Annotated in this window: 129 protein-coding genes, 1 pseudogene and 2 riboswitches (1 of these 132 running past the window's edge); of the genes and pseudogenes, 108 read left to right on the plus strand and 22 right to left on the minus strand. The window is 35.4% G+C overall.

Annotated elements, in window-relative coordinates:
• Positions 1–203, minus strand: a pseudogene (locus M2139_RS00940) (ISL3 family transposase); the annotation flags it as partial.
• 288 nt (positions 204–491) lie between these two features.
• A riboswitch (cobalamin riboswitch) is annotated at positions 492–683 on the plus strand.
• Between the two features lie 140 nt (positions 684–823).
• Here M2139_RS00940 and M2139_RS00945 point away from each other — a divergent pair.
• The 28 genes from M2139_RS00945 (at position 824) to M2139_RS01080 (ending at position 25,719) form a co-directional block, all read left to right on the plus strand.
• On the plus strand, positions 824–1,321 hold the full coding sequence (locus M2139_RS00945; RefSeq protein ID WP_280737085.1) for an ECF transporter S component: 498 nt from the start codon (positions 824–826) through the stop codon (positions 1,319–1,321).
• Between the two features lie 23 nt (positions 1,322–1,344).
• Positions 1,345–2,424 (plus strand): threonine-phosphate decarboxylase CobD, encoded by a 1,080-nt coding sequence (gene cobD / locus M2139_RS00950; RefSeq protein ID WP_280737084.1) that lies wholly within the window; start codon positions 1,345–1,347, stop codon positions 2,422–2,424.
• A complete protein-coding gene (locus M2139_RS00955) occupies positions 2,412–3,284 on the plus strand; it encodes a hypothetical protein (protein ID WP_280737083.1) in 873 nt (290 codons plus the stop codon). Before cobD ends, M2139_RS00955 begins: the two co-directional genes overlap by 13 nt.
• Before the next feature lie 32 nt (positions 3,285–3,316).
• Entirely contained in the window at positions 3,317–4,678 is a 1,362-nt protein-coding gene (locus M2139_RS00960; RefSeq protein WP_280737082.1) for a cobyrinate a,c-diamide synthase, read from the plus strand.
• Positions 4,679–4,687: 9 nt separating this feature from the next.
• Positions 4,688–5,653, plus strand: a complete 966-nt coding sequence (cbiB, locus tag M2139_RS00965; protein ID WP_280737091.1) for an adenosylcobinamide-phosphate synthase CbiB — start codon at positions 4,688–4,690, stop codon at positions 5,651–5,653.
• A 10-nt stretch (positions 5,654–5,663) separates the two neighbouring features.
• Entirely contained in the window at positions 5,664–6,314 is a 651-nt protein-coding gene (locus M2139_RS00970) for a cobalt-precorrin-8 methylmutase (RefSeq protein WP_280737081.1), read from the plus strand.
• Positions 6,315–6,323: 9 nt separating this feature from the next.
• The gene (gene cbiD / locus M2139_RS00975) at positions 6,324–7,457 is read left to right on the plus strand and encodes a cobalt-precorrin-5B (C(1))-methyltransferase CbiD (RefSeq protein WP_280737080.1); all 1,134 of its coding nucleotides are present in this window, start codon (positions 6,324–6,326) and stop codon (positions 7,455–7,457) included.
• Positions 7,454–8,062: a cobalt-precorrin-7 (C(5))-methyltransferase gene (locus M2139_RS00980; RefSeq protein ID WP_280737079.1), complete on the plus strand. Its 609-nt coding sequence runs from the start codon at positions 7,454–7,456 to the stop codon at positions 8,060–8,062. Before cbiD ends, M2139_RS00980 begins: the two co-directional genes overlap by 4 nt.
• A complete protein-coding gene (locus M2139_RS00985; RefSeq protein WP_280737078.1) occupies positions 8,052–8,651 on the plus strand; it encodes a decarboxylating cobalt-precorrin-6B (C(15))-methyltransferase in 600 nt (199 codons plus the stop codon). The genes M2139_RS00980 and M2139_RS00985 overlap by 11 nt, the downstream gene beginning before the upstream one ends.
• A gap of 138 nt (positions 8,652–8,789) precedes the next feature.
• Positions 8,790–9,557 (plus strand): cobalt-precorrin-4 methyltransferase, encoded by a 768-nt coding sequence (locus M2139_RS00990; protein ID WP_280737077.1) that lies wholly within the window; start codon positions 8,790–8,792, stop codon positions 9,555–9,557.
• Positions 9,558–9,587: 30 nt separating this feature from the next.
• Positions 9,588–10,670: a cobalt-precorrin 5A hydrolase gene (locus tag M2139_RS00995; protein WP_280737076.1), complete on the plus strand. Its 1,083-nt coding sequence runs from the start codon at positions 9,588–9,590 to the stop codon at positions 10,668–10,670.
• Complete coding sequence (cobJ, locus tag M2139_RS01000; RefSeq protein WP_280737075.1) at positions 10,671–11,396, plus strand: precorrin-3B C(17)-methyltransferase; 726 nt, start codon at positions 10,671–10,673, stop codon at positions 11,394–11,396.
• Entirely contained in the window at positions 11,393–12,148 is a 756-nt protein-coding gene (gene cobK / locus M2139_RS01005) for a precorrin-6A reductase (protein ID WP_280737074.1), read from the plus strand. Before cobJ ends, cobK begins: the two co-directional genes overlap by 4 nt.
• Positions 12,145–13,584, plus strand: a complete 1,440-nt coding sequence (gene cobA, locus M2139_RS01010) for a uroporphyrinogen-III C-methyltransferase (RefSeq protein WP_280737073.1) — start codon at positions 12,145–12,147, stop codon at positions 13,582–13,584. The genes cobK and cobA overlap by 4 nt, the downstream gene beginning before the upstream one ends.
• Before the next feature lie 31 nt (positions 13,585–13,615).
• Positions 13,616–14,404: a sirohydrochlorin cobaltochelatase gene (locus M2139_RS01015; protein ID WP_280737072.1), complete on the plus strand. Its 789-nt coding sequence runs from the start codon at positions 13,616–13,618 to the stop codon at positions 14,402–14,404.
• A complete protein-coding gene (locus M2139_RS01020; protein ID WP_280737071.1) occupies positions 14,397–15,104 on the plus strand; it encodes a cobalt-factor II C(20)-methyltransferase in 708 nt (235 codons plus the stop codon). The genes M2139_RS01015 and M2139_RS01020 overlap by 8 nt, the downstream gene beginning before the upstream one ends.
• Positions 15,105–15,191: 87 nt before the next feature.
• Positions 15,192–16,691, plus strand: a complete 1,500-nt coding sequence (locus M2139_RS01025) for a cobyric acid synthase (protein ID WP_280737070.1) — start codon at positions 15,192–15,194, stop codon at positions 16,689–16,691.
• Complete coding sequence (locus M2139_RS01030) at positions 16,681–17,262, plus strand: cob(I)yrinic acid a,c-diamide adenosyltransferase (protein ID WP_280737069.1); 582 nt, start codon at positions 16,681–16,683, stop codon at positions 17,260–17,262. The genes M2139_RS01025 and M2139_RS01030 overlap by 11 nt, the downstream gene beginning before the upstream one ends.
• A 56-nt stretch (positions 17,263–17,318) precedes the next feature.
• Positions 17,319–17,759 carry a bifunctional precorrin-2 dehydrogenase/sirohydrochlorin ferrochelatase gene (locus M2139_RS01035; RefSeq protein WP_280737068.1) on the plus strand — a complete coding sequence of 147 codons (441 nt, stop codon included), beginning with the start codon at positions 17,319–17,321 and terminating at the stop codon, positions 17,757–17,759.
• Between the two features lie 3 nt (positions 17,760–17,762).
• Positions 17,763–19,061: a glutamyl-tRNA reductase gene (gene hemA, locus M2139_RS01040; RefSeq protein ID WP_280737067.1), complete on the plus strand. Its 1,299-nt coding sequence runs from the start codon at positions 17,763–17,765 to the stop codon at positions 19,059–19,061.
• Positions 19,051–19,980, plus strand: a complete 930-nt coding sequence (gene hemC / locus M2139_RS01045) for a hydroxymethylbilane synthase (RefSeq protein WP_280737066.1) — start codon at positions 19,051–19,053, stop codon at positions 19,978–19,980. The genes hemA and hemC overlap by 11 nt, the downstream gene beginning before the upstream one ends.
• Positions 19,955–20,716 carry a uroporphyrinogen-III synthase gene (locus M2139_RS01050; RefSeq protein ID WP_280737065.1) on the plus strand — a complete coding sequence of 254 codons (762 nt, stop codon included), beginning with the start codon at positions 19,955–19,957 and terminating at the stop codon, positions 20,714–20,716. The genes hemC and M2139_RS01050 overlap by 26 nt, the downstream gene beginning before the upstream one ends.
• A 46-nt stretch (positions 20,717–20,762) precedes the next feature.
• On the plus strand, positions 20,763–21,731 hold the full coding sequence (gene hemB, locus M2139_RS01055) for a porphobilinogen synthase (RefSeq protein WP_280737064.1): 969 nt from the start codon (positions 20,763–20,765) through the stop codon (positions 21,729–21,731).
• Positions 21,732–21,760: 29 nt separating this feature from the next.
• Positions 21,761–23,056 carry a glutamate-1-semialdehyde 2,1-aminomutase gene (gene hemL, locus M2139_RS01060; protein WP_280737063.1) on the plus strand — a complete coding sequence of 432 codons (1,296 nt, stop codon included), beginning with the start codon at positions 21,761–21,763 and terminating at the stop codon, positions 23,054–23,056.
• Positions 23,053–23,790: a hypothetical protein gene (locus M2139_RS01065; protein ID WP_280737062.1), complete on the plus strand. Its 738-nt coding sequence runs from the start codon at positions 23,053–23,055 to the stop codon at positions 23,788–23,790. The genes hemL and M2139_RS01065 overlap by 4 nt, the downstream gene beginning before the upstream one ends.
• Before the next feature lie 5 nt (positions 23,791–23,795).
• The gene (cobU, locus tag M2139_RS01070) at positions 23,796–24,386 is read left to right on the plus strand and encodes a bifunctional adenosylcobinamide kinase/adenosylcobinamide-phosphate guanylyltransferase (RefSeq protein ID WP_280737061.1); all 591 of its coding nucleotides are present in this window, start codon (positions 23,796–23,798) and stop codon (positions 24,384–24,386) included.
• Positions 24,383–25,144 carry an adenosylcobinamide-GDP ribazoletransferase gene (cobS, locus tag M2139_RS01075; protein ID WP_280737060.1) on the plus strand — a complete coding sequence of 254 codons (762 nt, stop codon included), beginning with the start codon at positions 24,383–24,385 and terminating at the stop codon, positions 25,142–25,144. Before cobU ends, cobS begins: the two co-directional genes overlap by 4 nt.
• Positions 25,141–25,719 carry a histidine phosphatase family protein gene (locus tag M2139_RS01080; protein ID WP_280737059.1) on the plus strand — a complete coding sequence of 193 codons (579 nt, stop codon included), beginning with the start codon at positions 25,141–25,143 and terminating at the stop codon, positions 25,717–25,719. The genes cobS and M2139_RS01080 overlap by 4 nt, the downstream gene beginning before the upstream one ends.
• Positions 25,720–25,781: 62 nt before the next feature.
• Here M2139_RS01080 and M2139_RS01085 read toward each other — a convergent pair whose 3' ends face one another.
• The 3 genes from M2139_RS01085 to M2139_RS01095 are packed head-to-tail and all read right to left on the minus strand — an operon-like array spanning position 25,782 to position 27,540.
• Complete coding sequence (locus tag M2139_RS01085; protein WP_280737058.1) at positions 25,782–26,000, minus strand: hypothetical protein; 219 nt, start codon at positions 25,998–26,000, stop codon at positions 25,782–25,784.
• Positions 25,997–27,133 carry a M56 family metallopeptidase gene (locus tag M2139_RS01090; protein WP_280737057.1) on the minus strand — a complete coding sequence of 379 codons (1,137 nt, stop codon included), beginning with the start codon at positions 27,131–27,133 and terminating at the stop codon, positions 25,997–25,999. Before M2139_RS01090 ends, M2139_RS01085 begins: the two co-directional genes overlap by 4 nt.
• Positions 27,133–27,540: a BlaI/MecI/CopY family transcriptional regulator gene (locus tag M2139_RS01095; RefSeq protein WP_280737056.1), complete on the minus strand. Its 408-nt coding sequence runs from the start codon at positions 27,538–27,540 to the stop codon at positions 27,133–27,135. Before M2139_RS01095 ends, M2139_RS01090 begins: the two co-directional genes overlap by 1 nt.
• A gap of 207 nt (positions 27,541–27,747) precedes the next feature.
• On the opposite strand from M2139_RS01095, the gene M2139_RS01100 reads away from it, so the two are divergent.
• The 4 genes from M2139_RS01100 to M2139_RS01115 all read left to right on the plus strand — a co-directional run bounded on the left by M2139_RS01100 (position 27,748) and on the right by M2139_RS01115 (position 32,126).
• Positions 27,748–28,839: an NlpC/P60 family protein gene (locus M2139_RS01100; RefSeq protein ID WP_280737055.1), complete on the plus strand. Its 1,092-nt coding sequence runs from the start codon at positions 27,748–27,750 to the stop codon at positions 28,837–28,839.
• Positions 28,840–29,319: 480 nt separating this feature from the next.
• Positions 29,320–30,531, plus strand: a complete 1,212-nt coding sequence (locus M2139_RS01105) for a trypsin-like serine protease (RefSeq protein ID WP_280737054.1) — start codon at positions 29,320–29,322, stop codon at positions 30,529–30,531.
• A 149-nt stretch (positions 30,532–30,680) separates the two neighbouring features.
• The gene (locus tag M2139_RS01110) at positions 30,681–31,514 is read left to right on the plus strand and encodes a hypothetical protein (protein ID WP_280737053.1); all 834 of its coding nucleotides are present in this window, start codon (positions 30,681–30,683) and stop codon (positions 31,512–31,514) included.
• 78 nt (positions 31,515–31,592) lie between these two features.
• Entirely contained in the window at positions 31,593–32,126 is a 534-nt protein-coding gene (locus M2139_RS01115) for a hypothetical protein (protein WP_280737052.1), read from the plus strand.
• Positions 32,127–32,217: 91 nt separating this feature from the next.
• Here the strand turns inward: M2139_RS01115 and M2139_RS01120 are convergent, their stop codons facing one another.
• From M2139_RS01120 to M2139_RS01135, 4 genes are all read right to left on the minus strand, one after another.
• Entirely contained in the window at positions 32,218–33,216 is a 999-nt protein-coding gene (locus M2139_RS01120) for an acyltransferase (RefSeq protein WP_280737051.1), read from the minus strand.
• Positions 33,217–33,365: 149 nt separating this feature from the next.
• The gene (locus M2139_RS01125) at positions 33,366–34,460 is read right to left on the minus strand and encodes an SIS domain-containing protein (protein WP_280737050.1); all 1,095 of its coding nucleotides are present in this window, start codon (positions 34,458–34,460) and stop codon (positions 33,366–33,368) included.
• Positions 34,453–35,277, minus strand: coding sequence for a Cof-type HAD-IIB family hydrolase (locus M2139_RS01130; protein WP_280737049.1), 825 nt, complete (start codon positions 35,275–35,277; stop codon positions 34,453–34,455). Before M2139_RS01130 ends, M2139_RS01125 begins: the two co-directional genes overlap by 8 nt.
• Before the next feature lie 63 nt (positions 35,278–35,340).
• Complete coding sequence (locus M2139_RS01135; RefSeq protein ID WP_280737048.1) at positions 35,341–36,396, minus strand: LacI family DNA-binding transcriptional regulator; 1,056 nt, start codon at positions 36,394–36,396, stop codon at positions 35,341–35,343.
• Positions 36,397–36,594: 198 nt separating this feature from the next.
• Between M2139_RS01135 and M2139_RS01140 the strand changes: the two genes are divergently transcribed.
• The 13 genes from M2139_RS01140 to queG all read left to right on the plus strand — a co-directional run bounded on the left by M2139_RS01140 (position 36,595) and on the right by queG (position 51,066).
• Positions 36,595–37,542, plus strand: coding sequence for an ROK family protein (locus M2139_RS01140; protein WP_280737047.1), 948 nt, complete (start codon positions 36,595–36,597; stop codon positions 37,540–37,542).
• The gene (locus M2139_RS01145; protein ID WP_280737046.1) at positions 37,539–39,890 is read left to right on the plus strand and encodes a glycoside hydrolase family 9 protein; all 2,352 of its coding nucleotides are present in this window, start codon (positions 37,539–37,541) and stop codon (positions 39,888–39,890) included. The genes M2139_RS01140 and M2139_RS01145 overlap by 4 nt, the downstream gene beginning before the upstream one ends.
• 45 nt (positions 39,891–39,935) lie before the next feature.
• Positions 39,936–41,246, plus strand: coding sequence for a PTS sugar transporter subunit IIC (locus M2139_RS01150; RefSeq protein WP_348522590.1), 1,311 nt, complete (start codon positions 39,936–39,938; stop codon positions 41,244–41,246).
• A gap of 389 nt (positions 41,247–41,635) precedes the next feature.
• Positions 41,636–43,234: a daptomycin-sensing surface protein LiaX gene (gene liaX, locus M2139_RS01155; protein ID WP_280737045.1), complete on the plus strand. Its 1,599-nt coding sequence runs from the start codon at positions 41,636–41,638 to the stop codon at positions 43,232–43,234.
• A 53-nt stretch (positions 43,235–43,287) separates the two neighbouring features.
• A complete protein-coding gene (locus M2139_RS01160; RefSeq protein WP_280737044.1) occupies positions 43,288–43,602 on the plus strand; it encodes a PspC domain-containing protein in 315 nt (104 codons plus the stop codon).
• On the plus strand, positions 43,602–43,967 hold the full coding sequence (locus M2139_RS01165) for a phage holin family protein (protein ID WP_280737043.1): 366 nt from the start codon (positions 43,602–43,604) through the stop codon (positions 43,965–43,967). Before M2139_RS01160 ends, M2139_RS01165 begins: the two co-directional genes overlap by 1 nt.
• 201 nt (positions 43,968–44,168) lie before the next feature.
• Positions 44,169–45,104 carry an HPr(Ser) kinase/phosphatase gene (gene hprK, locus M2139_RS01170; protein WP_280737042.1) on the plus strand — a complete coding sequence of 312 codons (936 nt, stop codon included), beginning with the start codon at positions 44,169–44,171 and terminating at the stop codon, positions 45,102–45,104.
• 244 nt (positions 45,105–45,348) lie between these two features.
• The gene (lgt, locus tag M2139_RS01175) at positions 45,349–46,185 is read left to right on the plus strand and encodes a prolipoprotein diacylglyceryl transferase (protein ID WP_280737041.1); all 837 of its coding nucleotides are present in this window, start codon (positions 45,349–45,351) and stop codon (positions 46,183–46,185) included.
• 94 nt (positions 46,186–46,279) lie between these two features.
• Positions 46,280–47,296 (plus strand): NAD(P)H-dependent glycerol-3-phosphate dehydrogenase, encoded by a 1,017-nt coding sequence (locus M2139_RS01180; RefSeq protein ID WP_280737040.1) that lies wholly within the window; start codon positions 46,280–46,282, stop codon positions 47,294–47,296.
• Positions 47,297–47,727: 431 nt separating this feature from the next.
• On the plus strand, positions 47,728–48,621 hold the full coding sequence (gene galU, locus M2139_RS01185; RefSeq protein WP_280737039.1) for a UTP--glucose-1-phosphate uridylyltransferase GalU: 894 nt from the start codon (positions 47,728–47,730) through the stop codon (positions 48,619–48,621).
• A 153-nt stretch (positions 48,622–48,774) separates the two neighbouring features.
• Positions 48,775–49,203: a DUF948 domain-containing protein gene (locus M2139_RS01190; RefSeq protein WP_280737089.1), complete on the plus strand. Its 429-nt coding sequence runs from the start codon at positions 48,775–48,777 to the stop codon at positions 49,201–49,203.
• Between the two features lie 71 nt (positions 49,204–49,274).
• A complete protein-coding gene (locus tag M2139_RS01195; RefSeq protein WP_280737038.1) occupies positions 49,275–49,826 on the plus strand; it encodes a YtxH domain-containing protein in 552 nt (183 codons plus the stop codon).
• Between the two features lie 82 nt (positions 49,827–49,908).
• Positions 49,909–51,066: a tRNA epoxyqueuosine(34) reductase QueG gene (queG, locus tag M2139_RS01200; RefSeq protein ID WP_280737037.1), complete on the plus strand. Its 1,158-nt coding sequence runs from the start codon at positions 49,909–49,911 to the stop codon at positions 51,064–51,066.
• Between the two features lie 47 nt (positions 51,067–51,113).
• Here queG and M2139_RS01205 read toward each other — a convergent pair whose 3' ends face one another.
• Positions 51,114–52,217 carry a Xaa-Pro peptidase family protein gene (locus tag M2139_RS01205; protein ID WP_280737088.1) on the minus strand — a complete coding sequence of 368 codons (1,104 nt, stop codon included), beginning with the start codon at positions 52,215–52,217 and terminating at the stop codon, positions 51,114–51,116.
• A 383-nt stretch (positions 52,218–52,600) separates the two neighbouring features.
• On the opposite strand from M2139_RS01205, the gene ccpA reads away from it, so the two are divergent.
• Positions 52,601–53,605 carry a catabolite control protein A gene (gene ccpA / locus M2139_RS01210; RefSeq protein ID WP_280737036.1) on the plus strand — a complete coding sequence of 335 codons (1,005 nt, stop codon included), beginning with the start codon at positions 52,601–52,603 and terminating at the stop codon, positions 53,603–53,605.
• Between the two features lie 51 nt (positions 53,606–53,656).
• Here ccpA and M2139_RS01215 read toward each other — a convergent pair whose 3' ends face one another.
• Both M2139_RS01215 and M2139_RS01220 read right to left on the minus strand, forming a co-directional pair.
• Positions 53,657–54,529: a hypothetical protein gene (locus tag M2139_RS01215; protein WP_280737035.1), complete on the minus strand. Its 873-nt coding sequence runs from the start codon at positions 54,527–54,529 to the stop codon at positions 53,657–53,659.
• Positions 54,526–55,341, minus strand: a complete 816-nt coding sequence (locus M2139_RS01220) for a hypothetical protein (protein ID WP_280737034.1) — start codon at positions 55,339–55,341, stop codon at positions 54,526–54,528. Before M2139_RS01220 ends, M2139_RS01215 begins: the two co-directional genes overlap by 4 nt.
• A gap of 97 nt (positions 55,342–55,438) precedes the next feature.
• Between M2139_RS01220 and M2139_RS01225 the strand changes: the two genes are divergently transcribed.
• The 26 genes from M2139_RS01225 (at position 55,439) to fucO (ending at position 79,953) form a co-directional block, all read left to right on the plus strand.
• Positions 55,439–55,915, plus strand: coding sequence for a MarR family transcriptional regulator (locus M2139_RS01225; RefSeq protein WP_280737033.1), 477 nt, complete (start codon positions 55,439–55,441; stop codon positions 55,913–55,915).
• A 266-nt stretch (positions 55,916–56,181) separates the two neighbouring features.
• A complete protein-coding gene (locus tag M2139_RS01230; RefSeq protein WP_280737032.1) occupies positions 56,182–57,036 on the plus strand; it encodes a helix-turn-helix domain-containing protein in 855 nt (284 codons plus the stop codon).
• Between the two features lie 24 nt (positions 57,037–57,060).
• A complete protein-coding gene (locus tag M2139_RS01235; protein WP_280737031.1) occupies positions 57,061–57,642 on the plus strand; it encodes a cob(I)yrinic acid a,c-diamide adenosyltransferase in 582 nt (193 codons plus the stop codon).
• Between the two features lie 20 nt (positions 57,643–57,662).
• Positions 57,663–57,807, plus strand: a riboswitch (adenosylcobalamin (AdoCbl) riboswitch).
• 312 nt (positions 57,808–58,119) lie between these two features.
• Positions 58,120–59,247 (plus strand): 1-propanol dehydrogenase PduQ, encoded by a 1,128-nt coding sequence (locus M2139_RS01240; protein ID WP_280737030.1) that lies wholly within the window; start codon positions 58,120–58,122, stop codon positions 59,245–59,247.
• A 469-nt stretch (positions 59,248–59,716) separates the two neighbouring features.
• Positions 59,717–60,289, plus strand: a complete 573-nt coding sequence (locus tag M2139_RS01245) for a response regulator (protein ID WP_280737029.1) — start codon at positions 59,717–59,719, stop codon at positions 60,287–60,289.
• The gene (locus M2139_RS01250; RefSeq protein ID WP_280737028.1) at positions 60,282–61,724 is read left to right on the plus strand and encodes a sensor histidine kinase; all 1,443 of its coding nucleotides are present in this window, start codon (positions 60,282–60,284) and stop codon (positions 61,722–61,724) included. The genes M2139_RS01245 and M2139_RS01250 overlap by 8 nt, the downstream gene beginning before the upstream one ends.
• 118 nt (positions 61,725–61,842) lie before the next feature.
• Positions 61,843–63,261, plus strand: a complete 1,419-nt coding sequence (gene eutA, locus M2139_RS01255) for an ethanolamine ammonia-lyase reactivating factor EutA (protein ID WP_280737087.1) — start codon at positions 61,843–61,845, stop codon at positions 63,259–63,261.
• A gap of 71 nt (positions 63,262–63,332) precedes the next feature.
• Positions 63,333–64,697, plus strand: coding sequence for an ethanolamine ammonia-lyase subunit EutB (locus tag M2139_RS01260; RefSeq protein WP_280737027.1), 1,365 nt, complete (start codon positions 63,333–63,335; stop codon positions 64,695–64,697).
• A gap of 15 nt (positions 64,698–64,712) precedes the next feature.
• Entirely contained in the window at positions 64,713–65,612 is a 900-nt protein-coding gene (eutC, locus tag M2139_RS01265; protein WP_280737026.1) for an ethanolamine ammonia-lyase subunit EutC, read from the plus strand.
• 46 nt (positions 65,613–65,658) lie between these two features.
• Entirely contained in the window at positions 65,659–66,315 is a 657-nt protein-coding gene (gene eutL / locus M2139_RS01270) for an ethanolamine utilization microcompartment protein EutL (protein ID WP_280737025.1), read from the plus strand.
• A 30-nt stretch (positions 66,316–66,345) separates the two neighbouring features.
• Positions 66,346–66,900: a BMC domain-containing protein gene (locus M2139_RS01275; RefSeq protein ID WP_280737024.1), complete on the plus strand. Its 555-nt coding sequence runs from the start codon at positions 66,346–66,348 to the stop codon at positions 66,898–66,900.
• Positions 66,897–68,369 carry an acetaldehyde dehydrogenase (acetylating) gene (locus M2139_RS01280; RefSeq protein ID WP_280737023.1) on the plus strand — a complete coding sequence of 491 codons (1,473 nt, stop codon included), beginning with the start codon at positions 66,897–66,899 and terminating at the stop codon, positions 68,367–68,369. The genes M2139_RS01275 and M2139_RS01280 overlap by 4 nt, the downstream gene beginning before the upstream one ends.
• Positions 68,370–68,444: 75 nt before the next feature.
• A complete protein-coding gene (gene eutM / locus M2139_RS01285) occupies positions 68,445–68,729 on the plus strand; it encodes an ethanolamine utilization microcompartment protein EutM (RefSeq protein WP_280737022.1) in 285 nt (94 codons plus the stop codon).
• 123 nt (positions 68,730–68,852) lie between these two features.
• Positions 68,853–69,467, plus strand: coding sequence for a hypothetical protein (locus tag M2139_RS01290; protein ID WP_280737021.1), 615 nt, complete (start codon positions 68,853–68,855; stop codon positions 69,465–69,467).
• The gene (gene eutD / locus M2139_RS01295; protein WP_280737020.1) at positions 69,464–70,087 is read left to right on the plus strand and encodes an ethanolamine utilization phosphate acetyltransferase EutD; all 624 of its coding nucleotides are present in this window, start codon (positions 69,464–69,466) and stop codon (positions 70,085–70,087) included. Before M2139_RS01290 ends, eutD begins: the two co-directional genes overlap by 4 nt.
• A 13-nt stretch (positions 70,088–70,100) precedes the next feature.
• Positions 70,101–70,739: an ethanolamine utilization protein gene (locus M2139_RS01300; protein WP_280737019.1), complete on the plus strand. Its 639-nt coding sequence runs from the start codon at positions 70,101–70,103 to the stop codon at positions 70,737–70,739.
• A 4-nt stretch (positions 70,740–70,743) separates the two neighbouring features.
• Positions 70,744–71,019, plus strand: coding sequence for a EutN/CcmL family microcompartment protein (locus M2139_RS01305; RefSeq protein WP_280737018.1), 276 nt, complete (start codon positions 70,744–70,746; stop codon positions 71,017–71,019).
• Positions 71,020–71,045: 26 nt separating this feature from the next.
• Entirely contained in the window at positions 71,046–72,134 is a 1,089-nt protein-coding gene (gene eutH, locus M2139_RS01310) for an ethanolamine utilization protein EutH (protein WP_280737017.1), read from the plus strand.
• Positions 72,135–72,187: 53 nt separating this feature from the next.
• The gene (locus M2139_RS01315; RefSeq protein ID WP_280737016.1) at positions 72,188–72,631 is read left to right on the plus strand and encodes an ethanolamine utilization protein EutQ; all 444 of its coding nucleotides are present in this window, start codon (positions 72,188–72,190) and stop codon (positions 72,629–72,631) included.
• 240 nt (positions 72,632–72,871) lie between these two features.
• The gene (locus M2139_RS01320; RefSeq protein ID WP_280737015.1) at positions 72,872–73,549 is read left to right on the plus strand and encodes a response regulator transcription factor; all 678 of its coding nucleotides are present in this window, start codon (positions 72,872–72,874) and stop codon (positions 73,547–73,549) included.
• A complete protein-coding gene (locus M2139_RS01325) occupies positions 73,550–74,845 on the plus strand; it encodes a HAMP domain-containing sensor histidine kinase (protein ID WP_280737014.1) in 1,296 nt (431 codons plus the stop codon).
• Between the two features lie 65 nt (positions 74,846–74,910).
• Complete coding sequence (locus M2139_RS01330) at positions 74,911–75,657, plus strand: TraX family protein (protein WP_280737013.1); 747 nt, start codon at positions 74,911–74,913, stop codon at positions 75,655–75,657.
• Between the two features lie 406 nt (positions 75,658–76,063).
• Positions 76,064–77,332 carry a M20/M25/M40 family metallo-hydrolase gene (locus tag M2139_RS01335; RefSeq protein WP_280737012.1) on the plus strand — a complete coding sequence of 423 codons (1,269 nt, stop codon included), beginning with the start codon at positions 76,064–76,066 and terminating at the stop codon, positions 77,330–77,332.
• A 3-nt stretch (positions 77,333–77,335) separates the two neighbouring features.
• Complete coding sequence (locus M2139_RS01340) at positions 77,336–78,142, plus strand: DUF3100 domain-containing protein (RefSeq protein ID WP_280737011.1); 807 nt, start codon at positions 77,336–77,338, stop codon at positions 78,140–78,142.
• Positions 78,123–78,611, plus strand: coding sequence for a hypothetical protein (locus tag M2139_RS01345; RefSeq protein WP_280737010.1), 489 nt, complete (start codon positions 78,123–78,125; stop codon positions 78,609–78,611). The genes M2139_RS01340 and M2139_RS01345 overlap by 20 nt, the downstream gene beginning before the upstream one ends.
• Positions 78,612–78,801: 190 nt before the next feature.
• The gene (fucO, locus tag M2139_RS01350; RefSeq protein ID WP_280737009.1) at positions 78,802–79,953 is read left to right on the plus strand and encodes a lactaldehyde reductase; all 1,152 of its coding nucleotides are present in this window, start codon (positions 78,802–78,804) and stop codon (positions 79,951–79,953) included.
• A gap of 106 nt (positions 79,954–80,059) precedes the next feature.
• Here fucO and M2139_RS01355 read toward each other — a convergent pair whose 3' ends face one another.
• Together M2139_RS01355 and M2139_RS01360 are read right to left on the minus strand one after the other, a co-directional pair.
• Positions 80,060–81,346 carry a sensor histidine kinase gene (locus M2139_RS01355; protein ID WP_280737008.1) on the minus strand — a complete coding sequence of 429 codons (1,287 nt, stop codon included), beginning with the start codon at positions 81,344–81,346 and terminating at the stop codon, positions 80,060–80,062.
• The gene (locus tag M2139_RS01360; RefSeq protein WP_280737007.1) at positions 81,339–82,067 is read right to left on the minus strand and encodes a LytTR family DNA-binding domain-containing protein; all 729 of its coding nucleotides are present in this window, start codon (positions 82,065–82,067) and stop codon (positions 81,339–81,341) included. Before M2139_RS01360 ends, M2139_RS01355 begins: the two co-directional genes overlap by 8 nt.
• Positions 82,068–82,335: 268 nt before the next feature.
• On the opposite strand from M2139_RS01360, the gene M2139_RS01365 reads away from it, so the two are divergent.
• The 10 genes from M2139_RS01365 to M2139_RS01410 all read left to right on the plus strand — a co-directional run bounded on the left by M2139_RS01365 (position 82,336) and on the right by M2139_RS01410 (position 92,022).
• Positions 82,336–83,085 carry an ABC transporter ATP-binding protein gene (locus M2139_RS01365; RefSeq protein WP_280737006.1) on the plus strand — a complete coding sequence of 250 codons (750 nt, stop codon included), beginning with the start codon at positions 82,336–82,338 and terminating at the stop codon, positions 83,083–83,085.
• The gene (locus M2139_RS01370) at positions 83,082–85,181 is read left to right on the plus strand and encodes an FtsX-like permease family protein (RefSeq protein ID WP_280737005.1); all 2,100 of its coding nucleotides are present in this window, start codon (positions 83,082–83,084) and stop codon (positions 85,179–85,181) included. Before M2139_RS01365 ends, M2139_RS01370 begins: the two co-directional genes overlap by 4 nt.
• Positions 85,182–85,325: 144 nt before the next feature.
• Complete coding sequence (gene aroD, locus M2139_RS01375; protein ID WP_280737004.1) at positions 85,326–86,075, plus strand: type I 3-dehydroquinate dehydratase; 750 nt, start codon at positions 85,326–85,328, stop codon at positions 86,073–86,075.
• A 109-nt stretch (positions 86,076–86,184) separates the two neighbouring features.
• Complete coding sequence (gene trxB / locus M2139_RS01380) at positions 86,185–87,099, plus strand: thioredoxin-disulfide reductase (protein WP_280737003.1); 915 nt, start codon at positions 86,185–86,187, stop codon at positions 87,097–87,099.
• 159 nt (positions 87,100–87,258) lie between these two features.
• Positions 87,259–88,167, plus strand: coding sequence for an SDR family oxidoreductase (locus tag M2139_RS01385; RefSeq protein WP_280737002.1), 909 nt, complete (start codon positions 87,259–87,261; stop codon positions 88,165–88,167).
• Between the two features lie 147 nt (positions 88,168–88,314).
• Positions 88,315–88,848 (plus strand): DUF308 domain-containing protein, encoded by a 534-nt coding sequence (locus M2139_RS01390; RefSeq protein ID WP_280737001.1) that lies wholly within the window; start codon positions 88,315–88,317, stop codon positions 88,846–88,848.
• Positions 88,849–89,091: 243 nt separating this feature from the next.
• Positions 89,092–89,295 carry a helix-turn-helix transcriptional regulator gene (locus M2139_RS01395; RefSeq protein WP_280736999.1) on the plus strand — a complete coding sequence of 68 codons (204 nt, stop codon included), beginning with the start codon at positions 89,092–89,094 and terminating at the stop codon, positions 89,293–89,295.
• Between the two features lie 71 nt (positions 89,296–89,366).
• Complete coding sequence (locus M2139_RS01400) at positions 89,367–89,828, plus strand: hypothetical protein (RefSeq protein ID WP_280736998.1); 462 nt, start codon at positions 89,367–89,369, stop codon at positions 89,826–89,828.
• Between the two features lie 39 nt (positions 89,829–89,867).
• Positions 89,868–90,767, plus strand: coding sequence for an ABC transporter ATP-binding protein (locus tag M2139_RS01405; RefSeq protein WP_280736997.1), 900 nt, complete (start codon positions 89,868–89,870; stop codon positions 90,765–90,767).
• Positions 90,760–92,022 carry an ABC transporter permease gene (locus M2139_RS01410; protein ID WP_280736996.1) on the plus strand — a complete coding sequence of 421 codons (1,263 nt, stop codon included), beginning with the start codon at positions 90,760–90,762 and terminating at the stop codon, positions 92,020–92,022. The genes M2139_RS01405 and M2139_RS01410 overlap by 8 nt, the downstream gene beginning before the upstream one ends.
• 3 nt (positions 92,023–92,025) lie before the next feature.
• On the opposite strand, the gene M2139_RS01415 is transcribed toward M2139_RS01410, so the two are convergent.
• Positions 92,026–92,499: a DUF2922 domain-containing protein gene (locus M2139_RS01415; protein ID WP_280736995.1), complete on the minus strand. Its 474-nt coding sequence runs from the start codon at positions 92,497–92,499 to the stop codon at positions 92,026–92,028.
• Positions 92,500–92,717: 218 nt separating this feature from the next.
• Between M2139_RS01415 and tsaE the strand changes: the two genes are divergently transcribed.
• Positions 92,718–93,206, plus strand: a complete 489-nt coding sequence (gene tsaE / locus M2139_RS01420; RefSeq protein ID WP_280736994.1) for a tRNA (adenosine(37)-N6)-threonylcarbamoyltransferase complex ATPase subunit type 1 TsaE — start codon at positions 92,718–92,720, stop codon at positions 93,204–93,206.
• A gap of 15 nt (positions 93,207–93,221) precedes the next feature.
• Complete coding sequence (locus M2139_RS01425; protein WP_280736993.1) at positions 93,222–93,746, plus strand: GNAT family protein; 525 nt, start codon at positions 93,222–93,224, stop codon at positions 93,744–93,746.
• Positions 93,747–93,808: 62 nt separating this feature from the next.
• On the opposite strand, the gene M2139_RS01430 is transcribed toward M2139_RS01425, so the two are convergent.
• Positions 93,809–94,345, minus strand: coding sequence for a 3'-5' exonuclease (locus M2139_RS01430; RefSeq protein ID WP_280736991.1), 537 nt, complete (start codon positions 94,343–94,345; stop codon positions 93,809–93,811).
• 22 nt (positions 94,346–94,367) lie between these two features.
• Positions 94,368–95,123 carry an exodeoxyribonuclease III gene (locus M2139_RS01435; RefSeq protein WP_280736990.1) on the minus strand — a complete coding sequence of 252 codons (756 nt, stop codon included), beginning with the start codon at positions 95,121–95,123 and terminating at the stop codon, positions 94,368–94,370.
• Between the two features lie 181 nt (positions 95,124–95,304).
• Between M2139_RS01435 and murB the strand changes: the two genes are divergently transcribed.
• Positions 95,305–96,207: a UDP-N-acetylmuramate dehydrogenase gene (gene murB / locus M2139_RS01440; RefSeq protein ID WP_280736988.1), complete on the plus strand. Its 903-nt coding sequence runs from the start codon at positions 95,305–95,307 to the stop codon at positions 96,205–96,207.
• 64 nt (positions 96,208–96,271) lie between these two features.
• On the opposite strand, the gene M2139_RS01445 is transcribed toward murB, so the two are convergent.
• From M2139_RS01445 to M2139_RS01460, 4 genes are read right to left on the minus strand one after another with little or no spacing between them, the layout of a single operon-like run.
• Complete coding sequence (locus tag M2139_RS01445) at positions 96,272–96,907, minus strand: ECF transporter S component (RefSeq protein ID WP_280736987.1); 636 nt, start codon at positions 96,905–96,907, stop codon at positions 96,272–96,274.
• Between the two features lie 23 nt (positions 96,908–96,930).
• Complete coding sequence (gene coaC, locus M2139_RS01450; protein WP_280736986.1) at positions 96,931–97,479, minus strand: phosphopantothenoylcysteine decarboxylase; 549 nt, start codon at positions 97,477–97,479, stop codon at positions 96,931–96,933.
• A 13-nt stretch (positions 97,480–97,492) separates the two neighbouring features.
• A complete protein-coding gene (locus M2139_RS01455) occupies positions 97,493–98,227 on the minus strand; it encodes a phosphopantothenate--cysteine ligase (protein ID WP_280736985.1) in 735 nt (244 codons plus the stop codon).
• A 1-nt stretch (position 98,228) separates the two neighbouring features.
• A complete protein-coding gene (locus tag M2139_RS01460) occupies positions 98,229–99,218 on the minus strand; it encodes a YhdH/YhfP family quinone oxidoreductase (protein ID WP_280736984.1) in 990 nt (329 codons plus the stop codon).
• A gap of 307 nt (positions 99,219–99,525) precedes the next feature.
• On the opposite strand from M2139_RS01460, the gene M2139_RS01465 reads away from it, so the two are divergent.
• Genes M2139_RS01465 through M2139_RS01485 form a run of 5 tightly spaced genes read left to right on the plus strand, consistent with a single transcriptional unit; the run spans position 99,526 to position 103,916 of the window.
• On the plus strand, positions 99,526–100,068 hold the full coding sequence (locus tag M2139_RS01465; protein ID WP_280736983.1) for an XRE family transcriptional regulator: 543 nt from the start codon (positions 99,526–99,528) through the stop codon (positions 100,066–100,068).
• A 36-nt stretch (positions 100,069–100,104) separates the two neighbouring features.
• Positions 100,105–101,190, plus strand: coding sequence for an ABC transporter ATP-binding protein (locus M2139_RS01470; protein ID WP_280736982.1), 1,086 nt, complete (start codon positions 100,105–100,107; stop codon positions 101,188–101,190).
• Between the two features lie 4 nt (positions 101,191–101,194).
• Entirely contained in the window at positions 101,195–102,004 is an 810-nt protein-coding gene (locus M2139_RS01475; protein ID WP_280736981.1) for an ABC transporter permease, read from the plus strand.
• The gene (locus M2139_RS01480) at positions 102,001–102,846 is read left to right on the plus strand and encodes an ABC transporter permease (RefSeq protein WP_280736980.1); all 846 of its coding nucleotides are present in this window, start codon (positions 102,001–102,003) and stop codon (positions 102,844–102,846) included. The genes M2139_RS01475 and M2139_RS01480 overlap by 4 nt, the downstream gene beginning before the upstream one ends.
• A complete protein-coding gene (locus M2139_RS01485; protein ID WP_280736979.1) occupies positions 102,843–103,916 on the plus strand; it encodes an ABC transporter substrate-binding protein in 1,074 nt (357 codons plus the stop codon). Before M2139_RS01480 ends, M2139_RS01485 begins: the two co-directional genes overlap by 4 nt.
• A gap of 86 nt (positions 103,917–104,002) precedes the next feature.
• On the opposite strand, the gene M2139_RS01490 is transcribed toward M2139_RS01485, so the two are convergent.
• Entirely contained in the window at positions 104,003–105,148 is a 1,146-nt protein-coding gene (locus M2139_RS01490; protein WP_280736978.1) for a site-specific integrase, read from the minus strand.
• A gap of 55 nt (positions 105,149–105,203) precedes the next feature.
• Positions 105,204–105,815: a helix-turn-helix transcriptional regulator gene (locus tag M2139_RS01495; protein WP_280736977.1), complete on the minus strand. Its 612-nt coding sequence runs from the start codon at positions 105,813–105,815 to the stop codon at positions 105,204–105,206.
• 139 nt (positions 105,816–105,954) lie between these two features.
• Between M2139_RS01495 and M2139_RS01500 the strand changes: the two genes are divergently transcribed.
• From M2139_RS01500 to M2139_RS01585, 18 genes are all read left to right on the plus strand, one after another.
• Entirely contained in the window at positions 105,955–106,146 is a 192-nt protein-coding gene (locus tag M2139_RS01500; RefSeq protein WP_280736976.1) for a hypothetical protein, read from the plus strand.
• Between the two features lie 3 nt (positions 106,147–106,149).
• The gene (locus tag M2139_RS01505) at positions 106,150–106,983 is read left to right on the plus strand and encodes an ORF6N domain-containing protein (RefSeq protein WP_280736975.1); all 834 of its coding nucleotides are present in this window, start codon (positions 106,150–106,152) and stop codon (positions 106,981–106,983) included.
• On the plus strand, positions 106,980–107,108 hold the full coding sequence (locus M2139_RS01510; protein ID WP_280736974.1) for a hypothetical protein: 129 nt from the start codon (positions 106,980–106,982) through the stop codon (positions 107,106–107,108). The genes M2139_RS01505 and M2139_RS01510 overlap by 4 nt, the downstream gene beginning before the upstream one ends.
• A gap of 51 nt (positions 107,109–107,159) precedes the next feature.
• Entirely contained in the window at positions 107,160–107,459 is a 300-nt protein-coding gene (locus M2139_RS01515; protein WP_280736973.1) for a DNA-binding protein, read from the plus strand.
• A 358-nt stretch (positions 107,460–107,817) separates the two neighbouring features.
• Positions 107,818–108,003, plus strand: coding sequence for a CopG family transcriptional regulator (locus M2139_RS01520; protein WP_280736972.1), 186 nt, complete (start codon positions 107,818–107,820; stop codon positions 108,001–108,003).
• Between the two features lie 167 nt (positions 108,004–108,170).
• Positions 108,171–108,401 (plus strand): hypothetical protein, encoded by a 231-nt coding sequence (locus tag M2139_RS01525; protein ID WP_280736971.1) that lies wholly within the window; start codon positions 108,171–108,173, stop codon positions 108,399–108,401.
• A complete protein-coding gene (locus M2139_RS01530; protein WP_280736970.1) occupies positions 108,391–108,654 on the plus strand; it encodes a hypothetical protein in 264 nt (87 codons plus the stop codon). Before M2139_RS01525 ends, M2139_RS01530 begins: the two co-directional genes overlap by 11 nt.
• Entirely contained in the window at positions 108,651–109,532 is an 882-nt protein-coding gene (locus tag M2139_RS01535; RefSeq protein ID WP_280736969.1) for a primase alpha helix C-terminal domain-containing protein, read from the plus strand. The genes M2139_RS01530 and M2139_RS01535 overlap by 4 nt, the downstream gene beginning before the upstream one ends.
• The gene (locus M2139_RS01540; protein WP_280736968.1) at positions 109,529–111,085 is read left to right on the plus strand and encodes a DUF5906 domain-containing protein; all 1,557 of its coding nucleotides are present in this window, start codon (positions 109,529–109,531) and stop codon (positions 111,083–111,085) included. Before M2139_RS01535 ends, M2139_RS01540 begins: the two co-directional genes overlap by 4 nt.
• Positions 111,086–111,419: 334 nt before the next feature.
• The gene (locus tag M2139_RS01545; RefSeq protein ID WP_280736967.1) at positions 111,420–111,647 is read left to right on the plus strand and encodes a hypothetical protein; all 228 of its coding nucleotides are present in this window, start codon (positions 111,420–111,422) and stop codon (positions 111,645–111,647) included.
• A 2-nt stretch (positions 111,648–111,649) separates the two neighbouring features.
• Positions 111,650–111,859, plus strand: a complete 210-nt coding sequence (locus M2139_RS01550; protein WP_280736966.1) for a hypothetical protein — start codon at positions 111,650–111,652, stop codon at positions 111,857–111,859.
• A 70-nt stretch (positions 111,860–111,929) separates the two neighbouring features.
• Positions 111,930–112,088, plus strand: coding sequence for a hypothetical protein (locus M2139_RS01555; RefSeq protein ID WP_280736965.1), 159 nt, complete (start codon positions 111,930–111,932; stop codon positions 112,086–112,088).
• Positions 112,089–112,253: 165 nt separating this feature from the next.
• A complete protein-coding gene (locus M2139_RS01560) occupies positions 112,254–112,739 on the plus strand; it encodes a hypothetical protein (protein WP_280736964.1) in 486 nt (161 codons plus the stop codon).
• A complete protein-coding gene (locus M2139_RS01565) occupies positions 112,729–113,268 on the plus strand; it encodes a hypothetical protein (RefSeq protein ID WP_280736963.1) in 540 nt (179 codons plus the stop codon). Before M2139_RS01560 ends, M2139_RS01565 begins: the two co-directional genes overlap by 11 nt.
• A gap of 60 nt (positions 113,269–113,328) precedes the next feature.
• A complete protein-coding gene (locus M2139_RS01570) occupies positions 113,329–113,535 on the plus strand; it encodes a hypothetical protein (RefSeq protein WP_280736962.1) in 207 nt (68 codons plus the stop codon).
• 39 nt (positions 113,536–113,574) lie between these two features.
• The gene (locus M2139_RS01575) at positions 113,575–113,949 is read left to right on the plus strand and encodes a phage replication protein (protein ID WP_280736961.1); all 375 of its coding nucleotides are present in this window, start codon (positions 113,575–113,577) and stop codon (positions 113,947–113,949) included.
• A gap of 31 nt (positions 113,950–113,980) precedes the next feature.
• Entirely contained in the window at positions 113,981–114,607 is a 627-nt protein-coding gene (locus tag M2139_RS01580; RefSeq protein WP_280736960.1) for a hypothetical protein, read from the plus strand.
• Between the two features lie 200 nt (positions 114,608–114,807).
• On the plus strand, positions 114,808–115,343 hold the 5' portion of the coding sequence (locus M2139_RS01585; protein ID WP_280736959.1) for a hypothetical protein. It continues 46 nt past the right edge of the window; 536 of the gene's 582 nt are visible here — the first part of the coding sequence; it begins with the start codon at positions 114,808–114,810; its stop codon lies off the right edge, out of view.

Here is a 115,343-nt window from a genome sequence, read left to right on the forward strand (position 1 = left end):
ACCTTCTTAAACCCCCATTTAATAATAGAAGATCCATTTTCTGTACCACAACATAAACAACGTTGTGGTTGATAAGAGAGGATTCCTTTATAAACAGAACAAATCTCTTCTTTGAATTTTCTTCTTTCAAAATAATCCTCAGAAAAAGTTAAATTTATATCTAGAATATCTAGCTGTTCTTTGATAATATCAGAATGAGACATCTTGAATTCCTCCTTTGGTTTTTTTCCGCAAATTAATTCTAAAGGATTTCGAGATGTCTTGTCTATTTTTGAAACAAAAAAATAGGTGCTAGTGACTTTTTTTGTCACCAACACCAGATATTATAGAGCCTTTTTTATTTGCTATAAAGGCAACAGGTGTTATTTATTTTGCGAAATCAATAAAGCAGCGAGTAGAAAATTTAAAGTATCAAATTTTTGTCTTTATTATCTAAAAATTAACACTTTGTAGTCGTATCTAAAAAAAACTATAGGGAAATAAAAGGGCTTTCGTTATAATAGAATTATCAATTAAATAGTAAAAAAATAGTTGAGCTGAGGGAATGAGGTGCGAATCCTCAACAGCCCCTTTCTACTGTATAGCGGATGAAATCTCACCAGCCACTTCAAATGAATTTGAGGGAAGGCGAGAAAGTAGGTTGATGCTAAGTCAGGATACCTTAGGTAACTATTGCAAATGATTGGATTGGGAAAATTATTTTTGCTTTATTGGATGACGCCGGTTAAAGAGTGTTTATTTGACGTATTGCCAACGATGCAAAACATGATTTTTCATTATGTTTTGTGTCGTTTTTTTTATCATAAATTAGGAGGGAAAAATAATGAATCAGTCAACTAAGAAAATTGCTTTACTAGCTATGCTACTGGCTCTTTGCGTTGTCGGTGCTAATATTAAAATTTTAGGTTCTATTGCTTTTGACTCATTTCCGGCCTTTGTTGGAGCTTTTGTTTTAGGGCCATTAGCAGGGGCATTTTTAGGCTTTTTTGGACATATGATTTCTGCGATGCTCTCGGGTTTTCCACAGACCTTACCACTGCACTTATTGATTGGAGTAATTATGGGCTTGTGTATGCTCTTGTACGGTTGGGTGTGGTTAAAATTGCGAAAGAATAAACTAGCTGCTTCAGTTGGAGCTAATTTATTGGCTTATTTTATAAATGTTCCCTTTAACTTGTTAGTGTTGTATCCTATAATGGGGGCAGCAATATTAGCGTTATTTATGCCGTTAACAATGGCAACAGTTGCCAATTTAGTTTTGGCGGAAGTTGTGATTTTAGGAATTCCTGAAAGATATGCAAATTTTGCTGAAGTAAAATAATATGATGAAGCGGGTGTGAGGATATGAAAATTAAGCACGGAGGAAACTTGCAAGAAATTGCTGAAAAATATCAAGTTAAGCAAGAAACGTTGCTTGATTTCAGTGCCAATATCAATCCTTTAGGTATGCCTAGTAGTTTGCAACAAAAACTAGTCACTTCTATTCAAAAATTAGCTCATTATCCTGATATTCGTTATCGGAAGTTAAAAGAGGCGATTGCTAAATTTCATCAGCTGCCACAGCAAGATATTTATCTAGGTAATGGAGCTGCGGAAGTAATTTTCAACTTAGCACAAGTTTTAAAATTATCCCAATTATTACTTTTAGCCCCGACTTTTATGGAGTACGAAGGAGCTTTTCGTAATTATGATACAGTGTTTTCTTATTATTTATTAGCACCACATAATTTTCAAGTAGATGTTGCTGATTTAATCGCTTATGCTAAAAAAGAGAAAGTGACGGGGATTTGCTTATGTAATCCTAATAATCCAACAGGGCAAGTAATTGCAAAAAAAGACTTATTGATTTTGTTGGATTTTTGCCGTCAGAAAAAAATTTCGTTAATTATTGATGAAGCTTTTATTGATTTTACACCGCTGGAAGAAAATTCAATGATTTCTGAATTGGCAAATTATCAAGAGTTATTTATTATTCGTTCTTTAACTAAAATGTTTGCAATACCAGGTTTACGTTTAGGATATTTATTAACTAGCAATCAAAATATTTTAAAGCAAATGGAAATGATAACAGTTCCTTGGCATATCAATACTTTTGCTGAAATTGCTGGTAGAGAAGTACTGAAAAATCCTGACTTTATTAAAGAAACGCAAAATTATGTTAAAGAGGAACGGGAATTTTTAGTGGAAAACTTACAAAAATTCAAACCAATTTTAAAAGTTTTTCCTAGTGAAGTGAATTATTTGTTTTTAGCTTATCAAGGTGTAACTTGTTTACAAGAAAGACTGTTAGAAAAAGGGGTTTTAGTACGGAAATGCGATAGTTTTCGGGGCTTATCAGCAGGATTTTATCGCATTGCAGTTCGTAGCAGAGTTGAAAATATGGCTTTGCTGCAAGCATTGGAGGAAGTTTTATGCGAAGAGTGACAGCTAAATGCCCGGGATCTTGTGGTGAATTAATTCAAGGTTGGGTAGGTGATTCACAAAAATTGGTTAGCTATGGAATTAACAGCTTTTCTTGGGCGACGATTGCTGAAGGTAGCCAGAAATTAAAGACAGCTGATAAAAAAGCTTGGTTAGCTTTGCAAAAGTCTTTGCATAAATTAAATTTACCTGCAGCAGAAGCTGAAAACTTAAGCTTGCATATTTATTCTGAGCTGCCAATTGCTAAAGGGATGGCTAGCAGCACTGCTGATATTGCAGCAACTTGTTTAGCGGTAGCGGAATATTATCAAAGAGAATTAGCTATTGAAGATATTATTGAAATTTGTTTGGAGATTGAACGGACAGATAGCACGTTATTTTCATCATTGACCTTATTTGAACAGGAGTTTGGTAAGGTTCGTGAATCGAGTGGTTGGCGACCTAATTTCTATGTTTTAGTTTTAGAGCCAGAAGAGCGGATTGCTACCGATACTTTTCATTCACAAGCAACCAGTCAGTTATTTTATCAGCAGCGTTATCAGTTTCGAGCTGTTTATGAAAAATACTTAGCAGCGGTTGAGGAAAAGAGCATTCAAAAATTAGGGACTGCAGCTTCTGAAAGTGCGACGCTAAATCAAGGGATTTTAGCGAAACCCTTTTTTGAAGAACTGTTAATGATTAAAGAGCATTTTCAACTTATGGGAATTAATGTAGCTCACAGTGGTTCGGTTGTTGGCTTAATGATTGCCGAAAAAGAACAGATTCAACCGGTTTTACGAGAAATTGAAAATTCACCGATTCGAGATTTTTATACTAAAATTAAAGTGCACCGCAGTTGTTATCAAGGAGTGCAATTGGCATAGACTTTATTAATGGAAGGAAGGCGACCTGATTTATGAAAAAAATGTTGATTGCTGCTGCTTCTAGTGGCGCAGGAAAAACCACAATTACTTTAGGTTTAATGCAATTGTTGATGAATCAAGGTTTCGTTGTACAACCTTATAAAGTTGGTCCCGATTACGTTGATACCGAATATCATAGTAGGATTACTGGGCGTTCCTCTCGAAATTTAGATATGTTTCTAATTCGCGATGAGGCACGCTTAGCTGAGCTTTTTCAACGACAAGCAGCAACTGCTGATATTTGTGTGATTGAAGGCGTGATGGGGCTGTTTGATGGTTTTGGGGTGGATAAAGATTACTGCTCCAGCTCAGGAATTGCGAAACAATTGAATTGCCCAGTGATTTTGGTGGTGGATGGTCAGTCGGCTTCCACTTCAGTAGCGGCAGTAGTCAAAGGCTTTTTAGATTTTGACGAAGAGCTGACGATTGCTGGCGTAATTATTAATAAAGTAGCTTCAGAAAATCATTATCAGTTAATCAAAAAGGCAATTGAAAAATATACTAAAGCCGAAGTTTTAGGCTATTTACCTCGTAATTTAGGGATTCAACTGCCCTCCCGCCAATTAGGCTTAGTGCCAGATCGAGAAATCGCTGATGTTTTAGCCAAAGTGCAACAAGTAGCTGACTTATTAAAGAAAACAGTCAATCTTGAAAAATTGTTAGCTTTATTAGCTGAAGAAGAAGTTCCTAAAAAAGTAGGGAATTTCCCTAATTACGCCGGCCTTAAAGTCGCTTATGCTTTAGATGAGGCATTTCATTTTTATTATCCAGATAATCTGCAATTATTGCAGGATTATGGCGTAGAATTACAGCCTTTTAGCCCAATTAATGACGAAAGCTTGCCACCAGCTGATTTATATTACTTTGGTGGTGGCTACCCAGAAGAGTTTGCTAAAGAATTAGCCGCCAATCAAAAAATGCTGACAGCGATTAAAGCCCAACATAAAGCAGGAGCTTATATTTTAGCGGAATGTGGTGGCTTAATGTATTTAGGAGAAAGCTTAAAAGTTAATGAAGAAACTTTTTCCATGGTAGGTATTTTTCAAGGTGAGAGTCAAATGACGACTGGTTTGAAGCGTTTTGGCTATTGTTACGGTATACCGCAGCAAAATACGTTAATCGGGCGGACTGGAGAAAAAATTTATGGGCATGAGTTTCATCATTCAATTTTTGAAACCGATGACCCCCCCGTTTTGTTAATGGAAAAGTTTCGTGATGGTCAGGTAGTTAATCAGTGGCAGGGTGGCTATCAAAAGAAAAATACTTTTGCTAGCTATCTACATTTGCATTTTTATCAACGACCGACATTTTTAATTGATTTATTGAATCAAGTGAAAGAAAGTCGAGAAAAATAAATGGATACGATGAAATTACTATGGATAGCAGTGGCGTTTTTACTTGATTGGTTATTAGGTGACCCTTATAGTTGGCCCCACCCAGTAAAGGTAATTGGTAATTATATTAGCTTTTTTCAAAAACAGTGGCTAACAGACAAGCTTAGCGAAAAAAAGAAATTCTATTTGGGTATTATTTTGTGGTTTTCGACTGTTATTTTGACAATAGTCACCACTTACGGATTGCTAAAAATAACCAGTAAAATCCATCCCCTACTAGGTATTATAACGTATATTTATTTAAGCTATACAACTTTGGCAACCAAGAGTTTAGCTCTTGAAGGCAAAAAAGTTTATGATAAATTGGCTCATGGTACGCTTACTGAAGCCAGAGCACAAGTAGCGATGATTGTCGGCCGAGATACCAGTGAATTGACAAAGGCGGAAATTACCAATGCTACTATTGAAACAATCGCTGAAAATGCCAGTGATGGTGTGATTGCACCTTTACTATGTTTAATGATTGGCGGACCTGTTTTAGCGCTGACTTATAAGGCAGTTAATACTTTGGATTCGATGGTTGGTTATGTCACACCAAAATATCGCGCAATTGGTTGTTTTTCAGCAAAAATGGATGATTTGTGGAATTTGATACCAGCTAGAGTGACTTGGTTTTTGCTGTTGCTAGCAAGTGGACTTTTAGGAATGAATCTAAGAAATGCTTTTAAAGTTGGTTGTCGTGATTGTCGAAAGCATAAAAGTCCTAACAGTGGTTTCCCCGAATCAGTAGCAGCTGGTGCATTAGAGATTCAACTAGGAGGCACGCACATTTATCATGGGGTAGAAATTTATAAACCCCACATCGGCTCACCTTTAAAAGAAGTAGCGATAACCGATATTCTTAAAATGAATCGTTTACTTTACATGACCGCCTTTTTAGGTTTAATCAGTTTTAGTGGCATTTGGCTTTTGCTTCAACAAATAATTTTGAAATGAGGAAATTTAGATGAACTATATTCAAGATCCAAAAATGATTGAAGTGGAAAGTTTTAAAATCATTCAAAGTATTATTGAAGCAGATTTTCCTAATTATCAATTTAAAGACGATAAGGAAGAAAAAATCATCAAAAGAGCGATTCATACTAGTGCAGATTTTGATTATTTACAAAATTTAGTTTTTACTCATGAAGTGATTTCTCAGCTGGAAACTTTTTTCTTAGGTGGCAAAGGAACTTTATTTACAGATACAACGATGGCTTTAAGTGGTATCAATAAACGACTTTTAGAAAAATTAGGGATTCAATATTGTTGTTACATAGCAGATCCTGAAGTTGCTGAATTGGCAAAAAGCAAAGGGATTACTCGCTCAATGGCGGGGATTGAAGTAGCAGCTAAAATAGCCGGTCCTAAAATTTTTGTGATTGGTAATGCGCCAACAGCTATTTTTAAAATTTTGGAAATGGTGGCAGCTAATACTTTAGCAGTAGAGGCAGTGGTGGGAGCACCGGTAGGTTTTGTCGGAGCAGCAGAATCAAAAGAAGCCTTGTTTGAAAGTCAAATACCAGCTATTGTAGCTCGGGGACGTAAAGGCGGCAGTAATGTGGCAGCGGCGATTATTAATGCGATTTTATATCAACTGCCACTAAATGAAGGGTAGGCTTAGTCGATGCAACAAACAGAAGATTTTGTCTTTTATAATGGCAAGAAGTTGCGAAAAGGCTATACTACCGGTTCTTGCAGTACAGCAGCGGCAACAGCGGCGGCGATCAAATTATTCACTGGTGAAGAATTAAGTGAAGTTAAAATTCAATTGCCCAATGAAACCTCTTTAATGATTCCTATTGAGAGCATCATTGCTAGAGACGACTGTGTGGTAGCTTTTGTAAAAAAAGACGGTGGTGATGATGTTGATGCTACCGATGGCATGCTGATTGGCGTTGAAGTAAAACGACGTAGCAAAGATCAGCAAATAATTATTGATGGTGGCCAAGGAATCGGTCGGGTAACTCAAGTTGGTTTACCGACGGCAGTTGGTGAAGCTGCTATTAATCCTGTTCCCAGAAAAATGATAGCTCAAGCTGTCCGTCAAGTCATTGGCGAAGAGCAGGGAGCTTTGGTTACCGTTTTTGCTCCTGATGGGGAGAAAATTGCGAAGCAAACCATGAATAGTCGTTTAGGAATTATCGGCGGTATTTCAATTTTAGGAACTTCTGGTATTGTAACACCAATGTCAGAAGAAGGTTGGAAACAAGCTATTTCGATTGAATTAGAGATGAAAAGAAAACAAGGATATCGCAAAATTATTTTATGCCCAGGAAATTATGGAGAAGATTTTGCTGTGAACGAATTAAAGCTTTCTCCTGATTATATCGTTTCTATGAGTAATTTTGTTGGTTATGTGTTAAAAGAAGTGCAACGCTTGGCTTTTGAAGAAATTTTATTAGTCGGGCATCTTGGTAAATTGGTGAAAGTAGCTGGCGGAATTTTTTCCACCCATAGTAAAGATGCCGATGCCCGCATGGAAATTTTAATTGCTAATTTGGCCTTAATGGGGGCACCCCTTTCCTTATTGCAAGCCATTGAAAAATGCACCACTACTGAAGCCGCAACTGATTTGATTGAAGAAGCTAATTATCAAGGAGTTTATCAAATTTTAGCAGATAAAATTCAACAACGTAGTCATCAGATGCTGAAATATCGCGATTTTCTACCACAAATTGATGTCGTGCTCTTTTCTTCAACTAAAGGTTATTTAGCGGCAACTAAAACTGTTGCTACGCTGAAGGAGGCGTTTCAATGATTACGGTTGTTGGGATTGGACCAGGTAGTCCGGAATTTCTTTTTGAAAAAAGTAAACAAGCCATTATGGCTGCGGAAATTATTATCGGTAGTGCTCGACAATTAACAATTGTCCCGTTGGAGAAACAAGCAGCTAAGTATGAACTACCAAAAAAGCTCAATGATTTAGCAATATTTTTGCAAGAACATAAGCAACAAAAGATTGTCTTGTTAGCTTCTGGTGATCCCTTAACTTACGGCATTGCCAAATGGTTGGGCCAGTATTTTTCGATTGATGAAATGCAAGTGATTCCTGGGTTAAGCTCGATTCAATATTTATTTAATAAAGCACGGATTCCCATGGAAGATTGTTTTATCACCAGTAGTCACGGCAAGATTCCTGATTTTGATTTGCTGCTTTCTTTACCTAAAGTCGGTTTAGTGACTGACAAAGAGTTGGGGCCTTATGAATTAGCACAAGCAGCTATTAAACGAGGCGTTAAAAAGTGGTTTTTAATCGGCGAAAATTTAAGTTATGAAAATGAACGATTACGCTGGTTTTCAGCTGAAGAAGTCCCTAATGAAGAATATCAAATGAATGTGGTGGTGATTGTTGATGAAAGATGAATTATTTATTCGTGGAAAAGTGCCCATGACTAAAGAAGAAGTTCGAACCATTAGTTTAAGTAAGTTAAACTTACATCAGGCCAAAAACTTTTTAGATATTGGCACAGGGACAGGGAGCATGGCAGTTGAAGCTGCTTTAACGGTTCCCACTTTGCAAGTAGTCGCGATTGATAATAATCCTGAAGCTTTAACTTTGTTAAAAGCCAATCAAGAAAAATTTCATTTAAACGACATTATTGGAATACAAGGGAAAGCACCTGCTGATTTAACTAGCGCTTGTGAAAGCGGAGACATTCCTGCAGCTTATGATGCGATTTTTATTGGGGGAACCGGCGGTAATATGTCAGAGATCCTTGAGTGGAGTTTTCAACATCTAACCGATACAGGTCGGCTTGTTTTAAACTTTATTTTATTAGAAAATGCCCTACAAGCAATCGCTTGGTTAAAGGAAAATAACATCACTTTTGATGCCTGTCAATTACAAGTAGGCCGTTATACAACGTTAGGTCAGGGGCATTACTATAAACAACAAAACCCAGTTATTATTATTGAATGTAGTGCAGAAGAAAAGCGAAGTGAGTTGTTCTAAAGCTGAGTAAAATGCAAGAATAAATGATAGCGGTAATTTCTGCCGTGAATTTCTTCTTCACTTTATTGAGCAGTGCAAACTCACGTAGCTAGATTAATAGAAAGTTAAAGCTTAACAGCTAGAAAGAGGCAGAACGCTATGGCAAAAGTCCATTTTGTAGGAGCAGGACCGGGAGATCCTAAATTAATTACTTTACAAGGCTATCAATTATTACAAGAGGCGGGGGTAGTTATTTACGCGGGTTCACTAGTTAACCCAGAATTATTGAATTATTGTGGCACAGATTGTCAAATTTTCAATAGCGCTTCTATGGATTTATGGGAAATTATTGACGAGATGGAAAAAGGAGTCAAAGCTGGCAAAGAAGTGGTTCGCTTACAGACGGGAGATTTTTCAATCTATGGTTCCATTCGTGAACAAGTGGAAGAATTAAGAAAACGTCAAATTGAATTTACTTGCACACCTGGTGTCAGCTCATTTTTAGGAGCAGCCTCTAGCTTAGGGGTTGAATACACGGTGCCAGAAGTTTCCCAAAGCGTGGTTATTACTAGGATGGCAGGACGGACACCAGTACCTGCTAAGGAGAGCATTCGCTCTTTTGCTCAGCACCAAACTTCCATGGTAATTTTTCTATCAGTTCAATCGATTAAAGAAGTAGTTAGAGAATTATTGGCAGGTGGTTATCAGCCAACGACGCCGATTGCGGTGGTTTATAAGGCTACTTGGCCAGAAGAAAAGAAAATCATCAGTACTTTAGCAAATATTGTTGATGAAATTAAAGCGACTGATATTACGAAAACAGCGTTAATTATGGTAGGCGATTTTTTAGGGGATGAATTCCATTATTCCAAGCTTTATGATGCTACTTTTCCTCATGAATATCGCGATGCCAAAATAGAAGAGTAAATATTTGATTTAAGAAAGGTAGGTAGCTGAGTGAAAAAGATTGCCATTTTAGCTTTAACAGAAAACGGGAAAAATTTAGCAAAAAAAATCAGTGATAGTTGGCAGACTCAGCTAGCGATTTTTGTACCAGCGAAATTCGCTGATGAAATAGCAAAAGAATTTCCTGAAACTACTTTTAAAGCAACCATTGCCAGCTTCTTTTCTACCTATGATGCGTTGATTTGTATTATGGCAACAGGGATTGTGGTGCGCAGCATTGCACCAGTGATTGAAGATAAACGGCAAGATCCAGCAATTATTGTCTTAGATGAGAAAGGGCAGTATGTCATCAGTCTTTTATCTGGACATATTGGTGGTGGCAATCAATTAGCTGTTGAAATTGCAGAAAAACTTGAAGGTACACCGGTTATTACCACTGCTACAGATGTTCAAGGGGTAACCGCTCTTGATTTAATGGCGCAAGCTATTGATGGATTCTATGCTGATTTTCACGAGAGCACCAAGTTAATTAACGGCTTATTAGCGGCCCAGCAAAAGGTTGGTCTTTTTCAAAGGCAAGAACTTGTTGAAGATTTGCGAGGACTAACTTTGTTAACAGAAAAACAATTATTAAATCTACAAGAGCAAGAGTTTACAGCAATAATTATTGTTTCACCCTATGTGGAGACTGATTTATTGCAGAATATTCCGTTGTTAACAAAAGTAGTTCATGTGATTCCTAAACAATTTGTTTTAGGGATTGGTGCTAAGAAAAATATTGAATTTACTACTGTTAAAGCTGAATTTTTAAACTTCTGTCAATTGCAGAAAATTGAGCCACAAGCAATAAAGAAAATTGTTAGTATTGATTTAAAAAAACAGGAATCAGGGATTTGCCAGTTGGCAGATTGGTTGACTATTCCTTTTGAAACTTATTCAGCAGATGCTTTAGCAACAGTAGCTGATAAGTATCCTCAGTCTGAATTTGTTAAACAGACAACTGGCGTGGGGAGCGTTGCTTTAGCGGCTGCTGATTTAGCCAGTCAAGGAGGAGTAATTTCGCAGCGCTATGCCAATCAAGGAGTGACCTTGGCATTAGCTGATTTAAAAATAAGCAGTGAGGGGATTAAATAAATGTTATATGTGATTGGTTTAGGTCCTGGTGGCCGCAGTGAAATGACTTATGAAGCAGTTGAAGCTTTACAAAAAGCGGAAGTAATTGTTGGTTATACAACTTATATTCGTTTGATTAAAGAATTCATTACAGATAAAGAAGTCGTTACTACCGGTATGAAGCAAGAAATAGATCGTTGCCAAAAAGCGATTGATATTGCTTTGACGGGGAAAGAAGTTGCGGTAGTTTCTAGCGGAGATGCTGGCGTTTATGGAATGGCGGGTTTGATTTTAGAGTTAGTCAGTAAAATGGCTGAGCCAATTGAAGTGAAAGTCATCCCAGGAATTACAGCTAGTATTGGTGGTGCTGCATTATTAGGAGCACCATTAATGAACGATTTCTGTCATATTAGTTTAAGTGATTTAATGACGCCGTGGGAAATGATTGAAAAAAGATTACAAGCAGCTGCAGCTGGTGATTTTGTGATTTGTCTATACAATCCTCGCAGTAAAGGGCGGCCAAAACATTTAGCTAAAGCTTTAGCTATCATTAAAGAATATAAGGGTGGCGCAACAATTGTTGGCTTAGCTAAAGATGTTGGCCGCAAAGACGAAGCGACGATTATCACAACGATTGATGAGTTAGATGAAAATGATGTAGATATGACCACGGTTGTTTTAATTGGCAATAAAGAAACTTTTGTTTCAAATGGTCTCATGGTTACCCCAAGAGGCTATCAACTATGATCTTCATTTTAGGAGGAACTTCTGATAGCTTACAAATAGCCCAAGCTTTAAAAAACAAGGACTATGATTTTTATTTATCAGTTGTTTCAGATTATGGGGCTGAATTGGCGTTGCAGATTACGGAAAATGTTTTAAAAGGTGCACTAAATCAAGCCGATTTACAAAGGATTTTAGCTGAAAAGCAGGTGGATTTGGTGATTGATGCGACGCATCCTTTTGCGACAGAAGTTTCAAAAACTGCGATGACTGTTTGTCAAAGGATGCAAATCACTTATTTTCGTTTTGAACGATCTTCGGAAATTCCTGCAAGTGCAAAAATTGTATATTCCATTGAAGAAGCCTGTCAAGTAGCAAAAGAGTTAACAGGTAAAATTTATTTAACAACCGGCAGTAAAAATATTGCTCTATTTTTAAAATATTTAGCTAAAGAACGCATCGTTGCCCGTGTTTTACCAACTAGCGAAGTCTTGCAGTCTTTAGAAAAATTAGGTTTACAAGCAGATCAAGTTGAGGGTATTAAAGGACCTTTTTCTCAAGAGTTAAACATTGCTTTAATGAAGCAAAATCAAGCAGCCATGATGATTACTAAAGAAAGTGGTGCGGCGGGTGGCTTTTTTGAAAAAGTAGCAGCTTGTGAAACCTTAGCAATTCCTTGTATCGTCATTGCTCGGGAAAAACTAGCTTATCCAGCGATGTTTGATTCAGTTACAGAAATCATTCAGCAAGTAGTAAAGATTGGAGTAAATAAATGATTGGCAAAATATCACTAATTGGTGCCGGCTTAGGGGACCCAGAGCTGTTAACCTTGAAGGCTTTACGAAAAATTCAAGCTGCCGATGTAGTCGTCTATGATCGTTTGATTAATCCTGCGATTTTGAATTATGCAGCTAGCCGAGCGGAAAAAATTTATGTGGGGAAAAATCCAACTTTTCATCCTGTTCCCCAAGATCAGATTGAAGAAATTTTGATTACCAAAGCACGAGCCGGTAAAAATATTGTGCGCTTAAAAAGCGGTGATCCTTATGTTTTTGGTCGGGGTGGCGAGGAAGGTGCCCATCTTAAAGCAGAAGGTATTCCTTTTGAAGTAATTCCGGGAGTTACTTCGGCAATTGGGGGCTTAGCTTATGCGGGCATTCCCATTACCCATCGTGATTTTGTTTCTAGTTTCCACGTTTTTACTGGACATTTAAAATCTGAAGATAATCAGATTGATTGGCCAAGTGCTGCAAAAGCTGAGGGGACATTAGTTTTCTTGATGGGTATGTCCGAATTAGCAAAAATTACTGAGAATTTAATCACTTTTGGTAAAGATCCTGCAACACCAGCAGCGATTATTCAATGGGCCAGCCGTAAAAATCAAAAAACAGTAGTGGGGACCTTAGCTGATATTTACACCAAAGCACAAGCAGCTCAATTACAACCGCCAAGTTTAATTGTGATTGGTGGTGTAGTAACTCAAAGAGAGCATCTGAATTTCTTTGAGGAGCGACCGCTATTTAATAGCAGTGTGGCTGTGCCTTATACCCAAGAGAAAAAAATGGCTAGTCAATTAACTGATTTAGGTGCAGAAGTCATTGAGTTACCTAAACCTCATGTGGAACAATTAGCTAATCAGTTAACAGCTGCTGACTTGCGAGAAAATATTATTTTTACTGATGTTTATAGCATTGAAGTTTTTGCCAAGTGGTTAATTGACCAGCAGCTTTCTTGGCAACAATTAAGTAATGTTCAAGTCATTGCTGTCGGTAAAAAAACTGCTAATGCGCTATTAAAGCAAGGGATTATACCTAAGAAAATTTATCAGAGCATGCCGACGTTTATAGCAGAGCATCAAGCGAAAATGAAACAAAGCCTACTACTAGGAGAAGCTGGAGTATTAGATAAATACGCTGATGAATCTGCCTTAGCAACACTCTGGCGGACGCATCGGGAATATTTACCAACGCCAATCCCTGATTTATGGCAAACAGCTGATTTTCTTTGTTTCCCTAGCTCTAAAACCGCTAATGTTTTTATCACTAGCTTAACTAGTGAAGAATTAGCGCTTTTAGCTGAGAAAAAGATTATCGTTATGGGAGCAGTAACAGCTGCAATTTTTGCTACTGTGGAAATTTCTGTTATCCAAACGCCACAAGCAACTTTTGCCAGTGTAATAGCAACTTTGATTGCTGAAAAAGCAAAATTATGAAGATGAAATGAATAAGAAAGGAATGCTTACAATGAAAAAAGCATTAATTGCTGTTAGTTTTGGGACGAGTTATCCAGAAACTCGCGCAAAAAATATTGAAGTCATTGAAAATAGATTAGCAGAAACTTTTCCTGAATATGATGTTTTTCGGGCGTTTACTTCAACAATGGTTATTAAAAAAATCAAAAAAGAAGAAGGCAACATCATTCCTACTGTAGCAGAATTGTTGCCACAACTAGCTGCAAAAGGCTATCAAGAAGTTTATGTTCAACCTTTGCACATTATTCCTGGGATTGAATATTCAAAGGCTATGCATCAGGCTTATGCTTTTCATGGTCAATTTAAGAAAATTAAAGTAGGTAAGCCCTTATTAACTAGCTTTGAAGATTATCAAGTGGTTATTAACTGGTTGGCGGATTTGGCGCAAGATTTACCAGCTGAGGAAGCTTTAGTTTTAATGGGGCATGGCAGTCAGCATTCAGCCTTTACGACTTATGCTTGCTTAGATCATATGTTATTAAACAAACCAATTTATGTTTGTGCAGTGGAAAGTTATCCTGAAATAACCTCTGTCATTCAGCGGTTGCAAGCAGCTAATTATCAAAAAATCCATTTATATCCATTAATGTTGGTAGCAGGTGACCATGCCACCAATGATATGGCTTCAACAGAACCAGATTCTTGGAAAAGTCAGCTAGAAGCTGTTGACTTTGAAGTTTCAGCTCACTTAAAAGGGATGGGAGAAGCAACCGCCATTCAAGATTTATTTATCGACCATGCGCAAGAAATGTTATCAGAAAAAGGTGAAGTAGATGGCTAAATTTTATGGTATCGGAACGGGTCCGGGAGATTCGGATTTAATTACAGTTCGTGGTAAAAATGTTTTAAGTAAATTGGATTGTTTATACACGCCAGAAGCTAAAAAAGCTGGTAAAAGTTTAGCGCTAAAAATTGTTACGCCCTATTTGCCAGATGATTTAGAGATTAAGCAACGGCATTTTCCGATGGTTAACCATTTAGCAGAAAAACAAGCCGCTTGGGATAAAATCGCAGAAGAAATTATTACTGACGTTAAAAGTGGCAAGGAAGTTGGTTTTATCACTTTAGGGGATCCGATGATTTACAGCACTTATAGTTATTTGTTAGAGCGGGTTGTAGGAAAAATTGCCACAGAAACGATTGCAGGAATTTCTTCTTTTACGCAAATGGCCAACGCTTTACAGTTACCGCTAGTGATTGATGAAGAAAGTTATGCAGTTTTACCTGCCACTGCTGATGAAGCTGTTATTAAAATGGCGTTGGAACAATTTTCAACAATTGTTTTAATGAAAGTGGCGGTAAACTTGCCTAAAATTATCAACTTATTGCAACAACAAGATTTGTTGAAACAAACAGTGCTAGTTAGCAACGCCTCAATGGCAACGGAAAATATTATGCTGGGCATCGAAAGTTTAGCTGCTGATGAAAAATTATCTTATTTTACAACTATGATTGTTTATAAAAATCGTAAAATTAACTAATTGATTTAATTTAAAAGTTAACATCGGAGGCTTGATCTGGAATAATTGGTCAAGTTTTCATAAAAAAGCGTAATGAGGTGAATAACTGTGGGAAAAAGTATTATGGTTCAAGGAACCGCATCTGATTCAGGGAAAAGCATTGTGGTGGCAGGTTTATGTCGAATTTTTCATCAAGATGGGTTAAAAGTAATTCCTTTTAAATCACAAAATATGGCTTTAAATTCTTATATCACTGCAACTGGTGCTGAAATGGGGCGAGCGCAAGTTTTTCAAGCCGAAGCTGCTGGGGTTGAGCCTGACGTACGTATGAATCCTGTGCTTCTTAAACCAACTTCAGACCGTAAATCACAAGTGATTTTTAATGGTAAGGTGCTGCAAGATATGGATGCCGTAGCTTATCATCAGTTTAAGCCACAGCTTAGTTCAGAAATTTCGGATTTATATCAAGAGTTATTAAAGGAAAATGATGCAATTGTTATTGAAGGCGCCGGAAGCCCGGCTGAAATTAATTTAAATGATCGCGATATTGCCAATATGGGGATGGCAAAAATTGCCGATGCACCAGTTTTATTAGTGGCTGATATCGATAAAGGTGGCGTTTTTGCAGCGATTTATGGCACAATTATGTTGTTGAAACCAGAAGAACGTCGGCGGGTGCAAGGAATTATCATTAATAAATTTCGGGGAGATATTGCTTTATTAGAGCCAGGTTTAAAGATGATTGAAGATTTGACCGATGTTCCGGTGGTCGGCGTGATTCCTTACGCTCAATTAAATATTGAAGATGAAGACAGTGTTGCATTAAAAAATGTCAATCGTTTCTATGATAGTCGTAAAGCGCTAGATATCGCGGTGATTGGCTTGACAAAAATTTCTAATTTTACTGATTTTAAGAGTTTAGAGTTGGAAGAAGATGTTTCCTTACGTTATGTTTTTCCTGGAGATGTTTTAGGGCAACCAGATTTAGTGATTTTACCTGGTAGTAAAAATACGATTGATGATTGTTTATATTTGCAAGAATCAGGCTTAGCGACAGAATTAATGAAACTACAACAAGCTGGCACTCGCATCATTGGCATTTGCGGCGGTTATCAGCTGTTAGGTAAAATGCTCCATGATGAAGAGCAGATTGAATCAAGTCATGGTAGCTTAGCGGGTTTAGGTCTGTTAAATGTAGAAACATATTTTGAAGCAGAAAAAACCACCACTCAAGTAATTGGGACCGTAACTGATTTAACGATTAGCGGTTATGAAATTCATATGGGCCGCACCTTAAATCACGAAGAAAAGTATTTTGCTAAAATCACTGAAGCCAATGGGGAAAAGGTGAATAAAGCAGATGGAGCAATTAGTTCAGATGGTCGCATCATTGGCACTTATTTACACGGCATTTTTGATAACAATAGTTGGAAACGTCAGTTGTTAAACGAAATTCGTCAAGAAAAAGGCTTAGCGCCTTTAGCAGAGTTACCTTTATCTTATCAAGCTTATAAAAATTTACAGTATGATAAACTTGCCGATTTGCTAAGAGAGCATTTAGATATGGAAAAAATTGTTGCAATTATGGAAGACTGGGGTGAAAATTAAGATGAAAATCTACACTGGTTATGGGGATACAGGCTATACTCGGATGGTTGGAGGCACCCGTGAACGGAAAAACCATCCTCGGGTAGAAACCTATGGCTCAATTGATACTTTGAACTCACAGGTAGGCTTTGCTGTTTCACTATTAGCAAAAGAAGATTCACTGCGGACAGAACTGCTACAAGTTCAACAATGGATTTTTCAATGCTCTAGTGATTTTGCCACACCTGATGAAAAACGACCGTATCGTTTAGAAACTCAAGCAACTCCTTGGTTAGAAAAGAAAGTTGATGAATATTGGCAGCAACTACCATCTTTAGATAAATTTATTTTACCAGGTGGCACCCAAATAGCCAGTGCCTTACATTTATGTCGTTGCTTTACAAGAGAGGTAGAACGTAAAGCGGTGACTTTAATTGAAAATGGAGGCACCTATAATCCAGAAACTTTGATTTTTTTAAATCGTTTATCAGATTATTTCTTTGCTTTAGCTCGTTGGGTCAACTGTCAAGCAAATGAAACTGAAATTGTCTATGAAAACAGTTCAAAAGTTTTTTCTAAGAAAGAAAAGTAGCATTCATTTTCAACAGGAAGTGAATACCTTAAGAAAAGTAAGGAGTAATGATTCTGATGTATCCAATTATGATGAATGTTCGTAATAAAACAGTAGTAGTTGTGGGTGGTGGCAAAGTTGCCACACGAAAAATTAAACTTTTATTAGCAGAAGGTGCTAAAATTACGGTCATTAGTCCTTCTTTGTCAGTCAGTATTTCTGCAGAAAAAAAAGTTACTTGGATTCAGAGAAAATACCAAACTGGAGATTTAGCAGAAGCGGCGTTGATTTTTGCTTGCACCAATCATGATGAAGTAAATCAGCAAGTTTTAGCGGATGCGACCGACAGTCAATGGGTGAACGTTACTAGCGATAAGCATATCTCTGAATTTTATAATATGGCAACGACACAAGTGAATGATTTATCAATAAGTGTTTCAACTGGTGGGGCGTCACCAATGCGAGCCAAAAAAATTCGGCAAATGTTGGAAGAATACTTAAAGGAATTGGAGATTTAAAGGATGTATTTATTAGCAGTTGGGCTAACTTATAAACATACACCAGTTAAGCTAAGAGAGAAAACAGCAATTGCCGAAAATCAGCTATTGACGATTAATCAACAATTGAATTTGGAAAAAAGTATTTTAGAAAATATTATTTTAAGTACTTGTAATCGCACCGAAATTTTTGCGGTTGTTGATCAAATTCATACGGGTAAATATTACATTAAACATTTTTTAGCGAAAACTTTTCAGTTATCGATGGAACAGCTGGAGCCATATTTAGAGTTTTATGAAAATCAAGCTGCGGTTAATCATTACTTCCGTTTGATTTGTGGCTTGGATTCAATGGTTGTAGGTGAAACGCAGATTTTAGGACAAATGCGGGGGAGCTTTTTAACGGCTCAGAGCGCGGGTACGACAGGGACGATTTTTAATCATTTATTTCCAGATTTAATTCATTTTGCTAAGGAAATGCATACACAATATCGAATTAATGATCATTCTAGTTCTTTAAGTCAGTCGGCTTTGCAAATTGCCAAAGATAAATTAGGAAGTCTGCATGATAAGCGAATATTCATTTTAGGTGCCGGCGAAATGAGTGAGTTGCTAGTTAAAAACTTGCAAAATTTTCAAGTGGGGGAAGTTCATTTATTCAATCGGACTTTAAGCAAAATTGAAAACTTTGCTAAAGAAATCAGCGTGCCTTGTTATACTCACGCTTTAGCAGATTTTTATCAAGAGGTCGCTCAAGCAGACGTGGTGATTAGTGCTTTAGGCGTTAATCAACCCTACATTATCAAAAAACAATTAGCACAGCCGCTTGCTGAAAAAAACGGCCAGCTACTTTTAATTGATTTAGGAGTACCACGTAATGTTGATGCTCATTGTACTTTGATTGAGGGGGTTACTTTATGTGATATTGATCAAATGAATCAGCTGATTCAAGTCAATCAACAGGCCCGCTTACAAAGTGTAACTTTAATTGAAGCCGAAATCAGTAAAGCAGTAACGGACTTTTTTCAATGGGAAAATCAGTTAGGAATTATTCCGCTAGTCAAAGAATTGCGTTTGCAAACTTTGGCGGCAGAAGAAGCGGCAATGGCCAGTTTGTTACGGAAATTACCTGATTTGAAAGAGCGGGAAATTAAAGTGATTCGCAAACATATGAAAAGTATTGTCAATCAGACATTAAGAACACCTATTAAAGAGATTAAAGAAATGGCCATTCAAGAAGATGCGCAGCATGATATTGCAGTTGTTAAAAGAATTTTTGGCTTAGAGAAGATTGAAGAAGGGAAGACGGAAGATGAAAACTAAAATTCGCGTCGGTACAAGAGGCAGTCGTCTGGCCGTTACCCAAACGAAACAAGCTTTAGCAGTATTGCAACAAGCTTTTCCAGAAGTTACTTTAGAAATTATTGAAATTACCACTAAAGGGGATCGTTTAGCCAACCATAGTTTGCAAGCAATAGGTGGTCAAGGCGCTTTTGTTAAAGAAATCGAGGAGCAGCTAACGCAAGAAAAAATTGATTTAGCTGTTCATAGTTTAAAAGATGTGCCGACAATTTTACCAGAAAATTTAACCTTAGCTTGTGTTTTAAAACGTCAAAACCCAGCTGATTGTTTAGTTTTTCCGCAAGCAGGGCAAACTTTAGCGACTTTACCACAAGGAGCAATTGTGGGAACCAGCAGTTTACGCCGTAAAGCACAATTATTAAAAATTCGCCCAGATTTACAAATTAAAGATATCCGCGGCAATATTGATACCCGCATCAAAAAAATGCATGATGAAGATTTCGATGCTATTGTTTTAGCGGTGGCGGGAATTGCTCGTTTAAGCATTGAAAAAGATTTATTTATTGAAGAACTTCCTCTTGAAATTTGTATTCCAGCAGTTAGTCAAGGGGCTTTAGGGATGGAGTGTCGCAAAAATGACGCTGAACTGTTAGCGATGTTAAAAACGATTGAAGACTCGGCTACTTTAGCAGCAGTTCAAGCTGAACGAGCTTTTTTAGCGAAAATGGATGGCAGTTGTACATTTCCGATTGGTTGCTATGCAACAGTGGCAGGAGATGAAGTTACGATTCAAGGGATGATTGCTAATAGTGACGGCAGTGTTCTTTTAAAAGAAACCCTAACAGCAACCGATTCAATCAGTGCTGGTGAAAAATTAGCGGCTGAATTATTAGCACAAGGAGCAGGTGAGTTAATTGCAGCATGTCGGAGCCAAAATTAAAGAGTTGCTTTATACCCGAGCTGAAGCTATGCCTTTACCTGTGCAACAGCAATTTGCTGATTTAGGTATCAAAGTCATTCAGATACCTTTAATTGCTACTGAAGCTGTGGCTTATAAAAAGGAGCCAGTAAATGATGACTGGCTTTTTTTTACGAGTGGGAATACGGTAAAATATTTTGATTTTTCACAAATTGCTCCCACTGTTAAAATTGCCGCAATTGGTCATCAGACAGCGGCAGCTTTAAAAGAGAAAGGTTGGCCAGTTGATTTCATCCCTCAAGCTAGTTATAGTGAAAGTTTCGTCGCTGAATGGCAAACACAAATCAATCAATCTCAACGGATTTATTTTCCCCATTCTTGTCAAGCTCGCACAGTAATTGTTGATGAATTAACAAAACTAGGGCATCAAGTGACAGCAGCGGTTATTTATCAAACTATTTTTCCGGTTGAAGCTCAAACAGCTTTGCAAGATTATTTGTACACTAATCAACCTGATTACGCTATTTTCAGCAGTCCTTCAAGCTGGCAACATTTTTATCAAATAGCTAGGAAAATCCCGCAAGTAAATGATAGTTTTTGGCAAAATTTAACAATTAGTGCAATTGGTCCAGTGACTAAACGCGGGGTTGAAAAAGCCGGTCAAAAAGTTTCGTTAATGCCAGATGTTTATGATATGACTCATCTTTATCATAAATTATTAAAAACTATCGCTTCTGCAGAAAAACGAGTAAAATAATAGTAATTAAGTAAATTTTAAAGTAGAGAAAGAGGTAAGCTCGCCAATGGAAAAATTTAAACGCCATCGCAACTTAAGAAAATCAACATTTTTAAGAGAAATGTTAAGAGAAAATCAAGTGGGTGTAAAAGATTTAATTTATCCGATTTTTGTTAAAGAAGTTGGGGAAACGCAAGAAATTTCAGCCATGCCGGGAATTTATCAATTTAATTTAAAAGATTATCAACAGGAATTGTTAGAAATTTCTGCTTTAGGAATCAAGAGCATCATGCTCTTTGGCTTACCTGAGAAAAAAGATGAAGTAGGAAGTGGTGCCTATGACGACAACGGCATTGTGCAGCAAGCAATTCGCATTGCTAAGGCACAATTTCCGGAGCTAGTGGTGATTGCGGATACTTGTTTATGTGAATATACTAGCCACGGTCATTGTGGTGTGATTCATAATCAAGAAGTTGATAATGATGCTTCTTTAGAATTATTAGTGAAAACAGCTATTAGCCAAGCGAAAAGTGGTGCTGATATTATTGCTCCTTCAAATGCGATGGACGGTTTTGTAATTGCAATCCGGGAAGGTCTTGATGCAGCTGGCTTCAAAGATATTCCGATTATGTCCTATGCTATTAAGTATGCTTCAAGTTTTTATGGCCCATTTAGAGAAGCTGCCCAAAGTGCACCACAGTTTGGTAATCGTAAAACTTATCAAATGGATCCTGCTAATCAACGAGAAGCAATGCGCGAGTTAGCCAGTGATATTACTGAAGGGGCTGATTTGGTGATGGTCAAACCAGCATTATCTTTTCTTGATATTGTGGCTGATGTGCGAGCTGCTTGTGATTTACCTGTAGTTTGTTATAACGTTAGCGGAGAATATTCAATGGTGAAAGCCGCCGCTGCTAATGGTTGGATTGACGAAGTTGCTATCGTTGAAGAAATGTTAACTAGCATGAAAAGAGCGGGTGCTGATTTAATCATTACTTATTTTGCAAAAGAATATGCCCAAAGAAACCAAAGATAAAAAATTCAAATCATAAAGGAAGTCAAAAAATGAAAAATACTACGCAATCTAGTGCTGATTTTAACGAGGCTCAAAATTATTTTCCTGGTGGTGTAAATAGTCCTGTGCGAGCATTTCGTTCAGTTGGCGGTAATCCTTTGTTTATTGATCATGGCAAAGGCGCTTATTTATATGATGTTGATGGCAATCTCTATATTGATTATGTTTTATCGTGGGGCCCAATGATTTTAGGCCATGCCAATGATAAAATTGTTGCAGCGATTCAAGATACAGCCGCTAAAGGCACGAGTTTTGGAGCACCAACTCCTTTAGAATCAAAATTAGCTCGCTTAGTTCAGCAGTTTATTCCAAGTATGGAAAAAATGCGCATGGTTTCTTCAGGAACTGAAGCGACCATGAGTGCAATTCGTTTGGCTCGTGGTGTGACGAAGCGAGAAAAAATTATTAAATTTAAAGGGTGTTATCATGGTCACGGGGATTCTTTTTTAGTTAACGCTGGTTCTGGTGTTGCCACTTTTGAGTTAGAAAATTCTCCAGGGGTACCTGAGGCTTTAAGCCAGCTAACTTTAAGTGTTGATTTCAATGATTTAGCCGCTGTTACTGATTTATTTAGTCGCAATCCTGAAGAAATTGCAGCAGTAATTGTAGAGCCGATTGCCGGCAATATGGGGATGATTCCCGCAACTAAAGAATTTTTGCAAGGTTTACGAGATTTAACGACGCAATATGGTGCGCTATTAATTTTTGATGAAGTAATGACTGGCTTCCGTTGTGATTTCCGCTCAGCTCAAGGTTTATATGAGATCACACCAGATTTAACAACTTTAGGTAAAGTCGTGGGCGGTGGTTTACCAGCAGCCGTTTTCGGTGGTAAAGCAGAATATATGGGACAAATTGCTCCAGATGGCGCAATTTATCAAGCAGGAACTTTATCCGGCAATCCTTTAGCGATGGCCGCGGGCATTGCAGCTTTAGAGCAATTAAATCTTACTGACTATCAAAAAATGGAAAAATTAGGCAAGCAATTAACCGTAGGAATTAAAGCTGCTGCTGAAAAATATCATATTCCAATACAAGTTAATGTTCAAGGAAGCATGTGGGGCTTTTTCTTTAATGAAAATACCGTCCATGATTTTAATGATTCAAAAAATAGCGATCAAGAACTTTTTGCTAAAGTTCACCGGGCTTTAATCGGTCAAGGTATTTATATCGCACCTTCTCAATATGAATCAAACTTCTTATCCACTTGTCATACAGAAGAAGATATTCAACAGACTATTCAAGCTTTTGAAGTAGCTTTCAAACAAGTGGAGGCAAAGGAATGAATGGAACTTTTCGCGATTTAACCATTTTACCTCTTTCAACAGAAAAAAATTTAGTGATTGCTTGTGATTCCAGTGCGGCAATCGGTGAAAAAACTGCCGACCAAGTAAAAATTGCTCCAGAAATTATGGCGGCATATTGTTTGCGTGTACCATTAATGGAAATTTTTTGCTTTGGGGGCGCCCCCCTTTGTGTAGTGGATTTAATTGGTAATGAATTAAATCCTACTGGTACAAAAATGCTAAAAGGGATTCAAGAGGAATTAATAAAAGCGAATTTAGCCGATTTGCCTCTTAATGGGAGCACCGAAGAAAATATGACCACCCAAACAACCAGTATTGGTGTAACGGTAATTGGTGAAGTAGCTGCTGATTTCAGTTATCCACAAGTAAATGAGGGGGCGGTACTTTTTCAACTAGGAACCCCTTATGTTGGCGATCAGGTAGTAGCGAATATTAACCAGATTTTTAGTTATGATATTGTGCAAAAAATCCGCCAAGAAACAGCGGTTTTAGATATGCTACCAGTTGGTTCAAAAGGGATTGCTTATGAAGCAAATCAGATGGCAAAAACCGGGGATTGTCAGGTTGAATTTTTTACTGAAGAAAATTTAAAAGTTTCGGCGGGACCCGCAACTGTAGTGTTAATTGCAATTCAAGCAAATCAAGAATTAATTTTTTCAAAAAAATATCCACAATTGAAAAAAATTGGTAGATTTTATAAAGAAAATAGGTGAAAAATATGGGTGAAATAACCTTAGTAATTGGTGGTGCCAGAAGTGGCAAATCAGTATTTGCAGAAGAGCTATTACAATCAGCAGAAAAAGTTTGTTATATAGCAACTAACGCCTTACCTCAAGATGCCGAAATGCAACAGCGAATTAAACTGCATCAAGCGCGCCGCTCTAGCCAGTGGCAAACCCACGAAGGCTTTTTAAACTTAGCAGAATTTATTTCTGAGGAGCAAAGGCACAGCAATTATTTATTAGATTGCGGTACGATGTTAACTACCAATTATTTTTTTCACTTAATGAGTGAACGTTATGGCACGGATTATCAGGTGATTGATCAAGAAATTGCTAAATTCTCACAAGCTGAAAAAGCAGCAATTGAACAAGAAATTTTAGTCGAGTGGACTAAAATTATTACAGCCATTAAAACCAGCGCATCTGATGTTGTAATTGTCACTAATGAAGTCGGCTTAGGGATTGTACCTGAAGATGCTTTCACTCGCTGGTTTAGAGATATTTATGGTCGCGTCAATCAATATTTAGGAAAGGAGGCTACTGCGGTTCAACTTGTAGTAGCCGGAATAGCGGTGAAGATTAAATGATTGCTTCTTTAATTATCTATTTTCAGTTTTTTACCCGTATTCCGATTCCAATCCCGATTTCTGAGCCAATTGATAAGATGCGTTCAGGAGTTAAATATTTCAGCTTGTTTGGTTTGTTAATCGGTGTGATTGAGGCGATTTTCTTTGCACTTGTTTTAAAACTGTTTACGCCAACGATTGCGTGGCTCTGCTTGTTATTCTTTGATGTTCTATTAACTGGAGGGTTTCACTTAGATGCACTGACAGATATGGCTGACGGACTTTTTTCTTCCAGAAAAAAAGAGCGGATGCTAGAAATTATGAAGGACAGTCGGGTGGGCAGCAATGGTGTCTTGGCATTAGTGTTTTATTATGGTTTCTTAATCGTAACTTTTATGGAGTTAGCGACGATATTAACGACTTCACAACAAATTTTAGTTGTTTTTGCTTTTAATTTAGTCGGGAAAAATTGCATAAGTTTATTATTTTATAAGATGCAATATGCAGGAGCTAGCACAACTGGCTTAGGAACTTCCTTTATGAATGTGAAAACAAGTAATGTAGTGATTGCGCAATTATTTTCAGGGATTGTTTTGTATGTTCTTTTTCAAAAAGTTGGCTTACTTTGTTATTTAAGTACAGTTCTTTTTACATTGATTTATCGTCAGTTTGTTTTGAAAAAAGTGGCGGGTTTTAATGGTGATACTTTAGGTGCCGCTTCACCGCTAGGACAAGTCATTTTTTTATTAACATTATTAGTGACACGAGGCTTATTATGAAAATTTATTTGATTCGTCATGGTGAAACTGAATATAATCGCCAACATTTGTTTTATGGCGTTAGTGATGTTGCTTTGAATCAACGAGGTATTGAACAAAGCTTATTATTAAAAGAAAAGTTACAGCAACTAACTGTTGAAACCCCAATTTACACAAGTGAATTATTGCGGACAAAACAAACAGCTGATTTAATCTTTCCACAAAATCAACATTTCCCACTAGCAGCTTTTAATGAAAAAGATTTTGGCTTGTGGGAAGGTAAAAATGCTGATGAGATAGAGGCGCTTTACCCTGTGGAATGGAAAAATTGGTTAGCGGAACCATTTACTTACACCTCCAGCCAAGCTGAAAGTTTTCAAGCGTTTCAAAAACGGGTGTTAGTTGGTTGGCAGCAAGTCTTAAAGGCAGAAAAAACTTGTGTTTTAGTCATCCACATGGGTGTGATTCGAGTCATTATTAAGCACTGCTTTCCAAAGTTGAATTTCTGGGATATTCAGCTGGAACAAGGGGATTACGGTTGCTTGGAATGGCGGGATGGCGTAGTTGAAATGGTGAAGTGGGAAAATAAAAAATAAGGTTCTTCGTCAACTGAGAATGGTGACGAAGAGCCTTTTAAAAAGGGATTAGAATATTGTTATTAAACTAAAGTCCAACTAGAATCTACCCAGCGATTGTAGGAAACTGACCAAAGACGTTTATGCATTTTTCCATTAATCGATTTATATTGATAAATTGTAATATTATTTTCTGGAGTAATAGACATAGGTACTTCAAAATTATTGCTTTCAGCAAAAGAAACCGTTGGATAAAAAGTAAGAGTTAAAATACCAGCAATTAGAATCAATTTATTTTTCATTTTACATCTTCCTCCGAATTATAGATTTTCAAATTAGACATTCCATCAACGATTATAGGAGACTCAGATATGAGTTGATGATTTGGACCGTATATTTTGTATATCTCTTTTTCCTTTATAATATAAGCATCAGATGGAATATAATCCATTGCTCCTAAGTCATCAGCAGTAGGTAGAGCGGCGGCTTGAGGTAAAGCATAATAAGACATAGTAAACATAATAAAAATAAAAATAAGTAGAAAGAAGTCTTTAAAATATCTTTTGCCATAGCGATTTTCAATAATCATTTGAAATCTTTGGTGCATTCGTTCACTGCTAGATTCTTCTACTAAGCTGGCAACCATATAGTTTGGTGGGTTAAATTTATTTTTTTCTAGTACTTTTACTATTGCAGAAAGATAGTAACTTCTTTTTTTATGACTCAGAACTTTACAAACTTGTTTATCTGCACTCATTTCTAACATATGATTGACTTCCGTATTTAATATTTTTAAAGCAGGATTCCACCAAAAAATATCTTGAATCACTTGAAATAATAGTTTGATAAGGGTATGTCTATACTTGAAGTGATTCCATTCATGAATTAAAATCCCCTGTAACTCATCATCGGTAAAATCAATATTAGGTAGCAGTATAGTTGGTGAAAAAAAACCAGTTATTGCTGGTGAAGTAATTAGCTCATTTTGAATAATTACATATTTTTTTTGAGTATTGTTTGTAATTAAAGAAAACATAGCATGAATTTTTTTATCATTACAGGTTGAGAGCAAACGCAATGAGTGATTGAAATTTCTGTATTTTATAAACTTAACTACTATTTTAGAAATTGCTACAATTATCCAAATGGAAAGAACAGCAGTCAAAATAGTTATTTCAAATGATTTTATAGTGAACAATGGGAAATAAAAAAAACTTATAATACTAGGATAAATATGCCAGATATTAATCACTTTTGAAAAAGGAAATTCAATAGGAAAGAAAACTCGAATTATGCTTAGAAATAAAATAAGCAGTAATGGTGTTAAAGAAAATTGGTGAGAATCCAATGTTTTCTTTCTTACTATTGGCATAATGAAAGACACTACTGTTAATAAAAAAATTGCAAAAACAATAGAAAAAAAAGAAATTATCATCATGCTTCCTCCTCGTAACCTTTTATTAAGTCTTGTAGATTTTTAATAAGCTCCTCTTTATCTTGTTGGGATTCTCCTAACAATGCTGATAGGGCATACAATGAGTCACTTTTTTCTTCTTGATAGAAACGTTTAAATTGCATAGTTGCATATTCATTTGCTGAAATAGTAGGAACAAATAGTCTACCATAAGCTTTACCAATTTTCGTAATTTTAGCAACTTTAATGGCATTCTTCTTTTCTAATTTTTTTATAATTCCTTGGATAGATGTTGCTGGCCACGTCCTGTTTGGAATTTCTTCAGCAATTTCAGCAGCACTCATAGGTTTATCATTTTCCCAAAGCACTTTCATAGTCGCTTCTTCTTTTTCTGTTAAGAAAAAATAGCTTTTATCCTTCTTTACCATTTAATAATTCCAACTCCTTTTTTTTATTATCGTATTTTTTTGAAAAAAAGTCAATTAATTATACACTTGTTTTAGTTTTTTTATCTATTTTAAAGTAAATATCGATTTCGTTTTTTAAAATCGTTATTGACTTTGATAAAGTGCGTGATTATAATTAACTTACAAATAAAAGATTATATGTTTATAAAAAAACTTGGAGGAATCAATATGAAAAAATGGAAAAATAAAATGGTTAGACATTTATTAATTGCAGGTCTAATTTGTGGTGGAATGGTAAGTTTAAATGGAACAACTGCCTACGGAGAGGAAGTGAGCCAAGAGTTTTCGCTAAGCTCAGAAAAAAGTAGTAATCTTTCATCAGAAGAGTATGAAAGTGAAAAAGAGAAGGCTTTGGCAGCTGGTTATACAGAGGAACAATTTGAGGCAATAATGAATATTCCTAATTTTGAAGATGAAGAACTTATTTCAAGTGAAGCAGCTAACTTGACTGCTGAACAACAAAAAATTTATGATGAGGCTCGTAAGTATATAGGTGTTCCCTATTCATGGGGAGGGAAAGATCCTTCGGGGTTTGACTGTTCAGGGCTTGTGCAGTATGTATTTAAGCAAGCTGTCAATATGAATATTGCAGCACCTACGATGAACCAGGAAAAACTTGGAAAAGAAGTAAGCCTAAATTCTTTAGAAGTGGGAGATCTTTTATTTTGGGGGCCAAGGAGTAATACTACTCATGTAGCTATTTATATGGGAGACAATCAATACATTCACGCTCCGACATTTGGTCAAAATGTGAAAATTGCAAATATTTCAACTTATACTCCGGATTTTGCAAGAAGAGTGCTAAATTTAAATAAGGGTTCCAAACCTAGTAATACAGGACAAGGTCAAAATGAACGTTTTATTCACCGAATGTACAACTCTAATAATGGAAACCATCATTATACCAGTGATTTAAATGAAGCGATAAGTTTATACAATGTAGGTTGGAATTATGAAAATAAGGGATGGGTTGCTCCGGCATCAGGAACAACGGTTTATAGACTTTATAATCCTAATAATGGAAGACATCATTATACGGTTAACAATAATGAAAAAAATAATTTGGTAAATCTTGGTTGGAAAAATGAAGGGTTCGCATGGTATTCAGGAGGAAGTGTGCCGGTTTATCGTATGTATAATCCACACGCTAGTACTTATTCTGAAAGTCATCACTATACAGTTAATAGCAGTGAACGAGATAATTTAATAAGAGCTGGTTGGAAAGATGAAGGCGTTGCTTTTTATGCTGTTAAGCAATAAAAAGTAGTCTGGGGATTATCTATGAAAAAACATTTAAAATATTTTTTGTATTTTTAACTTTTTTACTAATAATCTTATGTTGACAGTGAAAACCTTTCAGAAGATAGATAACATGCATATATAACCCTAATGCTGACGAACGCTTGTTCACGCTTAGTGCTTATAAGGTAGCTATATGTAAAATTTAGGGTAGAAAAGAAAGAATCGCAGTTTATCGTTTGTATAATTCTAATGTAAAAATATGCTTATTAAATGTGATTGAGAGAGAGCAACTAGTTAAAGATGGCTGGAAGTATGAAGGAATGCCTTTTTAGCAAATTAATTAAGTGATTTTGCTTAATAGATTTTGAAAAATGAGCCATCTTAAGTATTTTTTACTGATAAAAAAAGGAGTTGATTACAATGAATAAAAAAATATTTATAGGGATGGTAGTATTATTTTCTTTTTGCTTCAATTCAACAAGAGCTGAAGCTGATTCTTTGGATACAGTTACAAATACTGGGGAAGAAATTATTTTCCCTGAAAATTCTCTATCTGAAGTTGATTTACCATTTCAAGAGGGAACTAATGATTTAAGTAATGCTACTACAGTAATAGTAAATGACAATTTACAGCCAGCTTTACCGGATAAAAATGTTCCTGAAGAAGAGCATATAATTGGTTCAGATAATCGGGTTCGAGTAACGAGTACGACGAAATTCCCAAATTCTGCAGTTGTCCATATTCAAGCAACATTTTCTAATGGTAAAACGTATATAGGTAGTGGTAATATGATATCTTCTACATCAGTTTTAACTGCTGGACATGTAGTTTACAATAAAGATATGGGATGGGCAGTAAATGTTCAAGTATTTCCTGGTGTAAATGGAAGTAAAGCGCCATATGGTACAACTTCTGGGAAAAAATTATTATCTGTTAAAGGTTGGACTGAAGAAAATAGTAGTGAATATGATGTTGGTTTAATTCGTTTAGATAAACCGTTAGGTTATAATACTGGTTGGTTTGGTTTAAGTTCGGTAGTGTCTGTAGGTATGGGAATTACAACAACAGGTTACCCTGGAGATAAAGCAGCTCAAACCATGTGGACTAATAGTGGAGTAGTGCAATCTTTTACTGAAAATAATGTTTATTACGAATTAGATACAGTAGGTGGTCAAAGTGGTAGTCCTGTGTATAATGCTAAAAATCAAGTAATTGCTACTCATGCATATGGTGCGAATACAAAGAATTTTGGAACTCGTATGAATAATGTAATCTACAATTGGATTCAATCAGATATTAATTCATCTATTGGTGTTTATCGAGTATATAATCCGAATAGTGGTGCACACTTCTTTACTATAAAAGATGCTGAAGTTTTAGATTTAGAAAAATTAGGTTGGCGTTATGAATGTACAGCTTGGTTTTCACCTTCTATTGGAGACGATGTTCATAGGTTATATAATCCGAGTAATGGTGGACATTTCTTCACTAGTAATACTGGTGAAAAAGATAATTTAGTAAAAGCTGGTTGGCGTTATGAAGGTGTTTCTTGGAAATCTAATAGAAGCAAAACAGCACCAGTTTACCGAGTGTATAACCCTAATGGCCGTTCTGGATATCAACATCATTATACTTATGATGTGAATGAAAAAAATAACTTAGTTAAGTCAGGTTGGAAAGATGAAGGCATTGCTTGGTATGGGTTATAAAAGGTAGTATTGAGATAGGGTGAATTAAAATAAGTGTTATAATGTTTAGGTACAGATGATGCAAGATAAATGGATGTAATACTATTAACACCTTATTCGTGTAAATCCATTAAATATAGCTTTTACCATTTTCAAGAGAGGGTGATTTTTTGATTAAGAAAAGTACGAAAGTCGTTTTAGGTACAGTAGTAACATTTTGTACAGGGCTGTTATTGAGCTTTCCAACGATAAGTCAAGCGAAGGAAGTTGATATTACGCCAGAAATTACTATTAGTAATTATCAAGAAGAAGTTGTAGTAGGTTCAACCGGAAAATATTCATACAAAATAAATGATATTCAAGGTGAAGCGGTAACTGGTGAAGTGTTTTTTAGTAGCGAAGATGCGGAAATTTTCACTATTGATAAATTAGGTAATTGGCAAGGGAAAAAAGCCGGTGAAACAATTTTCACTTATTATGTAAAATTATCTGAAGCAAGCTTAAAAAAACTAGCAGAAAAGTTTCCAGATGATACTTTAATAACAAAAGAAGTCGCTAAAGGTTTCAGTGTGCAAGTTATTGAAGATAAAAAAATACCAATTTATCGACTATATAATAAAAATTCTGGTGAACATTTATATACACCGATTGAATCCGAGCGTGATAATTTAAAAAAACTTGGTTGGAAGAGTGAAGGCGTTGCTTGGTATGCACCACAAGCGAGCAAGAATGCTGCTGTTGCTCGTTTATACAATCCTAACGCTGGTGATCATTTCTATACTTCTGACAGTAGTGAAATTAATTATTTAGTGTCAGTTGGTTGGTCTAAGGATGCTTTGAGTTTTGCTACAGCTGGCAAAGAAGATTCAGCTGTTTATCGTTTGTATAATCCCAATGCACATGCTGGAGCACATCATTATACCTTAAGCACTACTGAGCGGGACCAGCTAATTGCGGTTGGTTGGAAGGATGAAGGTACTGCTTTTAATGCTTATATAAAATGATTGCATGCTAGTAGATATGAATGAAAAATAAAGTTTGTTGGGAAGATGAAAAGACACACAGAGGAGAGCGAGAGCGTTATGAGAAGAACATTTAAAACATTGAGTGCTTTAGTTGTAGCTGTTGCATCAGTTCTATTTCTCAATAGATCACCAGTGGCAGCGGAAGGCTTTGAACTTCCAGAAAAACATGATTATATTGAGCGTTTATACAATCCAAATACTGGTGAACATTTATATACTCCAAGCAGTTTTGAAGCTGCTACTTTACGTAATTTAGGATGGAAAGGTGAAGGGAACGCATGGGCGATTCCTGATATGAATACTTTAGTTGACGGTAGACCAAATGTTTCTCGTTTATATAATCCCAACACGGGTGATCATCATTACACGGCTGATTTAAATGAAGAAAGCTATCTAGTTTCTGTTGGTTGGGAACGCGATTTTATTAGTTTCCCAACGGCTGGCAATGAAGGTGCGCCTGTATATCGTTTATACAATCCTAATGTAAAAGTTGGTTCTCATCATTATACTTTAGATTCAAATGAACGAGCACATCTGATTGCGGTTGGTTGGAAAGATGAAGGCGTTGCTTTCAATGCATATCCACTATAAATTTGCTAGCTAGGAAGTAAATCATTTTGTTGGTAATATCAAAACAGCCTCTTGTCGTGAATGATAGACAAGAGGCTGTTTTTTATGATGATTAACTTTTCAACAAATCTAACGGTTTTACTTTTTCAAAAAGCATTAAGCAAATAATCGGAACGATAATCCCTAAGGCTAAGCGAATCCAACCTAGTAATGGCGTGTTGCTACTATTAGCGATGATTAAGTTGAAAATTTCAATCGGGATAAGATGAACGAAGAAAATGAATTGACCATATTTTCTTAACGAAGGAAACCACTTCTTTCGTGAAGGAGTAATCATTAACGGAAATCCGACTAACATTAAAGGTAATAGATAGAAAAAGAAATTTTTATCCATGCCTTGATGATGATAAATGGCTAAACTTTCAATCAAGATTATGACTGGTAAAATAATCACACCAGATAGTAGTTTTGTACGGTTTTCGGCAAATTTATCTTGGTAGTCAGCAATTAAAAAGCCAATTAAAACAAAAATAGAACTGAAGAAAAGCCCATTGCGAGTCGTTAAAATGATTGAAAAGAGAAAATCTAATATGTTTTGAATATCAGAGTTAGTAAAAAAAGCTGAATAAGTTTCGACAGCCCCTAAGCTGTATAGAAAACTGAGAAAAATAAAACTTTTGAAGTAACCGAATTTTTTTACTAATTTAGTAACCAATACGACCGCTAAAAGTAAAGCCGGGAAGTACCATAAATGATAATAAATGCCCGTATACAGTAAGCCAACAAACAGCGCTGGTAAGTAGAGCAGAGGTTTCAAATTGAAGTTTTGTTGCAAATACTGAAAGCCTAATGGTAAATAAATCACTGACCACAGCAAATAGGTTTTACATATTCTGATAAACCAATCAGTTTTTCTTTCAGTGGGTTTACTTCTAAAGAAAAAGGCATTATTTACGATGAAAAAAGGTACTGCAATTCGCCCTAAAATATTTTTTAGGAAAAAATGTAGCTGAGGATTATTAGTTAAGGTACCACTATGAACGGCAACTACTAAAATCGCGCCAATAAATTGAGCGAGATGAAGATATTGATAGTGACTATTTTTCTTCATACAACCTCCTGAATCACGAGTTTTATTATCTTCAGTATTCATCATAATGCAGGAAAAGTCACGTTAAAAATGCACTTTTTCAAAATTCTTCAGAAATAATCTATAAAAATAAACCAGACTTAAGCTTTTACTCTAAGTCTGGTTTATTTTTATACGTAATCTTGAACGGTTGTTTTACTTTTTACTGATTGTGCAAAATCGGTAAAGATTCGTTGAGTAATATCAATCCCTTTGCCGCGAGAAACATACCAACATAAAACTTGGAAGGGCACGATTAAAAGCAAAGGGGCTTTTTCATCATCAGCAACTTTCGGCAAAATAAGTTCTCTGTCATTGGTGGCTTGCTCTTTAGTGACCGAAACTAAATAAATATAAGGGGTTACTTTTTCTTCATATTTTTTTAACAGATAAGCTTTTTCAGTAACGGCGGCGTTAGCCGGCGTATCTAAGAAAAAGAGGCGATAATCTGGTTGCATCTCTAAATAAGGACCATGCATAAAAGCCTCTAAATCAATGCCTTGAGAGGGTACGCGAATGGTTTCTGAAAATTTTGTTTCCATTTCCTTAGCGGTACCGAAAGCTGAGCCGTATGCAATCGACATAAAGCGTTGGCTTTCGCTTAATTCAAGGGCGTTTTTATGGAAAAAAGCTGTTGTTCTTTCAATTGTTTCGTCAATTGCTAAAATAATTTTTTCAAATTCGGCTAATTCACTTTGCTCTTGTTCAGATGAAATCAGGCCTTTTTTTACGCCTAAACGTAAACCAAATAGCATTAAAGCTAAAACCGTGGCTGAAAATCCTAGTGTTACGTAGCCAACCCGCTCTCTACCACTTAGGATATCAAGGGTAGCGTCAGTGACAGCGGTGATTTCACTATCAGGAATACTTGTGACAGCGATTTTTAAATTATCAGCAGGGAGTGTCTGTAAGGCTTCAATCGTGGCGGTACTTTGGCCGCTTTGTGAAATACCTAATACGATTTGTTGAGTGGCTTGATGTTTCACGTAATTAAGGTAATTGTAAGGCTCTTGAATGTCAATTTGTAACTGAGCCTTTGATTCAATGTAGTATTTTGCGCTAAGGGCTGCATTAATACTAGAGCCAGTGGCCAAAACTAACAGCTGTTGGCTTTGGGGCAGATGGTTTAAGACAACATCAATATTTTTGGGATATTGATTTAGCGCTTTTAATAGAGTAGCTTGTTCTTCTTTAATATAGCTTAACATCGTTGGTTTTTCAGTCATTTTTTCTATCCTCCTTAAAAAAATTATTTAGAAAGTGACTAATGCCACTTTGTGTATTAGGTAAAGTCGTGAAGCGGGTGACTTTTTTCACTTCATCAGGGGCATTTCCCATTGAAACGCTAATCCCGCTGGCTTGAAACATTTCAATATCGTTAACGCCATCACCAAAAGCGATAGTATCTTCTTTTGCGATTTGATAATGTTCTTGGATTTTTTGAATCGCTACCGCTTTACTCATATCTTTAGGAATCAATTCCAAGTTGTTAAAATGAGAAGAAGAGACTGTTAAATCACTAATTGTTGATAGTTTTTCTTTAATACCAACGAGATGTTGATAATCATCTTCCGAAATAATAATGCCGTTAACAATTTCATCTGCCCATTTTAGTAGCTCATCTTCATTTTTAATATGAACGAGCATGGCTTCTTTACCAGCTAATAAGCGAGCTTTTTCTTCAGCGGCAAAATAAGTCGGTAGTTCAGTTGTGAAAAAGGTTTTTTCTAAACCAAAGAAGAATAGCGGGATTTTTTCAGCCACCGCAATTTTGTAAATCGCTAATAAGGCTTCGTTGCTAATCGTATCAACAAAACGTTTGCCCGCTAGTTCGTAGACGCAGCCGTTTGAAGCGACGACTTTTACCTCTGGATGTAATTGCGCAATCACTTCTTTAGCAGCTGAAAATTTCCGTCCAGTTGCTACATAAACTTTTGCGCCTTTTTCAATAGCTGAAGCAATCGCTTGTTTATCTTCAGTAGAAATTTTTAATGTAGCATCAACTAAGGTGCCATCTATATCCATAAAAATTAATTGACTCATTGTATTGACTACTCCTTATGCGTATTAAAGTATTATTTTTTCAAAGAAAATTAATCAGCTCACTTATTTATTGTTATTTACCCCGCATGATTCGCGAATGATGATTTCTGGAACATGGGGTGGTGTTTGATCAATCGGTTGTTTATCAATTTTCTTCATAAGTAATTGAACAGCTTCTTTACCGATGCGATGATTATTTTGATTAATTGTTGTTAAACGCGGCACCGTATACTCACCGTCTAAAAAGGCATCACAACTAACGATAGCCATATCTTCAGGGCAAGTTAAACCAGCATCTTGCAATGCTCGAATCGCACCTAAAGCCACTTTATCATTAATGGCAATGACTGCTTGGGGTAACTCAGCTTCGGTTAATAATGCTTGCATGCTTTGGTAGCCACTTTTTGCATAAAAATCACTGAGTTTAATCCAATTTTCGTTGACACTACTGTAAAGTGCGAGCGTTTCTCGATAAGCAACTAAACGTTCTTCTGTGATGGTAATCGCTGGTTCGCCACCGATAAAGCCGATTTTTCGCTTTCCTAAAGCTAATAAATGTTGCAAAGCCAACTTTGTTCCTTGATTCAAGGCTCTTGGTAAAAAAGTAGCAGTTATATCCGGGTGGCTTTGACCGACAATAATCATTGGTACTTCTTTATCAATTTTATTTAAAGCAGCAATATATTTTGGGTCAGGATTTTTTTTATCAATTTCCCCACCTAAAATAATGACGCCGTCAACTTTTTTCTCTAAAATCGTCGCTAAAGTTTGTTGTTCAGCGAAAACTGGGTTGGCAATTTTTAAAGGGCCGGCAGTTAAGGTGTTAAACATTAATAAAGAATAGCCATTTTCTCTAGAAGCTTCATCAATTTGAGCAACTAAATCAGTGAAATAAGGATTATTAATATCTGATAGCACAACTGCGATATTTTTTGTTTGGTTAGAAACCATACCACGGGCTAACATACTTGGTTGGAAATTTTCTCGTTCGATAACTTCTTGAACGATCTTTCGTTTTTGAGGATTAACGGACGGGTGGTTATTAAGCACGCGAGAAACTGTCGAAACAGAAACGCCGGCTTCTTTGGCAATGTCTTTAATCGTAATTTTTTTCGTCATCTTGAATACCTCCTAATTGATAATAACGGATTCTCACAAAAAAAGCAATAAAAAACAGATAACGTTACCAAATGTCGTTAAAATAGTATTGACAATTTATTTGTTATGAATTATCCTAAGATTGTAACCGGTTTATGATTAAAAATATTTGATAACGTTACCAAATCGTGTTGTTTTAAATGGGAGGAATTAGTTATTATGTCTCAAGAAACAGTTCTCTGTGTTGATCTTGGTGGAACTAAGATTTTAATCGGAGAGCTAAATGAAAAAGGAGAAGTACTTTGGAAAAGAAAATTTCCTTCTGACGTCACTTCTCAAGAAAACGCCCTAAAAAAAATCAAAGAGTGTTTGCAAATTTGTTTAACAGAAGAAAAAATCTTAGGTCATTTAATTGCTTTAAGTGTAGCGGTAGTTGGTCGGGTTAATACTGTTGAAGGAATTTGGTATGAAATCCATCCAGAAAATGCTCAAGAAATTGATTTAGTTGCAGAACTTCAACCTTTAGTTAATTTACCAGTGGTTGTGACGAATGATGTTTCTAGCGCAGCAATCGCTGAAAAAGAATTAGGTATTGGTAAAAAGACTGAAAATTTTGTTTACCTTAATGTCGGTACCGGCATTGCTGGTCGGGTTGTGGATGAAGGCAAATTAATTAGAGGTGGACATTTTAACGCTGGCGAAATCGGTCATATGGTTGTGGATTTTTCGGCTAGCAAGCAATGCATTTGCGGCCGCTATGGTTGTGTGGAATCATTTGCTTCAGGCCTAGGTATGAGTAATGAATACAATCGTTTATTAGCTAAGGCTTCATCAGACGTAGTAAATTTAGAAAATAGACGTTGGCCTGTTGCAGAAATTATTACAGCTTCTCAAAAGCAAGATCCCCTGGCTAAAACAGTAGTAGAAAGAGCCAGCCGTGGAATTGCTGAATTAATTATGAACATGGTGCGAGTTTCTGATCCGGAAGCAGTCATTGTTGGTGGTGGTGTTATGAGTAATACCTTCTTTTTTGAAATGGTCAAAGAAAATTTGAATGCCAAAACAATGCGCTTTGTTAAATATGGTTTGCAAAAAACCGAAATCGATCCTAACTATATAACTTTTGTCGGCTGTGGGATAAATGGTTTTGAAAAGGTGAAATTATGATAGAAGAATTAACAGCAAGCAATTTCTTACATCAACCATTAAAAGTATCTTTTGAAAATGGTTTTGAAGCAAGAATGCTTAAAAATGAAAAGATTTTAGCAAGTAAAAAGTTAACGGGAACTTGGCAACATCAAGGGCGGGGAACACTTCAGAAAAATGCGGATGCAATTATTTTAACCAGTCCTGCTCGCTATGATAGCTATCCTGAAGGCTGGCCCCAAGATGGCGATTATACTTCTTTTGGGGAAATTGCGGCTTTATTAACTTTTGATCCGCAAGATTGGCAAGATTTCACACAAATTAAATTGGAAGTTGCTTGTGATTGCGAAAACATTATTAATCCAGCAATCACTTTAGGGGTTTTTAACGATGGCGCAATTAAAATTCCTGATATTTATAATCGTGAAGGCTCTCATATTATCAATTTAACTAATAAAAAAAGTGAAACTTACGTGCTGGATATTAGCAATTTACCAAGAGATGTAGTGACTAAGCTACGGATTTCTTTTAATGCCAATGGTTCTTATATGAATCTTCCTGGTAATTGGCAAATAACCATTAAGCAGATTGTTTTGGAGAAAAACGCTGAAGCAACTAGCGCCAAAGGCTGGCAAGTAGATAAAAATAATTTAAGCTATGCTCATATTGGTTATCCCCTTAATGGAAAAAAGCAAGTAATTGCGGATGCAACATGGGCTGGAGAAACTTTCCAATTAAAAAAAGTAGCTTCTGCTGAAGTAGTTTTTGTAGGAGAAATGACAAATTTTGAAAGCTCAATTGGTCACTTTAGCTGTGCTGATTTTAGCGATTTTCAAGTAGCTGGGGAATATTACGTGGAACTAGCTTCTTTAAAAACAGCTGGCTTTAAGATTGGTGATTATCAAACCTTATTACAAGATTCCATCTGGAAATCCTTGAATTTTGTTTACTGTGAACGTTGTGGTTGCCCAATTAAAGGTATTCATGGCACTTGTCATCAAGATGTCTTTGGGGAATTTGCAGGTAAAAAAATTAGTTTTAATGGTGGTTGGCATGATGCCGGTGACCTTTCACAACAATTGGTGCAAACAGCTGAAGTGACGTTAAGCCTGTTTGAAATGGCAAAACATTATCGCCCAAAAGATACTGCTTTAGCGTTGCGTTTAGCTGAAGAAGCAGAATGGGGCTTAGATTTCATTTTTAAAACCCGTCTAGGTGATGGCAATCGTTTAACTAGTGCAGGCAGCTCTCGTTGGACTGATAATCAGTTGGGTAATATGGATGATATTAAAGCACGGATTCATAATAGTCCGTATGATAATTTCTTAATTACCGGTACTTTAGCCAAAATACTGATAACGTTACCAAGTGATAGTGATTTAATTGAAAAAATTCAATCTATTTTAGAAGTTGATTTTAATGATGCTTATGCTGGTTTTGAAAAGCAACCCTTTATTCATGAACCGATTTTCTGGGAGCATACTTATAGCACTTCAAAAAGTACTTATTTAGCGACACTCGTTTGGACTAGTGCTTTGTTATACCAAATTACTAAAAAAGCTGACTATTTAGAAAAAATGCAAGCTTGGTTGAAAGATTTACTAGCTTGTCAAGAAAAACAAGGAATTGAATTATTTGATGGTCAAGTTTTACGCGGGATGTTTTATCGTGATGAACAACAGCAAGTTTTTCAACATTTTAATCATCAAGCACGTGAGCATCTATTTGCTTATGCTTTAGCTGAAGCTAAAAAAGTTGTCAAAGATGCAGCATTAGCTAATCAATTAACTGAAGCCATTACCATATATGGAGAATATCTTGAATTTTTAGTTGTTGATACGGCGCCTTATCCGATGATTGCTAGCGGAATTTATCATCAAGATGAGTGGCAAGATGAAGCTTCATTTAATAAGCAACATTTACTTGTATCTGAAGAAGCTTATGAAAGCTATCAAAAACAATTATTGCAAGGTAAACAAATTGCTGAAAAGTATTACATTAAACGTTTTCCAGTTTGGTTTTCTTTTAGAGGTAATAATGGAATATTACTTTCTATGGGAGAAAGTGCTGCTATCATCGGTCAACTGTTAAATAATCAAAAGCTGCTTAATATTGGTTTCGGTCAAATGCAGTGGATGATTGGTCAAAATCCTTTTAGTCAATCCATGATGTACGGGGAAGGGCAAAATTATCCGCAAATGTATACGGTCTCATCAGGTGAAATGGTGGGAGAAATGCCGGTGGGGATTCAAACTTTTGAAAATGAAGATCAGCCTTATTGGCCGCAATTTAATAATGCGACTTATAAAGAAGTTTGGGTTGGCTTAGCTGGCAAATGGTTTAGTTTAGCAGAAAAGTTATTTGATTAGAAATAAAAGATTTTACAATAATATAAAATGACAGGAGCGAGAAAAGTGAGTGAAAAATCAAAAATGACTAAAGAAGATGTAGGGGAAAAAATTGCGATAGTTGCTAATAAAATTTCAGCGAATCGTTATATCGCAGCCATTCGTGATGCTTTTGCTAGTACAATTCCGATTACGATTGCTGCAGCCTTTTTTGTATTAGTTAACAATGTTTTGTTAGCTGAAGGTACCGGCATCTTGCGAGGAATTCCAGGTAGACAGTTTTTATCAGAATTATGTGTTCAAGGTTATAATGGCACGTTGGGTATGTTAGGTTTAATGGTTACTTTTTTAATTGGTTTCCGTTTGGCGAAATCATATGGTGCTGAAGGTGCTTTAGAAGGAATAGTAGCATTGGCTTGTTATATTACTTTGATTCCTAATGAAGTAACGATTAGTAATTATGCTGGCGAATCAATTAATGTTAGTGGCACTTTAACACAAACTTATACAAGTGCTTCAACAATGTTATTAGGAATTATCGCAGCGTTATTAGGTGTAACAATTCTTTGCAAGTTTTCACAAAATGATTTCTTGAAAATCAAGATGCCTGAAAGTGTACCACCAGCAATTGCGAAGTCTTTTAATTTATTAATTCCAGCTTTTATCACAATTACAATTTTTGCTTTATTGGAAGTTGCGATTCGGACATTAACTGGTTCAACGGTTCCTGAAGTAGTGGTTAATATTTTACAAGCACCATTAATCGGTGGCTTCCAATCTTTACCAGGAATTTTACTTTATGTCTTCCTATCTACTTTTGTATTTATTTTTGGGATTCATGGCGCCTTTGTTTTTGGCGCGATTTCAGGTCCAATTTTATTAACTTCTATGCAACAAAATATTGAAGCGATTGAAGCTGGTTTAACTGCACCAAATATTGTGACGCAACCATTTTTAGATGCCTATGTTTATATGGGTGGCGGCGGAACAATGATTTGTTTAGTAATTGCGCTACTAATTTTCTCTAGAAGAGAAGACGAACGCTTAATTGCTAAAATCGGTGGGGTTTCAAGTTTATTTAATATTAGTGAACCAATTATGTTTGGTTTACCAATTGTGTTTAACCCAATTTATGCAGTGCCATTCTGTATTGTGCCAATGGTTTCAACAACTTTAGCTTATTTAGCAACAAGTATGCATTTGGTGAACCCAACTTATATTGCGATTCCTTGGGTGACACCACCAATTTTATCAGGTTATTTAGCTACTGCCAGTGATATTAGAGCAGCGATTTTACAAATAGTAATTATTGTTATTGGAACATTAATCTATGCACCATTTGTAATGCTATCTAACCGCGTGAAAACTGAAAATTAATTTAATGAGTAGTCAAGCAGCTTTTAGTTGCTTGGCTTTTTTGCTACTATTATAAATAAAGCAATTAATACGTAAGTTTGACTAAACTCGTTTATAATGAGTGTTAGTTAAACTTTTTCTATTATTATATAGGAAGAAAAATAAATCATTTAAAAATTAAAAATATCAGCATTCTCAAATAAATTGTCTTTTCTACAGGATTTTAAAGAGATTTTTGGCAAAGAATAATAGGTCTGAGAGAAAGTTCGGACTTAAGTCCTATGACTTTTCGAATAAAAAAGGGCATAATGTTGTATGTAAGGAAAATATAGCTAACAAAAAAGAAAAGTTAACGAAATCGGCAACAAAGATTTCTAATACTGGACAACAAAAAAGAGGAGGCATTTTCCATGAAAGAAAGAGATAGAGTTTTAGAGCTTGTAAAAAAAGGCATTCTTTCAACTGAAGAGGCGTTAGATTTATTAGAGAGCATGGCAACTGAAAAAGATAGCAAACAAATTGAAAAGGTTGCTGATGAATTACATAATCCCCAAACTGATGAAAGTTCAGTAGCGGATATTGTAAATGAGGAATTTTCTGATGAAACAGAAGCTTTTGAAGATGAAGAAGCTGCTAGTGAAGAAGTTAAAGATAACGAAGCAATGGATCGTGAAAATTTAGAGCAAATTTTAGAAGAATTAGCGACTGAAGCAAATCGCGCATCTGCAGAAATTGATGAAGTTAATCTTGAAATTAAAGGAATTGAACTTGAAATCAAGAGCAAGCAAGAAAAATTGATGGAGCTAAACACTAAAGAAGAGTTAGATGCATTGGATATTGATGATTTACAATTACGTACCGATGTTGAAAATGCTATGAATAACTTAGAAGAAGAATTAGCAAAATTAAATGAAGAAAAAGCAACTTTAGATGAATCACTTAAAAATATTCGCAAAGATCAATGGAATGGCAAAAAAGACAATTTCAATGAAAAAATTAAAAATGTTAAAATTGAAATTCCTGATGATTTAAAAGAACAAGCTAATGAAGCTTTAACGCAAGTTGGTAAGTTTGGTAGCGAATTAGGTAGAATGTTCAAAAAAACTTTCCGCAATGTTTCAGAATCTGTTCAAGATAATGTTGAATGGAAAGACATTAATATGAAAGTTCCAGGCATTGCTACTACAAAATTTGAGCATGTGTTTGAATACGAAGCAACCGAAGCGACTTTAATTGATGTGAAAGTAGCCAATGGCGATATCACTTTTAAAACTTGGGATGAGCCAACAGTTAAAGTTGAAAGTAAAATCCGTTTATATGGTAAAATGGATGCTGAAACACCATTAGATGCTTTGATGGAACGCAGTAAAATTACGGTTGATGAAGATCAAATTTCTTTCCAAATCCCTAATAAACGGGTTCGGGCTGATTTAGTTTTCTACTTACCAAAACGGACTTACGATCATGTAGCGGTGAAATTACTAAATGGTAATATTTTAGTCAATGAATTAGATGTGAAAGACATTTATATGAAATCAACAAACGGCAATATTACTGTTGAGCAATTAAATGGTACTATGTTAGAGATTGAAGGCGTTAATGGTAATATCGCTGTTAAAAATGGTGAAATCTTAGATTTAATCATTGAAACTGTTAATGGTACAGTGACAATTACGGCAGCTGTCGATAATATTTCAACTTCAATTATCAATGGTGATATCCGCATGACTTTAGCACATGAAAGTATTCGTAAAATTAGTGCTAACTCTGTTAATGGGAATGTGAAAGTGGCTTTACCAAATACAATTGCATTTGATGGCTTAGCTAAAACTAGCTTAGGTAGCATTAATAGTCGCATGACTGATTATGAAACCATTCGTGAGAAAAAAGAAAAAATGAATCAATTACTACAATTCAGAAGAACTAATGAAAATGAAGTAGCTAAAATTGATTTAGGCACAGCAACAGGAAATATCTTCTTGAAAGATGTTGCTAATAAAGGCGAATAAAATTTTCTGTAAATCTAATCAACTAATCTAACATTGTTAAGAGGTGAATAAATATGGGAAAAAGATTAACAAAATCAAGAAATAACGTAGTGCTAACTGGTACTTTAGGTGGGATTGCTGAATATATTAATATTGATCCAACTATTGTGCGTTTAATCTATGCTTTCATTACTTTTGTGGGAATTGGTAGCCCAGTGTTACTGTATATTATTTTAGCGATGATTATTCCTAAAGGTGATAAAAGAAATAGTAACTACGGACATAGTAATCCTTATTACCAAAATAATGATTACCGCAAAAATACACAAAAAACTACGCCTCGTAAAGAAGCCGAAAAAGTTAATGATGATGATTGGAGCGATTTCTAATGAGCTACTTCCAGCGGTTGATTGTTAATACATTAACCTTCGTATCCATGGCGGTCATTTTCCCCAACATGGTCTTTGTAAGTGGCTTTGGAACAGCGATTATTGCTAGCTTCGTGTTATCTTTGTTAAATATGTTGGTGAAACCCGTATTGACAATTTTGTCTTTACCTTTTACGCTAATCACTTTTGGACTGTTTAGTTTTGTGGTAAACGCAGCAATGTTGCAATTGACGTCATTTTTCGTAGGATCAGCTAAATTTGGTTTCGCTACTTTTGGTGCTTCAATTTTAGTTGCGATTGTTATGTCGATTGTCAATTCAATTGTTAGTGAGCATACTTTATCAAAGTATCAGGATGAAAAATAGTAACAATTTTTTGATAGAAAAGTTTTAATAATGATTAGGGTGAACCATTTAGTCTTGGCTGCTTATTAAATCCAAATTGAATTTGGAGAACAGCGGGACGAATGATTTACCCTTTTTAATATCCCAGATTGATTTTTTCTAGCAACTGCTGTCAGAGAATGGTAAAATAGACAGTGATATAATTGGAAAAGAGGGATGTTAATGACAGAAATTGTCACGGTCAAAGAGATTGTTAAAAGACTTTCATTAGAAGTGGTTACTGGCAGTCCGGCTAGTTTAGAGAGAAAAATTACGACTGGTGAGATTTCACGGCCCGGTTTAGAGCTAACAGGATATTTTAGTCATTATTCTCATGACAGAATTCAATTGTTAGGTAATAAAGAAAATAGTTTTGCTCACCGCATGATGCCAGAAGAACGTTTAATGGTATTACGACGGATGTGTAATGAAGAAATGCCTTGCTTTATGATTTCACGGGGATTACCTGTTTCGGATGAATTAATTCAAGCCGCTAATGAACATGATATTGCGGTATTACGCTCATCAATTTCTACTTCACGTTTAGTCGGTGAATTGACAACTTATTTAGATGGTCGTTTAGCACCACGAACAAGTATTCATGGCGTATTAGTAGATGTTTATGGACTTGGTGTATTGATTCAAGGAGATAGCGGCATTGGTAAAAGTGAAACTGCCTTAGAGTTAATCAAACGAGGTCATCGTTTAATCGCTGACGATCGGGTAGATGTTTATCGCCAAGATGAATTTACTTTAATGGGTGAACCACCGAAAATTTTGGAGCATTTAATTGAAATTCGTGGAATCGGCATTATTGATGTGATGAATTTATTTGGTGCCAGCGCTGTTCGTGGTCCGATGGAAGTTCAACTAGGGGTTTATTTAGAGAATTGGTCGCAAGATAAAAAATATGATCGCCTAGGCTCAGATGATCGCGTAGTTGAAATTGCTGAAGTTAAAGTGCCACAAATTCGTATTCCGGTTAAAACGGGTCGAAACGTAGCGATTATTGTGGAATTAGCTGCCATGAATTTCCGAGCAAAAACAATGGGATACGACGCAACAAAAACTTTTGAAGCGCGTTTGACTGAATTAATTGCTGAAAACTCTAAAGAATAAAGAATTAAAAATTAGTGATTAAAATTGGGGCGGTCATTAGCTAATCATCGTTAAAAATAGTTAAATTACAGTCAAGTGATAGCACAGAGGAATCAATAGTGAACTTTGCTGTAATTTTAAAACTAGCAAACGATGAAAACTAATGATTTAGTCCTATTTTAGTTTAAAAATTATAAATGTAGAAAAACTGGTAGGGCCTGTAAATGGGATTTTTAGCTACGGTTTTATTAAGGATGTGTAAAGATTGTTTTTAACAACGATTAATCGAGTCGCTTTCAAGCTTTTTGGTTTAGAGATTTACTGGTATGCGATTTTGATTGTTACAGGGATTATGGTTGCCGTTTGGTTAAGTGGTCGTGAAGCTGTTCGAGTTGGTTTAAAATCGGACGATGTTGGCGATTTTATGCTGTGGGGTCTTCCGATTGCGATTGTTGGTGCTAGACTCTATTATATTTTGTTTGATTTGCCGACTTATTTAGCGAATCCGATGGAAGTTTTTAATATTCGTTCAGGGGGCTTAGCGGTTTATGGCGGTTTGATTGCTGGGGCGATTGTCATTTTTTTCTTTACTCGCTATCGCTTTATTTCAACTTGGACCTTTTTAGATATTGCAGCACCAAGTGTTTTAATTGCTCAGGCCTTTGGGCGCTGGGGAAATTTTACTAATCACGAGGCTTATGGCCCAGAAACAACTCGCAGTTTTTTAGAGAAATTACAGCTACCTAATTTTATTGTGGATAATATGTATATCGATGGTGCTTACCGCCAACCGACTTTTCTATATGAGTCTGTCTGGTGCGTATTGGGCTTTATCCTGATTTTATTTTTACGAAAGAAAAGTGGCTTTTTTAAAGAAGGGGAAGTTTTCTTAAGCTATTTAATTTGGTATGGTTTAGGGCGCTTCTTTATTGAAGGCTTACGGACTGATAGTCTGTACATTTTTGGTATTTTACGAGTATCACAATTGCTTTCTTTACTGTTATTTGTTAGCGGTATTGCTTTAGTTGTTTATCGTCGTAAAAAAAATAAGTCATTAAAAGATTATAACCGGACTTATGGCAATGACCAAAAAATAATTTAAATTGTTATTCAAGAAATTCTCTTTATGTTATGATATTGATTAAGAGAAACTTACAAGTGATTTTTACTTGTTAAAAGTTGTGATGGAGGTCTTTATGAAACAAAAAATAGCGGTATTAGGTCCTGGTTCTTGGGGGACAGCCTTAGCGCAAGTCTTAGCTGAAAATGGACATGATGTCCGAATCTGGGGTAATTTACCAGCACAAATAGATGAAATTAATACGTACCATACGAATCGTCATTATTTACCTGATTTGAAAATTCCTGACACCATTCGTGGAGAAAAAGAATTGGCTGATGCAATTGCTGATGTGGATGCGGTATTGTTTGTGGTACCTACTAAAGCTACTCGCTCAGTTGCTCGCGAATTTGCGGCTAAAGTGAAAAATCAACCGTTGATTATTCACGCCAGCAAAGGTCTTGAGCAAGAAAGTCATAAACGAATTTCTGAAGTTTTAATAGAAGAAATTCCTGATGAAAAACGTCAAGGAGTTGTGGTTTTATCAGGACCAAGTCATGCTGAAGAAGTTGCAGTTCATGATATCACAACAATCACAGCAGCTAGTGAAGTAGAAGCTGATGCTAAATATGTGCAAGATTTATTTATGAATGAATATTTCCGTATTTACACTAATACTGATGTAATTGGCGTTGAAACCGGCGCAGCTTTGAAAAATATTATTGCTATTGGTGCCGGTGCAATTGCAGGTTTGGGTTTTGGTGACAATGCTAAAGCGGCGATTATGACTCGTGGATTAGCTGAAATTAGCCGTTTAGGCGTAGCAATGGGCGCCAATCCTTTAACTTTTAGTGGTCTAAGTGGTGTCGGTGATTTAATCGTCACTTGTACCAGTATTCACTCTCGTAACTGGCGAGCAGGGAATTTATTAGGTAAAGGTAAAAATCTCGATGAAATCCTTGAAAACATGGGGATGATTGTTGAAGGCGTAGCGACTACCAAAGCCGCTGTTGAATTATCAGCTAAAATGAATATCGAAATGCCAATTACCCAAAGTATTTATAGCGTACTTTATGAAAATAAAGACGTAAAAGAAGCCGCCCGCGAAATCATGCTAAGAGACGGCAAAGTCGAAAACGAATTTGTGTTGTAATAAGAAAAGTGGAGAAACGTGTTCTGCACCCGAGTAAAGTGCAAAAATAAATTATAGCGGTGATTTGTACCGCGAATTTCTTTTTCACTTTGTCGAGTGGTGCAAAGTTTCGTAGCTAGATCAGAAGAAAAGCGGAAGGCATTGTTCTGCACCCGAATAAAATGCATAAAAAAATTATAGCGGTGTTTTTGTACCGCGAATTTATTTATCATTTTATTGAGAGGGGCAAATGCCTGCAGCTAGATCAAAGGAAAAGCGGAAAGGGCTCGTTCAGCTCATGAGCAAAATGCAGGATTAAATTATAGTGGCGTTCTCTGCCACGAATTTCATTCTCATTTTGTCGAAGAGAGCTAGCCCTTGCAGCTGGATCAAAAGAAAAGTGGAGAAACGTGTTCTGCACCTTAATAAAGTAAAGAAGTGAGGGAAATCATATGAAAGTAAAAAAAGCTGTCATTCCAGCCGCTGGTTTAGGTACCCGATTTTTACCAGCAACTAAGGCTTTAGCTAAAGAAATGTTGCCTATCGTTGATAAACCAACGATTCAATTTATTGTTGAAGAAGCTTTAAAATCTGGCATTGAAGATATTTTAATTGTAACGGGTAAAGGAAAGCGCCCAATTGAAGATCATTTTGACTCAAACGTTGAGTTGGAATTAAATTTAAGAGAAAAAGGCAAAAAAGAGCTGTTAAAATTAGTGGAAGAAACAACTGATGTTAACTTGCACTTTATTCGTCAATCTCATCCTAAAGGGTTAGGTCATGCGGTTTTACAAGCCAAAGCTTTTGTGGGAAATGAACCCTTTTTAGTAATGCTAGGTGATGATATTATGGATTCTGAAATTCCATTATCTAAGCAATTAATTAATGATTATGAAGAAACTCATGCGGCGACTTTAGCGGTCATGAAAGTACCGCATGAAGATACTTCAAAATATGGTATTATTAATCCTAATGGCAGAGTAGCTGACGGGTTATACAATGTTGAAAATTTTGTTGAAAAACCTAGTCCTGATAAAGCACCTAGTGATTTAGCGATTATTGGCCGTTACTTATTGACGCCAGAAATTTTTGATGTTTTAGAAAATCAAGAACCTGGTGCGGGCAATGAAATTCAGTTAACCGATGCGATTGATACATTGAATAAAACCCAAAGAGTTTTTGCACGAGAGTTTACTGGCAAGCGTTATGATGTGGGCGATAAATATGGCTTTTTAAAAACCAGCATTGAATATGGTTTACAACATCCAGAAGTGAAAGATAATTTAAAAGCTTTCATTATTGAAACAGCAGAACGCTTAAATGCTGAAGATACACCTGAAAAATAAATTTTTTTAGCGAGATTGAAAAATTTAGTTCAATCTTGCTTTTTTTGTAGGTTAGTTCTTTGGCTTTTGCTTAGCAACTGGTATAATGGAAATAAGTTAATAATAGTGTTATCTTAAATGAAGAAATTTGATGAATGAAGGGAGTTTCTGATGATGACTGTTGGAAGTGCCGCTGCTTTAATGGCAGCAACTGCTTTTGTTGTATTAGTAATCTTTATTGTTCGTTTATTAATGCAAGTTTCAAAAACTATGACAAAAGTTGATAAATTAGTCAATGAAGCCAATACAACTATTACGGTAATCACAAAAGATGTCGATGTTTTATCCCGACAAGTGGAAGGATTATTAGTGAAAAGCAATGAGTTACTAGAAGATGTTAATGGCAAAGTAGCAACAATTGATCCTTTATTTGAAGCCGTGGCTGATTTAGGAGAAAGTGTTTCAGAATTAAATCATTCTAGTAAAAAATTAGTACGGAAAGTAAGTTCAGTCGGTAAAACTAGCTTGCAAAATGGCGTAGCTAGTCAAGTAGGTAAAACTGCTTATAAGTTTTTCAGAAAACGTAAAACGGAAGAGGTTTAAGTAAGTTTGCTTAATAAGCTAGCAGCAAATTACAGTTAGTTCTTTTAAAATAAGATTGTGAGGGATTAATTATGGCAAAGAGAAGTGGATTTTTATTAGGTGCAGTAATTGGTGGAACAGCGGCTGCCGTTGCAGCTTTGTTATTAGCACCAAAATCTGGTAAAGAATTACGAGCAGATTTAGCAGATAAAGCCGATGATTTATTGGATATGTCAAATGACTATACTGATTTTTTGAAAGAGCAAACAGCTGTTGTCAGCGAAATTGCCAAAGAAAAAGCAGCGTTAGCTTCTCGTCAAGTGGGCGATTTAGCAGAAACTGTTAAAGATAAAACCGGTGATTCTTTCCAATCAGCTCAAGGAATCTCTAGTGAAATGTTAGATACTTTGAAAAAGCGTAGCAGCGATTTAACTGAACGTTTCAAAAAAACTTCTGCTGAATTATCTGAAGAAGCCGAAGAATTAGCTGATGTCGCAGGTAGCACGACGGAAGATATCGTGATTGACGTGCAAGATACTTTTGGCGGCATGGCGGATGCTTTAGAGCAAGGAACAGAAGAAGTTAAATCAGTTGTGGATGAAGCTAAAGAAAAAGTAAAAGCTGAAACTGAAACAGAAGCATAGACTTTTAAAATTGAAGCATTAGTTAAGATTAATTAATGCTTCAATTTTTTGATAATGGTTAATTTGTAAGGAATATTGGTGAATGGTTTTGTCATTAAAAGAAAAAATTATTGCTGAAAGTCAGCGCTTAGGAATTGATAAGATTGGTTTTGCTACGGCTGAGCCTTTTTTGCATTTAGAGGAAAGTTTAGAGATGCAAAAAAAGTTAGGTCATACTTCTGGTTTTGAGCATCCCAATATTGAAGAACGAATTTATTTAGAGAAAACTTTTGCAAATCCTCAATCAATTATTGCGATTGCTTTGGCCTATCCAACTAAAGCACACTTTGAAGTTCCTCGTGATGAAAAACGGGGACAATTTGCTCGTGCTTCTTGGGGACAGGACTATCATGCTATATTACAAGAAAAACTGGCAGCTTTAGTGAATTTCATTAAAGCTCAAGGGGAATTGCTTGAAGCAAAAAACGATTGGCAATTTAAAATCCAAGTGGATACTGGTGAAATGGTGGATGTAGCCGCCGCCCAACGAGCTGGCTTAGGTTTTATCGGTAAAAACGGCTTGCTGATTACCGAAGAGTTTGGTTCTTTTGTTTATTTAGGAACGATTGTCACCAATATTAAATTTGCTGCTGATACGCCGGTTACTAAAGGTTGTGGTGATTGCCAGCGGTGTATTCAAGCTTGTCCCACCAAGGCTTTGTTAGGGGATGGCTGTATGAATGCTCAAAACTGCTTATCTTACCAGAGCCAAACTAAAGATTTCGTGCCTGTTGCTTTTCGTAAAAAAATGCGCAATGTTATTTATGGTTGTGATATTTGTCAATTGGTGTGCCCTTATAATCAAGGGAAAGATTTTCATTTCCATCCGGCTATGGAACCCCAAGTTGATGAAGTTTTCCCAAAATTACAACCAATGTTGACGATAACTAATAAAGAATTTCAACAACAGTTTGGTCATTTAGCAGGTTCATGGCGGGGAAAAAAAACTTTGCAGCGAAATGCACTGATTACGTTAACTAATTTAGGGGATTTTTCTGCGTTACCAACAATTGTTCACTGTACGAAAGATTCACGACCAGTGATTCGCGGAACGGCAATTTGGGGAATCGGTAAACTAGGACGAAAAGAGCCGGAAATTTATTTAGAACTTTTGGCAGAGTTAAAGAAGAAAGAAACAGAAGCCAGTGTCTTAGCTGAAATTACTTTAGCTGAAACTGCTTTACGAGAAAAATTAAAATAAAAGGATTTTATGACAGCTGTTAGTAAGCATCATAAAATCCTTTTTTGTTATTGGATGATTAATAAATCTTTCGGTGTTTTTGTAAAAGGAATACAGCCGTCCTTCGTTACCGCCACGCAGTCTTCAATGCGTACGCCAACTTTATCAGGAATATAAATCCCTGGTTCAATTGAAAAACACATACCTTCTTCTAAAACTAAATCATTTCCTTCGACAATCGAAGGATACTCATGAACAGTTGTACCAATGCCGTGGCCTAAGCGGTGGTTGAAATATTCGCCATAGCCGCGATTGGTAATCACATCACGAGCGATTTTATCCAACTGAGCAGCCGTAATTCCTGGTTTAACAGCAGCTTGGGCAGCTAATTGTGCTTCTAAAACAGTTTCGTAAATTTCTTTTTGGAAAGCAGTTGGTTCATGGAAAGCAACGGTTCTGGTAGCATCACTACAGTAACCTTGCCAGATGACGCCTAAATCAAACAGGACTAGCTCGTTTTGCTTAACAGCTGTTTTTCCCGGTGTTCCGTGGGGACTAGCGGCATTTTCCCCAGCTAAAACTAAAGTATCAAAAGACATCGAGCTTACACCGTTACGCTGTAAATGGTAGTGAATTTCAGCGATAATTTCTTCTTCGGTGGCACCAGCTTTGATAGCTTTAAAACCAACTTCAAAAGCCACATCTGCCCAATCACCAGCAGCTAACAGCTGTTGAATTTCGGTTTCAGATTTAATCAGTAATAATTTTTGCATAAAGGGCGTAATATCAACAGAAAACTTAGCATCAGGAAAAGCTGCTTGCAAAGCTTCAAATCGTTGCACCGTTAAATTATCTTTTTCTAAGGCGAAAATGGCTGGTGCTTTAAAACGTTGTTGAATTTCTTTTTTAATCAATTCATAAGGTTTTTGATTATCTAAATAGCCCACCACATCATAAGGCCAGCCACTGTTTTGGGCGTCAGTTACTTCTAAAGCTGGGGTAAAAAGGAACGGTGGTTGATTAGCTGAAACGAATAGCGCCAAAACCCGTTCATGAGGTTCGCTAAGATAACCAGTAAAATAAGCAATATGTTGAGGTTCACTAATATAAGCAATGTCAGCAGATTGACTAGCTAACCAAGTTTGTAATTGTTTAATACGGTCGGTATACATCATTTAAATCCTCCAATTCATCTTTCGAAAAATATTTAGTATTAAGTCTTTTATAACACTTTTTAAAGGAAATGCAAACTTTTCGCTGAAATAATTCATAAAAATGAAAAAGAAAACAGCATTTTCATGAAAATAGAAATAAAACGGTTGCAAAATTAGATATTATTTGTTATATTTAAAATAATAAGAAATGTAAACCTTATTTTCTGAAAATCATAAGTGATTTTTACTTATCAAAATATGTATAATTTTTTAAAGAACTAGGCTATTTTGTTGCGAGAATTTGACTAAGAACTAGATTTTTTTTATTTTATAGAGACTAGCTGTTTGATCATTTGCTTAAAAAGACTTAGCTGTATAAAAAAATGAAGGAGCGTTAAAAAATGGAAAAACAAACAATTACTATTTATGATGTCGCAAGAGAAGCTGCGGTTTCCATGGCTACTGTTTCACGGGTAGTTAATGGCAATCCTAATGTTAAACCAGCCACTCGGAAAAAAGTTTTGGAGGTTATTGATCGTTTAGATTATCGACCAAATGCTGTTGCTCGTGGTTTAGCTAGTAAAAAAACAACCACTGTTGGGGTTATTATTCCTGATGTTAGCAATATGTTCTTTGCTTCTTTAGCTCGTGGGATTGATGATGTTGCTACTATGTATAAATACAATATTATTTTAGCAAATTCTGATAGCAATGATTTAAAAGAAGTGAACGTTTTAAATAATTTGTTAGCAAAACAAGTGGATGGGGTCATCTTTATGGGCCACCGCATTAGCGATGAAATTCGTGGTGAATTTTCACGTTCAAGAACACCGATTGTTTTAGCTGGCTCAATTGATCCAGATGAACAAGTGGGTAGTGTAAATATTGACTATACAACTGCTACTAAAGATGCTGTCGATGTTTTAGCTAAAAATGGCAATAAAAAAATTGCTTTTGTTAGTGGCGCGTTGATTGATCCAATTAACGGTAAAAACCGGTTATCTGGTTATAAAACAGCGTTAGAAAGCAATGGCTTAAAATATAGCGAAGGCTTAATCTTTGAAGCGAATTATCAATTTAAAGACGGCTTAGCTTTAGCAGAACGCATTCTTAATAGTGGTGCGACAGCGGCTTTTGTAACTGATGACGAATTAGCGGTAGGAATTTTAGACGGCATGTTAGATGCTGGCGTAAAAGTTCCTGAAGATTTTGAAATCATTACTAGCAACAACTCTTTACTGACTGATGTTGTTCGCCCGCGTTTAACTTCAATCACACAACCTTTATATGATATCGGTGCGGTTGCGATGCGTTTATTAACAAAAATGATGAACAAAGAAGATATCGAAGAAAAAACAGTTATCTTACCATATGGTATTGATACTAAAGGTTCAACTAAAAAATAATAAAATAAAGGCAAGCTAAGATTGAAAAATTTTAGCTTGCCTTTTTTGTGCTTAAATTGATTTTTGTGATTTTAAAGGTTGCAGCATTAGATATAAATTAAAACTAAAAAGAATAGTTAATGCAGGGAAAATTACTAATTCGCTGACCGAGATGGCTGCACCAGCAACTAACATGGCAAGCGCCATAGCGTCAATCGCTAATAATAAAGTAATCCCTTTAATGATAATGATTGGTGTTAGTAAAGAACCAAGGGGCTTTTTTTGTAGTAATAAAATACCACTGATAATACTTGCGGGGACAACAATTGCTAAATCAAGCGCTTGAATAGGTAAAGTTGTATAATGTTCAAGGGTATCAGGAATTTCTCCAGATAAACTAGGAAAGATGCGACCTAACCACATTATAGCAATTAAACAACCTAATAAAATTGTTGAATAGCCTAAATATTTTCTTGCAGGTATTTTTGAAAAGTAGTTGTTAACTTTTGTTAAGTCAAATGAAGTAAAATTAATGATAAAGCCATAAAAAGCTAAACCCATAAGTAAGATAAAAATTAAAAAGAACCGATTATACATGGCTACAAAACAATAAGTGGCATAAGAATAAAGAAAATAAGCTAACGTTCCTGTTAAGAAAAATTTTCCGATTAATGAGCCATTATTACTTAAGTGTAAAGCAAATAATAAAAATGGGATAGCAATCAATAAGGTTACCCAATCTTGTGCTTTAACTTGGGCGGCCATTGCAAGGGATTCATTGTGATATAAGCCTTTACCATAGAGCGTGATAATTTCTCCGTGGATAGAAGTAAAGGTTTGATTTTTATTTATGGCTTGATTAGAAAAAATTCCATAAATTGTAGCAAAGGCTGCTAAAACAGCAATCGAGATAACAATGAACTGATTGATTTTTTTTAGATTCATAATAAATTCCTTTCGTTTTTCCTAATTAAAGTAGTAAGTAATAAGCCTAATGAAATTGTGAGAATATCTATCCCAGTTCGTAAAGCTAAATCCACTAAGTTAAAATCAAAGACTAACAACATAAAACTGTTAAAGAAAAATAAATTTGTGGCGTAAAAGGTAATGCCAAGTAGGATTGGCTGTTTAAATTTACCGCTATCTTGAGCTTGTTGGCTAAACCATAAAGTGACACAACTAGCAACGCTCCCTGTAATGAAAGCCCAAAGCAGTGTTTTTGCTGGTTGTGTTTCAAAAGCTGAATAAATAGTAAAAACTTGATAGAGGGCTAATCTGCCTAGCAAAAATAATATTGTCGGAAAAAGGCAATTGATAATTGATAGTAAGTGCGTTTTTTTCTTATTAACTAATTCATTTGGTTGTACATTTTCGGGAAAAAACAGCTCTAACAAAAAGCCCATAACTAATAACGCCAAACTATCAACTAATACATAGGCGAAACTATCCCAGAAAAGAGAAACAGCATGAGGAAGAGGTTCAAATAAATAACTGGACCAAAGAATACAAAAGATTAAAGTGAACTTCAACTTGATTTTATTTTTCTTGAGGACCTTACTAACCAATAGAATCAGGCCGGCTAGTAAACTATAAGTAAGCAAAGACAAAAGGCTAAATGCAAAAGGTAAAGTTCCTTTTATAACAAAAACACTAGCTTTTAAAACAGTTTGACTACTGTTAGGCATGATTAATTGAAGGGCAATACGACAACAGGTAGTAATGAAGGCAATCATTACTATTTTTAACAATTTGTTCATAGGAATCTCCTCAATCGGTTTAGTAACTAGTTACCATTTACATTATAGCAACTAGTTACTATAATGTAAATAAAACTTTGCCTTGATGGAGGAATTTATGGAGATTAGTGATTTAATTCAAAAATTTAAAGATGAAAGAAACGATGAAATTAGAGGGATTTTTGCGAGTATTTTTATTTTACAAAATCGCTTGCAAACAATTTTTGATAAAACAGACGAGCAGTTAACTCTAAAACAATTTATGTTATTAACGATGATTAAATATTCTAATGAAAAAACGACATATACCCAACTAGGTAAACTGTTAGGTTCTTCTCGTCAAAATGTTAAAAAATTAGCAGTTTCCCTTGAAAAAAAAGGTTTTGTAACAATTGAAGGGGAACCACAAAATAATCGTAATACGGCAATTTCCTTAACAAAAAAAGCTGAAGAATATACTAAAACTGTTTATGAAACCCATACAAAAAAGTTACAAAGTATTTTTATTGAGTATTCTGATGAAGAAATTCAGTTATTTTATAAGATGATTACGAAGCTGTATTCAGGAGTTGAAATAGCAGAAAAGATTCAATGATTGCCAGTATTTTTTTCTTTTGAGAGAAACAATTCAAAATTTTTTACTGGTACTTTGAAAAAAATTGCGGTATAATACTGTCAAATAGAAAATGTTTCCACGAAGAAGTGGCGACTGATTCTAAAAAATTGAATAAACAGTAAATCACTGATGATTTATTTTATAAAAGCAAAGAGGCTTAGAAGTTAATGATAAATTAACTTTTAAGTCTCTTTGTCTTTTTTTGTAAAAAAGATGTAAATACTTTAGAAAAAGCGGGTGAAATGATGATTGAAACTTCATATTTTATTTTAAGTAGAGAAAAAGAACCACAATTACATGAATTAATCGAGGATTTTGCGATTGCGGTCGATGTAGGGATGTTTATTTTAGATATAAAAGGACAACAAAAGTCAGAAAGCTTCAATTGTCCAGCAAATTATCAACTTAGAAAAGAAAGCAATGTAGTCAACACTCAGTTGCAACAAATGATTGCTTTAGTGAAAAAAGGTGAAATTCAGGAATATCGTTGTCATTCAGGAGCAAAACTAATTCCCTTACCTGTGTACATTAATAACATTTTAGTTGGCTTTGTCATGTTGCTACAAAAACTTAACTGGTTGCGGGAACAAGAAAAGCAATCAGAGAGTTTATCTAATGAGAGAACAGAGAAAATGACTAATTTATTTATTAAAATGACTAGTAGCACTTTAAATAATAAAAATAGTGCACGCCGTTTAGAGGTTCGTCATATCACTGAAATTAATGATTTAAAAGAAAATTTCACTGAAAAAGAAGAAATTATTAAAGCGACAAAATATATTAAAGAAAATTTATCTCGTGGCATTTCTTTGGAAGAAGTCGCCAATGAAGTTTATTTAAGCCAATACTATTTTAGTAAGCTATTCAAAAAAGAACTAGGTATGAATTTTGTGACTTATTTAAATTATCAACGGGTGATTTATGCGAAAGAATTGTTGGTTCACTCCCAAATGACAGTTGAAGAAATCAGTAAGCGGGCTGGTTTTTCACAAACAAGTTATTTCTGTAAGATTTTTAAAGGAATTGTGGCGGTTTCGCCAGCTAGCTATCGTAAGCAAGTAGAAGCTAGTGAAGCTTCAAGAAAAGTCGTCGCTTTATAAAAGATAGAAAGGACAGATTTTATTATGAAAATTTATACTAAAACTGGCGATAAAGGAATGACAAAGTTAGTTGGTGGGGATTCGGTGGCTAAGGATTCCGATCGTGTAGAGAGCTATGGCACAATTGATGAGTTAAACTCTTGGGTTGGTTTGATTGTTGCTGAGTTGCCAGCAAAGGAAGTAAGTTTAGCCGAAGAACTACGTACCCTTCAACAATTACTTTTTGATTTAGGGACGGATTTATCAACACCAGCCAGTGCTGGTCGGCCATTACGCTTATTGCCAGGGGCTGCTACTTGGCTGGAAAATAGAATTGATGTTTATACGGAGGAAGCGCCAGATATTGATCGTTTTATTTTACCAGGAGGTTCTAAAATCGCTAGTATGTTGCATGTTGCTAGAACGATTACCCGACGAGGCGAGCGGATTATTGTTCGTTTAAGTTGGACGGCTTCTTTAAATAAAGAAATCATCATTTTTGTTAATCGCTTATCAGATTACTTTTTTGCAGTAGCCAGAGCAGTTAATGCTAGAGAAAATAAGTTAGATATTTTTTATGAAAGAAGTGAACAAGTTTTTCATAAAATAAAAAGCGATGGGTTGTAAATCGCGATTGTTAAGTAATTTAGTGTTATTTTAGGAAAAAATTAAATGGAAACCAGTGAAAATCTGGTACGGTGCCGCCACTGTGAGGGAGTTTATCCTAAGTCAGATCTTTTTAATTTTTTTCAATAATGGGCAGACTGTTTCGTTGCAAAACAGATGTTTCTCCAAATAATTTGTTACGGCAAAAAAATATAGCCCAATAAAAAAATAGTTAACTAATTACAGGAAATAGAGATTAAATAATCTATGGCTAATTAGCTAACTATTTAACCAGTATTTGTACACAGATGTACATCTAAGGGGGATGGGCTAGTCTTTCAATGGAGAAAGAGTAAACAAGTACGTAGAGGTACTGCTTGCTCCCTAAAAAATTGCCAGTCGCCAGTTGTCAGTTCCACTTACCAAAATAGTGAAATGATATACAGCTACAGCATAAGAATCAAACTAATACTTTAAATGAACAAGGAGGAAAAACTTTTGGAGACATTTGCTATTACTACCAAAATCTGGTTTGGTGAAAAGGCTTTGCAAGGTTTAACGACCATTAATAATCAAAAAATATTTGTAGTTGCCGATCCTTTTTTAACAGAATCTGATGGGATTAAAGAAATTGTTAAGCATCTTGAAGGAAATCAATATTTGATCTTTGATGATATTATTCCTGATCCACCAATTGATAAAATTATTGCTGGCATTACTGCTATGAACGATTTTCAAGCGAATAAAATTATTGCAGTAGGCGGTGGTTCAGCAATTGATGCTGCTAAGGCTATGAAATATTTTAATAATAAAATTGCCGATAATCAGGTGGATTGTTTTATCGCTATTCCGACAACGAGTGGTACTGGTTCTGAAGTAACGAATTTTTCAGTGATTACGATTCCGCAAACTGCTACTAAATATCCTTTAGTTACTGATGAAATTCAACCGGATATTGCGATTTTAGATACCGATTTAGTGATGGGGGTACCGCCCAAAGTAACTGCTGATACAGGAATGGATGTTTTAACGCATATTATTGAAGCTTATGTTTCAACTAAAGCAACGATTTTTTCTGATGCCTATTGTGAAAAAGCGATCAAGCTAGTATTTGATTATTTAGAAACGGCTTATTGTGAAGGAGAGAATCGTGAAGCCCGCAGCATGATGCATTTAGCTTCTTGTTTAGCAGGAATTGCCTTTAATCAAGCTTCTTTAGGGATTAATCATAGTATTGCCCACGCAACTGGTGCAAAACTTCACGTGCCACATGGTCGCATGAACACTATTTTAATGCCAGCAGTCATTGCCTGTAACAGTCAGTTGGCAGCAACAGGTGCGCTAGAAAATTCAGCAGCTAAAAAATATCAGCAACTAGCCAATCTTTTAGGAGCAGAAACAAATAATCCGCGTGTGGGTGTGAACTATTTAATTCGAAAAATTGTAAAATTGCGGAAGGCTTTAGATATGCCGGCAACTTTATCTGAATTTGGTATCGAAAAAGAGCAAGTTAGCAGTTTAATTCCGGAAATTGCAGAAGCCGCTTTAGTAGATGGCTGTACTGCAACAAATCCACGACAACCAACGATTAGTGATTTACAAGAGATAATTAAAGAGATTCTTTAGGAGATATTTTGACTAGCCACAAAAAATATTTGACAGCCTTTTCAATCTGCCATATAATCTAAGTAGCACAATGAGGTGCTCCAAAAAAATAAGAGCAACGAAGCTCCTTAATAGAAAACTTATGGGATAGCCATGTTTTTTATTTTGGAGCTTTTTTTGTTAGTCTAATTACCAGGGAAGATAAATTATAAAATTACCATTTTAATACTAATTTTTTTAGTTTATCTGAAAAAACTTTTAGATACTTTTGCATTGACGGAGCAGTACTTATTGATTAAAATGAATCAAAAGTAGCTTATGATATGATTTTCTAATAAAGCGGTGATTTTTTTAAAATAACAAATTTAATCTTATAGTTTTTTCAAAGAAGAAGAACTATGATAGAAAAAAGCGCTATTGTAAAGAATCTCTGCTGACAGAAATAGTATATAAATTATTTTTGAGGAAAAAATGATAAGGACGTGAAGGAATGAATGGCAGAATTGTTGTAGTCGATGATGAACCTATTACTAGAGTTGATATTTGCGATATTTTACATGGCGCTGGCTACGAAGTTGTGGGCGAAGCTGCCGATGGTTTTGAAGCAATTGAAATTTGTAAGAAAACACTTCCCGACGTAGTTCTAATGGATATTCAAATGCCGGTATTAGATGGGCTAAAAGCGGGAAAAAAGATTATCCAAGATCAATCTGCTAATAGTATCGTATTTCTTTCTGCATATAGCGATACTGAAAATACTAGCCGAGCCAAAAAACTTGGTGCAATTGGCTATCTAGTTAAGCCATTGGATGAAAAATCACTCATTCCTACCTTAGAGATGAGTATTGCTAGAGGGCAAGAAAATCGTGAATTATTAAATGAAATTGAAAAATTAAAAATGAAATTAGAAGAACGCAAAGTGATTGAAAAAGCCAAAGGAATTTTAAGTAAAGAAAATAATCTAAGCGAAGCTGATGCTTATCAAATGATTCGTAAATTGAGTATGGATAAGCGTTGCCCGATGAGTGAAATTGCTGAATTGATTGTGATGAGCGATGAATAAAGAAGCTGAATTAATCCGACTTTGTCGTGACTATAGTTCCTTGAGTGATAGTGATATCCAAGAGTTATTAAATGCCGCTCAACAAGTGGAAGAAAATTTAGGTTATCAAGATATTGATGTTTTTATTGATATTTATAGCGATGTAAAAAAAGCAGCATTAGTTGTTTATCATAAGCCACCAAAAATGAAAGCTTCTCTTTATCAAGAAGTAGTCGTTGGTCGAGATGCTTTGTTGGAGAATGAACCTGGTGTTTTACGAACTTTAGAAACTGGTATGAATTCAGTCAAGCTGATGGCTTTAAGCCAAGAAGCAGTCTTGATTCAACAGTCCGTTTATCCTATCAAAAATCAAGAGAAAACAATCGGCGTGACAATTTTAGAAAAAGATTTCGCTGAAGAATTTGTACGAGTGAATAACAATATTATTTCTGATAAGATGGATCAAATTCAATCTTCAGAAGCTTTGAATCATCTAGATGATATTTTTGTCAACCAGCTGCATGAAGCAATTTTAATCTTTGATAACTACGGCTACTTAGTCTCTAGCAATCTGGTAGCGGAACGTCTTTATCGAAAAATTGGCTATAAAGATCAAATTCTCGATATGCACTATGATAATTTGACTTTAGATTATACAACTTTTGATTATACTATGTACCAAATGACTTACGAAAACCCAAATCAACCAAGTGAAATTGAAACGGGCTATTTAAATTACTACTTTATTATTAAAAAGATTTGGATTGAAAATGGTGGTAAACTAGTAGTCATTATTCAAGATTGCACAGATGTTAAAAGTAAAGAAGCTGAGATTATTTCTAAATCGGTGGCGATTCGAGAAATTCATCATCGCGTGAAAAATAATTTACAGTCAATTGTTTCTTTATTGAGGATTCAAGCAAGACGAACGAAAAGTGAAGAAGCTCAAAAAGTTTTACGTGAGAGTGTTTCACGGATTATGGCAATTGCTAGTACTCATGAGTTGCTATCTAAACAAGTAGAAGATTGTGTTTCTTTACATCAAACACTGGATGCGGTCACTTTTAACTTTCGTCATTTGATTCAAAACTCTCGAGATATTGAACTTTCTTTAGATATTGATCGAGATATTCATGTATTGAGTGATGAGATGGTAACAATTTCTTTAATTGTAAATGAGTTATTACAAAATATTTTTGATCATGCTTTTGAAACCAATCAACAAGGTAAAGTTCAAATTACTGGTAAAAAAGATCGCGATTTGGTTTCGATTACGGTAGCAGATAATGGTGTCGGCTTTGATCCTAAAGCCAATCATGGTGATAGCTTAGGATTGATGATTATCAACAGCTATGTCAAAGATAAGTTAAAAGGTAAAATTAAAATTGAATCAAGTAAAAATCAAGGAACGATAACTTGTTTTACTTTCAGAATAAACAACATTGACGTTGTTTAGCAATTAAGCAAAGACGCTTAAAAAAGTTCGAGAGCAACCCTCTCCTTTTTTAAGTGTCTTTTTCTTTTTATCAGTTATTGAAAAAATTAAAGGTGGTGAGATTTTGGCAAAAGAAAAAATGTTAACTGTCGGCATTGACTTAGGAACATCAACCACACAATTAGTTTTATCAGAGCTAACGGTTGAAAACTTTGCGTCCGTATTTACGGTACCGCGGATTTCAATTTCTGAAAAAAAGGTTGTTTATCGTAGCGAGATTATTTTTACACCATTAATCAATCAAACCGAAATTGCCGATGAACCAATCAAGCGTTTTGTAACGGAAGAGTATCAAAAAGCTGGTATCAAAAAAACAGATATTCAAATGGGCGCAGTAATTATTACGGGTGAAACAGCGCGGAAAACCAATGCTAGTAAAGTTTTAGAGGCCCTTAGTGGTTTTGCCGGTGACTTTGTAGTAGCGACAGCTGGCCCTGATTTAGAGAGTATTATTGCTGGCAAAGGAGCAGGCACGCAACAATTATCCAAAGAACATAAGGGAGCTGTTGCCAATATTGATATTGGTGGAGGAACTAGTAATTTAGCAGTCTTTAAAGATGGCGACACAGCTGATACTGCTTGTTTTGATATTGGTGGACGTTTAATTAAATTAGATCCCAAAACCATGGTGGTGACTTATATTGCCCCTAAAATTCAAGAAATCGTTGCAACTTTAAAGCTTCCCATTACTTTACAACAAAAAGTGACAGTTGCTGATTTAGAAAAAGTCGTTCAAGAATTAGTATTAGTTTTAGAAAACAGCGTTGGCATTGGAGGAAAAAGTCAATTTTATGACTTATTAGTAACCAATCATGGCTTGAAATTGGAAAAAGAAATTATTTCTTTAACCTTTTCAGGTGGCGTTGCGGATTGCTTAGCTGAAAATTTAAGCGATAACCTTTTTGAATATGGAGATATCGGTAAGTTGTTAGGTTATCATTTGCGACATTCCCGTTTGTTTACGGAAAAGCAAGTTTTACATTCACTTGAAACGATTCGAGCAACGGTAGTTGGAGCGGGTTCTCATACCGCTGAAGTTAGTGGTAGCACAATTGCTTATACAGAAGAAATTCTGCCGATTAAAAATTTGCCAATTCTGAAAATTGCTAAACAAGATGAAACTTTAGCAGCTAATGAAATGGCACAGACAATTCAAGAAAAATTAAACTGGTATCGCTTAGAGGAAAATACCCCGCAAATTGTTTTAGCAATTGAAGGGTTAAAAAATCCTAAGTTCAGTGATATTCAACGTTATGCAGAAGGCATTGTCAATGGTCTTCAAGATTTAGTGAAAGAAAAAATTCCATTGATTGTGAGTGTTAAAGAAGATATGGCAAAAGCTTTAGGTCATAGTATTTTTGCTCATTTACCGCAAGACTATCCCTTTGTCTGCATTGATTCGATTGTGGTAGAAAATGGCGATTATATAGATATTGGGCAACCCGTTGCTGAAGGAGCGGTTTTACCAGTAATTGTTAAGACTTTAGTTTTTAATTAACACTACTTTATTATTGGGTACTAATTTTAAAAAATTTATAAATAGATGAATAAATGAGGAGTGAAAGATTAATGATTTTGAAAACAAAGCTTTTTGGTAAAACTTATGCATTTCAAACTGTTAAAGAAGTTTTAGCCAAAGCCAATGAAGAAAAATCTGGGGATAAGTTAGCTGGCGTTGCCGCAACTAGCTCAGAAGAAAGAGTTGCTGCAAAAGTTGTTTTGTCACAGTTGACTTTAAATGATTTATTTAACAATCCTGTGGTGCCTTATGAAGAAGATGAAGTTACTAGAATTATTATTGATCAAGTGAATTTAAGAATTTTTGAGTCCATTAAACATTGGACGGTGGAAGAGTTACGGGAATGGATTTTATCTGATAAAACCACTGATTTTGATATTAAACGAGTAGCTCGTGGTTTAACTTCAGAAATGGTAGCGGCTGTTTGTAAATTAATGTCAAATCTTGATTTAGTTGTTGGCGCTAAAAAAATTAAAATTGAAAAAACTGCTAATACGACAATTGGTCGTCCAGGCACATTTTCAGCGCGACTACAACCTAATCACCCAACTGATAATGTCGACGGGATTATGGCTTCTGTGATGGAAGGTTTATCTTACGGTGTGGGAGATGCGGTGATTGGATTGAATCCGGTTGATGACTCCACTGAAAGTGTTGTCCGCATTTTGAATAAATTTGAAGAATTCCGCAGTAAATGGGATATTCCAACCCAAACTTGTGTTTTAGCTCATGTAACCACTCAGATGGAAGCGATTCGTCAAGGCGCACCAACTGGGTTAGTCTTTCAATCAATTGCTGGTTCTGAAAAAGGCAACACCGCTTTTGGGATTAGTGGCGATTTAATTCAAGAAGCCAAAGATTTAGCGATTCAACATGGTCAAGCAGCTGGACCTAATGTTATGTATTTTGAAACAGGTCAAGGTTCTGAGCTATCTTCTGAAGCGAACTTCGGAGCTGACCAAGTAACCATGGAAGCTCGTTGTTATGGTTTTGCTAAAAAATTCGATCCATATATCGTTAATACGGTAGTAGGTTTTATCGGACCAGAATATTTATATGATTCAAAACAAGTTATTCGTGCCGGCTTGGAAGATCATTTTATGGGTAAATTAACCGGAATTTCAATGGGTTGTGATGTATGTTACACCAACCATATGAAAGCTGACCAAAATGATATGGAAAACTTAATTGTTTTATTAGCAGCAGCAGGTTGTACTTATGTTATGGGCATTCCTCATGGGGATGATGTTATGTTGAATTATCAAACAACAGGTTTCCATGAATCAGCAACGATTCGTGAAATGTTTGGATTAAAACCAATTCGTGAATTTGAAATCTGGTTAGAAAAAATGGGAATTATGGAAAACGGCAAGCTAACTGATATTGCTGGCGATGCATCATTATTCTTAAAGTAAGAGAGGGTGAAAAGAATGAAAGAACAAGAAATTAAACAAATGGTAGAAACCATTTTAAGTGAATTAGTTGGGAAACAAGCGATTGAAGCTGACAGCGCAACAGAAACATTACAATTAGTTCCTGAAGTAAGCTGTGAAGTGGAAGAAGGCTTTTTACCTGACATCACTGAAATTGATTTACGGAAACAATTACTAGTACCTACACCCAATGACAAAGATGGTTATTTGAAAATGAAATCCTACACACCATCAAGATTAGGTGTGTGGCGTGCTGGTCAACGTTATATGACACAGTCTATTTTACGTTTTAGAGCAGACCATGCGGCCGCTCAAGATGCAGTTTTCTCAGATGTACCGGTGGAAATCATTGAAGAAATGAATTTTGTCTCTACAAAAACGATTTGTGAATCAAAAGATGAATACTTAACTCGCCCTGATTACGGTCGTGTTTTTGATGAAGAAAATGCTGAAATTATTAAAAAGCATACAAAACGTGGTGCTAAAATTCAAATGGTAGTGGGTGACGGTTTAAGTTCTGCAGCGATTGGCGCAAATATTAAAGAAATTATTCCTTCTATCAAGCAAGGTTTAAAAATGTATAATCTTGATTTTGATGAAGTAGTTTTTGTGAAATATTGTCGGGTACCTGCGATGGATCAAATTGGTGAAATTACTGATGCGGATGTTGTTTGTTTATTAGTTGGTGAGCGGCCTGGCTTAGTAACTGCAGAATCAATGAGTGCTTATATCGCTTATCGCCCAACTGTCGGTATGCCAGAAGCTCGCCGCACAGTAATCTCTAATATTCACAAAGGTGGTACGCCAGCAGTTGAAGCCGGTGCTTATATTGCTGAATTAATTAACAAGATGCTTACCAAGAAAAAATCCGGTATTGACTTAAAAGAAGCAGAATAAATTTTGTAAAAAAATAATACCTTAAAACGAACGAGGAGGCAATTTAATGAGAAATGATCGATTAGGCGCAAGTGTCCTAAGTGCAAAAGTAATCCCGAATGCCGACCCAGCTTTAGCAGAGCAATTAAAGCTAAGTAAAGGAATGCGTGCTTTGGGGATCATCACATCAGATTGTGATGATGTTACTTATGTTGCTTTAGATGAAGCAACTAAAGCAGCCGATGTGGAAGTCGTTTATGCGCAAAGTTTTTATGGTGGGGCTGGTAATGCCTCAACGAAATTAGCTGGTGAAGTGATTGGCATTTTAGCAGGACCGAGCCCAGCTGAAGTCAATAGTGGTTTAGCGGCTGCTATCCAAGTGATTGAAAATGATGCCAGCTTTATTAGTGCGAATGAGGATGATAGTATTCCTTATTTCGCTCATGTGGTTTCTCGCTCAGGTAGTTTTTTATCTAAAGCAGCCAATATTCCAGAAGGCGAAGCGATTGCTTATTTAATCGCCCCACCAATTGAAGCGATGCTTGGCTTAGATGCAGCATTAAAAGCCGCTGATGTTACGATGGGTGTCTTTTATGGACCACCTTCAGAAACTAACTTTGGTGGCGGTTTACTTACTGGTAGTCAATCTGCTTGTAAAGCAGCCTGTAATGCGTTTGCACAAGCTGTTCAAAATGTTGCTGACAATCCTTTAGGCTACAATTAGAAGGCAGCTTAAGGAAAGGATGGGATGCCCATGATAGCTTTAGGAATGATTGAAGTTCGTGGTTACTTAGGGGCAATTAGTGCAGCAGACGCTGCATTAAAAGCTGCAAATGTTAATTTGAACAACGCTGAAATTATTCGTGGTGGTTTGACAACGATTGAAGTGGTCGGTGATGTGGCTGCTGTTAAAGCGGCAATTGATGCTGGTACACAAGTAGCCAAAGAGTTAAATTGTTTAATCTCTAGCCATGTCATAGCTCGTTTAGATGAACAAACCGAAGAAATGATGCGAAAAAAAGTTTCTGAAGAAGAAGTAATTATTGAAATTGTAGAAGAACCAGTGATTGAAGAAGTGGTAGCGGTTGAAGAATTTATCGAAATTGAAGAACCAGTAGCAGCTATCACTGAAGTAGCACCAGCAACAGATGAAAGAGCTGAGTTAATGAAAATGAAGGTAGTCGACTTACGGAAAAAAGCTTACCAAATGAATTTAACAACGCTAACGAAAAAAGAAATTAAATTTGCTAACAAGACACTTTTAGTAGAAACAATACTAGCAGAATTAGAAAGAAGTGATAGTGAGTGACCTTAATTGATAAAGATTTACAATCAATCCAAGAAGTTCGGCTTTTAATTCGTAAAGCTAAAAAAGCACAAAAAATCTTAGCTGGCTACTCTCAAACACAAATTGATACGATTTGTCAGGCAGTTTCTGAAGCAACTTACGGGCAAAGAGAAAAATTAGCAAAAATGGCCCATGAAGAAACTGGTTTTGGGATTTGGCAAGATAAAGTAATTAAAAATACTTTTGCTTCCCAATCTGTTTATGAATACATCAAAGATATGAAAACAGTCGGCGTGATTGAAGAAGATCTCGAGAAAAAAATAACTGAAATTGCGGTGCCGATGGGTGTGATTGCAGGGCTAATTCCTTCAACCAATCCAACTTCAACAGTTATTTATAAAGCGTTAATCTCTCTGAAAGCTGGCAACAGTATAGTCTTTTCACCACATCCTAATGCTTTAAAGGCAATTATTGCGACGGTGGAGATTATCAAGGCAGCTTTAGAAAAAGTTGGTGCTCCAACAGATTGCGTTTCTGTCATGACTTTACCAACAATGCAAGGGACACAAGAGTTAATGACCAATCGTGACACTAATTTAATTTTAGCTACTGGTGGAAATGCGATGGTACGAGCCGCTTATTCTTCTGGTACGCCAGCAATTGGCGTTGGCCCAGGAAATGGTCCTGCTTATATTGAACGCAGTGCTAATGTAAAATTAGCAGTTCAACGAATTATGGACTCTAAAACTTTTGATAACGGTACAATTTGTGCTTCTGAACAATCAATTATTGTTGAAGAAGTTAATAAACAAGCGGTTCATGATGAATTAATTAAACAAGGTGCTTATTTCTTAACATCAGCTGAATCAGAAAAGTTATCAAAATTTATTTTACGGCCTAATGGTACGATGAATCCGCAAATTGTGGGTCGCTCAGTCCAACATATTGCAGAAATTGCTGGTTTAAATTTACCACAAGGTTGTCGTTTAATTGTGGCAGAAGAAACTAATGTAGGCCATCAATATCCTTATTCTCGAGAAAAATTAGCGCCGATAATCGCTTTTTACACAGTGGAAAATTGGCAAGCAGCTTGTGAACTCTCTGTTAAGATTCTTGAAGGCGAAGGTGTGGGCCACACGATGACGATTCATACAGAAAATCGTGAGGTAATTCGGGCTTTTGGGTTACAAAAACCAGTTTCTCGTTTATTAGTTAATACGCCTGCTGCTTTAGGTGGGATTGGTGGTACTACTGATTTAGTACCCGCTTTAACATTAGGTTGTGGAACTGTCGGTGGTAGTTCAACTTCTGATAACATTGGCCCACAACATCTGTTTAATATCAGAAGAGTAGCATATGGTACTAGAGAATTATCTGAAATTCGTGAAGCCGCTAACCAATGTGCGACTGCAACGAATAGTCAATTTTCTTTGAGTGACGAAGCATTAATAGAAACGTTAGTTACTCAAATCTTAGCTAAATTACAATAATTTGTAATAAATTAATTAAATAAAAAACAAGTGAGTCTAGCAAAAAAATTGCTAGATAATTAGGAGGAAAAAATTATGTCAAGTACAAATGCTTTAGGAATGATCGAAACTCGTGGTTTAGTAGGTGCTATTGAAGCAGCCGATGCAATGGTAAAAGCAGCTAACGTTACTTTAATGGGTAAAGAACAAGTTGGTGGCGGCTTAGTAACTGTAATGGTTCGTGGTGATGTAGGTGCTGTTAAAGCAGCAACAGATGCAGGTGCTGCAGCAGCTGAACGAGTTGGCGAATTATTATCAGTGCATGTAATTCCACGTCCACATTCAGAAGTAGATGCAATTTTACCACAAGTAAATCAATAAGCAGAAGATTAAAAAGAGAGCAGGTTTAAGAGGATAGGCATTGATTTTTATGATTAATAGCTAAATGTCTATTCCTCTGCTCTTTTTTATTTGAAACTGCAATGATAAGTAGGATGATTGCCCATGAGTGTCATTACAGAAGAAGCAATTCGACAAAAATTAAGAAAAAAGCAACTGGTGGTTGGAAGTACTTTGTATTTTTTGCAAGGAGATATTTTTACACCATCAGCTAAAAGTTATTTAAGAGAGCATCAGATTAAACTTGAAGAACAAAAACAAACTTTAATCTCTAAAAATAGATTATTAGAGGGTAGCCAAGTTAGCGACCAAGAAACAAAAGCTCAACTAGCTGAAGTAGCAAATCGGATTTTACATTTGCATAATCAACTATTTTTCCCACAACTAGCAAATCAAGATTTAGCAAGTCAAGGTTGGTTGTATTTAGAGCAACAACAACATTGGCTACTAACTTTTAGAAAAAGCATTCTAACACAACAAATTCAGACTCTCTTACCAAAAAAGGAAGAACAGCAAATTGTACCAACTCAAATTTTTTCTCGAATTTGGAATTATTACTGTTATGAATGTTACCAAAGTATTGAAGAGATTAGTTTACTTTTAAGCAAGAAAAAAGAAATTATTTCTCCAAAAAATCTTGAGCTATTTAAAGAATGGAAAACATTGTTTATAAAAAACTTACGGCTTGAAAGCTTAGCGGGATTGGAGGTGGAGCTGTGAATCAAATCGAAGAAATTATTAATGAAGTCATTAAACAAGTAAAACAACAAACTGATTCCTTTGAAGTAGAAGCGTCAGGTCGACACGTTCATCTATCAAGATCCGCAATTGATCAGTTATTTGGTGAAGGTTATCAATTAACAAAAGCCAAAGATTTATCGCAACCTGGTCAATTTGCTTGTAAAGAGCGAGTTACGATTGCTGGACCTAAAGGAATCTTTCAAAATGTAATTATTTTAGGACCTGAGCGCCCAGAATCACAAGTTGAAGTTTCTATGACAGATGTGCGGGTATTAGGAATTAACGCCCCCGTTCGTGAAAGTGGCGATATTGCTGGAACGCCTGGAGTTATTATTATGAATGGAGAAAAATCACTTGCCTTAGAAAAGGGCCTGATTATTGCTAAAAGACACATTCATATGACTCCTGAAGATGCAGAAAAATTAGGAGTTACTAACCAAGAAATTGTTAAAGTTGAAATTCAAAGTCAGCGACCGTTAATTTTTGATGATGTAGTTGTACGAGTTAGCCCTAAATTTGCCACCTATATGCATATTGATTATGATGAGGCTAATGCCTGTGGTTTTCAAAAAGGCGATTTAGGAAGAATCGTTAAATAGGGAGGAGTATTTTATGAAAGTAGCTGAAATAGAGCTAATTATTAAAGAAGTTACTGATAAAATTTTAAAAAAGATTGACTCCTTTCCATCAGCAACTACTAAACCAGCCGTTGCCATTATCCGACAAGTTGGCGAATATCCTCAAGAAAAAATCGCGGAGATTGAAAAGGCTGTACAATGGGTGCGCCCGGAAGAACAGTCTGCTCAAGCATTATTGGTTAATGTTTTAAGTTTGTCGCAATTAGTAGCAGTAGCAAATTTACAAACGATTGATTATTTAACTGGTGCAATCAAGCGATTTTTATTTAAAGGGAAACCTGTTTGGATTTTGGCTTGTGAAGTTGATCGTCAACAATTGAAGCAACAAGCACGTTTTGGCGTTTTTAAACGTTATGATGAATTTTGTCAGCAAGTTGAAAGCTATGGGGTAACCTTTGATTGTAACTTAGAAGAAATCGCTAAATTGCAACACAATCTCAAAAAAAAGTTAATAACTAAAGAGATTAAACCTGGAACTAGTTATGTTACGGAAAAAATGTTGATGCAACAATTAAAAAATTCTGATACATTTGTTTTAACTGCCCAGCAACGTTTAACTCCTTTAGCTGAAGATTATTTACGAGAAAAAAATATTAAACTAGTAAAGGAGTAGCAGCATGCTATTAGGTAGAGTAACAGGTAGTTTATGGGCTACTAGAAAAGATGAAAAGCTTAATGGCTTAAAGTTTATGTTAGTAGAAGTCTGGAATACGACAGCTAATCAACCTGAAGGCAATTTAGTAGCAGCTGATAATGCTGGTGCTGGGATTGGTGATTTAGTTTTAGTCGTTCAAGGAAAAGCCGCTCGTATTTCTGCAGAGAACTTGGATGTGCCAATTGACGCCATGATTGTTGGCGTAGTCGATTCATTGGAAAAAAATGATGATGTTTAAATAGTTTATTAGGAGGTATTGCGTAAATGAGTATTAATGAAATAATTATGTATATTATGGTTTTCTTCATGATTGTCGGCGCCATTGACCACGTAATTGGTGGAAAACTTGGTTTAGGCGCACAATTTGAAGAAGGAATTATGTCGATGGGGGCTTTGGCTTTATCAATGGTGGGGATTATCACCTTAGCACCAATTTTAGCTGATTTATTAAGTCCAATTGTTGTACCTTTTTACAGTATGTTAGGTGCGGATCCGTCTATGTTTGCTACAACTATTTTGGCAAATGATATGGGTGGTTTTGCTTTAGCGCAACAAATGGCAGTTGATCCCCAAGCTGGTTTATTTGCTGGCACGATTTTAGGTGCTATGATGGGACCAACGATTGTTTTTACAATTCCCGTTGCCCTAGGCATTATTGAAAAAGATGATCAACAATATTTAGCAACTGGCGTTTTAAGTGGGATGGTTACGATTCCTATCGGCTGTTTAGCAGGTGGTTTAGTAGCTGGTATGCCAATTGGTATGATTTTAGTCAATCTAATTCCGATTGTAATTTTTGCAGCCGTAATCATGTTAGGCTTATGGTTCGCACCAAAAGCGATGATTAAAGGCTTTACTTATTTTGGTAAAGGGGTTGTAGCAGTAGCAATCTTTGGCTTAGTTGTAGGTGCGATTCAATTATTATTAGGTATTACTTTAATTGAAGGAATTGCACCAGTTACTGATGGCATTGAAACAGTTGGTGGGATTGCTTTAACCTTGTCAGGTGCTTTCTGTTTAGTAGCAGTGATTACAAAAGTCTTTAATAAACCGTTATTAAAATTAGGTGAAGTAATGGGCATGAATGAAGTAGCAGCAGCAGGTTTAGTAGCTACACTAGCTAACAGTATTCCGATGTTTCAAATGATGAAAGACATGGATCGACGAGGCAAAATAATTAACGTGGCTTTTGCCGTTTCTGCAGCCTTTGTTTTAGGTGATCATTTAGGTTTTACAGCAGGTGTAGCTAAAGAAATGATTTTCCCAATGATGATTGGAAAATTAGTCGCTGGGGTAACTGCTATTTTTGTAGCCATGTTTATGGCTAACCGTTCAACTTCTGAAAATGTATAAAATCAGTTCAATTTAAATAATTACTACTATGACACGAGTGAGGAGCATAATATATGACTGAAATGAATCGTGAAATGTTAGAACAAATGGTTCGTCAAATTGTGATGGAAAAATTAATGCCAGCTAAGCAAGTGGATCCAAGTGGAATTCTTTCTATTCGTTTACCAGAACTTGATGTATCGGAAGAAGATCGCCTAGATACAGGTAACCCTGATGATATTGTTTATACGAAAGATTTAGTTTCTTTGGAAGAAAGTCCACGTCTTGGTTGTGGATTAATGGTGATGAGAGATACAACTTTTGATTGGTTGTTAGAATATGATGAAATTGATTACATTCTTTCTGGTCAACTAGATATTTTAATTGACGGCCGAAAAATTTCTGCTAAAGCAGGAGAGATAATTTTTATCCCGAAAAGTAGTCAAATTAAATTTTCAGTAACTGGTGAGTCACGTTTTGTTTATGTCACTTATCCAGCAGACTGGGCAAATCAATAAGATAAGAAAAGACAGTTATCTAAATTTTAGATAGCTGTCTTTTTTTATATAAATAGGGACAAGCTTGTTCAACTCTCCAGCAAAATACAGAATTAAATATAGTAGTGTTCTGTTTTTAAGTTTCATTTAAGCTAACTTTTCTAAAATAGAACATAGCAGAATTATTTAGTTTAGGCTTTTGCTAGCAAGAATTTCTATTGCTAACAATTTCGTATATAATGAAGAGAAGAAGGTGATGGAATGTATAGTTTTCTTGTGATTGAAGATGAAGAACAATTAGCAATTTCAATTGGCGAAACGTTAAAGAGCTTAGGGAAGAGTCAATTGTTTCATGATGGGCTGGAAGGGCAGATTGCTGCTGAGACTGGTAAATATGATTTAATTGTGTTAGATATTATGTTGCCTGGCAAGAATGGCTTAGATATTTTATGGGCTTTGCGGGAAATGGCGATTACAACTCCGGTCTTACTTTTAACCGCTAGAGGTGAACTTAGTGATAAAGTTGCTGGCTTCAAAAAAGGTGCGGATGATTATTTAGTGAAACCATTTCATCGAGAAGAATTATTGATGCGAGTGAAAGCTATTTTGAAACGTAGTCAAGGCTTCAAAGAAGAAGAGGTATTATATTTTGAAGGATTGACTTGTCATTTATCTCGCTATGAAATTAGTTATCAAGATAAAACCTTAGCATTACAAGGGAAATTATTTGAATTATTAACCTATCTTTTAAGGAATCAAAGAATTATTGTAACAAAAGAACAAATTTTTGAAAGAATTTGGGGTTATGATTCAGAAACGGCGATTTCAGTTGTGGAAGTTTATATTAGTAATTTGCGCAAAGAGTTAAAAAAAATTGGCATTACCGATTGGATTCGCACGATTCGTAATGTAGGTTATTTGTTAGAACGGAAGGATTAGATGGAAAAACAGTTAAAAAAACAACAATGGAAGTTTTTTATTCAAAATTTTATCGCTTTTGCTTCGCTATTTATTTGTTTAGGATTGATTATTTTTCAGCTATTACAAATTTCTATGTATCAAGATGTAGATAATCAACTTTTAGAAATGTCAGAAAATGACCAACGACTAGAAGAGTTTTTACGTTTACCTAATCCGACAAAAGATCAAAAAAATCCGCAAATTAAGCCACCTAGTGATTTTCAGATTCAGTTCATTTTGCGAGCGAGCGATGGAACGATTGTTAATGAAGGGGATTTAGGCAATCGCATTAAAGAATATCAAAATTTGACTTGGTCCGCTGATAATTTAGATGAAGTGAAAACCACCACTATTACAGCTGAGGACGGCGGTAAATTGATTTTTCGTACTTTGACAAAAGAGCTATCTGCTGAATTTCAAGATAAATATGAACCAGTCAGTTATTTACAATTAATCGTCAATACTAATCAGTTGGAAGATACCATTCAGCGAATGAAATGGTTGTTGATTATTTGCATGTTTTTCTTCTTTGCGGTCGCTGTTGCTTTGAGTTTTTGGCTGTCGCAAAAGAGTATTCAACCGATTCATAAAAGTCTACAACAGCAACAGTTATTTGTTTCTGATGCTTCTCATGAGTTGCGTTCGCCATTAACAATTATTCAAAGTAAGCTTGAGTTGCTTTTAACGAAACCATATGAGCAGATTATTGATGAATCAGAAAATATTGCGGTTGCTTTGAATGAAACGCAACGATTGACCCAGTTAACTAGTGATTTATTAACGTTGACGCAATCTGATGCTGGTGGTGTTCAGTTGGTTAACGAAACGCTTGATTTGCCACAATTTTTATTAAAAGTGGTAGAACCTTATCAAGAATTAGCTGTTTTACAGGAAAAAGTTTTTGAATTTGGCGAACTGTTGCCAATGACGCTTACTATTGACGAAAAAAAACTGCATCAAGTTTTAGTGACTTTATTAGATAATGCTTTAAAGTATACACAAACTGGCGATAAAATAGCTTTATCTGTAGAAAAATATAAAGAGAAACTACGGATCAAGTTAGCTGATACAGGCTGTGGTATTAGTCGTGAAAGTCAGCCATATATATTTAATCGTTTTTATCGGGAAGATCAATCCCGCAATCGTAAAACTGGGGGATATGGTTTAGGCTTAGCAATTGCTAAAGAGTTAGTAGAAATGCAGCAAGGACAGCTTTTATTTCAAGAAAATAATCCCAAAGGTAGCATATTTATTATTGAATTAAATCAGACTTAGGACGGATTGTTTGTTGGCTTTTTTCCATTATCATAAATATTGTGAAAAAAGAAAGAGGGGTAGTAATGGATAGTGAAAAAGTAACAGGTGGTTTTGATGCCTTTCATTTAAAGGTTGTAGCAATTGTCGCAATGTTTTTAAATCATCTCGGTTCAGGGTTAGCGATTGATAAATATTCAGAGGCATTATTTTTCTTTACAGAGTTTATTGGAAAATTGACTTTTCCAATTATGGCGTATTTATTAGTAGAAGGTTTTCGTTATACGCGCAATAAGGTGAAATATGGGAGTCGCTTAGCACTTTTTAGTGTGATTTCGGCGTATCCTTTTCAACAATTATTTTATGCTTCAGGGTCATTTAGTCCAATCCAGCTAGTTAATAATATTTTCTTTACTTTATTAATGGGCTTGATATTGATTTCTATCTGTGAAAAAGTTAATCACGGTGTTTTACAGGGACTTTTAGTGATTTTATTTAGCGGGTTAACCATGTTTTCCGACTGGCCCTTGATTGGGGTGTTATTGATTTATGGTTTTTATCGCATCAAAGATGCTAAAAAGAGAGTGATTATTCCAGTCCTTTATACGTTAGCTTTTCTTGTTTTTATAATGTTATCAGGTTATTTTTATATGCCTGAAGCGGTTCCTTTGTATACGATTTTTACTGGTTTTGGCTTATTATTAGTGATTCCTTTATTGCTCAATTACAACGGTCAAAGAGGTTATTCGCCGCAATGGGTAAAATGGGGGTTCTATCTTTTTTATCCGGTCCATTTAATGTTGTTAGTTTTTATTCGTAATTTTTTAGGATAAGATAGATTTTATTAATGATTTGATTTTTTTAGACAGTGAATTACAGAAAAATTTCTTTATTAGCTGAAACAAGCTAGTAATTGGAAATCTTGCTGATTCGCTGTCTTTTTTTCTCTCAAAAATAGAAAATATATTTTCGAAAATAGAAAATAGTCAGGTATAGCAAGGCTTTCAGCTGTTAATTTGACTGTTTTTTTATTAGTTAGTTTGACTTTGAAAATTTGAAATTATAAGATAAAAATAACGATTTGAGTGATTGGCGAATCAGTGGTGTCGTTGGAAAAAAGATAGAACTGACTTGCAGGGTGGGAGTTTTATATTTTGATTTAATCGTCAAAAGATAACTATATTTTTCTAATGAATGTATATTTTTTACCAATAATAAAGTGAAGGGGAGTAGATGTACATGTCAACTTTTAAGGAGTATTACCATAAAATAAAACCGTTTACAGAAGATTTGTTTTTACATCCAGAATTAGGCTATAAGGAATTTCGAACTTCTAAAAAAATTTTAACAGAATTGCGAGAAATTAATCCTAAAATTAAGGTTGAACAATTTTCAGAAACTGGTATTAAGACTTATTTATCAAAGGATAAAGCCAAAACCATGGCTTTTATTGCTGAGTTAGATGCTGTTTATGCACCTACCCATTTTCAAGCTGATTCCGAAACAGGAGCCGCCCATAATTGCGGTCATTTTACTCAAGTTGCGATTGCTTTAACTTTGTATCACCATTATTTTGTGACAAAAGCTTATCAAAAACTGGATTTCAATTTGTGTTTTATTTTTGTACCCGCTGAAGAATATCTGGATTTAGATTATCGTAAATCGTTGCGCTCAGCAGGCAAGATTCAATTTCTTGGTGGGAAACCTGAAGCGATGCGTTTAGGAATTTTTGATGAGATTGATTTTGGCGTGTGTGTTCATGCTATTGGAGAATTATTTACGCAGCCAACTATCGAAATTAATTGTGATTTAGCTGGTTTTTTATATAAAAAATACCATTTTAGCGGGAAAGCGACCCATGCTGGTTTTGACCCATTTTCTGGCGTAAATGCTTATAGTATATCAACTTTATTTAATACTGCTGTTGGCTTAAGTCGTCAGCAATTTAAAGACACTGAATCTATTCGTGTTAACCCGATTATTTTGGCGAGCGATATGTCAACCAACGTAATTCCTAATCGTATCACGGTCGGAACGGATTTGCGTTGTAAGACGCTGGAATATATGCCAGAAGTAGCTCGCAAGCTGGATCATGCGGCTAAGGGTAGTGCGGCAGCTTTAGAAGGAGAAGTGACGATTGAAACGGAGATGGGCTATCTACCTTTTGTGCAAAATCGCTATTTAAATCATTTCGTTGAAAAAGTTTTTAATCAATGGACAGCCATTCCTGACATAATTGATAATCGTGGGAGTATCGCTGCTGCCGGCGATATTGGGGATTTATCTTTTATGCTGCCCTGTATTCAAGTGAGCTATGGTGGTTTTAAAGGAGCGATTCATGGAGATGATTTCAAAATGATTGACCCTGAATTTGTTTTGCAAACTTTTCCAGAATTTTTAGTTGCTATTTTTGCAGAAATGTCTAGCAATTTAGATTACAGCAAATTTTATAAACGGACATTTGCTGAATATCAAGAATTGATTGATTCAATGGAAGGGAGGATTTAGAGAATGAAAAAACATTTAGTTTGGTTGATTCCTTTTGTCGCTTTAATTGTTGTCGCATCAGAAATGATTGGTATGCAATTTGTGGTTTTAGGAAGCACGACAATTACTATTTTACCTTTAGTCTTTGCTGTTTTGTTTGCAATGATTTTGGGTTTACCAGGGATCCGCTTTGGCTTATTAAAAAAAGTTTATGCTAAAGCGAATATTGAATTTTCTGGTAAATATTTAATGTATATTATGCTTCCTTTAATGGCACGTTATGGAGCAGATGTTGCACCACGCTTAAAAGAAATTTTAAGTGTTGGCTGGGTCTTTTTATTCCAAGAACTAGGAAATGTGGGAACGGTCATTATCGGGCTGCCAGTGGCGCTGATGTTAGGCTTACGCAGAGAAGCGATTGGTGCGACGCTAGGCTTAGGGCGTGAAGGAGAACTTGCTTATATTTCAGAAAAATATACGTTAAACTCGCCAGAAGGTCGCGGCGTTTTATCCCTTTACTTAATCGGAACTTTATTTGGCTCAATCTTCTTTAGTATTTTTGCTCCGATGATGTTGGGTTTAGGTCTGGATTATCGAGCGTTGGCTATGAGCTCTGGAGTTGGTTCCGCTAGTATGATGACAGCTGCCTCATCTTCCTTAATTGCGATTATGCCTGAGCATGAAACCACGATTGCGGCTTATGCTGCAGCTAGTCAGCTATTAACAAGTTTCTTAGGAACTTATACGATGGTTTTTGTAGCGGTACCTTTACAACGATTTATGTATAACTTTTTAACAGGAGGTGGAAAAAGTGGAAAAGAAACAGCCTAATGAATATCTACAAGTATCACTGATTTTATTGATGAGCGTGCTCTTTATTTTATTTACACAAGGAATTAAATTAATAAAAAATCCAGCCTCAACGCCGATTACCTTGCAAACTTTTCAAGGCTTAGCTGTTTTATGGTCTTTTTCAATGATTGGTATTTTTGTTTCTAAATTAGTTAAGAGAACTGGAATTAAAATTTTAGCTGATTTTCCAATTTTAGGTTGGGTATCCTTAGTTTCTTTATTTTTCTGCCTAATTTCTGATTTTTTTGTTAAAGCAATTTCGGGAGTTGATTTTTTATCAATTACCACACCAATTTTAGCTTTTGCAGGAATTTCCGTAGCCAATAGTTTAAGTGACTTACGTAAAACTTCATGGAAAATTGCGATTGTTGCTATTTTTGTTTTTATCGGAACCTATTTAGGAAGTAGTATTATTGCTCAAATTGGATTGTGGCTATCGGGGAAATAATAAATTAGCTAGTCTTCGAAGATTAAGAAAAATGGGTAGCTTTCAAATAGTAAAAGAGCAATAATCCATCCTTTTAACAATAATTTGTCATTGAGTAAGCCTTTTCAGAGTGATAGAATGATTCCTGAAAGTAGCTATAAGAAAGTGTTTTTGTGAAAAGCAACACAAATACTATTTGGAGGCAATAAAAATGGCAAACAGAATGATCTTAAACGAAACATCTTACTTTGGTAAAGGAGCAATTGAAAACATTCCAGCTGAGTTTAAAAGTCGTGGTTTTAAAAAAGCAATGGTCATTACTGACAAAGATTTAATTAAATTTGAAGTCGCTACGAAAGTAACAGCATTGTTAGATGAAGCAGGAATTGCTTACGATATTTATGATGGTATTGTTCCTAATCCAACTATTCAAAACGTTAAAGATGGCGTGGTTGCTGTGAAAGCTGCCGCTGTGGATTGTATTATCGCTATCGGTGGTGGTTCACCTATTGATACCGCTAAAGCCATTGGGACTATCGCTACTAATCCAGAGTTTTCAGATGTCCTTAGTTTAGAAGGGGTAGCTGCTACTAAAAATCCTTGTTTACCGATTTTAGCGGTACCGACAACTTCTGGAACAGCTGCTGAAGTAACGATTAACTATGTAATTACTGATGAAGAAAATCATCGGAAATTTGTTTGTGTCGATCCTCACGATATTCCGATTGTCGCTTTTGTGGACAGCGATATGATGATGGGGATGCCAAAAGCTTTGTGTGCGTCGACAGGTATGGATGCTATGACCCATGCGATTGAAGGTTTTATCACGAAAGGTGCTTGGGAATTAACAGATATGTTGCATATTAAAGCAATTGAGATTATCGGTCGTTCATTAAGAGATTCTGTGAATGGCGAGCAAGAAGGACGCGAAGCGATGGCTTTAGCACAATACATTGCTGGTATGGGTTTTTCAAATGTCGGATTAGGTTTAGTTCATGGCATGGCGCATCCATTAAGTGCCTGGTATAACATTCCTCATGGTGTGGCTTGTGCTTCATTATTGCCAACTGTCATGAAATACAACAAAGATTTTACTGGAGAAAAATATCGGGAAATTGCTATCGTATTAGGTATTGAAAATGCGGAAACGATGAGCTTAGCAGACGTCCGGGAAGCAGCTTGTCAAGCAATTGATGAGTTAAGTAAAGATGTCGGCATCCCAGCAACCATTTCTGAGTTAGGTGTAAAAGCTGAAGACCTACCACAAATTGCGGAAGATGCGCTACGTGATGTGTGTACGCCAGGTAATCCAAGAGATACTACTTTAGCAGAGATTATTGCGTTGTATCAATCGTTAATGTAAAAAAAGTAATAAGATTAAAATAGAAACAGCATGAAATCCATTTAGAAAAAATGTTGATTTCATGCTATTTCATTTTTCTGGGAAACAGAACAACTCACTCCGCTTTTTATATCGGAATCAAGATTCTCAGGTGGAATTGGTTTTCGGGTGTTTCGATGGTTAGGGTTCCGTTATAGCGCTGGGTAATTTCTTTCATGCTTGTTAAGCCGAAACCGTGCATTTTTTTATCAGTTTTTGTGGTGATGAGTTGGTCGCCAGAAAAAACAAGATTTTCCTTTAAGGAATTAACAAGTTTCATTACAAAAAAGCCTTTTTCTACTGCGCAATGTAATCCAAGGTGGCGCTGATTTTCTGGAAGTTTTAAATTGGCTTCCAAAGCATTGTCGATGCTGTTAGCAAAGAGTGTACAAATATCTAAATCTGCGATAGCTATTTCTTTAGGTATATGGACATTTAATTCATAAGGAATCTTATTCTTTTCAAAAAGTGGAACTTTTGCTGATAAAACAGCATTGATAATTTCCTGCTGACAATAACGTTGACCATTTTTTAAAGCAGGTGAATCAATTAGTTGTTGAAGATAGGCTTGCTGTTCAGCACCTTGTAAGCCGCTTAAAGCAGTTAAATGATTGGCTAAATCGTGTCGCAGGTGACGTAATTGCTGTTGTGACTCTTCCATATTTAAATAGTATTGATGGCGCAATTGTGCTAATTGTTGTTCCTCAGTTAATTTTTCATGACGAGAGAAAAAGATAATTACGACTAAAATAGTTAAGGTTGCCAAAACAGCTAAACACATCATCAAAACTAATAGGCTCTCTTGTGGAACATATAAGACATCGTCGAAAGGATTATCGTAGATTCCCAAATAATAAGGATCTGTGAAAGAAGTGACCGCAATCACCGTCGTTACAGGCATTATACTTAAAAAATCGACTAATATCCAAAGACGCCGAGAACGAATTGGCGGTTTACTGCTAGTTGGTAAAGTTTTTTTCGTAAAGAGATAAATGCTCAACCAACAAAGTAAACGAAATACAAAAATATAGCGATCAAAAGGTGGTCGCACAGAGGTCAAAACGCCATTAATGGATAAAGGTAAAGTTACTAAAACCACTCCTAAAGATAAACGCGCCAACAAACTGCCTTTGTATAAAACTAGCAAGGTCAATAATTGCACGCCGAAAGCTAAAATGACAGGGATATAATCTCCTACGCCAATAAAAATCATTGAGGTAACTAAAAATGAATGGGCAATAAAAGATAATAGCTGGCACCACCAAGCTTTCCGAATTTCTAAAAAGTGGTTAGTTAAACATAGTGAAAAAAAGCCGGGAATCAAACTTAATAATGGTGTCATTAGCGTTATAAAATCAGTGACTATTTCATACATAATTATCATTCCCTTGCTCAAGTAAAGAATCCGTAAAAGTTTTAATCATTCCTGGACGTTGGTTGCGACTAATAGGTAAAGTTTCTTCAGCTAATTGAACCGAATTACCTGTGATTTGTTGCACTGCAGCTAAGTAAACTAAATAACGACGATGGATACGGAAAAAATGGGGAGCGACTTGTTTTTCAACATCATCTAATTTTCCGTAAAAAGCATATTTTTGCGTCTCTGTAACTAAGATAACTTGCCGGCGTTCACTCATAAAATACAAAATTTTTTCGTAAGGGATGCGATATAAACCTGCTGTATTTTGAAAAGTATAAACTTTTTGAGAATGTTTCACCAATGATGCTTGAACTTTATTCAAGACTCTAGTTAGTTGCTCCTCTTTAGCAGGCTTCAATAAATAATCCAAAGCACCCACTTCATAGCCATCAAAAACATAATCAGCATAGCCAGTCACAAAAACTAAAGCTAGTTGCTGATTGGTTTCCCGAATTTTTTTAGCGGCAGCCATCCCATCTAAGTCTGCCATTTCAATATCAAGAAATAATAAATCTAAGGCATCTGGATGTTTTTCTAACCATTTTAACAAGCCTTCTGCTGAAGAAAACTCATAAATTTGACAGTTAGTATTTTGCCGCGCTAAACAACGTTCAACATTACAGCTTAAAGAAAAACGTGCTTTTTGCTGATCATCGCAAATTCCAATTCTAAGCATTTATTATCTCCCTTACTTTTTTCTAAAATAAAGTATGATCCAGTTGAAAGCCCTTTAATTTAGAAGTTAACTTTTATTTGACTCTATAGTATCACAGGCAAGAAACAAAAACCATATTTGACAAAATCAATACCACAAATGACAAATTCAGCCCTTTTTTGTCATAAATAGCAAATAACTTACCACAAATAGCACACATAGAAACGATGAGCTTATTTCATGGTAAGTTAATATTATCAAATGATTAAATGAGAAAAGGGGTTTTACTATGTTGTCTGTTGAAAATCTACACAAATCTTATCAAGTGGGGCGTACGACTTATGAAGTTTTAAAAGGGGCTTCTTTTAAAATCGATAGCGGAGAATTTGTTGCTGTGATGGGGCCTTCCGGTTCGGGCAAAACAACCATGTTAAATTGTATTTCCAGCTATATTCCTTATGAAAAAGGCAAAATTAAGTTAGGCAATATTCAAATGGATAGTCTTTCTGAAGAGCAACTGGCTGATTTACGTAATCGCAAGTTGGGTTTTGTTTTCCAAGATTTTATGTTGTTAGATGGTTTGACGATTAAAGAAAATATTATGCTTCCTCGCATGATTGCGGGCAAAACGGATCATGGCATGATTGATACTGCGGAACGTTTGTGTCAGATTTTTGGCATCACTGCAATTAAAAATAAATATCCAGCTGAAGTTTCTGGGGGAGAACGCCAACGGACAGCTGTTGCGCGGGCATTGGTTAATAATCCCTTAATGATTTTGGCAGATGAACCGACAGGTAATTTGGATTCAAAATCTTCAGCCGCAGTCATTCAATCTTTTAAGCGAGCACAAAAGGAATTAAACGCCACTATTTTTATGGTAACCCATGATAGTTTTGCGGCGGCTCATTGTGATCGCGTGATTATTATGAACGATGGTGTTGTTAACAATATTTTGCAAAATCATGGTAATATCAGCCAATTTCAAGATGAATTATTAGCAGCCATCAAAGCAATGAGTGAGGAGGTTACAGCATGAAGAGCTTAAATCAAGCCTATAGCAAATTACGCCGTAAAAATCTCAATCAGTATTTTTTATTGACGATTTGTATTTTCTTATCGGTTTTATTAATTAGTGCTTTCTCAGTCACTATTGAAAGTCATACTGTTCAAAGAATGTTGCCAGCTGGTGGCGATTCAAGAAAACAGATGATGATGATTTTTTTATTAGCGATTTTAGGCTGTGGCCTCTTTACGACTTATGCTTCAGCTTTATTTTTCCGTGGAAAAAGCCGTGAGTTTGGTATTTATATGGCGCTGGGAGTGAGGAAGAAAAGAGTAGTTCGATTACTTTGTCAAGATTTATTACTGGTAGCTGTTTTAAGTACCACCGCTGGCATTTTATTAGGAACGTTGTTAGCAGCTGGTCTTTGGCAAGTCTTTCAAATATTTATTGTAAATACTGATGATATGTATTTTTCAATTGCTTTAACAGGCTATTTGTGGCCGCTGCTCTTTTCACTATTTACCATTGTTGTGCTGCTTTTATCAGGTTGGCTGTTTATTCGTCGCAGTAATGTTTTAGAAATTATTAATCAGCAACGAAAAACCGAACAGGTGAAAGAGGTGAAACGCTGGTATGGAATCGCTGGCCTGCTTTTATTACTGGTAGGGGTTGGTGTTCCTTCGGCTTTGCCTCAGATTTTAGCAGAAAAAGGCTTTACACCACCTTTTTGGGTTAATTTATTTTACTTGGTGGCGGCTGTGGGACTGTATTTTATTTTGTTGTTTCTTGTGGTACGGGGATTTGGTAGTAAACAAAGCTATTATAAAAATATTATCACTCGCAGTATGATGCGTTTTCAAGGGCGCCAAACGGTTTTAAATATGTGTGTAATCACACTTTTGACGGTGGCGGGGTACTTTGCTTTATTTTATATTCCTATGAATCTAATTCCTGAAATTGTAGAAATTAGCGAACGACCAATTGATTTTGCTTTTCATTATCAAGCAACTGAAACCGCTATTCCACAACAGGAAGCAATTGAAGCGCTAGCTGCTGAAAATAAGATTGAAATGCAGGATTATCTTACTGTTGATTTTGTTAATTTAGCTACAGATGGTTATGATCGTGAGTGGACCGATGATGGTCGTTATGGCGATACTTATTACGAGTTTTATAATGAAGAAAGTTTTATGTCAGTCAACACTTTTCAAGCTATCACAAAAATGGATGTTAGCTTAGCAGATGGGGAATTTATTTTCGTTACTTCTGAAAATTATGTTCAAAATCCTTATGATTATTTTGAAGAGATGACTTGCTTCACCAATCCAGATACGAAAGAAAAATTAACCGTTAAGTTTGCTAAAATTATTAAATACAATCAGTTACATCGTTTCATTTTACTTTCTGATAATGACTATGCACAATTAACGAATGGCCTAAGTGATACTTGGCGAGAAAAATGGATTCAATTTAATGTGGCAGATTATGAAAAATCTTATGATTTTGCCAAACAATTAAACAACATCATCATTGATAATAGTAGCCAACAATCAGCAATTTATAGTTACTACGATCGGGTTGAAAAAATGAATGTTACTGCAAAAGGTGAAAGTTATTTTGGCGATACTGTACCTGAAATGCAAGTGGATTACGATGCTCGTGAGACCTCTGAATTTACTGAAGCCTGGCGCTATATGCCATATTTCAGAATTTTAGACAAACAAAATATGGTAGTCAATCGCTCTGTTTATATCATGCTGTTTTTCTTTATGATGATTATCTGTTTAGCGACAGTGATTATTATCGCTTATACTCGCAGTTTGACTATCGCTGTCAATAATCGCCAAGTTTATACTGACTTACATCGTTTAGGTGCTAACCAACAATACATTGATAAATCGGTTAAAAATCAAGTGGCAAAAGTCTTTTTTATCCCCATCGCGATTGGCACACTGTTGATGTTTTTATATAGTTTTTCTTTAATGTATAACAATGACGGTCAGTTAGTTTACGATGAATTATTGGCAATTACCGTAAATGGGATTTTATTATTATTAGTCAGTGGTTTTCTGTATTTTGTTTATCGCTTAACTTTAAAAAAAGTGCGAAGGGCACTGAATTTTCGCTAAAAGGATATAAATAACTAAAAAGACTTTGCTTTTTGAAAAATAGAAGCAAGGTCTTTTTACTGTTTTATAGAGATAACTTGCTTTTTTTCAAATAGTAGTGTTAAATTTCTATAACGATTAACTTATGAAATGAGCGTAATTAATTTGAAAACAGTAAAAATAGATAATCTGATTATAGGCGAAGGGTTACCCAAAATTATTGTCCCTTTAGTTGCTAAAACGGAAACTGAAATACTTGAAGAAGCCAGATTTTTGGCGACAGTTGATTGTGATATTATCGAGTGGCGGATTGATTTTTTTGAAAAGGTTAGTGATTTTAAAGCTACGGCGGTCTTGTCTCAGCAAGTGAAACAGCTGGTTGAGAAACCTTTATTAATCACTTTTCGTTCCCAAAGAGAAGGTGGCGTCACTGAATTGACAGATGAAGCATATTTTTCTTTGTATCAAGAAATTGTTGCTGAAGGTGCGTTTGATTTATTAGATGTTGAATTGTTTATGCCCACAGTTAAAGTGACCGCGCTAATTGCTGCAGTTCATGAAAAAGGGGAAAAAGTTATTCTTTGTAATCATGATTTTCAAAAAACGCCTGCGAAAAATGAAATAATTGACCGACTAAGAAAAATGCAGGCTTTACAAGCTGATATTTGTAAAATTGCTGTGATGCCTGAAAAACCAGCAGATGTTTTAACTTTATTAGCTGCCACACAAGAAATGAATCAACGCTATGCTGAAGTTCCTTTAATCACCATTTCCATGGGGAAATTAGGAGAAATTAGTCGGATAGCTGGCAACACATTCGGTTCGGCAGCGACTTTTGGCGTTGCCAAAAAAGCTTCCGCTCCCGGACAAATACCCGTGGCAGATTTGCGGATAATTTTGAATACTTTACAATGATGATTGTAAGCAGAAAGCTAGACAGCTGTATGCTTTAGTTGTAAAGTGAAATTAGTAGAAAACAAGCTTAATTAAAATTTCAAAAGTTACTTATTGGAGGAAATAATAAATGTATGATGTAATTGTAATTGGTGCTGGACCTGCTGGGATGACAGCTGCTTTATATGCTTCTCGCTCAAACTTATCAGTTTTAATGATTGAAAGAGGCGCGCCTGGTGGGCAAATGAATAATACCGCTGAGATTGAAAATTACCCAGGTTTTGATTCCATTATGGGGCCTGAATTGGCGGGTAAGATGTTTGATGGTGTCACTAAATTTGGCACAGAGCATGCCTATGGAATTGTAACTGATGTAATCAATCATCAAGACCATAAAGAAGTTGTTTGTGAAGAACATAGCTACAAAGGCAAGACAGTTGTCATCGCAACTGGTTGTGTTCACCGTAAATTAGGTGTCAAAGGGGAAGAAGAATTCGCTGGTCGCGGTGTTTCTTATTGTGCGGTTTGTGACGGCGCCTTTTTCCGAGGTAAAAAATTATTTGTCATCGGTGGTGGCGATTCAGCAGTGGAAGAAGCTATTTATCTTACTCAATTTGCTTCAGAAGTGGTGATTGTTCATCGTCGTGATCAATTAAGAGCGCAAAAAATCATTCAAGATCGAGCTTTTGCTAATGAGAAAATTACTATTATCTGGGATAGCGTCTTAGAAGAAATTATTGGCAATGAGATGATGGTTACCGGTGCTAAAATTCGTAATGTAAAAACCGATGAAGTTACAGAAGAAACAGTCAACGGGGTCTTTATTTATGTCGGCTTAGATCCATTAACTGAGCCTTTCAAAAAAATCGGCTTAACAAATGCAGCTGGTTGGATTGAAACTGATGAAGATATGAAAACTAGTATCCCAGGGATTTTTGCAGTAGGAGATGTGCGAGAAAAAACACTTCGCCAAATCACAACGGCGGTTGGTGAGGGCGGTATCGCTGGCCAACAAGTTTATCAGTATTTAGAAGAACATCAATGAAATTAGCCTTTTGAAAACCGTTTGCTATTTTTGCGCAGACGGTTTTTATTTATCGTAAACTAATTTTAAGTAGAGTTTAGAGAGTCAGTAAGGTACAATCAAATTAATAATAAAATCAATTTTAGCTTTAGAAGGAACTGGAGAATTGAGGATGATAATTTGACGAACTTAAATATTAAGAAAAAGGTCCTGTTGTTAGGCGCGCAAGGAAATCTTGGTAGTCAGATAAAGAAAGAATTTGTAACCAATTCAGCCTATGAATTGATTTGTTGGACAAGAAAAGATTGTGATCTCTTAGATTTGATTGTTGTTGAAAATAAAGTTAATGAGTTGAAACCAGCAATTGTTATTAATACAGTTGCTTACAACAATGTTGATGTTTGCGAAAATAACTTAGTAGAACAAAAGCTTGCAATCAAATTAAATGTTCTATTACCGGCAACTTTAGCAAAAGTTTGTAGAATGATTAACGGACAATTGATTCATTTTTCAACAAATTATGTTTTTTCTGGTGAAGAAAAAACTTATTCTGAAAGTGCTGCTGTCTCGCCGATAAATTTTTACGGATTGTCAAAATCTTTAGGAGAAGAAGCGATTTTAGCAGAAGCAGCTGAAGGGCTTAAAGTTATTATACTGAGAGTCGCTAACCTTTTTGGTCCATCAGGTGAAAGCAACAACTCTAAAGCTAGTTTTTTTGCTGCTATGAATAATGCTGCTAAAACACGAGATACTTTGACAGTGGTTAATGATGAGCAGTGTTGCTTTACTTATACTAAAGACGTTGCTAAAGTAATTTTACAGTTGACCGAAGAAAATAAATTTCAAGGAATATATCATCTTGTAAATAGCGGAGGGGCTAAAACTTGGTATGAGGCTAGTAAACTATTTTTTGACTATTTGCAAAAAGAGATAACTTTAATTTCTGTTAACGGAGAAGCTTTAAATCGAAGTGCTGCCAGACCAAAGTCCGCAGTAATTGTGTCTGAACGCGCAGAACTTCCTGTTTTAAGAGATTTTGAAACTGCACTTTATGAGTATTTAGAAGAGTATCATGAGGATTTTAAATAGAAATAAAAAATTGAAAATATGAAGAAAAATAATAAATAAAATCCAGTTCGTATCATTTGGTATTTTAAGCGTTTCAAGCTAGACTATAAGTATAGGTAAGGCTTGTTAACACTACCTAAAATTTTAAAATGATAGGAGCGGATTTCCATGGATGCTAGAAGAAAACAAAGAGGGATGGATTGGGGTTCTTTAGTAGTAGGAATACTTTTTATCTTGACAGCAATACTTTCTTTTCGTGATCCGGAGGGGAATTTGATTGCGATTACTATGGTTATCGCAACTTTTGCAATTGTTAAAGGGGCCATTGAAATTTTTGTTCGCCGGCGTTTTAGCCAATTAACTGGTTATAAGGCTTATGCCCCCATTTTGTTAGCGATAATTGATATTTTGTTAGGTATTTATTTATTTTTCAATTTGAATATTGGAGTGGCTTTGTTGCCATATGTGTTTGCTGCTTGGTTTTTACTAGATTCTATTTTAGGCTTGTTTACTTTGGATTTAGCTCGCAGTATTAGTGAAGGTTATTTTTGGTTGGCACTGATAATTGATGTTATGGGGATTGTTTTAGGGGTGGTATTATTATTTAATCCACTTTCTTCAGCTCTAACTTTAAGCTTTGTCGTTGGTTTTTATTTTATGATTTTTGGGATTAACGAAGTGATTTACGCTTTTAGAAGTTAAGCTTTATTTACAATAATAGTTTAAACATTTAAATTGAATAATTAATATGAAGCTAGGCCTTGTTAAGAGGTCTAGTTTTTTTATAGTCAAAAAAATTTTAGAAAAAATGTAAAATAGACTTTACAAAAAATGTAAAGCTTGCTATACTACGAATGAAGAAAAGTAAAGCAAGCTATACATTTAATAGTGTTACTAATTTTCAAAGAAAAATCATCACAATGAAACAAAGTAGGGGGAAAGGTGATGAAAAATCGGATTCAAGAGTTAAGAAAAATGAACAAAATTACTCAAAATGAATTAGCCGATGCAGTTGATGTTACGCGGCAAACGATTATTTCATTAGAGAGTGGTCGTTACAATGCGTCTTTATTTTTAGCTCATAAAATTGCTAAGTTTTTTCAATTAACCATTGAAGAAATCTTCATTTTTGACGAAGAAGACGACTAGTAGAGAATGAATGGAGAATAACTCATAAGAAAATTAATTATTAACTATTTTTAAACGGTGGTGGAAATAAAGTGAAACAATATCATAATGATGAAGAATTTAAACAACAATTGAAAAAAAGAATACGGTTATATTTACTGATATGCCTCTTAGGTGGCATTCTTTGGTTAAGCATCTTCTTAGCTTCAGAAGTTTTAAAAATTGAAATGCCGGCTCACGCTACTGATTTTAGTTTTGGGACAGCGGGAGGAATGGTAGGCGCGGGGTTAGCACTAGCCTTAAAAACCTATCGCATAAGCAAAAATCCTAAGCTATTAAGAAAACAACGGATTCAAACCAATGATGAGCGTAATCATGAAATTGCTTCTAAAGCAGTTAGAATGGCGGGCTTTTGTCAGTTTTTAGCGATTTATGCGATGGCATTAATAGGGCCTTATATCAATCAAATGCTTAGTTATGTGGCATCTGGTTTAATCGGAATTTATATGATTAGCTATTGTATTTTTTATTTTATTTATAATCGTAAGCTGTAATCAGATTTAAAAATTAGTATTTAAGGAGCGTGAATGTAAATGTTACAGGTGAAAAATTTAACAAAAACTTTTGGGGATTACACAGCAGTTAATGATTTATCTTTTGAAATCCCTAAAGGGCAGATTTTAGGTTTGATTGGTCAAAATGGTGCAGGGAAAACAACAACGTTTCGGTTGATTTTAGATTTTCTAACACCAGATAATGGTGAAATTTTGTGGGATGGCCATCAAATTGGCAGTAAAGATTACAATATTATTGGTTATTTGCCAGAAGAACGGGGCTTATATCCAAAAATTAGTATTCAAGAGCAATTATTATACTTTGCTGAATTACGGGGGAAATCTCGTAAAGAAATTGAACCTAAAATTGATGAGTGGATGGAAAAATTTCAAGTCAAAGGGAAGAAAACAGACAAAGTCAAATCCTTATCTAAAGGGAATCAACAAAAAGTTCAGCTAATTTCAACTTTAATTCATGAACCTAAACTGGTTATTTTAGATGAACCTTTTAGTGGTTTGGACCCAGTTAATGCGGAATTGCTAAAAGACGGCATTATTGAGCTGAAAAGTAAAGGCTCTAGCGTTATTTTCTCTAGTCATAACATGGATAATGTCGAAAAAATTTGTGATAATTTAATTATGCTTCGCAATGGTGAAACAGTTCTAGACGGGAAAGTTTTTGAGATTAGGGAAAGTTTTGGTCGTACTAAACTATTTTTAGACTCAGCTATGTCACCGATGGAAGTAATGAATATTGCGGGTGTCTTAGATGTGGTGGAACAACCTGATGGTAGCTTAAATATTACTTTGGAAAATGCCGAAGTAGGGAAAGAAATCTTTGCCTTAGCCACTAAGAATGGTTATATTCCAATGTTCAATCAACAACCACCAACCTTAGAAGAAATTTTCAAAATGAAAGCAGGTGGCAAACATGAGTAAATTTAAAGTAATTGCTTGGGATGTTTATAAGAAAAATGTCAAATCAACTGCCTTTTTAGTAATGATTTTGGTTCCCTTTATTTTAACTGGCGGTATTATGTTGTTAGGAAAATTTGCTGGTGGTTTTGATGAAACCAGTAAAGTCGGTGTGATTGTCGAAGACACCACTACAGCTGCTAGTATTCAACAAATGAACTCTGAAGATTATACTTTTGAAATTTTATCATCAGAAAAAGCTGCTCAAGAAAAATTAGGGGCAGAAGAAATTGACGCTTACTTAACGATTGATAACCAAGATAATACAGTTAGTGGCGTGATGTATAGCGAGTCAAGTCTAGGTTTATCTACAGAAATGGCGATTCAACAGTTCTTAGGTCTTTTGCAAGCTAGTGAAAGAGCTGCTGCTTTTGGTTTAACCGCTGAACAAGTGGCGCAACTAGGTGCACCAGCTAACTTTGAAACTGAAAAAGTTGACTTTAATGATGCCGGGGAAATGGCGATTGGCGAAGACAATACCATGGTACAACAAATTGTCAGTTATGCAGCAACGATTCTCCTTTTCTTAATTATCTTTTCTTATGCGCAAATTATTGCTCAAGAAATTGCGGCGGAAAAAGGCACGCGAATTATGGAAGTTGTTCTTTCTAGTGCCAAAGCACAAGCCCATTATTACGGTAAAATCTTTGGGGTGTTAATGGTAGCTGTCACTCAACTGATAATCTATGCGATTATTTTCGCCTTTGGTTATAAGCAAATCACCAATATGGCAATGATTAAACCTTATTTGGAAGGCATTTCTTTAGAAAAATTATTTGGTAGCTATTTAGTCTTTACCATTATTTTATTAGTGTTGGGAATTACGATTTTCTCTGTTTTAGCTGCCTTATGTGGCTCTTTAGTTAATAAAGCAGAGGATACGCCAAAAGCTATTTTACCAGTCACTTATTTAGCAATGGCGGGTTACTTCATCAGCTTATTTATGGGAATGGCAAATCCTAATAGTGGCATTTTACGAGTAACTTCTTATATTCCATTCTTATCATCATTCACTATGCCAGTTCGTTTGGCAAATGAAACAGCTAGCACAGGTGCGGCCCTAGTTTCTATAGCGATTTTAGTCGTTAGCACGCTAGCTTTAATGTTATTTTCAGGGAAGCTTTATAAGTCTAACGTTTTAGTTTATAACGAAAATGGTTTGCTAACTTCATTAAAACAATCTATTTCAATTTTACAAAACGAACGCAAGAAAAAATAAGGCTTAAATATCTGGACCCCGTTGCCAATGACTATTTTTTTGATAAAATAGTTGTTCACAGGTTTGATAAAAGGCAGTGATTTCTAGCACTAGCCATTGAAATACTATGCTTTGATAGAACTTGATTTGTTCTATTAAAGGGTAGTATTTTTTTGTAATAGTTAAGGTATTTGTTTGCTGGACAGCTTTTTCCGTAGCGATTTCGGCAAATTTTTGATTGACTAATTCTTCTAAAATAGCTTCTTGTTCTGGCTCTTTACTAACATTAAATAGCGGGGTGGTAATCACTTCAACATATTTGGCACTGTGAATTTTAGTGCAGAGTTGAATACCATTTTTTACAAAGAGCTTTAACTCAATCAATTTATTCATTAAATAGTAAACTTTTTCCGGGGTTAAATTTTGGTCTACTTGATGAATGACGAAAGTTTTCTTACTGCCGTCTTGATTCCAAAAAGTTAAGTGTAATTTTTTCATGATAGTCGGCTCCTTTTTCTAATTTATCTGCTACAATCTATATACGAAAGCTAGCAAGGAAAATGTCACCCTATTTTGAGAAATAATTTTTTTCAACTTTGTTTATATAAATTTTTGTATTTTAAAAATTAATAACGTTTTAGTAAGCTGAATTTATTTTTTGCTTAGCAAGATAGTTGCTTTACAAGGCAATAAGCTCTATAATTTTTTTGAAAGCGATGATTGCTAGAAATGAGGAAATAATTGTGATTTTAGAAAATACAACTGCTACAGAAACTTTTGCTAAAAAAATTGGTGAAGTCGCTGAAGCTGGTGATAATTTAGTTTTAACAGGTGATTTAGGGGCAGGCAAAACAACTTTAACTAAAGGCATTGCTTTAGGTTTAGGAATCCAACAGATGATTAAAAGTCCGACGTATACGATTATTCGTGAGTATGAAGGGGGCAGACTGCCGCTTTATCATATGGATGTTTATCGGGTGGCAGAAGCTGGCGATGAATTAGGCTTAGATGAATATTTTGAAGGTGATGGCTTATCAGTAATTGAGTGGGGCAATTTACTAGCTGATGCGCTACCAAGAGACTATCTAGAACTAATTTTAACTAAAAATCCTGATAATCTTGAAGAACGCCAAGTGACTTTAACGGCTTATGGGGAAAAAAGCCAAGCCTTTAAAGAAAGGGTGTTAGCAAGCATTGTTAACTAGAAACGAGTTGAAAAAATGAGTGAAGATTTAGATATTACGATTCGCGAAGTGCTTCCTGATGATGCGGCGGCATTATTAGCAGTCAGTCAGCAGTTAGGCAAGGAAACGGACTTTTTGATTATGGATGAAGCCGGTATGGATTTGTTGGTGGCTGATTTAGCTTTGCAATTAGAACTGTTATACCATAGCGAAAATAATTTATTATTGGCAGCTTGGTTGGGAGATGAGATGATTGCCACGGCTTCAGTGCGGGGCGATGATGCGGAACGCTTGCAGCATATTGGTGAAGTGGGCATTAGCGTTTTAAAAGAATATTGGGGCTTAGGTTTAGGGCATCTTTTATTGGAAGAATTAATTGCTTGGGCGCAAGAGAGCCAACTGATTTATCGCCTAGAGTTAACCGTGCAAGTGCGAAATCAGCGAGCGGTGGCTTTATATCAACATTTAGGTTTTGCAATTGAAGGTACGCTTGCTCGTGGTGCTCGCAGTAGTGATGGGGAATTTTTAGATGTTTATTTAATGAGTAAATTAATTAATTGATTGATTATAAAATGCAGGTAATCGCTTTTATTCAGCAAAAGCGATTACCTGCATTCAATTTTTTATGATTGATAACGAACGAGTTTCTTTAAAGGGGCTGTTCCGAAATGAGCTTCTTGATAAAGTAAAATGTTGGCACAAGCGCGACTGTCTTCTAAAGCATCATGATGATTCTCTAAAGTAATCCCTAAAGCCGCTGAAACTGTATTAAGTTTATGATTTCTCATTTCCGGAAATAATTTCCGACTTGTTTCAACGGTACAAAGAGATAAATATTCAGGTCGCGACAAACGATAATAATCTAAACAACCTGCTAAAATTCCGGTATCAAAACCAGCGTTATGGGCGACAATTAAGCGATTTTCTTGATAGTATTGCTTGATTTGTTGCCAAACTTCCGGAAACTCTGGTGCATCAGCAACATCTTCAGGCTGAATGCCGTGAATTTGAATGTTGCGATAAAAGAAAGGTGTCTCGGGTTTAATTAATGTATAATATTCTCCGACAATTTGACTGTTTTGAACCATGACTAACGCTAACGAACAAGCACTGTGTTTTTCATGATTAGCTGTTTCAAAGTCCATTGCGATAAAGTTCATGAAGACAATCCTTTCAAGTTATTTAAAAATCAAGAGTAACTTCCACTGGGCAGTGATCGCTACCTAAAATTTCTGTATGAATTTTAGCATCCGTTAATTTTGGTTGTAAATCATCAGAAACTAGGAAATAATCAATGCGCCAGCCTGCATTATTTTTGCGGGCGTTAAAGCGATAACTCCACCAAGAATAAACGCCTTCTGTTTCAGGATAAAAATAGCGGAAAGTATCAGTAAAGCCACTTTGTAATAAAGTGCTGAATTTTTCACGTTCTTCAGGAGTGAAGCCGGCATTTTTTTGATTGGTTTTCCAATTTTTCAAATCAATATTTTGATGAGCAACATTTAAATCTCCACAAATAATCACGGGTTTTTTCGCTTTTAAATCAAGTAAATAATTTTTAAAAGCATCTTCCCAAGTCATACGATAATCTAAGCGTTTCAATTCGTTTTGAGAATTTGGTGTATAGCAAGTGACGATGAAAAATTCTGGATACTCTAATGTAATCACACGGCCTTCTTGATCGTGTTCGGGAATACTGATGCCATAAGTTGCGGCTAAGGCAGGTTCTTTAGCAAAAATTGCCGTGCCAGAGTAGCCTTTTTTCTCTGCATAATTCCAATATTGCGTATAACCAGCTAATTCTAAATCAATTTGGCCAGCTTGCAGTTTTGTTTCTTGTAAACAGAAAAAATCTGCATCTAGCTCTTGAAAAGCTTCCATAAAGTTTTTTTGAACAATCGCGCGTAAGCCATTAACATTCCAAGAAATAAATTTCATTTATCATTCAACCTCCAGTAATCAGTTACTTCTCCTAAATGATAATTCATTCTTGCCAAAAAAGGAAGTGTTTGCGAAATTTCGCCTTTTTACATTCTTTAATGAAGGAAGTTTCTTTTTGTGGTAGAATAATGGCAATTGAAAAATTAATACGCTGAAATGAGTAAGGAGCTTTTTATCCATGAATCAAGAAAAAATCACTCAAGCTTTACCTGAATTGAAATTACTATTTAATGAACCTTTAAAAAATTATACCTTCACCAAAACAGGTGGACCAGCTGATATTTTAGCTTTTCCTAAAAATCGTCAAGAAGTCGAAGCCTTATTAAATTTTTGTCGAACAAAAAATTTACCATGGTTAGTTTTAGGCAATGCTAGCAATTTAATCGTGCGAGATGGCGGCATTCGTGGCGTGGTCGTGATGCTTGCGGAAATGAATCAGGTAAGTGTGTCAGGCACAACTGTGATTGCTGAAGCGGGTGCTAAGTTGATTGACACGACTTATGTAGCTTTGGAGCATCAATTAACAGGCATGGAATTTGCTTGCGGGATTCCTGGTAGTATTGGCGGGGCGGTCTTTATGAACGCCGGCGCTTATGATGGTGAAATTAAAGATGTTTTCGCTAGCGTGACGATTATTAATGGTAATGGCGAAATTGAAACTTTGACGAAAGCGGAAATGGATTTTAGTTATCGTCATAGTAAATTGCAAGATAAAGCGGCAATTATTTTAGAAGCTCGTTTTGATTTAAGTCATGGGGATGAAGCAACGATTAAAGCGCGCATGGCTGAATTAACTGCTTTACGGGAAGAAAAACAACCGCTAGAGTATCCTTCTTGCGGCAGTGTTTTTAAACGTCCAGTCGGTTATTTTACTGGCAAATTGATTCAAGATGCTGGTTTGCAAGGTTTAAAATGGGGCGGTGCACAAATTTCTGAAAAGCACGCTGGGTTTATCGTTAACATCAATCAAGCAACAGCCACTGATTATGTAGAGTTAATTGCTCACATTCAACAAGTAATTAAAGAAAAATTTGCGGTTGATTTAGAAACAGAAGTCCGCATCATTGGGGAAGAAGCATAATTTTTACTAATAGCTGATAAAAAAATCATTAAGCCTTTTAATTGGGCTTAATGATTTTTTGTAGTTATAGATTATAATTTTGGTCTGTTTTAATAATTCTAAATAGTACCATACAGATGGCGGAAGCAGTGATACCAGCTACGATTGCTTCAGGAATACCGTTGCCGAAAATAATTCCGATTACGAAATAGTATAAAGCCGCGCCAGCTTTGCCATTCATTTCAGCATAAGGTTCTTTAAATAAGAAATAAATCAGATTCATGACTAATAAAGTATTGGTCATTGAACCTAAAATACCAGCAATAAACAATGAAATAGATTTTTGTTTTTCTTTCAAAAGTTTGTTTAAACATTTGTAAACAAAGTAAGGAACCACCCCGATTAAAATTCGGGGGACTAAAGTTACAATTAAAGCTTTCCAACTTCCAGTATCAGTGCCATAAACAGGGATGAAAGGTGAAAAAGCAAAAGATAGCGGCACTGGCATAACAGTATTTCTAATCATACTAGTTAATCCAAAGACGCCACCTAAAAATCCACCAATTTTTGGCCCTAAAACAATGGAAGCTACAATTACCGGAATATGCATGGTGGTTGCATTAATCACCCCTAAATTGATGTAGCCTAAAGGAGTTGTTGCTAATAAAATTAATAATGCTAAAAATAACGCAGTTAGCGTGTAAGTTCGTGTATTTTTCATTTCTATTTAAAAACCTTTCCTAATCATTTTTTGTCTGCCAAGATTTTTTGACAGTAATCAACAATCGTTTCAACGGTAGCAAGTGCACCTCTACCATAATCACCACAAGCCAATAAAGCTTCCCGCGGTTCGATTTCTTGGTAACCTAACTCCTTTAAGGTAGCCAGATTTCTTTGCACCACTGGATTTTGATACATATAAGTATTCATAGCTGGTGCAATGACTTTTGGTACATCGGTTTGTAAAGGTAAAGCAACGGTTGATAATAAATCATCACCAGTGCCATTTGCTATTTTACCAATAATATTTGCAGAAGCAGGGGCGATTAAAAATAAATCGGCACGCTTCGCTAATTCAATATGATTGATTAAAGCCACATCTGGTTCGTCCATAACATCCGTATGAACATGACGTTTTGCTAAGGACTGTAAAGTTAAAGGTGTGATAAATTCTTGTGCGCTTTTCGTCATCACGACATCAACTTGATAACCTAATTTTGTAAGTTCGTTGGTAATATCAGCAGCTTTATAAGCACTAATGCTACCAGAAACCCCTAAAAGAATTGTTTTCAAAAGACTCACCTCATTATTTTTCTAATTGTTGTAAAATTAAATCCGCAATTTCAGCTTTTGTGTGGGCTTCTTGCATTTCACCATTTTTTGCTAGCAAATAGCCATGGTGCTTTTCACCCGCAATTTCAGTTAAATCATTAGCTAAAACAAAATCAGCTTGATTTTTAATTAAGGCTGCTTCAGCAACACTTAACAATTCTTCCTTAGAAACATCCACTAATAATTTGAAACCAACTAATAAAGTTTCAGGCTGCAATTTTTTAATTTGCTGAATGACTTTAGGTGTTTTTTTCAAAGTTATAATTAAACGTTCTGTATCAGAAGAAATTTTGCTAGCTTGTTGTGTTTTCGCTGTTAAATGATTGAAGAAAGTTTTTAAATCAGCTGCTGTTAAAGCTGGTTTTTTTGCTAAAAAGGCAGTGATTAGTTCTTCTTCAGAAAAAGCTGTTTCGGTAGTAAAGTCGCTAACGGCCATACTGTGAATAACCATATCATAAGTATTTTTTTCAAGCAAATGATTTAAAGTTGCCGATAAGTCTGCCGTTGACTGAATCAGATATAAGTGTAAACGTGAGTTTTCAGTTGGTTTTAAGGCTGATTTAGTTGTAACATAGTCAACTTCAAGCTTTTCGTTTTGTAAAGCGACTTTTGCTAAAGCCACCCCTAAACTGCCGGTTGAGTGATTGGTAATCGCCCGTACTTGGTCAATTGCTTCTGAAGTGCCACCAGCTGTAATTAAAATCCGCATTTTATTTTCCACCAATCTTAACGATACTACGACCTTCATGGGTGCCAGTTAATAAACTATCAAAAACTATTGGTAATTCATTAAAGCCAACTTCATTAACTTTTAAGTTTTCAGTAACATTTAAATCAGTTGCTAAACGATGCCAAATCGCTTTTCTTTTATTCATTGGTGTGTTGACAGAATCAATTCCTAATAAATTAACCCCTCGCAAAATAAAAGGCAAAACAGTCGTTTGCAATTGAATCCCACTAGCGTTGCCACAAAGAGCCATGCTACCACCATATTGCAAGCTAGGAATTAAAGCTTCAGCTAATTTGCCACCAACAGTATCTATCGCAAAATCATATTCTTGTTTTGCTAAAGCTTTTAATTTTTCTGGAATTAGGGCTTCAGGAGTTACGATTTCCGCAGCACCTAAAGCGGTTAACCAAGAGTGGGCGCTGCTTTTACGAGTAACGGCTGTCAAATTTTGATAGCCTAATTTATGCAGCATCGCTAAAGCCATACTACCTACGCCACCGCTAGCACCAGTAATCACTATACGACTGTCAGTAGTTAAACCGGCTTCTTCTATGGCTGCTACCGCCAAAGCTGCGGTAAAACCAGCAGTTCCTAAAACCATAGCAGCTTTTAAAGATAAGCCAGCTGGCAAAGGCACAATCCATTCAGCTGGTATCCGTTGAATTTCGCTGTAGCCACCAGGATGAGTAACCCCAAAGCCATAGCTAGTCACAATGACTTCATCGCCAACTTGGAAATTTGGATGCTGACTGTCAATGACCGTTCCGCTAGCATCAATCCCGGGCGTCATGGGATAATTACGAATTACTCCACCTTTTTCAATAGAAGCTAAGGCATCTTTAAAATTGACGCCAGAATATGCAATCTGAATGGTCACATCACCATCAGGTAAATCATTATTAGTTAAGCTTTTATATGTTCTTTGAAATTGATTTTCATTAGTAACCATCAAGGCTTGAAATGAAGACATTTTAACACTTCCTTTTTTTTATTATTCATTTTAACACAAAGCATCTAATAACAACATTTTTTCGATTAAAAAATTGCTGAGTAAATAACAAGTTATTCTTTTGATAAAGTAAAGCTATTTATACAAATTGATTAGCTTTCATTTTCCCTTATAAAAAATAAGAATTACGTAAAAAAAGCTTGTTTTTTTTATAAAAATTTGTATACTAAATGAGGGTGAAAATAAACTTCGTGTTTAGTATAAGTAAACAAAACGACAATTTTTTATTTTTTACGATAATAACTTAAAAAGAGGGAGCATAACTTTTATGGAAATTGGTGAAAAGCTACGCAATTTGCGAGTTCAAAAAAACTTAACGCAAGAAGAATTAGGCGAGCGAACAGATTTAACTAAAGGTTATATTTCCCAATTAGAACGGGATTTAAGCTCGCCTTCAATGGAAACTTTTTTTAATATTTTAGAAGTCCTCGGTAGCACACCTGAAGAATTTTTCAGGCAGGAGACTTATGGTCAAAAAGTCCATTACACAAAAGATGATGCGACTGAATATATAGATGAAGAAAACGGCTTTAAACTCAATTGGTTAATTCCCGAATCCAATGAAAAAGAGATGGAGCCTGTTGTGGTAACTTTTCAAGAAGCTGGAGAGTATAAAACTTTTGAGCCTTCTTTATCCGAAACCTTTGTTTACGTTTTGCAAGGAGCTGTTGGTTTACGTTTAGGAGAAACCGTCTATCGTGCCAAAAAAGGCGAATCTCTCTATTATCAAGCAACGGAACCCCACCAATTATTTAATCGTAGCAAAGGCACGAGTCGCTTAATTGTAGTAGCGACAGAATCTTATTTATAAAAATAAAAATGAATCAATACGAGGAAGGTGAAGATTTTGGCAAATACGATTATTGCTTTTAAAGATATTGTAAAAAGCTATGAAGATGAGCAAGTTTTGAAAAAGGTTAATTTTGAGATTGAAGAAGGAAAATTTTATACTTTATTAGGTCCTTCAGGTTGTGGGAAAACCACGATTTTGCGCATTATTGCGGGATTTGCTGAAGCGACTTCTGGAGATGTGCTTTTTGCAGGGAAACGCATCAATGATATTCCTGCCAATAAAAGACCGGTCAATACAGTTTTCCAAGACTATGCTTTATTTCCTCATATGAATGTATTTGATAATGTCGCTTTTGGTTTGAAAATAAAAAAAATACCTAAAAATGAAATCACGCAAAAAGTAAATAATGCCTTAAAAATGGTGCAGTTGGCTGGCTATGAAAATCGTGAAATTTCTGAAATGTCAGGTGGCCAAAGACAGCGGGTGGCGATTGCTCGAGCGATTGTCAACGAACCGAAAGTTTTGCTGTTAGATGAACCTTTGTCAGCGTTGGATTTAAAATTACGGACAGATATGCAATATGAATTGCGGGATTTACAGCAGCGTTTAGGCATCACCTTTATTTTTGTGACTCACGACCAAGAAGAAGCTTTAGCTATGAGTGATGAAATTTTCGTTATGAACAAAGGAGAAATCGTTCAAAGTGGCACGCCGGTTGATATTTATGATGAGCCAATCAACCATTTTGTCGCTGATTTTGTTGGGGAAAGTAATATCGTAAACGGTGTGATGCGAGCCGATAATTTAGTAGAATTTGTCGGCAAAGAATTTGAATGTGTGGACGGTGGCATGCGGAAAAATGAGCCAGTGGAAATTGTTTTACGTCCTGAAGATTTATCAGTTACTACTGTGGATAAAGGCAAATTGGTCGTTGAAGTGGATACGCAATTATTCCGTGGCGTTCATTATGAAATCATTTGTTATGACGAGCAAGGCAACGAATGGATGGTTCACTCTACCCGCAAAGCGAAAGAAGGCAGTAAAGTTGGTTTGTTTTTTGAACCAGAAGATATTCATGTGATGCGCTTTAACGAGTCAGAAGAAGATTTCGATGCTCGTTTAGAAAGCTACGAGGAATAAGCCCATGAGAAATATTCGCCGGATTTATTCGCTTCCTTATTATTTATGGTTGCTATTGTTTGTCATTGCACCCGTTTTAATGATTGTTTATCAATCTTTCTTTGATATGAACGGCCATTTTACTTTGGCGAACTATGCTACTTATTTTACTTCCAAAACTTATTTAACTATGACTTTAAATTCTGTTTGGTATGCTTTTTTAATTACTTTGTTTACTTTATTGATTAGTTATCCCACCGCTTATTTTTTAACAAAATTAAAGCATAAACAACTTTGGTTAATGCTTGTCATTTTACCTACATGGGTGAACTTATTGTTGAAAGCTTATGCTTTTATTGGAATTTTTAGTGCTCATGGCACAATTAATGAGTTTTTGAGTTTTATTGGTATTGGTAAGCAGCAAATTCTCTTTACTGATTTTAGTTTTTTATTTGTGGCAGCTTATATTGAATTGCCATTTATGATTATGCCAATTTTTAATGCCTTGGAAGAAATGAATCCTTCATTAATTAGTGCAAGTCGTGATTTAGGGGCGAACAACATGGAAACTTTTCGCCGCGTGATTTTTCCGCTGTCATTAAATGGTGTAAAAAGTGGCGTTCAAGCCGTCTTTATTCCATCGCTATCACTCTTTATGTTAACCCGTTTAATTGGTGGTAATCGCGTAATTACGTTAGGAACAGCGATTGAGGAACATTTCTTAGTGACCCAAAACTGGGGCATGGGTTCAACTATCGGCGTTATCCTGATTATCGCTATGTTTGTGGTGATGATTGCCACCGGAGAAAAGAAAAAAGGAGGGCGGGCATCATGACGAAAAAATTTCGTTGGTCTAATGTTTATTTGGTAGTTATTTTTGCTTTATTATATGCCCCCATTTTCTATTTGATTTTTTATTCCTTTAACGAGGGCGGTAGCATGACAACTTTTACCGGTTTCACTTGGGATAATTATCAAGCGGTAATTGAAGACAGTCGTCTGATAATTATTGTTTTAAACACTTTTATGTTGGCTTTTTTATCGGCTTTAATCGCTACGATTATCGGCACTTTTGGTGCGATGGGGATTTATTATATGAAAAAAAGACGAAGCCGCAATTTGTTGTTAAGCTTTAATAATATTTTGTTGGTTTCACCAGATGTCATTATCGGGGCAAGTTTCTTAATTTTCTTTACTTTTATCGGCTCAATCGTGGGTGGTTTCCGCTTAGGTTTTTTCAGTGTTTTACTTTCTCACATTGCCTTTAGTATTCCGATTGTGGTTTTGATGGTTTTACCGAAGTTAAAAGAAATGAATGATTCTATGGTAGATGCTGCTCGCGATTTAGGCGCTAGCAATTTGCAAGTGATTCAACGGATTATTTTGCCGTTTTTGACACCTGGTGTGATTGCCGGCTATTTTATGGCTTTTACTTATTCTTTAGATGATTTTGCGGTTACTTTTTTCGTAACCGGCAACGGCTTTTCAACTTTGGCAGTTGAAATTTATTCTCGTGCTCGCCAAGGAATTAGCTTAGAGATTAACGCTTTAAGTGCGTTAGTCTTCCTATTTTCAATGATTTTAGTGATTGGTTACTATTTTATTAGCCAAGATAATACTTCGAAAAAAGCACGTAAAAAACGCCAAGAAGCGCAGGAGGTGGCACAACTGCGATGAAAAAAGTCTATTCTTTAATCGGCGGTATTGTAGTGATTATCGCTATCTTACTGGTGTCTGTCCGCCACTTAGAAAAATCTAGTGGCGTAGCAGGTGCTGATATTGTAACGATTTATAACTGGGGAGACTACATTGACCCCAATTTAATTAAAAAATTTGAATCCGAAACTGGCTATAAAGTAAATTACGAAACTTTTGATTCCAACGAAGCGATGTTTACTAAGATTCAGCAAGGCGGTACAGCCTATGATATCGCCATTCCTAGCGAATATATGATTCAAAAAATGATGAAAGAAAACTTGCTACTAGCGATTGATCATAAAAAAATTGTCGGCTTAGAAAATATCGACCAACGCTTTTTAGATTTATCTTTTGATCCAGACAACCAATTTTCCATTCCTTATTTCTGGGGAACTGTCGGAATTACCTATAATGACAAAATGGTTGAAGGTACCCGAATTCAGCATTGGGATGATTTATGGCAACCAAGCTTGAAAAATAATTTAATGTTGATTGACGGTGCCAGAGAAGTTATGGGCTTTGGTTTACAAAGTCTAGGCTATTCTTTAAATAGTAAAAACAATCAAGAATTATCAGCGGCTGCTGAAAAATTAAACACTTTAACTGGCAATATTAAAGCGATTGTTGCCGATGAAATCAAAATGTATATGATTAACGAAGAAAGTGCTGTAGCGGTAACTTTTTCAGGGGAAGCCGCTGAAATGTTGTGGGAAAATGAAAACTTACACTATGTTATCCCTGAAGAAGGCTCAAATCTGTGGTTTGATAATATTGTTATCCCGAAAACTGCGAAAAATATTGAGGGTGCCTACGCTTTTATTAATTTTATGTTGGAACCAGAAAACGCGGCTCAAAATGCAGAATATATTGGCTATGCAACCCCAAATAAAGAAGCTGTGGCTTTGTTACCAGCGGAAATTTCTGGCGATGAGCAATTTTATCCTAGCGATGAAATTATTAGCCATTTAGAAGTTTACGAAGACTTAGGTAGTGAATATTTAGGGATTTATAATGATTTATTTTTGGAGTTTAAGATGTATCGGAAATAGCAGATAAAAAGGACTTATAAACGTTGTTAAATCAATGAATGTAAGTCCTTTTTCTTGTGATTGAATGCCATATTGAATGCCATTTGCTAAAAATTAACATATTTTGCAAACTGATTTGCTATTTTTTCTTCACGATCTTTAGATACACCTATATAGACAGCGTAGGTAGTTTGAATGTCTGAATGGCCTAAACGTTCTTGAACATCTTTTATTTCTGCTCCGGCTTCAAATAGTAAACTTGCATGAGTCTTTCTTAGATCATGAAGCTTTATTTTTCTGATGCCATATTTATCACTAAGATACTTCAATGAGTTTGAACCATAGGTGAGATATAAGAAATCAACTCCAGTTTTGCCGGTAGAATTTGTAAAAATTAAATTCAATGAGTTTTTTCTGCCAAGATAGAATAAACTTTCTCTTTGTTTCAATCGCCATTTTTTTAAGATGGCCAATGTGGTTTCATCAAGACTAATAGTCCGATTTGAGCTTCGGGTCTTTGGAGATTGGATTGTAAACTCATTACGTACCAGTACTAAGTTTTTATCAACTGTAATACGCTTTTTCTCAAAGTCAATATCAGACCAAGTTAAAGCACTTAGTTCGCCACGTCGTAACCCGGCAAAAGCTGCAATTCTAAAGAAAGCGAGCATTTTTAAATTGTTTTCTTTTTTTATACAATCAAAGAATTGCTGCAGTTCTTCTTTGGAATAGAAGTCTACTTTCTTTTGTTGTAGTCCGTTTTTCTTAGGCATAATGACACGCTGCATAGGATTGCTTTTAATAATGCCATTATTGATTGCGTAATTAAAGACTTGTGAAGCATAAGATTTTATTTGCTGATATGCTACAACTTTCTTGAACCATTCATTAACAGCTTTCTGACAAATATAAGTATTGATCGCTTCAATCTTTAAGTCGCCCAGTAGTGGCAATATCTGATTTTTAAATCGTTTCTCAATGTTTTCCGCCGTGGTAGGTTTAACCGTATTTTGATGTTGTTCTAACCACATTTGGTAGACTGTTTCAAAAGTGTAGTTTTTATTTTTACCATACTCGCCGTTTTCGAAGTTCACTTGCAGACGTGATAAAGCAAGTTGGGCTTCTTTTTTTGTTTTAAAGTTTCTTCTAGTGGTCTTTATTGGTTTTCCATTAATTGGATCAATACCAAGATATGCTTGAAATTGCCATGCCTTAGTACCATCTTTCTTTTCGTATTGCTTGAATGTTGCCATGTTGTTTTCCTCCCAGTACCTAACGTGGGGCGTTTATGTAGTGGGGGGGGTAGTATTATTTTAATGATAAGTCGTTAGGGATTTGTTGCAAGTCTCTTCTAGCTTGAATTAGAACGGCCATAGCCTTTTCATAAGCAATAACGTTTAAATCATCGTAAATTATATCTTCATTTTTTAGGGTAGCTGGTCTGATTCTTGTGTTACCTTCACCTAATAAATTTTCTAGTTTTTGTTGATCTTCATATCTGTCTTTTAAGCAGGAGTGAAGATTAATGACCTCGTATGCAATATGATTAATTATTCCTCGGTCAGTATTACCGCGTCCATCTAGATTGTTAACTGCTTGACCAATTAGATTTTGTAAATTGTCGGAATCACCTATAACATGGCGAGCGTCTTTCATTCGAGCAATTTCTTTTTTTATTGTATCAACTTTGAACCCTGTAGCGTCTTCCCATAAACCCCAACCGTCGGGGTCATTTGTTTCTCCAGTCAAATATTCCGGTGGCACTTGAAGCAAGTAGGCGATTGTCTCTAAAGTATCTTTATCTGGTGTGCGTGTGCCGTTTTCATAATAGCTAACAGCTTGTTGAGTGATGGATAATTGGTCAGCTAGTTCTTTTTGACTAATTTTTTTACGTTTCCGAGCTGATTTTATTCGGTTCAAACTTATCTCCTCCTTATTTTTAAATTTATTTTAGCAGAATTCCAAAAAAAGTACAACAACGTTGTTGATTGATACAACGGTGTTGTGTTAAAATTCATTTAACAACGGCGTTGTTATTGTAAAAGGAGGAGGTAATGCTATGAAAGCTAATCAAGAAATACGAGACCGCATTTTTTTAAACCGATTGCGAAATTGGGAAGTTGCAGAAAAACTAGATTTGTCTGATAGTCGCTTTTGTGTTTGGTTAAGAACCGAATTAAACGATGAGCGTAAAGCACGAGTTGAAAAGGCGATTGATGAGTTACTGGCGGAACGAATGAAAGGGGTGTAAGGAATGGAACTAAAAGTAACAGGCAAACAGAAAGTAGGCAAACTTGAATTCACAGGCATTGAAGGAGGTTTTGGTAATGGCAAGCGAGCAATGCTAGTTAAGGAGATTGCGGGGGTTCATGGTAAGGAAGTAAAACACATCAACGAGCTAATAAATCGCAATCGAAAACGTTTCAAAGATGGCGTAGATATTTTAGATTTAAAAGTCATCGTTCAGGGCGATAACAATTCCGCGGTCGTTCGGAACGACAGCAAACTCGGTGGGTCTGAGCCACTGACTTTTGAAACGTTTGGTTTCAGTCAAAATCAGATTAATGCCGCTAATAATATCTATATCTTATCCGAACGAGGTTACAGCAAACTTTTAAAAATCCTTGAAGATGATTTAGCTTGGGAACTTTACGATCAATTAGTAGATGGTTATTTCAATATGCGACAATCGGTAAAACTTGGAACATCTGAGTATTTGAACCAAGAACGGCTAGAAATCATGAAGCAGAATGCCGCAACCAAGCACGGTGAACTGATTTATAAGATTGCCATGGAGATTGAAGACGAGGAAGAAAAACAGCGTTACTTAAAATCAGCCTTGCATTTAGTGTTGGATGAAGAACCGCCGGTGTTTAATGCTACGGAAATTGGTGAACGGTTAGGCGTGTCTAAAAATAAGGTTGGTCGGTTGGCCAATAAGTTAGGTTTGAAGTCTGACTATGAAAAAAATGAGTTCTCGAATATTTATGGCTGCTGGAAACAACAAGATGTGAATGGTGCGCCACGTTGGCAATGGTTTTACTTTGAAGCGGCAGTAGCGGAACTAGGAAAGGGGTTAGAAAAATGATTATCAAATTAGACACAACGAATTTTAAACGCCGGTTATGGCATCGTGCATTTGAACGACATCCGAATAGTAGCAAAGATCCAATTGATAAAATAAAGCAAAGTATTTTCTACGGTATGTTTTAGAGGTATGTTAAATTGAATAATTCCCAAACGTCAAAAAAAGGAGGTGAGAACATGGCAAAACTAAGCATTGATGAATTAGACCTATCACCAGCATTACGTGAGGTCATCAAAGAAACAGCCGCTAAAGAGGGAAGACAGCAAGCGATAACTTTTATCGAAGAATACAAAAAGAAGCTAGAACAGCCTGCAGTGATGAATTACACGCAAGCTGCTAAGTATCTTGGTACAAGTTACAATACCTTGACGAAAAAGCTCATCAAAAATGGACTAATCAAGGTAATTTTGGTTGATGGCTATGAGCGAATTAGCAAAGCTGAAGCAGATAGATTTTTAAAAGAGAATGCAAAATAAACCTAGCGTGGGGCAGGATATTCCAGTAATGGAGCACATAACAGTAAAGTCGCTAAAGTCAATTGTCAGTCGCATTAAGTCTAATTAGGAGGTATTAATCATGCAACGTTGTTTTAGAAGTATGTTATACGATTCCCACAAAAAAAGAAAAAGCCTTAACGATTCCACCGACCAAAGCGAACGTTAAAGGCACACAAAAAGGCTTGAAATAGCCATTTCTTTGTTCTTATTATAACACAAAAATTGATATTTGAAAACTGAATATAATGCATGCAGTTTATTTTTTAGAAAAAAGTGTTGACCTATGTTGCTACATGAGCTATTATTTATGTAGCAACATAGAAAGAGGTGAATAACTTTGATTGCTAAAAAAGAACGTCTAGCTGATAAGCCAAAAGATTATATGTTACGAGTAAGGGTTGACGATGAGTTGTTAACAAAGCTTGATATCATCGTAGCCAGAAATGACAGTAGTCGCTCTCATGTAGTACGTGAAGGGATTGAAAGGATTTATCAAGAATTAGACAAAAAAGAAACTCTATAATCGTTCTCCCCGTCGAAAGTTTGAACAACTATAGAGCCACCACCGTATAAACGGCATGTAAATATAATACCACTGCATGCCGTTATACGTCAATTCAGCTTATTTGCTGTGATTAAGTATAAGGGTATTTTTGTACCCTCAAATCGAATGAAATGGGGAATTAAATAATGAATGAATTACAAGAAAGTATTATCAGATATGCACAATCAACCAATGAACTGATGTCAGATTTGTTAAGTTCTCATGATGTGCTTAACAGAAAAGAACTAGGGATGAATGGCTATACATGTAAAGTTATTTTACCTAAAATTACAGAATTTCTATCAGATCAAGCAAAACTATTAGATGACTTTTATGTTTCGTTTGAAGAAGACGTGGAGGGCAATCATGAAAAATAAACCAATGGATAATTATGAAGTGGGTATAGAGTTAAACCAGATAAACAATTTGCTTTTTGTTTTTAGTGAATTACTTGAAGGAATCCAAGGGTCAGCGTTGGAGTATAGAGCAGTAAAAAATAATTCAAGCAAGTTGTTAGCTTATGAAACTGATAGATATATAGATCAATTAGTTACTTTGCAAGATGTCATAACAGATAAAGTAATTAGTTTAAAAAATAATCTTAGTGAACAGGAGGTATTGCAGAAATGATTTATATAGGAACTGTAAGACCTAGTTTGATGAATGAGCCTGTAGATGTGCCGCTATTGGACTTTTTCGGTAGTTATAATCCGCAAAAAATACTTGATGAAGAAGTTTTAACTAATACCAAAAAGATGGATGTATTAAAAACGAAGAAGTTAAAAGGTTTCATATCTGGAAATATGAAAGAATTGACTCGGAAAAATGAAAATCTATTATCTAGGGATTGTTTAGTATTGGATCTTGATGATGTAATTGTAACAGAAGGGGAGCTTGTAAAGTGGTTTAAAAGGGCATTAAGTGATGTTTCGTATATTGCCTATCCAAGTGTTAGCAATGGTGTGAAAGGCGTTAGATACCGCTTGATAGTACCGTTTAAAGGTTCTATAGAAAAGGAAGCAGATTACAAATTGTTGGTGGACTTTTTTACTAAACACATATGTAAAGAAATAAACGGTGTTCCAGATAGTAGCAACCGTACTTGGTCGCAAATTATGTTATTGCCTGTTATCACACCATACAATCCAGCAGAGACTATTTTAATTCATAAAGGTGAGAAAGTATTAAAGCTAGTAGAATTATTGGAAGGTGCTAAGAAATGGAAGGAAAATCAGAAGAATGTAGTGAGAAAGCCTGTTAATGGCAATGTTACTCGTTATCGTAACACAACAACAGAACTTCTTGAAAGCCTTGTTTTAGGTTGTGATGAGGGTGGCCGTAATAATCATATCGCAAAGATTACAGGCCAGTTATTAAGCCGAGCAGTGGATGTAGGAGCTGTTTTTGAGTTAGTAGAGTTTGCTAATAGTCATTTTAATCCACCGTTAGAACAAAAAGAATTAGAAGCAACGTTTTATAGTATCGCTAAAAGGGAGTTGAGTCAGTGAACGAACTAGAAGAATTACGAGAACTACAAGCAAAGAATACAATTAAACCTTTTCATATTAACGTTGCTATAGCAGAGTTGAAGGCAAAGCTTAATAGCATGACTGACAAAGAAGCAGCTATTCAATTAAGAGATGAAAAAGTTGAGGAGCTACAAAATACCACACCACCATGGTTTTGGATTGTATCGGGCAAAGAACTAGACATTATTCATGGCTTTAATCATGAAGAAATGGGAGATAGTATTATCCATGATTTTAATTTAGTAAGGTATCCTACGTTATTAGAAGGTGCTGTTTATGATCCTAAGAGAGGAGCATGGCGATATTTCGGGAAAAATGAAATGATTTCTTTTTCGGAAAATCAAACTTTGGTTACTTTGCAAAAATGGGGTTATTACGAACAAAAATTCATTGGAAGTGTGAGTCGTTATATAAAACAAAAAACATATGATCCAAATTATCCAATACTTACACCATTTGAGGAAAGTCGACCGGAGTTAGTAGTATTTAAAAATGGTACTTACAATATTTTAACTGGTGAACTAAGAAAAAATGCCCCGAATGATTATATTCTAATGGCATTTGATTATGAAATAGATATAAGTGGTAGAGAAACACCGGCTACTGATAAACTGTTTAGTGGTTTTCTTGGTGAAAGTGATTTATTTATGAAACAATTCATAGGGTATATGTTTTATCGAAGCCATGCACCAGCTCAAGATATGTTGTTTTTCTATGGAGAAGGCGGAGAAGGGAAATCAAGCTTTTTAAAATTGATAATTGAAAATTATATTACGAAACAAAATAGCTCGGCGGTAACACCGTATGAACTAGCCACGGATAAATTTTCAGTCGTGAGTTTACTTGGGAAGGCAGCTAATATTAACGGTGATTTAGAAAAAGCTTATATTGAGAACTCTGGTATTTTAAAACGTCTAACAGGCGGAGATAGATTAAAAGCAGAATATAAAGGGATTCAATCTTTTACTTTTGAAAACCATGCTAAACAGCTTTTTAGTTTAAATGAATTTTTTCACTTTAATGATTTATCTCAAGGGTTTGCGGATCGTTTAAATGTAATTCCAATAACCGTTGGAAATCAACGAGATAATGATGCTCCGTTTTGGAAACAGCAAGATATTAAAGCAATAGAAAAGGAAGCTCCAGCATTTGTTTATAAGTGTATCTGTGAATTTAGGAAGATATTTAATGGTACAAAGGCGACCTTTACAAAAAGTGCCATTATGGAAGAAGCTAAATGTGCTTGGTTGTTCGACAATGATCGTATTGGACAGTTTTTATTTGAAGCCACAGAACTTCACAAGGGAGATGATAGAGGGGAAATAGCTGCGACAGTTTATAAAGAATTGAAAACATTTCTTCAAATTAATGGTTTCAAAACAAGAAGTGCTCAAGAATTGACTAAATACCTTGATAAGAAAGGACACCCAAAGAGAAAATGTAGAAAGGGATATAATGATGGCGGCTCAAGTCAATGGCGTTATATAGGAGTTGAATTAAAACTAACTTTTTGCCATGAAGAATATCCATAAGGTACCTCTTTTGTTCCATAAAAATTCCATGTTTTGTTCAACTAAATTGCTTATATACCAATAGTTGTTCCGTAAGTTCCATATAATTTTAATTTTATAAAGAGATTAAAAATTAATATATAATATAAATATTTATATATAAGGTATAGAGCTATTTTATGGATTTTATGGAACAATTTGATTAGAACAAGGGGATTTTTATGGAACATTTTACAGAACATCCAGGTTGTTTTAATGGCACAACTTCAAATTTAGCAAACAAAAAAATGTATTCATAAAACATGGATACTGTCTTGGATATTTATGGATAACCACTAAAAAGGAGGATTTTTTTATGATTAGAAATGATATTGAACAGGTATTTTATCAGATTAAAGGCTTTGAACGACCTGCGGTAGCAAAACTTGGTGGAAAATTAGGGATGAACTTCAAAGAAATAACACTTATAGACTTTTCAGAAGAAACAAAAATATGTAGGTTCCATCACGAAGACGGATCAATGACAATTTTGGCTAATAGTGAATTTTTAATGTTGCATACAAAAAATATTATGGAGGGCTAGTTATGTTGAAAGTAAAAATGTTTGAAGGAATTAATGAGATATCAGATTTTGAAAAAAGACATGGTGCTATAACAATTGAAGAAAAAATAAATGATTTTCTGTCTAAGAATCCTAATATCGAGATTCAAAATATCCTACAATGTAGCAATCACTATGGTAGTGATGAGGCTTTTTCAAGTTATATAACTGTTTCGCTGCTTTATAGAACCTAATATTTTATAGCTATATACTAAAATGAACGATTTTCAAATTATAATTATATACAGAATGGAGAAAATAAAAATGGATAAACTTTATATTGATAAAAACAACAAAGCAATTACGATAGATTTACCGTTGTATGGTGAAGTAAGGTTGCTAGTAAAGGATGGAAAAGTTGTAAAATCAGAAACAATTACTGCAGAACTTTTAGAAGAAAATGCACCTAAAAAGGTAGTCTAAACACTATAGAAAAGTATAAAAATAGCGGTAATTGTGGTATAATAACGTTAGTTGAATAGTGGTAGTATCTTACTAGGAAGAACCAGAGGATACAAGTATTTTATTTCTTAATCGGAATAAAGACTTGTGTCCTCTTTTTGTTTAAAAGGAAGGAGTAAAAAATAGTTGGATCCATTTGATGAAATTGTCATAAAAAATTATTTATCCCTTTCTTTTATTATAAGTCGTTTAGAATATCGGAAAAAAATACTTAGAAGAGATTTCTATTTTCAAAACATGGCCACTCATATTGAATACAGAAAAGTCTATAACGATCAATTTGAAATGGTTACTAAAGGTTTTAGACCAGATAACGAAGTAGAAGAGCTATTGCTAAATCTCGATTCAATAGATAGGCGTATTCAACGATATGTTTTTAGGAAGAAACATTTTTCTCGATTCTTAGCAACTCTAACCACACAGGAGAGAAATTTTCTAGTAAGTTATCCGTTAACTAATTGTCCGGAATATCTAATTAAGAAAACTTTAGATGAAATCAATGAGATAGAAACAGCTTTATGTTTTAGAGAAGGGATTGAACCGGAAGAAACGGATTGTACTGATGATGTAGATAGTAATTTAGAAAGGATGTATGATTTTTTTGCGATATGACCATGTAAGACCATCCTATTATCTAAGGCAATGGCGATACTATGAAGAGGCTAGGGAGTATTTACCTAAAAGGTCAATAGAACAAGCTAAAGTATTTTTCAATGCTTTAAAGACGTTAACCGATGACGAGAGACAAGTTTTAATTGATAAGTATTATAAATCTGAAAAGCTTTGTAACTACAATTACGATTTAGGTTGCTATACTTCGCTTATACCTATAACTGATAGCGTGATAGCTGAGCAATACGGCATTTCTAAGAATGACTATATGAAAAAGAGAGCGAGTATCGAGGCTAAATTAGGGCGTGCAATGACGGAAAGCCAGCAACTAGTCAATGAAAAGCTAACTGAATTTAAACTAAAGATAGGTGATGGATTTTATTATGTGAGAGCACTAAAAAGGGAATATCTTTATTTTGATAGTTACGTGATTGGTAGTGTATTAGATGCAGCAGTCCTTACGTTGCCTAAAGACGAATACCTGGTAAATAAATTATTGGGCAATGGGTTTGAGAAAGAGCCGATTTAACAGTTTTTCCTATCTATAAGGATTGAATAAACATTTGTATGAATGAGGTGTTTTAGGGATATGTTTTTTAGACAAAGGTTAATAGGGCGATTAGAAAAGCTAGAAAATTCAATTGGTAATGATACGAATGGCGTTTTATTTATTGTTATGAATCCTGATGGTACTTTTGGTGAAGAAAGATTAACAGAATCAGAGCTTGAAGATTATGTAATAAGAAATAGATATGAGCTTGTGATTGCTGATGATATTTCTAAGACCGACGATTAACAAGAAAATTCAACAATTTATCAGAAAGGAGTAGATATTATGGCAGAAGAATTGAACATTAGACAGGAACGCTTTTTGAAAGCCTTGCTAACAGAATCATCAATTGAAAAAGCCTGTGTTGTGGCCAAGATTAATCGTACAACTGGTTATAAATACTTGAAAGATGAAAAGTTTTTGTTAGAGTACCGAGTGCTTAGACGTGAAGCCATGCAACAAGTTACTGCACGTTTGCAGAAGGTATCAGAAGAAGCGGTTAGTGTTTTACATGAGATTATGTTAGATCAAGATAATACGCCTAGTGCTCGTGTCCAAGCTGCTAAAAACATTTTAGATATTTCTTATCGTTCGTTAGAGTTAGACGATATTCAAGAACGAGTAGAACAGCTAGAGCAAAATATAAAGAAAGGCGATTAGAATAAAACAATTAGAAAGAGGGATATTGAAAATGAAAGAATTTAAGCAAGTGATTACAACGTATGGGAACTATTATCAAAAAAGAAAGGATATTGATCGAGAATTTAAAACCGGTATGGAAGCCGCTGAGGAATACAATGCCAAAATTAAATCAGATCGTCAAACAGAATTAATCACTAACCAACGTACAAACTCTGTAAGACTACGCCAACAATACAACGAACTTTTTGCTAATATTAAGGAAAGTGTGAAGGTTTTTGTAGCTGGCAAGTTTACCATGACTCTTAGTGCAGAAGATGAAGCAACGTTAAACAATTTAGAAAAAATTGATTTGTCAGATGCTGAAATAGAGCTACAGATAGATAAATATAAGGATAATCCATTGGTATTACGCCGACTATACGGTCTTTATGGCGGTGGAAATGATACTATCAAAAAAATGTTGTTGCTTAGTAGTGAGAAAGACTATAGCTATTACATGAAGGTGTATGATGATTTTGCAAACTTAGCAATTTCAGGAATGGATTCTTTAGATGCAGCTGACCCGATGCAAGTGGATCATGAATATTCAACAATCACAGCAGATTTAGTAATTAAGGCATTAGAAAATGAATTAACTACTATCGAGCAAGAATTTGTTCAATTGGAAAGTAACTAATAGAACTAAATAGCAATTTTCTCCCCTAATCAATCGACTAGGGGATTTTTTTTATTAGCTGAATCCAAAATTGGCTTGAGTTAAGTATTAAAAACTCGGAAAAAGATAATAGCATATATTGGGTGTGAAATAATTAACGCCCTATAGAAAGAGAATTTTTGTTATAATTAAGATAAATTTTTAATAAAAAGGAGAAATTTATGAATAATAAAAAGAAATATACACATGTAGAAGGTAATATAGATGAATTGGCAGAAGTTGTATACAAGCTTAATGTTAAATATATTGATACTAAACTAACAAAAAAAGATTCTTTAAAAGAAAAATTTAAGGATCCTAAAACCTATTTATTTTTGGTTTTGATGTTTGTTGTAACTTTTTTTATATCGTTAGCATATATAGCGGTTAATGAACTTAGCGAAATTGAATTTGGGTTTATGGTGAACTGGGTTCTTGCTTTTTTTGGAATAGCAATATTTTCTTTTTGTGGATTCATACTTACTATAAGATTTGAAACTGGGTTCATCTCATTTGTAAATTTAGTTATGCTTATTCCATTTATAAAATTATTTGGAACAAATACAACAAATTTTAATAAAGCTTATACTATAATATCAGTTCTCGCATTAGGATTTCTCGTAGCAATGGATAGTTTTATAATATGGAATTATCTTTTGAAAGCTATGAAGACAGCTAAAAACGAACTAACCAAAGACGATTATTTAAAACTTATTAC

Origin of the sequence: Enterococcus sp. PF1-24 (genome assembly GCF_029893325.1) — a bacterium.
Lineage (GTDB): Bacteria > Bacillota > Bacilli > Lactobacillales > Enterococcaceae > HY326.

Bases quoted from the DNA above. Each gene is read 5' to 3' on its own strand.
- M2139_RS01065 (WP_280737062.1), top strand. From the start codon at position 23,053: ATGAATGGAACTTTTCGCGATTTAACCATTTTACCTCTTTCAACAGAA.
- M2139_RS01100 (WP_280737055.1), top strand. From the start codon at position 27,748: ATGAAAAAATGGAAAAATAAAATGGTTAGACATTTATTAATTGCAGGT.
- M2139_RS00945 (WP_280737085.1), top strand. From the start codon at position 824: ATGAATCAGTCAACTAAGAAAATTGCTTTACTAGCTATGCTACTGGCT.
- M2139_RS01080 (WP_280737059.1), top strand. From the start codon at position 25,141: ATGAAAATTTATTTGATTCGTCATGGTGAAACTGAATATAATCGCCAA.
- cbiD (WP_280737080.1), top strand. From the start codon at position 6,324: ATGCAACAAACAGAAGATTTTGTCTTTTATAATGGCAAGAAGTTGCGA.
- M2139_RS01355 (WP_280737008.1), bottom strand. From the start codon at position 81,346: ATGTATGAAATAGTCACTGATTTTATAACGCTAATGACACCATTATTA.
- cobD (WP_280737084.1), top strand. From the start codon at position 1,345: ATGAAAATTAAGCACGGAGGAAACTTGCAAGAAATTGCTGAAAAATAT.
- M2139_RS01580 (WP_280736960.1), top strand. From the start codon at position 113,981: ATGAAAGAATTTAAGCAAGTGATTACAACGTATGGGAACTATTATCAA.
- M2139_RS01095 (WP_280737056.1), bottom strand. From the start codon at position 27,540: ATGGTAAAGAAGGATAAAAGCTATTTTTTCTTAACAGAAAAAGAAGAA.
- M2139_RS00955 (WP_280737083.1), top strand. From the start codon at position 2,412: ATGCGAAGAGTGACAGCTAAATGCCCGGGATCTTGTGGTGAATTAATT.
- cobA (WP_280737073.1), top strand. From the start codon at position 12,145: ATGATTGGCAAAATATCACTAATTGGTGCCGGCTTAGGGGACCCAGAG.
- M2139_RS01410 (WP_280736996.1), top strand. From the start codon at position 90,760: ATGAGTAAATTTAAAGTAATTGCTTGGGATGTTTATAAGAAAAATGTC.
- M2139_RS01195 (WP_280737038.1), top strand. From the start codon at position 49,275: ATGGCAAAGAGAAGTGGATTTTTATTAGGTGCAGTAATTGGTGGAACA.
- eutM (WP_280737022.1), top strand. From the start codon at position 68,445: ATGTCAAGTACAAATGCTTTAGGAATGATCGAAACTCGTGGTTTAGTA.
- M2139_RS01435 (WP_280736990.1), bottom strand. From the start codon at position 95,123: ATGAAATTTATTTCTTGGAATGTTAATGGCTTACGCGCGATTGTTCAA.
- M2139_RS01555 (WP_280736965.1), top strand. From the start codon at position 111,930: ATGGATAAACTTTATATTGATAAAAACAACAAAGCAATTACGATAGAT.
- M2139_RS01395 (WP_280736999.1), top strand. From the start codon at position 89,092: ATGAAAAATCGGATTCAAGAGTTAAGAAAAATGAACAAAATTACTCAA.
- hemB (WP_280737064.1), top strand. From the start codon at position 20,763: ATGGAAAAATTTAAACGCCATCGCAACTTAAGAAAATCAACATTTTTA.
- M2139_RS01510 (WP_280736974.1), top strand. From the start codon at position 106,980: ATGATTATCAAATTAGACACAACGAATTTTAAACGCCGGTTATGGCAT.
- M2139_RS01165 (WP_280737043.1), top strand. From the start codon at position 43,602: ATGAGCTACTTCCAGCGGTTGATTGTTAATACATTAACCTTCGTATCC.
- M2139_RS01365 (WP_280737006.1), top strand. From the start codon at position 82,336: ATGTTGTCTGTTGAAAATCTACACAAATCTTATCAAGTGGGGCGTACG.
- M2139_RS01575 (WP_280736961.1), top strand. From the start codon at position 113,575: ATGGCAGAAGAATTGAACATTAGACAGGAACGCTTTTTGAAAGCCTTG.
- M2139_RS01405 (WP_280736997.1), top strand. From the start codon at position 89,868: ATGTTACAGGTGAAAAATTTAACAAAAACTTTTGGGGATTACACAGCA.
- hemC (WP_280737066.1), top strand. From the start codon at position 19,051: ATGAAAACTAAAATTCGCGTCGGTACAAGAGGCAGTCGTCTGGCCGTT.
- M2139_RS01545 (WP_280736967.1), top strand. From the start codon at position 111,420: ATGATTAGAAATGATATTGAACAGGTATTTTATCAGATTAAAGGCTTT.
- M2139_RS01570 (WP_280736962.1), top strand. From the start codon at position 113,329: ATGTTTTTTAGACAAAGGTTAATAGGGCGATTAGAAAAGCTAGAAAAT.
- M2139_RS01125 (WP_280737050.1), bottom strand. From the start codon at position 34,460: ATGACTGAAAAACCAACGATGTTAAGCTATATTAAAGAAGAACAAGCT.
- tsaE (WP_280736994.1), top strand. From the start codon at position 92,718: ATGATTGCTAGAAATGAGGAAATAATTGTGATTTTAGAAAATACAACT.
- M2139_RS01250 (WP_280737028.1), top strand. From the start codon at position 60,282: ATGAATAAAGAAGCTGAATTAATCCGACTTTGTCGTGACTATAGTTCC.
- M2139_RS01325 (WP_280737014.1), top strand. From the start codon at position 73,550: ATGGAAAAACAGTTAAAAAAACAACAATGGAAGTTTTTTATTCAAAAT.
- M2139_RS01305 (WP_280737018.1), top strand. From the start codon at position 70,744: ATGCTATTAGGTAGAGTAACAGGTAGTTTATGGGCTACTAGAAAAGAT.
- M2139_RS01415 (WP_280736995.1), bottom strand. From the start codon at position 92,499: ATGAAAAAATTACACTTAACTTTTTGGAATCAAGACGGCAGTAAGAAA.
- liaX (WP_280737045.1), top strand. From the start codon at position 41,636: ATGAAAGAAAGAGATAGAGTTTTAGAGCTTGTAAAAAAAGGCATTCTT.
- eutL (WP_280737025.1), top strand. From the start codon at position 65,659: ATGAGAAATGATCGATTAGGCGCAAGTGTCCTAAGTGCAAAAGTAATC.
- cobK (WP_280737074.1), top strand. From the start codon at position 11,393: ATGATCTTCATTTTAGGAGGAACTTCTGATAGCTTACAAATAGCCCAA.
- M2139_RS00985 (WP_280737078.1), top strand. From the start codon at position 8,052: ATGAAAGATGAATTATTTATTCGTGGAAAAGTGCCCATGACTAAAGAA.
- M2139_RS01460 (WP_280736984.1), bottom strand. From the start codon at position 99,218: ATGTCTTCATTTCAAGCCTTGATGGTTACTAATGAAAATCAATTTCAA.
- M2139_RS01485 (WP_280736979.1), top strand. From the start codon at position 102,843: ATGAAAAAAGTCTATTCTTTAATCGGCGGTATTGTAGTGATTATCGCT.
- M2139_RS01260 (WP_280737027.1), top strand. From the start codon at position 63,333: ATGATTTTGAAAACAAAGCTTTTTGGTAAAACTTATGCATTTCAAACT.
- M2139_RS01220 (WP_280737034.1), bottom strand. From the start codon at position 55,341: ATGAACAAATTGTTAAAAATAGTAATGATTGCCTTCATTACTACCTGT.
- M2139_RS01015 (WP_280737072.1), top strand. From the start codon at position 13,616: ATGAAAAAAGCATTAATTGCTGTTAGTTTTGGGACGAGTTATCCAGAA.
- hprK (WP_280737042.1), top strand. From the start codon at position 44,169: ATGACAGAAATTGTCACGGTCAAAGAGATTGTTAAAAGACTTTCATTA.
- eutA (WP_280737087.1), top strand. From the start codon at position 61,843: ATGTTAACTGTCGGCATTGACTTAGGAACATCAACCACACAATTAGTT.
- M2139_RS01160 (WP_280737044.1), top strand. From the start codon at position 43,288: ATGGGAAAAAGATTAACAAAATCAAGAAATAACGTAGTGCTAACTGGT.
- cobU (WP_280737061.1), top strand. From the start codon at position 23,796: ATGGGTGAAATAACCTTAGTAATTGGTGGTGCCAGAAGTGGCAAATCA.
- M2139_RS01130 (WP_280737049.1), bottom strand. From the start codon at position 35,277: ATGAGTCAATTAATTTTTATGGATATAGATGGCACCTTAGTTGATGCT.
- M2139_RS01370 (WP_280737005.1), top strand. From the start codon at position 83,082: ATGAAGAGCTTAAATCAAGCCTATAGCAAATTACGCCGTAAAAATCTC.
- M2139_RS01455 (WP_280736985.1), bottom strand. From the start codon at position 98,227: ATGCGGATTTTAATTACAGCTGGTGGCACTTCAGAAGCAATTGACCAA.
- murB (WP_280736988.1), top strand. From the start codon at position 95,305: ATGAATCAAGAAAAAATCACTCAAGCTTTACCTGAATTGAAATTACTA.
- M2139_RS01235 (WP_280737031.1), top strand. From the start codon at position 57,061: ATGAAAATTTATACTAAAACTGGCGATAAAGGAATGACAAAGTTAGTT.
- M2139_RS01145 (WP_280737046.1), top strand. From the start codon at position 37,539: ATGATAGAAGAATTAACAGCAAGCAATTTCTTACATCAACCATTAAAA.
- M2139_RS01390 (WP_280737001.1), top strand. From the start codon at position 88,315: ATGGATGCTAGAAGAAAACAAAGAGGGATGGATTGGGGTTCTTTAGTA.
- M2139_RS01190 (WP_280737089.1), top strand. From the start codon at position 48,775: ATGACTGTTGGAAGTGCCGCTGCTTTAATGGCAGCAACTGCTTTTGTT.
- M2139_RS00970 (WP_280737081.1), top strand. From the start codon at position 5,664: ATGAACTATATTCAAGATCCAAAAATGATTGAAGTGGAAAGTTTTAAA.
- M2139_RS01225 (WP_280737033.1), top strand. From the start codon at position 55,439: ATGGAGATTAGTGATTTAATTCAAAAATTTAAAGATGAAAGAAACGAT.
- M2139_RS01205 (WP_280737088.1), bottom strand. From the start codon at position 52,217: ATGTATACCGACCGTATTAAACAATTACAAACTTGGTTAGCTAGTCAA.
- M2139_RS01335 (WP_280737012.1), top strand. From the start codon at position 76,064: ATGTCAACTTTTAAGGAGTATTACCATAAAATAAAACCGTTTACAGAA.
- M2139_RS01230 (WP_280737032.1), top strand. From the start codon at position 56,182: ATGATTGAAACTTCATATTTTATTTTAAGTAGAGAAAAAGAACCACAA.
- queG (WP_280737037.1), top strand. From the start codon at position 49,909: ATGGTTTTGTCATTAAAAGAAAAAATTATTGCTGAAAGTCAGCGCTTA.
- fucO (WP_280737009.1), top strand. From the start codon at position 78,802: ATGGCAAACAGAATGATCTTAAACGAAACATCTTACTTTGGTAAAGGA.
- hemL (WP_280737063.1), top strand. From the start codon at position 21,761: ATGAAAAATACTACGCAATCTAGTGCTGATTTTAACGAGGCTCAAAAT.
- M2139_RS01480 (WP_280736980.1), top strand. From the start codon at position 102,001: ATGACGAAAAAATTTCGTTGGTCTAATGTTTATTTGGTAGTTATTTTT.
- M2139_RS01475 (WP_280736981.1), top strand. From the start codon at position 101,195: ATGAGAAATATTCGCCGGATTTATTCGCTTCCTTATTATTTATGGTTG.
- M2139_RS01135 (WP_280737048.1), bottom strand. From the start codon at position 36,396: ATGACGAAAAAAATTACGATTAAAGACATTGCCAAAGAAGCCGGCGTT.
- M2139_RS01340 (WP_280737011.1), top strand. From the start codon at position 77,336: ATGAAAAAACATTTAGTTTGGTTGATTCCTTTTGTCGCTTTAATTGTT.
- M2139_RS01035 (WP_280737068.1), top strand. From the start codon at position 17,319: ATGTATCCAATTATGATGAATGTTCGTAATAAAACAGTAGTAGTTGTG.
- M2139_RS01215 (WP_280737035.1), bottom strand. From the start codon at position 54,529: ATGAATCTAAAAAAAATCAATCAGTTCATTGTTATCTCGATTGCTGTT.
- M2139_RS01090 (WP_280737057.1), bottom strand. From the start codon at position 27,133: ATGATAATTTCTTTTTTTTCTATTGTTTTTGCAATTTTTTTATTAACA.
- M2139_RS01550 (WP_280736966.1), top strand. From the start codon at position 111,650: ATGTTGAAAGTAAAAATGTTTGAAGGAATTAATGAGATATCAGATTTT.
- M2139_RS01535 (WP_280736969.1), top strand. From the start codon at position 108,651: ATGATTTATATAGGAACTGTAAGACCTAGTTTGATGAATGAGCCTGTA.
- M2139_RS01140 (WP_280737047.1), top strand. From the start codon at position 36,595: ATGTCTCAAGAAACAGTTCTCTGTGTTGATCTTGGTGGAACTAAGATT.
- galU (WP_280737039.1), top strand. From the start codon at position 47,728: ATGAAAGTAAAAAAAGCTGTCATTCCAGCCGCTGGTTTAGGTACCCGA.
- ccpA (WP_280737036.1), top strand. From the start codon at position 52,601: ATGGAAAAACAAACAATTACTATTTATGATGTCGCAAGAGAAGCTGCG.
- M2139_RS01515 (WP_280736973.1), top strand. From the start codon at position 107,160: ATGGCAAAACTAAGCATTGATGAATTAGACCTATCACCAGCATTACGT.
- M2139_RS01315 (WP_280737016.1), top strand. From the start codon at position 72,188: ATGACTGAAATGAATCGTGAAATGTTAGAACAAATGGTTCGTCAAATT.
- M2139_RS01275 (WP_280737024.1), top strand. From the start codon at position 66,346: ATGATAGCTTTAGGAATGATTGAAGTTCGTGGTTACTTAGGGGCAATT.
- M2139_RS01115 (WP_280737052.1), top strand. From the start codon at position 31,593: ATGAGAAGAACATTTAAAACATTGAGTGCTTTAGTTGTAGCTGTTGCA.
- hemA (WP_280737067.1), top strand. From the start codon at position 17,763: ATGTATTTATTAGCAGTTGGGCTAACTTATAAACATACACCAGTTAAG.
- M2139_RS01465 (WP_280736983.1), top strand. From the start codon at position 99,526: ATGGAAATTGGTGAAAAGCTACGCAATTTGCGAGTTCAAAAAAACTTA.
- cobS (WP_280737060.1), top strand. From the start codon at position 24,383: ATGATTGCTTCTTTAATTATCTATTTTCAGTTTTTTACCCGTATTCCG.
- M2139_RS01425 (WP_280736993.1), top strand. From the start codon at position 93,222: ATGAGTGAAGATTTAGATATTACGATTCGCGAAGTGCTTCCTGATGAT.
- M2139_RS01500 (WP_280736976.1), top strand. From the start codon at position 105,955: ATGAAAGCTAATCAAGAAATACGAGACCGCATTTTTTTAAACCGATTG.
- M2139_RS01085 (WP_280737058.1), bottom strand. From the start codon at position 26,000: ATGAAAAATAAATTGATTCTAATTGCTGGTATTTTAACTCTTACTTTT.
- M2139_RS01430 (WP_280736991.1), bottom strand. From the start codon at position 94,345: ATGAACTTTATCGCAATGGACTTTGAAACAGCTAATCATGAAAAACAC.
- M2139_RS00960 (WP_280737082.1), top strand. From the start codon at position 3,317: ATGAAAAAAATGTTGATTGCTGCTGCTTCTAGTGGCGCAGGAAAAACC.
- M2139_RS01360 (WP_280737007.1), bottom strand. From the start codon at position 82,067: ATGCTTAGAATTGGAATTTGCGATGATCAGCAAAAAGCACGTTTTTCT.
- trxB (WP_280737003.1), top strand. From the start codon at position 86,185: ATGTATGATGTAATTGTAATTGGTGCTGGACCTGCTGGGATGACAGCT.
- M2139_RS00980 (WP_280737079.1), top strand. From the start codon at position 7,454: ATGATTACGGTTGTTGGGATTGGACCAGGTAGTCCGGAATTTCTTTTT.
- M2139_RS01505 (WP_280736975.1), top strand. From the start codon at position 106,150: ATGGAACTAAAAGTAACAGGCAAACAGAAAGTAGGCAAACTTGAATTC.
- M2139_RS01525 (WP_280736971.1), top strand. From the start codon at position 108,171: ATGAATGAATTACAAGAAAGTATTATCAGATATGCACAATCAACCAAT.
- M2139_RS01300 (WP_280737019.1), top strand. From the start codon at position 70,101: ATGAAAGTAGCTGAAATAGAGCTAATTATTAAAGAAGTTACTGATAAA.
- M2139_RS01445 (WP_280736987.1), bottom strand. From the start codon at position 96,907: ATGAAAAATACACGAACTTACACGCTAACTGCGTTATTTTTAGCATTA.
- eutC (WP_280737026.1), top strand. From the start codon at position 64,713: ATGAAAGAACAAGAAATTAAACAAATGGTAGAAACCATTTTAAGTGAA.
- cbiB (WP_280737091.1), top strand. From the start codon at position 4,688: ATGAAATTACTATGGATAGCAGTGGCGTTTTTACTTGATTGGTTATTA.
- M2139_RS01120 (WP_280737051.1), bottom strand. From the start codon at position 33,216: ATGAAGAAAAATAGTCACTATCAATATCTTCATCTCGCTCAATTTATT.
- M2139_RS01490 (WP_280736978.1), bottom strand. From the start codon at position 105,148: ATGGCAACATTCAAGCAATACGAAAAGAAAGATGGTACTAAGGCATGG.
- M2139_RS01330 (WP_280737013.1), top strand. From the start codon at position 74,911: ATGGATAGTGAAAAAGTAACAGGTGGTTTTGATGCCTTTCATTTAAAG.
- M2139_RS01530 (WP_280736970.1), top strand. From the start codon at position 108,391: ATGAAAAATAAACCAATGGATAATTATGAAGTGGGTATAGAGTTAAAC.
- M2139_RS01320 (WP_280737015.1), top strand. From the start codon at position 72,872: ATGTATAGTTTTCTTGTGATTGAAGATGAAGAACAATTAGCAATTTCA.
- cobJ (WP_280737075.1), top strand. From the start codon at position 10,671: ATGTTATATGTGATTGGTTTAGGTCCTGGTGGCCGCAGTGAAATGACT.
- M2139_RS01245 (WP_280737029.1), top strand. From the start codon at position 59,717: ATGAATGGCAGAATTGTTGTAGTCGATGATGAACCTATTACTAGAGTT.
- M2139_RS00990 (WP_280737077.1), top strand. From the start codon at position 8,790: ATGGCAAAAGTCCATTTTGTAGGAGCAGGACCGGGAGATCCTAAATTA.
- M2139_RS01020 (WP_280737071.1), top strand. From the start codon at position 14,397: ATGGCTAAATTTTATGGTATCGGAACGGGTCCGGGAGATTCGGATTTA.
- M2139_RS01290 (WP_280737021.1), top strand. From the start codon at position 68,853: ATGAGTGTCATTACAGAAGAAGCAATTCGACAAAAATTAAGAAAAAAG.
- M2139_RS01180 (WP_280737040.1), top strand. From the start codon at position 46,280: ATGAAACAAAAAATAGCGGTATTAGGTCCTGGTTCTTGGGGGACAGCC.
- eutH (WP_280737017.1), top strand. From the start codon at position 71,046: ATGAGTATTAATGAAATAATTATGTATATTATGGTTTTCTTCATGATT.